We start from the raw sequence: 95,323 nt of genomic DNA, 5'->3' as shown, positions 1-95,323 counted from the left end.
GCTGCGAGTGCCACCACCACCCTGTTCACCACCCAGACGCCATCCAACACCAATGCCACCGACGGGACAGGGGCGGACTATGAGCTGGGGATGCGCTTCACCGCCGATAATTCCGGCGTGATTCAGGCGATCCGGTACTACAAGGCCTCGAACGAGACCGGCACCCATGTCGGCCACATCTGGTCGGCAACGGGCCAGGAGCTGGCGACGGTCACGTTCACCAACGAAGGCGCATCGGGCTGGCAGCAGCAGGCGCTCGCCACGCCGCTCACCATCGCGGCCGGCACGACCTATGTGGTCTCGGTCAACATCAACAGTTACTACGTCTCCACAACCCAGGGCTTCGCCTCCGGCATTAGCCATGGCGGCCTGAACGCTCCGGTCGGCGCAGGTGTCTTCAACTACAGCGCGGGCGTCTTCCCCACCGCCGTCTATCAGAATTCAAACTATTTTCGCGACGTCGTGTTCGCTCCCTCCAACGTCATCGCACTACTCAACACTTCTACGATCTATGTCGGCGAAGCGTCCGGCACGGCCACCATCACCGTCGTGCGCTCCGGCGACCTCTCGTCTCAAAACACCGTAGAGTACACGACGAATGAGATCGGCACCGGCGGTACCGCGACTGCTGGATCGGATTTCATCCAGCCCACCTTCAATGGTCGGACGAACACCGGCCAGGTCGTCTTCGGACCGGGAGAGAGCACCAAGAGCTTCACTATCCAGATCGTCAACGATCAACTCACCGAGGGCAATGAGACGTTCGCAATCGGACTTCAAAATCCGGGCTCCGGATCCCTCGGAGCTCCACGCACCGTCCTCGTCAGCATCATCGACGACGACTCACCCGCCTCGATCGCAATGGCAGACGTCGTGTTGAGCGTTGCTGAGACTAGCCCAACGGCGACGGTCACGCTGCTGCGCAGCGGGAACGCCAGTCAAGCAGCCACGGTCGGCTTCACGACGAGCAGCGGCAGCGCAATCGCGGGGGCCGACTACACGACCACGACCGGTACGGTCACCTTTGCCGCCGGACAGGTGAGCCAGACCATCTCCGTGCCGATCATCAATGATACGACACCGGAGAACGACGAGACCTTCACCGTCACCTTGAGCAACCCAACCGGCGCCACACTCGGCTCCCAGGCGACGACGACCGTGAAGATCCTGGATAATGACAACCCCGCTCTCGGCAACCTGGTGGGCGAGACCGCGGTGTCGGGTCTGAACCAGCCTGCGGCGATGGACTGGACGCCCGACGGCCGCTACATGCTGGTTGCGCAGAAGGACGGCGTGGTGCGCGTGGTGGACAACGGCACATTGCGATCGACTCCGCTCATCGACCTTTCGAGCGAGGTGAATGATTTCGGCGATCGCGGGCTGCTGGGAATCGCGGTGAACCCGAATTTCGCAAGCAACCACTATGTCTATCTGCTGTACACTTACGATCCGCCCGAGACGACGACTCAGAGCGGGCTCGCAGCGGCCGATGGGGGTGGCAACAGACCTAGCCGTCTGGTGAGGGTGACAGTCGACCCCACCACGATGATTGCCGATCCGTCCAGCGAAGTGGTGCTGGTCGGCAAGAACAGCATCTGGGCCTATACCAGCCGTCCCGACGCAAACAGCGGCGGTGATCCCAGCATCGTTCCTTCGGGCATCGTCAACGGCACCACCATCACGGCTCCTGCGAGCCAGATCGAGACAGGAGCGCAGGACAACGATCCCGATAGGGCCGGCATCCAGAACCAGAACATCCGGGACTATCTTGCGACCGACAGCGATTCCCATTCGATCGGTGCCGTTCATTTCGGTCCCGACGGCTATCTCTACCTCACGGTCGGGGATGGCACGTCGTACAACTTCGTCGATCCCCGCGCAGTGCGGGTCCAGGACATCCACAATCTCTCGGGCAAGCTCTTGCGGATCGATCCTATTACGGGTGAGGGAGCGCCCGGCAATCCGTACTATCAGGCTGGCGACCCAAACAGCAATCAGTCGAAAGTGTTCTACTACGGCGTCCGCAACGCGTACCGCTTCAGCTTCGATCCCGTTACGAATCTGCCTGTGCTCGGAGACGTGGGCTGGAACAACTGGGAAGAGATCGATACGGGCCCTGCCGGCTCTAATTTTGGATGGCCATACTTTGAAGGTCCGGACAAAACCGCCAGCTACCAAAACCTGTCCCAGGCGATCACTTTCTATAATAACGGCAACCGCAACAATCTGTCAGACCCGCCTGCCGCCTTCCCGATCCTGTCTCTTAGCCACGGCGCACCCGACAACGCCCATGTAATCACCGCTGGAGATTTCTATAATCAGAATACGATGTTCTTCGACGACGTCTATAACGGAACAATCTTCGCTGCGACGTTGGATGCGAACCGGCAGATCGCAAGCGTTCAGTTGGTGGACAACGTACAAGGCATCGTGGACCTGCAGAAAGGGCCCGACGGCTGGCTCTACGGTGCCGATATATATGACGGTACGATCCGACGTTGGCTGGACTCGACGGCCGCCGCCGGGAACACGCTGGGCCTTGCGGCGTCCTGACGGCGGGCGAGCCTGCTCTCGCCTGTCGCCACCGCAGAAATCATGCTCCTGAGCGGCCAGTCGTCGCCCACATTCGGTTGTCGCGCGGCGTCTGCATCCGGATCCAACCGTACTGTGCCCGCGACCAAGGCTTTATCTCGGGCGTTAAATTATCGAGGACCAAATCGCCAGTCCTGGCACGCACCACGAGCACAAGGTGATGGTCTCCAGAACCTCGCACCACTTCGCTCAATAGCAGAACCCGCGCGGGCCAGCCACGTTGCAGCAGTTCATGACGCTTGCTCACTGCGTAGTCGTTGCAATCGCCGCGAGCCGGATTAATGAGCCACTCCTCATGTGCAAGGCCGAGTTCGTTAGGTTGCGGAACAATGGCCCGGTTCACTGCGCGATTGACTGCATCCAGTTCCGCCCACCGTTCCTTCGTCAACCGGATCGGCCCGCCGCGGAAGAAGCGTCGCGGACGACACTCGGCCTCATAGCGCAGGCAAAACACCGTGTAAGTGAGGGGCGGAAGAGCGGGACGCCCCAGCTCGATGTGTGCAAGGTCCGCACGGGGAGGCTTTGGCATGACCAGCAATGCTGCACGCGCCCACTGAACGCCCCCGATCACGAGAGCTATGGCGCCGGCGATGACCGGGCCCGAGGTTCGCTGAATCACCGCCCCTCCGTACGCTGGCCGGCGCGCCGCCTGACCACCAAAAGGGTATTTAATGACTTATTGTAATATATTTAATTTAAATAGCAATAATATTTAAATATCCGACTGAGCGCAAAAGACATAACAGTGAGGGCCGCAGAGCGTCCTACACGGGTGAGAATCAATAGAAGGGATGGCGCCGAGAGAGAGAGAGAGAGAGAGAGAGAGAGAGAGAGAGAGAGAACCTCAATCGCCCTCGGGGAAAGCCGCTACTGCGCGGCGGATGCTGGTCCCGCCGAGCGCGCGAACAATCATTTGCCATCGATATATTTTCATGCTGATTTAAATATTCGCCGGAGCTAGACCGTCGAACAGGCTTTCTCGGGCAGGACCTATCTCAATGCCGGTCGAGCTACTCGTCATTCTCGGAGCTGAGGCTGCAATACTCGGTTTCGTGGCCGCAATGAGCCTGCATACCAAGCGAATGGACGTATTGAGCGGACGATCGTTTCGAGCACCCCATCGCCCCTCCTGGAGAAAACAAGCGTCCGGCGCGGTCGCTCAATCGAAGGCCCACGATTTACTGCGTTTCACCGGGAGTTGGGCGGTCTCGTCACGTTCGCTCCACCCGATTTCTTGGATGCTGCGCCGGATATTTCAAATCAGGCTGCAGACGCCGGTCCGGATTGAGACGCCCGCTCGTTGGACCGGCACCCCCGCTTCCGGCGCTTGCGACCGCCCGCCCGTGCTTTCCAGCGCTGGTCGCGACGCCCAGGGGAATGGCGCCGGTCCCGAACACATGCAATCGAGCGCTGCTTCCATCTTGCACCAGCTCAGCGCTCCTTGAATGCACGCTCCGCTTGATCGTGCAGCGGCTTGAGCAGATAGGACAGCGCGGTCCGACCAGCCGTCTTGATGAAGACCTCGACCGGCATTCCTGGCAGCAGCTTGGCCGAACCGAGCTTCGCCAGCTCCTCCGGCTTCAACAGGATGCGACCGGTGTAGTAACTCGTGCCGGCACGCTGATCCTGCGTGATGTCTGCCGAGACCATGCTCACTTCGCCGTCGATCTCGGGCGTGGTCTTCTGGTTGAACGCTGCGAAGCGCATCGTCGCTGTCTGCCCCACATAGACCTGGTCGATGTCCTTCGGTGCGATCTTGACCTCGACGGCAAGCGAATCCGCGTCAGGCACGATCAGCATGATTTGCTCGCCGGGTGAGATGATGCCGCCGACCGTGTGGACGCTGAGCTCGTGGACGCGGCCGGATTGTGGCGCCCTGATATCGATCCGATGCAGTTGATCGACCGCCGCAGTCTTGCGCTCGCCCAGTTCGGAGAGTTTTGAGCGCGTTTCGATGAGGTCCTTGCCGACTTCCGTCCGCAGGTCCTGATCGATCTGAATGCTCTGGAGGCCGATTTCGGAGATCTTGCCTTTCGATTGCGCAATCATGCCGGCCAACTGGCTGCGCTCGCCTTCGATGCGTGCGGAGTCGCGCTCGAGGGAATTGAGCCGCGTGATCGGCACCAGATTCTTCTGCCAGAGGCTGCGCACGCCCTCGAGCTCCTGGCGGATGAACTCGACTTCCTTCTGCTTGGCCTCGGTCTGCCCCGTATAGCCCTTGATCTCGTTCTCCAGCTGCGCGCTTCTCTCCTGCAACTGCGCTTTTTGGCCGCTCCTTGCCTGACGGCGGAGGTCGAACAGCTTCCGCTCCGCAGCGATTGCACGGCTCGCCTCGGAGTTGCTCTCCTTGGCTCGGTCGAGCAACACCTTGGGAAAAACGACCTGCTCGGCACCATCGCGCTCGGCCTCGAGACGAGACTGGCGCGCGAGCAGCTCATCGATGCTGTTCGTGACGATCGTCGCATTGGCGAGCGTCTGAGTCTCGTCGAGGCGGATCAAAACGTCGCCTGCATTGACCCGATCGCCCTGGCGCACGCGCAACTCACCCACGATCCCACCCGTGGAGTGCTGAACCTTCTTGACGCTCGAATCCACCACGACCACGCCCTGGGCGATCACCGCGCCCGACAATTGGCTCGTTGTCGCCCAACCGCCGATCCCAAATGTCACCAGACCGAACAGGATCATACCGACGATCATATAACGCTGGATGGATTGCAATGCCGGCGCCACCACCTGGCCGTTCATCGGTTGCCTCCTTGAGCTTCCGCGACCACCTTGAGCGGCACGGGATTTCGCAAGACCTTCTTGAGGACCTCCTCCCTCTTGCCGAAGGACTGAACCCTGCCTTCCCCGAGGCACAAGACATGATCGACGCCTTCAAGCGCCTTCGGACGATGGGCGACCACGACGACGATCCCGCCGCGACGGCGCACGTTCAGGATCGCCTCGGTCAGCGCCTCCTCGCCCTCGGCGTCGAGATTGGACGAGGGCTCATCGAGCACCACCAGGAACGGCTTGCCGTAGAAGGCGCGAGCGAGCCCAATGCGCTGCCGCTGCCCCGCCGACAGTGCTAATCCTCCCTCGCCGATCTTCGTGCCGTAGCCATCCGGAAACGAAAGGATGAGATCGTGCGCGCCCGCGGCATGCGCGGCCTCCAGAACAGCGGCGGCGGTCGCCTGCGGATCGAAACGCGCAATATTCATCGCGATGCTGCCGTCGAACAACTCCACGTCCTGAGGCAGGTACCCGATGTGCTTGCCGAGGGCGTCAGAAGACCAGTGATCGAGTGCGGCGTTGTCCAGCCGTATCCGGCCTCGAATGCCCGGCCATACCCCAACCAGCGCACGTGCCAGCGTCGATTTGCCGGATCCGCTCGGACCAATGATTCCAACCGCCTGCCCGCGCCGCAACTGGAACGACACGTCATTGACGGTGGGCTGCTCCGAGTTCGGAGCCCCGATATAGAGATGCTCGACGGTGAGAGTTTCAACAGGAGGAGGCAATGCCAGCCGCTCCTCCTCGCCGGGCAGAAGTTTCAGCAAAGCATCGAGCCGCCCCCCGGATTGCCGGGCAGCAACGAACCCTTTCCAGTTCGCAATGGCCATTTCGACAGGCGCCAACGCCCGCGCCGTGAGGATTGATCCGGCAATGATGATCCCGGCCGTCGATTCCTGGTTGATGACGAGGACTGCGCCGACGGCGAGAACCAGCGATTGCAAGATCGCTCGAAAGAGCTTGGAGACGCCTCCGAGCCCGTTAGCGACGTCGCTGGCCCGCTCATGGGCCGCGAGGTACTTCGCGTTGACATCCCGCCAACGCAACGCCGCCTGCTGCCGCATGCCCATGGCCTGCAGAACCTCGGCATTTCGCCGTCCCTCGAGCGCCAGTGCCGCTCGCGAGACTGCGAGACGCGAGGACGCCTTTGCCGGCCCACGCGTCCGGGTTTCCGTGAGCATGGTAATGCCGATCAACACCAACGCGCCGGCCAGCGCAGTGACGCCAATCCAGAAGTGAAAGAGGAAGCAAACGCCGAGATAGATCGGCATCCAGGGTAGATCGAAGAGCGCAGTCGGCCCGCCGCTCGACAGAAAGCTGCGGACCTGATCCAGATCCCGCACCGGCTGCAGGCCGTCGCCATCGGCCCTGGTCTTCAAAGGCAGACGAACAAGCGCGTCGAATATGCGAACGCCGAGCCTTTCATCCAAATACCGCCCGACCCGCGCGCTGATCCTGCTTCTGACGAAGTCGAGCCCACCCTGAAACACGTAGAGGACCGTGGCCAGAACCATCAAGGCGACCAGCGTCGGTATGCTGCGTCCGGGCAGCACGCGGTCGTAGACTTGCAGCATGAAAAACGAGCCGGTGAGCATGAGGAGATTGCTCATTCCGCTGAAGGCCGCGAGAGCCCAGAAAATCCGGCGGCAAGACCGCAGGAAAGCCGACATCTCCGACTGCGGTTCCTCATAGTGCTCCGCCGGTCCGGACCGACCAGCGAACATCCGTTGCCGCAGGGCCTCGACCGGCCGCCTCGCCAAGCCGATCAGTCGCGTGGGCCGCAGTTCGGCGTCATCCGCCCACTGTCGTCCGGACGCCCAGAGCTCTGATATGTGAAGAAGTGGAATCCGAATGAGATTCGCGGGCGGGGGGAATACCCCCCGCCGTCCAAAGTCAATCATGGTAGTCGCCCTTGAACCATGCCTTTGACGGAAGATCCCCCAAGAGATCCCCAAGGCAGTTGTTGAGTACTACTCGGTGTGGATGCCCACACCTTACGCGAAGTGGAAGTCCTGGCTGGTCAACGAACCGACCTTCATGTTCTTCAGCGTGAGCGTGTCGTCCCCCGTCGCGATGACGACGTCGCCGCCTGATTGGGTCGCGTGGGAGAGAACACTGGCAAAACTGTCGAACACGCTCTTACTGAACTCGATCGTGTCGTGAGCAGGTCCGCTGGCAACGAAGCCCTTGATGACATCGTTGCCGAAATTCGCGGCAAACGAGAAAGTGTCGGCCTTGCTGGTGCCAACGAACACGTCATTGCCTGAAGTGCTCGTCTGTGTGTTGCTGGTCGTTGAGCTCGAAGTAGCAATGGTCTGCGTGGTGCTCGTGGACGACGTAGCCAGGCTCGAAGTACCGACCTGTCCATCACCGTTGAGATCCTGATGGAAGCTTGTCTCAAGCGACTTGAGGCCAGAGTCCGTACCCGACACCGAGCCGCCCGAGGTGGAGCCGGTCAGGGTGCTGACATGGGAGACGTAGTTGCCGTCATTGTCGGTGTTCCACGCCGTGTATTGACCGGTGCTCGCCTCCTTCCAGGCAACCTGATAGCCCGTCGCCGTCTTCTCCGCGGCGATGGGAGCCCAGGTACCGTCCGACCCGTCGACAAAATCCACACCGCCATACTTCAGCGAGGGACCGGTCTCGGTGCTGGTGTTGAGGTAGTATTTGTCGCCACTCTCGACGAGACGTGTCGCACCAGCCGACTCGATTACCGTACCAGCGGTCGGCGTTGATGACGTCGGTGCGGCTGCACTGGAAGCACCGATCTGTCCGTCACCGTTGAGATCCTGCTGGAAGCTCGTCTCAAGCGACTTAAGGCCAGAGTCCGTACCCGACACCGAGCCGCCCGACGTGGAGCCGGTCAGGGTGCTGACATGGGAAACGTAGTTGCCGTCGTTGTCGGTGTTCCACGCCGTGTATTGACCGGTGCTCGCCTCCTTCCAGGCAACCTGATAGCCCGTCGCCGTTTTCTCCGCGGCGATGGGAGCCCAGGTACCATCCGACCCGTCGACAAAATCCACACCGCCATACTTCAGCGAGGGACCCGTCCCGGTGCTGGTGTTGAGGTAGTACTTGTCAGCATTCTCAACGAGCCGTGTCGCACCAGCCGACTCGATTACCGTACCCGCAGTTGGCGTTGGCGATGTCGGTGCGGTTGCACTGGAAGCACCGACCTGCCCGTCACCGTTGAGATCCTGCTGGAAGCTCGTCTCGAGCGACTTAAGGCCAGAGTTCGTACCCGATACCGAGCCGCCCGACGTGGATCCGGTCAGGGTGCTGACATGGGAGACGTAGTTGCCGTTGTTGTCGGTATTCCACGCCGTGTACTGACCGGTGCTCGCCTCCTTCCAGACAACCTGATAGCCCGTCGCCGTCTTCTCCGCGGCAATGGGAGCCCAGGTGCCAATTGACCCGTCGACAACATCCACACCGCCATACTTCAGCGAGGGGCCCGTCCCGCTGCTGCTGTTGAGGTAGTACTTGTCAGCATTCTCAACGAGACGTGTCGCACCAGCCGACTCGATTACCGTACCGGCAGTTGGCGTCGGCGACGTCGGTGTGGCTGGGAGCGTCGAGCTACCGGTGCTGGCCGTGACCGCGGTGGACGCCGCGCTGGTATTCCCTGCCGCATCCGTTGCCTTCGCGGTCAGGCTGTGCGAGCCGGCCGCAAGGACGCCGGAGGTATAGCCCCACAGGCCATTGCTGTCGGCGGTCGCGGTCCCGATCTGGGTCGTGCCGTCGAACACCTTTACGACGCTGCTCGCTTCGGCCTTGCCGGACATCACAGCCTGATTGGCGCTGTTCACCGTTTGGCTGACAATCGTCGGCGCAGCCGGCGCTTGAGTGTCGACGGTGACTGCCAACGCAGACGACGCCGCGCTGGTCTGACCCGACGAGTTGGTCGACGTTGCGGTGAGCGTGTGCTTGGCGTCAGTCAGGACCTTTGTGATGTAATCCCAGGCGCCTGCAGAATCGGCGGTCGTTGTACCGATCTGGGTCGAGCCATCATAAATCTTGACGGTGCTGTTTGCTCCCGCGGTACCCTTGAGCTCGAGCGTATTGTCGCTCGTGATGCGGTCGCCGGCGACACCGCTGTCGGCCGAGAAGGACGCGATGACAGGAGCGACAGGCAGAGTAGAACCGGTCGAATCGGAACCAGACGATGTGCTGCCTGACGAGCCATCAGCTCCTGCCGGCACCACCACTGGAGAAGATGTTGGCGCCGACTCGGTATTATTCGAATTGACCACCTGACCGGTGCGCATATCCATATTGTTGGAGAAGGACCAGCCGCTCGGAGCGGAGTAGAATGCCCCCCACGCCGCCTGCAGATCAAAGAAGTTGTCGTGCACGCTGCCACTGAGGGCAGAACTGTCGTCGTTATAGGAATTGGCATGAACCATATACGACATCGCTGAACCGGCGGATCCACCGGCCGCAATCATCGTGTTGTATGCCATGACGGCATCCTGGATCACCCCGCCCTGAGTATTGCTATAGAACTGGAAGCCCTCGCCTCCCGAGGCCTGCGGCGTCTGATAGGTGGTGTTGAACTCGACATCCACCGAGCTCGCGGTACCACCGCCGAACTGCAGGAAGTTCAGATGGGCGCCGTCTTCAATCGCCCCTTGCTCGATCAGATTATATTTGTAGACGACGGAGAAGCTTGGGCTGCCGTTTGCCTGCGTGAATTCGACGATGTGCTGCGGAAATTCCTTGAACCAGTTGTACTCCATCGTGACCTGGCCCGAACCAGCGAAGCCGATGAACGATGTCGCGTTGCCGATGGCGCTGCCATCAAAGGTATTATGTGTGAGGGTGAGATTGGACGCTGCGGAGGTCCCGTAAACCAAATATGATCCCGGGTTGGTGCCAATCGCAAAATTGCTGTTTGAGATCGTCGCATTCGATCCAGCGACCGTCACCTGATAGCCGCCGTGAAGCGAAAAATCATACCCATCGAGCGTGATGTTGCTTCCGCTGATTGTGATCGTGCGGCTCGACGAATCTACCGAAACACCCGCCATCGAGATCGTCGCTGGATCCTTGAGCGATGTTGACGTCGTCCCAACTGCATAATCGACGCCGGCGACATTCCAGGTCGGCCGCACAGCATAGCCGTCAAGCAGGTTCGGAAGTTGCGAAGTTGCCATTAAGGAGGGTCCCCTATTCGAGTTTAATCTGGTCTGCCACGCACTGCGCGATCAAATAACCCCATTTGAGTCCGCAGCGATTTCAGATCATGTAGAGCCAAGCTCGGATGCAAGGCGGCCTCCGTATGGCTCATCACCAAAGGCTTTTTTGGGACAACAACACGACTCAGCAAAGGTAATTCAGGGATCTAAAGTAGTGACTGCGCGTTCAAACTTATCCACCGAAAAATAACAATATACTGGAGTACGTATTTATTCGATTATTTATGCCAGATGAAACACCTGATCATTCGCGTTCTACTACAAGACATTAGCTCACGAATTCGCAGCGGATCGGAAATTTACAAAAGCTGCGCGCGAAAGATCTGAATTTAGTCATGCCAAGCGCAAATGATGGCAGCCGAACCAGCTCGCATCTGGCGCACAATGTCGCAGCCGATGAAGAAGAAACCTAGATCAGGAGTGAGCTGCACTACTGAGCACTGATCCATTGCACCGGCTCGGCCGCGGATCTAGGGCGGCCAAAAAGAGCTAGAAACGCGTGCCGAGAGTTCGCGTTTCGAGATGCGGTGCCTTCCCAGGCCGCGCATTTGAAGCGGGCCGGATTCGACGGTCTTGTTGAAGATGCGCAAACGAACCATCAGCGCGACGTTGGCCGTGGTGGCGATGCTCTGTTTAATTTTGCGGATGACCTCGTATTATTCGAATTGACCACTTGGCCGGTGCGCATATCCATATTGTTGGAGAAGGACCAGCCGCTCGGAGCGGAGTAGAATGCCCCCCACGCCGCCTGCAGATCAAAGAAGTTGTCGTGCACGCTGCCACTGAGGGCCGAACTGCCGTCGTTATAAGAATTGGCATGAACCATATACGACATCGCTGAACCGGCGGATCCACCGGTCGCAATCATCGTGTTGTATGCCATGACGGCATCCTGGATCACCCCGCCCTGAGTATTGCTGTAGAACTGGAAGCCCTCGCCTCCCGAGGCCTGCGGCGTCTGGTAGGTGGTGTTGAACTCGACATCCACCGAGCTCGCGGTACCACCGCCGAACTGCAGGAAGTTCAGGTGGGCGCCGTCTTTAATCGCCCCTTGCTCGATCAGATTATATTTGTAGACGACGGAGAAGCTCGGGCTGCCGTTTGCCTGCGTGAATTCGACGACGTGCTGCGGAAACCTCTTGAACCAATTGTACTCCATCGTGACCTGGCCCGAACCCGCGAAGCCGATGAACGATGTGGCGTTACCGATGGCGCTGCCGTCAAAGGTGTTATGCGTGATGGTCAGATTGGAAGCCGCTGAGCTCCCGTAGATCAAATATGATCCCTGATTGGCGCCAATCGCAAAATTGCTGTTCGAGATCGTCGCATTCGCTCCTGCGACGGTCACCTGATATCCGCCGTGAAGGGAAAAATCATACCCATCAAGCGTGATATTGTTTCTGCTAATCGCTATGGTGCGGTTCGAGGCATCTATCGAAACACCCGCCATCGAGATGGTCGCCGGATCCTTGAGTGATGTTGATGCCGCTCCGACTGCGTAATCGACGCCGGCGACACTCCAACCCGGCCGCACGGCATACCGCCTTAGCACTTCCGGATGCTGAGGTGCTGCAGATGAAACCCTTTGCTCGCTGACATCGCAACGGTTGGCCGTGCATTCGACCTTGCCGCTGCTCTCTTGCGCAATGCGGACGTCATCTTCATCGGAAGACGCGACCATCATTAGCGCGGCGACCCAAACGAGCAAGGATTTCATTCTAAACGACCTCGGACGCGCCTGCTACCATTGATGCGACTCGCTCGCTCGCCATGACAAAAGACGAGAAGCCCGATCATCAATTCGTTCGGGGGAGCCTTGCATACGCAACATTGAACCGCGGTGCGGTTCAAGTTCTCTTGCGCCAACCGTCGGTTATTCGGCTCCGTCGGGAAGACGTCCTCTGTTGGTCAACACCGCAACCGCTCTCCTCTCTCGGCGATAAATCGACCTCTCTGAGCTGACCGTCCATTTACGCTCCTTCATATATCAAGAGCGCTTTCGTGCAGCCATAAGGGATTTAGTTACGCCGAGGATTTTCTCTGAGATGATCGACGCGTCGGGAAACAATGCAGCGAACATACGCTTGTCCAGCAGGGACGAGCTTTGTATCGTCTTCATCGCCTCGTCGACGGTCGCCGCTTTGGACCAGTAAGGGCCACACTTCCGAGCCATCACAAGCCGGAACTTCAGCGACTCGGGAAGCCAGTGCAGAAAGGGCGTTCTCGCGTGCGGCTCGATCGGAAACCAATAGTAGGGAGTTTGCACGAAATAATTGGGAGCGATGCGCCGGATCTCATTCGCCATTGCCATCATGCTCGACCATTGACCGACGTGCTCAATGACCGAATTCGAATGGATCACATCAAAGCTATTGTCCGCGAATTCCGGCATATGGCAGGCGTTGCCCCGGCAAAATATGAAGCCCGCCTTCGGCGGCCCGCCGCCGTCCAGATTGAGTAGGGTTATTTCAGTCGGTCGGGCTATCAGGCGCCTCTTGTCCGACCAATAGGCTTCGACTCCGCCAATATCGAGAATACGCAACGGACGATCGGTCCTCGGGATCGAGTTCACCAGATCGAGAAAGATCGAAAATCGCGCCAGCCGGAAACGGCTCGACGCAGCCTTCTCGTACCCGCTATGTTCAATGACCTGTGACACTTCGATCAATCGCCATTCCTTACAGCCAGGGGATCATAGGCCGTAGATTTAATCAATTCAATATTATATTGATTACCACGCGCATTTAATTTATCACGATATTTAACATGGGCGGCGGGGCGAGGCCACGATTTCGACCCATGACGGGCGCGGCAAGGCTTGCGGATGGCCGTCCATCACCCGAGCGAGGGAGCGATGTCAAATACCGGGCCAGAAGAAGCCACAAAGCTAGCAGTCCTCATCGTATCGTACGGAAACCCCGACGATGTGGATCGTTGCTTGAAGTCACTTGCCCAGTCCGACCTCGAGAATTTTGATGTTTTCATCTGCGAGAATGCCGGCCGGGAAGCTTATGCCTCCTTGATGGAGGTCATTGCACACGAACACGGCACATTGCAGCAAATGAAAGATTGCTCGAATGAGCTGGATCGACCGGGAGGGCGACTGGCCCGCGTGGCGAAATGTCGATTTCGATCCCGCTCCAATTTGGTCAGGATAGCGCTCGCAATTGATAATCTCGGCTACGGCGGCGGAGTTAATGCCTGGCTCGAGAGATTGCTCGGTCAACCCGGGTGGCACGCCGTGCTCGTTCTCAATCCGGATACCGAGGTTGTTGAGACGTGCCTATCACAGTTGGTGGCCAAAGCCGCCGAAGGATACGGCATGGTTGGCGGCGTTCTGGTGTTCGACGATTCCCCGAACAAGGTCGCCAATTATGGGCTTCGATGGTCCGCTCTCACGGGACGTGTGACAGCTCTTGGCCGAAACTCGCCTGCGGGACGTCGCCTCACACCGGAAATGGTTGAAAAGATCGATGCGATTAGCGGCGCTTGTGTGCTCGTGACAAGAGACTTCATCGCTGATGTAGGATTAATGATGGACGACTACTTCCTCTATATGGAAGACCTTGACTGGGGCCGGCGACGAGCCAACCACCGTATCGGAGTTGCTGAAGGGGCGCTGATACGCCATGTGGGAGGCACGACCATCGGATCGGCCGTAGACCCAAGAGATCAGTCCCATTTGTCGGTCTACCTGTCCGCCCGGAACGGTATCCTCTATTCCCGGCGTCGAGCCGGGTGGCGCTGGGTCTTTCACTCCGCGATTTGGATGTTGTACGCGCTGAGATACCTTCTGCTTGGTGCTCCAGCGGCTGCCATGCTTACGATCACGGGCTTGTGGCATGGAATGAACGGCAGAACGGGCCGGCCCGAAATTTCCTTCGATAGACGACACGGTTATCGCTAAAGGTGCTTGAACTGAACGTTCAATAGGCCCCGGGACAGAGCCAGGTTCTGGGCAAGCCAACTCCGCATCCGCCGAGGAGCGTTCGCATGTCGAATGCCCACGCAGGCCGCAGCAGCCCGCGACCTCTGTCACGATAGGTTTTGTTGCTCGCGATTATTCATTAATCAGCGGCGCACCCAAAAGTCCATTTTATTAAATATTGAATATCTGCTATAAATCGACAAGCACCATTTTAAATGATGACTCAGGATTTTCCCGGCCGAGGAGCCAATTGTGAGCCAATTTTCGGTATCCCGCTTTTCCCCGGTGGTCACGACCGCCCTCTGGGCACAGCGCCGCTCCTGGCTCATCCCGCGCATCCTAAGGCAAATGGGACTTGCGATGCTCTCGCGTCTTCAGGGGGGTCCTGCACCTCTCGAAGGTTGGAATTCGCCGCTGATCGTCCGCGAGAGCGGTGCCCGTCCGGCAATTGACTTGAACCAGGCCGCCGCGTGCCTCCCCTCACGTCTTGAAAGGCCAGACCGACTTCATCGACGACTATCATGCTTGATTTCGACGAGCGTCTTGGACGCCGGCGGAATCGATGAGTTCGTGGCATTTCTTGCTCGGCGGCTGCCCGACAGAGGCATCAGATCCACGGTCATGGTAACAGACCCGGCTGTATCCGGCGGGCGTCTCATGCGTGCGCTGCAAGAAGAAGGGATTGAGGTCATCCATGGATACCCATCTGAATGCCTTGGCTGGCTCAGGGAACAACGGCCGGACGTCATCAGCGCTCATGCACCTCCAGACTGGCTGGTCCAGGCGGCTCACGAGCTGGGAATCCCGGTAGTAGAAACGCTGCACGCCGCTCCGACCCCAATTGGAACCGATTGGCGAGCAGAGGGGCCGAGAAGTCGCAATATTCGTTTTCTGATCGCCGTAAGCGACCTGGTACGACGGCAATATTTGCGCGGCAACCCGGCATTCAGCGCCGATGCGATTTACACGATACCCAACGGTTTCAATTCTACCCACCGGCAGATGACTGACCGGACCGCGGCAAGGAAGTGGCTGGGTCTTCAAGATGAGTTTCTGTTCGTATCGTTGGCCCGTCACGTCATGCAGAAGAACGCATACGGCCTGCTGGTCGCCTTTGCAGAGGTCGCAAAATTGTTCCCGCACGCACATCTTGTCCTGGCGGGTCGGGCGGATGATCCCGTCTATATGAAGCAGCTGCAACTCCTTCACAAGAAGATCCCCGAGCGCCATAGAATCCATCTTCGCGACAATATTTCCAACCCGTCCCCATTGCTCTCAGCGGCCGATTGCTTCGTTCTCAACTCCTTCTTTGAGGGATGGCCCCTCGCCCCAATGGAGGCTCTTTGTGCAGGCCTACCCGTTGTGATGAGCGATGTCGGGGGAGCCCGCGAACAAATTGGTCTGGACGGCAGACATGGCTGCCTCGTGCCCAACCCCCTAGAAAATCCCGAGGCCGTAACATGGGATAGTGTTGCGCGTGAGAGATTTCGGCCTCAGCGCAACAGAGCCGCCCTTGTCTCAGCGATGAATTCTATCATCGCAAATCGAGAGTATTGGGCGACTTCTCGCGCGACCCTCTCAAGTGAGGCGAAGGTCCGCTTCGACACAGAAGCGTGTATCCAGCGATACGCGCAAGTTCTCGAACGAGCCGTTGTATCCTGATTGCAGCTTATCCAGAACATTGGACGCGAGAGCAATGAAGTCACCGCTATCCCATTCGACACTTGCGAGTTGCGAACAACCGCGGCCGGAGCCCCGAAATGTAGGCGCCTTCGCGTGCTACGTTGTCCTCCTAGCAATCCTGTTTCCAGGAGGACTCGTCGCCGTCGACGTGTCTGGCGCCAAACTCACGGTCGGCAGGATTGCCATCCTGATACTGCTCATACCAGCCCTCGTCCGACTTACTAGGGCTGATCGCCACCTTATAGCAAGTGACTATCTCGCGGCCATAACCGGCATCTGGATGGTCGGGGCGGCGGCTTATGTCGGAGGAGACGGCAGCCTATCATCCGCGTCGGCAGTATGCCTGGAGTACGTCGGAGGGTACTTTGTGGCTCGAGGGCTGCTTTTCGGAGCCGCCGTTTCCACTTTCATTCAGGTGCTGAAGACATTCGTGATCATCGTCGTGTTCCTGGCACTCGCAGACAGCGTCACCGGAAGACTCGTGGTGCACACGACTCTGGCCGGCATTTTCCAGAGCGCCCCCCTGCTGCAGGCTGATTTTCGCGCGGACTTGCTGAGGACCGCATCGACATTTGACCACCCCATCCTGTTCGGCACGTTTTGCACTCTGTCCGGCGCAATGTTGATGTCTTACGAACAGACCTTTGCAAAGCGAACATGGTGGGTGGGCGTGTGCCTTCTCGGATGCATACTATCAATGTCCTCTGCACCTTTGCTGTCGTTCATCATTGCCATAGTGGCCTTTGCATACGAATGCCTTATGAAGAATTATTCATCTCGTTGGAGCGTGTTCTGGCTGGCCGTTGCGGGAGGCATGCTGGCTATCTTCATCATTGCCAATCATCCGATCGGCTGGATCATCACCCATCTGACACTCGATCCAGTGTCAGGATACTTCAGGTTGATGATCTGGGATCTGGCCCTACTGAAAATTGGCCAGGAGCCATGGACCGGATTCGCTTTTAACCCATTGAACAACGAAATATTGGACTACACCGTCGATTGCGTCTGGCTGCAGCTGGCGATACGCTTCGGCATTCCCATGATTGTGCTAGTGGCCCTCACCAACATTGCAGCTATTCTGCCGGCCAGGCGAAACGCCAGCAAGGTCACTAACGACCCGCCACATTGGGGATTTACGACAGCGCTTGTACTGACGATGCTCACCGGCCTGACAGTTCATTACTGGCACTTTCTTTGGATATTCTGGGCTCTTTGTCTAGGGCTTCGCGCGTCTCTTCGCGAGGCATCTATGACCGAATACCGAATGCCCGCCGACGAGCCGATGCCGTTGATGGCCGCTGACATTTCCCTAGTTCACGCGCGACGATAAGCGTGCCTGAATTGGAGCGCGACCATGCTCACAAGATTCCGTCAAATGGGAGAAAACTGCGCCCCGGGGCGCGTCCGTGCAGCACAAGGCCAGGCAGGCTTTACCAACTATCGCGCGAGCATCTGTCGTACTCGATCGGCGGCCGGCTGTAGAAGCTGCCACGCACGACGGCCCAAACGCCGTTTGCAAGCCAGAGCCAACCAAGGCGGCGTTCCTTCGACCTTTGGGTCGATTTTCAATGCAGCCTCACAAAGCCGATCGGAAAGTCCCATTGCTCCTTCGTTGAAGGCACGGCTCGCACTTCTGACCGCGTCCAGCGCCAGTTCGTTGACGAACCAGGTCCGAAGATCGTCGACGTTTGCAAGCACCGGAGCGCAACTGCTAAGGAAGACTTCAAATGCCTCCTTTCGTTGCGCGAGATCCTGCTCCGGCGAGTACGTCGTTGACATATTGGCCGTATGCCGTCGATAAACAGCCTGAGCCCGGTCAATGAATCCGACCTCGGCGTGCGCGGCAAATCGCAACCACATGCCCATGTCCCCACTGTGCGTCAGTTGCGCTGAATATCCGCCCAGCTTTTTTTGTAAGCTCGTCCGAACCACTACAGTAGGCGCGATCACGATGTTCTTGGCCCGGCTGAGATGAATGAACTCAGTTCCAGATAGTATCCGTGTTCCCTGCCCCAGACCTGCGGGAGCAGCTACGACTTCCCTTCGATCATCCTCTTGTACAATCGCTCGACCGAAAACGAGACCGACAGAAGGGTGATCATCCATCATGCGGGCTGACCTCGCAAGCGAACCAGGCAACAGATAGTCATCCGCAGAAAGCAGCACCAGGTAGTCGGCCGCCGCCCAGGCGATCCCTTCGTTGAACGTTGCGATGTGACCCCGATTAGATGCGTGTTTGAGAACGGTAACCCGTGAGTCCGCGCGAGCCAACTCCTGCGCAACTTCGGCCGTGTCGTCCGGCGACGCGTCGTCGATAATCAGCACGCGCAACGTCACACCGGATTGGGTCAGGACGGTTTGGACACAATCCCTTAGAAAATGCCCATATCGATAACAAGGGATGACTACATCTGTCGAGCTCACCGGCGTCCCTCCGTTACGCGCACGCTGCCCGCTCTCCTCCAACCGATTTTCGATTGTGCCGGAGCATCGCCGCGTCGTTGTCCGGCCATGATATATTGCTTGACGAGGTGGTGACGAAGGACCCCGAGCGAGAGACAGTCGATCAGCCTCGATTTTGTTCCTTCGATGCCGGCAACCAAACCATCTGTGACAATCAAATCAGCATCATTCAGAAGTTCGACGGCCGTTCCCTCGACAAAGAACCTTAAATGCGTCCGGTCAAGAATCCCGGAATCCCGATATGTAAATTTTCGCCGGAAGAGCAGCGGCAGCGCTACACTCAAATGCGCAACGTTCGGCACCGAAACGATAATGCGGCCGCCTTCCGTTAGAAGCCCGCTGATCGATCGAAGCGTCCTCCCGGGATCCGGCAGGTGCTCCAGGACATCAAGCAGTAAGACGAGGTCGAACTGGCCGAGGTCGGAAGCACAATCATCGATATTGCCGATGACGACTGTATCCGCGTTTTCCTCCAACTCTTCCTTCAGCTCGCCGTTGACCTCGACCCCCACAGTCTTGACGTTTGGGTAGATTGATCTCAGCCAACGCAGCGTGTAGCCGCCGCCCGGCCCTACCTCCAAGATCCTCGATGCTCCATTTGGCAAGAGCGACCTAATTTCCTCGCGTGAATGCCTGTAATATTCGGTACGTTCCGAGTTACAGGCGCGTGCGTCTTTTCTTTCTGTCATAGCGGCCCGCACGCGTTTCCCACGCCTCTCTTCGAACCCCTGCGTTCATTCGGATCAGGCATTCTCTTTGCCAGCGCGACGACCTCCGATGCAAAAAGGGCGGACAAACGATTTTGTTTGGATCCGTTGGCTCGAGGTGAATCGACTTTCGATGTCCTCTCCATCGAGAGCCCCGATTCGACACACCAACGTCGAATTACTGAGCTCGATGTGTTGTGAATTCTCGTCGTTTCGAAGCTAAGCCGACTATGGCGCGGTCCGCCTTTGCGCTGCCACCGATAACGGACATATGGCCTGTTCGGTGCCGTAATGAGGACTACTCCTCCGGGCAAGAGAGCATCGACAAACAGTCTCAGTAAATGCTCCGGACGATGTACGAACTGCAAAACGTTAAGAAACAAGATGCAGTCAAATCTCATTGAGGAAATCTTTGCACGAGCGGCATCGAGATCTCCCGACACCACCTGGAGCCCTCGCGCGGCTGATTTGTTGCTTATGACATCATCAAGTGGTACCGCTACCACCTGTTTTCCGGTCTCGAGCAACCAGAGCTCATTAGCGCCGGACGCTGACCCGATCGACAGGATGCGTTCGGCGCTCTTGGGGATCAGGCTCAAGACCTCGCTTCTGATCGGTTCATAGCAATCCTTCGAATACATCTTGTGCCACAAGCTGGTCTCGGTATTCAGCAGGGGGCGACATCTTTTCTCCTGAGAGGCGATCAGCAACAACGCCGATATTTGAGAGCCTAGTTCGCGTTGGTCGACACCAAAATGGCCGATATACTTGTTCGGCAAATGATGCACCCAGAATTGGTCTATATGCGATATGGGAATAAGTTTTCTGAAACCACATTGGGTATACGGGTCGGTGGCAGCGCTGCAAAGAAGATCGTATTCTCCCTCGTGCGGTGCGACCAGGAAACCGCCTGAAGCAATTGCTTTCGTCAACTGTTGCCGGGTTAATATGTAGCAGGCTGAATGTTCGTTCGTGAAATGGGCGAGAGTATAGCCCCCCCTTACTCTGACCGATTCACAATCCCAGCGGAAATGACCATGCACCTCCGGAAAGTTGCGCTCCCCATCCGGACCATATTCAACCCGCAAGAATCCGACGATCTCGTCTTCCTTCAGGGCAGAGCCAACGTCCAGAAAGGCGCTGATATTCTCTTCGGTTATTAGAATGTCATCTTCCGAGTAGATGAACAGATCGTACAGATTGAGCCGGTCCAGAAACAGCTTCTTGTGCAAAAACGGAAGAGACCAGGGGTCTTTGGTTGGGAGCCCAACTAGACACTCGACAGCGGGCGGAACGGCCTTTTCGATATTTGAGAGAACTACCACGTCGACATCGAACTGCATGGATCGGTATTCATTGATCACCCGATCCAGGTACAGGTCATTTGCATGGCCGTAGCTGGCTATTGCGACCAGGATTCTCATAGATGCGCCGCACTCATCATTGGGCTATCTCGGCCTTCAGCGCCTCAACAACACTCAACAGGTCCACGTCCGTCATCTGAGCGTAAAGGGGCAGCAGGATCGACCTGTCCTGCGCAAGTTCGGATTGACGAAGATCGTGCCGTTGCTTCGACTCGGCGTAAGGCGGCTCACGGTGCGAGCACATGATCCCGCGGCGGCTCGCGATTCCCTTGTCGAGGAGGTTTTGCATGACGGTGCGTTGGTCGAGGCGGTCGGGGAGACGCACGCAATAGCTCTGCCAGTTCGACCTCGCCCAAATCGGTTCCGTAGGCAGTCGCAACCCTTCCAAATTGCCGAGTAGCTCGGCATATTTGGCGGCCACCGCGCGGCGCCGCGTCACCAATTCTACCAGCCGCTCGAGCTGTTTGCGACCGATCGCAGCCTGCATATCCGTCATTCGATAATTGTAGCCGACGAGGACGTACTCCTCGAAGATGACACGCTGTGATCCGTGACGCACGATATCCGGAACGCTCATACCATGCTGGCGTAGCAGCCTGAACTTGCGATCAAGCTCGGCGTCCGCGGTGGTGAGCATTCCACCCTCACCTGTCGTGATCACCTTCCGCGGATGAAAGGAAAAGCAGGCAATGTGTCCATGCGGCCTGCCGATCGCTTCCCATTGTCCGTTCACCCGGATCTGCGATCCGGCGGCACAGGCTGCATCCTCGATTACCGTGATCCCGTGGCGCCCCGCCACCGCCATGAGCGCGGCCATATCACAGGGCATACCCATCTGATGAACCGCGATGATCGCACGCGTGCGCTCGGTGATGGCGTCAGTCAGCCGGTCGCAATCCAAGTTGTATGTCTCCGGATCAATATCGATGAAAACCGGAGTGGCGCCTTGGCATCGGATGACGTTGGCGGTCGCGATGAAGGAATGGCTGACCGTGATCACCTCGTCGCCGGCGCCGATGTCCAACGCCGCTAAGGCGAGCTGCAAGGCGGCCGTGCAATTCGCGACAGCGCAGGCGTGCGGAGCGCCGACAAGTGAAGCGAACTCGCGCTCGAACGCGGCCACCTGCGGACCTTGCGACACCCAGCCCGACAGCACGGCCACGCGCGCAGCATCAGCCTCTTCGTCCGCAAGCAACGGCGTCGCGATCGGGATCATGATGCCGCGGCCTGCCGCCGGCGGTCCGAAGCGAGATCGCGTTCCGATCGCCACCATTTCACGAGATCTGCGAGCCCCTGCTCAAGCGAAACCGTGGTGCGGAAACCCAGCAAACGCTCTGCCTTGCCCGTCGATGCCAGTCGGCGCGGCACCGGATTGACCGAACGCTCCGGCGCGAATTCAGGCGTCAGACCACGGCGTCCCATCACGGACGCAAGCGCCGTAGCCAGCTCCGTCAGGCTGGTTTCGGTGCCGCTTCCGACGTTAAAGACCTCATCGGTGATCTTTGACCTGGCCGCGAGGATGTTGGCGCGCGCGATGTCGCGGACGTGAACGAAATCCATGGTCTGATGGCCGTCACCAAAGATGACGGGAGGCAATCCGGCCTCCAGCCGCTCCATCCAGCGGATCAAGACCTCGGTGTACCGTCCGTGGATGTCCATCCGGCTGCCGTAGACGTTGAAATACCGGAATGCCACATAGTCGAGGCCGCATACATCGTTGAAGGCCCGCAGAAGGCCTTCGTTAAACGCCTTGGCGGCTCCATAGAGAGTTCGGTTGTTGTACGGATTCTGCCGCTCTGTTGTCGGAAATTCCTCGGCCATGCCATATACCGATGCCGAAGACGCCGCGATGATCTTCTCAATATCGTGCTTGATGCACAGCTCCAGCAGGTCGTAGGTGGCGTCCACCATAACCTCCTTGGCGAGGCGTGGTTCGGCCGCACAATGAGTGATGCGGAGGGCGGCCTGGTGGAAGACGATATCGGCCGCCTTGACCAATGCTTCCATCAGCTTGCGATCGCGTATGTCGCCGTGAACCAATCTCACCGGTCCGCGCCCGAGCGCGCGCCGAAGATTTTCCGGTCGGCCTCTGACCATGTTGTCGAGAGCAACAATTTCAATGCAGCCCTCGTCGCAGAGCAGATCAACGATGTGGGACCCGATGAAACCTGCGCCGCCGGTGACCAGAACGCGCTTTCCCTTGAGATCAATCAAGACGCTCTCCTGTTGTGGGACCATGTCATGACGCTTTGTGGATGCTCCGCTCGGGCGCCAACCGCTTCACTGGGCCGCAGCATCGCTGCGTTCCTCAATGTGGCGACAACTTCGGCCGCCTGTTCCGGCTGCAGCTCCGGATAAATGGGAAGAGAGAGGAAGTCGTTCGCCAGCATCTCGGTGACGGGGAGATCACCGGCACGGTAGCCGAGTTCTGCGTAGGCTCTTTGCAGATGCACCGGAACGGGATAGTGAATCCCGGCGCCTATTCCGGCATCGCGCAACAGCGACAGTGCGTGATCGCGCTCCTCCAATCTGACCGCATAGACGTGATACACGTGACGGGCGTGCCCTGGCGGCTGGGGACGCGCGAATGGGAGCTCAGACAGCAGTGCATTGTATTGCTCAGCCGCCGACCGGCGCGCTTCCGTCCAGCTCTCAATGTAGTCCAGCTTGACGTTCAATATCGCACTCTGAATTTCGTCCATACGATAGTTATATCCGGGGATGGCGTGGTCGTACTTCGCCTCCTGCCCCCAATCTCGCAGCAGTGACACGCGGTGCGCGAATTCAGGCCTATCAGTTACGACGGCTCCACCCTCGCCGAACGCCCCCAAATTCTTGCCAGGGTAAAAGCTGAAGCATCCCAGATCGCCAATCGAGCCTGCTCGGCGTCCCCGGTATTCGGCGCCATGCGCCTGCGCGGCGTCCTCGATGACGACCAGGCCGTGACGACGCGCGATGGCCATTATCGGATCCATGTCGGCCATCAACCCGTGGAGGTGAACCGGCAGGATCGCCTTGGTTCGTGGTGTTATCGCAGCTTCAATCAAGCCGGGATCCATCGTCCACGTTACAGGGTCAACGTCGACAAACACCGGCTTGGCACCGCTGTAGATAATGGCCGCGGTCGTCGCGACGAACGTCATGGATACGGTGATGACCTCGTCACCGGGTCCGACACCCGCCGTAAGCAAGGCAAGGTGAAGCGCCGAAGTGCCGGTGTTCACCGCGCGGCAATGGGCAGTCCGGCAATAACCCGCAAAGCGTCCCTCGAAGGCGGTCACCTCCGGCCCGAGCACAAAGTGCCCGCTCCCGATGACCCTCGCCACCGCGGCGTCGATTTCCGGCTTGATCTGGCTATATTGGGCTTTCAGATCCAGGAAGGGTATCAAGATTCAAGACCTTGGTTGGGCCAAACATTATAATAAAATATTAACTCTCATAATCATATTAAATCAAGCATTAAATTGTGACGCATATATATCGCGCTTCAAAATGGTTTATGGAGCAGTTCTTACGAGCGACGATCGCTCAGGAGCGTATTTTCAGCTGCGGACAGGACCCGAGCGGGCACTCCCGCGACAATAGCGCCGGGCGGAACATCCTTAGTGACCACCGCACCGGCACCTACGGAGGCGCCCTCTCCGATCGTCACACCGCACAGGATGGTGGCATTCGAGCCGATCGAAGCCCCCCGACCGACCCGCGTGCGCTGCAGCGTCCAGTCCGAAGCCTGCTGAGGACGACCGTCCGCGGTTGTTGCCTTCGGATACTTGTCGTTCGTGAACATCACGCCATGACCGACGAACACCTCATCCTCGATCGTGACGCCCTCGCAAATGAAGCTGTGCGACGATATCTTGCAACGCGCACCTATCTCTGCCCCCGCCTGGATCTCGACGAAGGTACCGATCCCGCTCTCGTCACCGACGACGCAACCATACAGGTTGACCAGATCCGGATGCACGATGCGCACGTCGCGGCCAAGCGCGGTGTCCTTTATTGGCATGTCAGCTCTCTCTCTCTCTCTCTCTCTCTCTCTCTCTCTCTCTCTCTCTCTCTCTCTCTCTCTCCAATCACGCCAGCCTTTACAGGACCGGGCGTGAGGGCAGCAGCCTGGGCGCCATCTCGGCAAGACCCGCTGCAGCATGACGAAGGTGCCCCAGCAGAGGATGCCCCGTCAGGGTCAGTGCGCACCACCAGCAGAACGTGGCGACCACCAATGCTGTTATCAGGCCTGCGACGAAATTAAGAGCTCCTGCCTCGATCAACACCGCACAGACGGCTACGCCCGAAGCGGTCCCCATCGTGACGGCACCGCTCTTCAGCAGGGCCCGGCCAAACTCGCTTGGCCGCAGTGCCAGATGCGGACTGAGGTAGTAAATCGCCACCGCTGCCTGGAATGGCAATGTCAGCAACGCGCATGCTGCAACTACTTCCACGCCAAAAAAGGACGCAGATAGGAGGGCAAGCAGCGAGGGTGGCAACGAGATGAAGGACGAGACAAGCGCGTCGCGCACGCGTCCAACTGCCAGGAACACAGGATAGGTCAGACACGCAGCGAACAGCGCCAGATTTGCAATGCAAAGAATGCGCACCAATGGCACGACTTCGAGCCAGGCTCCGCCAAGCCAGATCAGGACGATCGGCTTTGCCATAATCGCCACGGACGTGAGAAATGGCCACTGCACGGCGGAAAGCAGTTGGACCGCATCCAGATACACGCCTTTTAGATCTGCCCCAGCTGCACGTTTGGTCACAATGGCCGGCATGATAATCGGGTTCACGACTTGCGTGACGAGCCTGTCGAATACCTGGGTCAGGTTGATTGCCCGGCTGTAGAGACCCACAGCCGTGAGATCGAGGATCTTCGCCAGAAAGAGCTGAGGCGCGAGGTTGTAGAAGACATTGATGACGCTGACGCCGCTGGAATAGAGACCGAATTCGATGACGTCTCGGTATTCGGACAGCGAAGGGCGTAACACGCTGAAATCGCGATGCCAGCTCAGCAGCATGCCCGCGAGAACGATGCTCCCAGCCACACCACCCCAGATTGGAGCCATGTAGCTGAAGTTCAATACTGCCAGTCCGATCGAAACCAGCGCAACCGCCACGTTGCTCGCAAAATTGCAGATCGCAAGAGTGCCGAACTGCATGTCACGGCGGAACAAGGCGATCAACGTTCCGGAGACCGGTATAACGAGAAGATTCAGCGCAGAAACCTCAATACCCAGCCTTAGACTGTCTTGCGCAAAGAGCCGCGATACAACGTCAGCCGTGACTAAAAGAATCAGCGCAATTGCCAGCGAGATCCCCCAGGTGATGGTGAACGCCGTTCTAATCGTCCCGCGCGACAGCTCACGCTTCTGAATCAGGTAATTTGCCCCTCCAAATTCCTGAAAAGCGGCCGCGATCACGGCGGTAAGCGCATTGACAACCGCATAAACCCCAAACTCGCTCGGCGTCAGCAGGCGCGAAAGCACCGCGGTGGAGACGAAAAACAGCACAAGACCCGCATAGCGGTCCACCGCAGAGAACAAGACCGAACGCTGTACTGAATTCATCGCGGCTCCCGACGCCGGGCTTAGCTGGCGAACAACCACGACCAACCGCCAACTAAGCCGTGGCCCGAGCCCGCTCCGCTATCACGCACGGCAACTGCCGAATCGCGACTGGTTTGCCCTGTTCCGTGATCGATCGCGAAGCCGCCTCAAGCACCTCGATTACTCGCAGCCCAGACATGCCGCTGGAAATCGGCTGCCCGCCGTTGCGCGCGCAGTCGATGAAATGCTCAACCTCGGTCTGCAGCGCCTCCCTAGGCGAGATATGCGGAGCCCACATGTCGCCGGCGCGATATCCGATTCGAAATTGATGTGCACTCTCGGGGGGCCTATCGAGCGTAATTCCCTTGTCATAGACCTTGATCTTTTCAGTCGGCTCGAGATCGTCATAGACGATCATCTTTTTGCTGCCGCCAATGAACGTCTGACGTACCTTGACAGGCGAGAGCCAGTTAACGCTGACGTGGGCCACACACGCGTTGGCGAAGAACAATGTGATGTGAGCCATGTTTTCGGGCGAACCGACAACATGGCACGACCCCGTCGCCGAAACCGCGACCGGCTCCTCATCGAGGATATGATGGATGATCGAGATGTCGTGCACCGCCAAATCCCAGATCACATTTACGTCTTTCTGAAACAGCCCGAGGCTCGCGCGTGTGCTATCGTAGTAATATACGTCTCCCAGCTCTCTCTTCAGCACAAGCTCACGAATCTTCTGAACGGCCGGCGTGTAGAGAAAGGTGTGATCGACCATCAGTGTCAATCCGCGCCGATCCGCCTCGTCGATCAGGCGCATCACTTGCTCTGAGCTCGGCGCAAGGGGCTTCTCGACCAACACGTGCTTGCCAGCCCGCAACGCCGCAATCGCCAGTTCGTAGTGCGTGTGTACCGGGGTAGCGATAGCAATTGCATCAATCGAGGCGTCCTTCAGCAGATCGTCATAGTGCGTGGTCGTTGCTACCGCGGGGTAAAGCTGCGCTATAAGCCCGAGCCTGCCCGGATCGAGGTCGCTCACGCTGACAACGCGGGCGGCAGGATTGGCTGAGAAATTTCGAACGAGATTGGGACCCCAATAGCCGTATCCCACGACCCCGATTCCAAGCTGGCTATCTCGCATGCTAACCTCGATCCATTCGGGGGTTACGGCCTTATGCCTTACGTCCGCGCTGGCATATCCTGCCATATGCCGCGCGTATCGATGACATCGAGATGCCGTCGCTCTGACAACGGCACCATTTTGAACTCATCGTGATCGACGAGTAGAATCGCGATTTCGCAACTGCGCAGAGCTTCCTCTATATTGACCAATGCGACATGGTAGTCGGCCAACTGAGGCGGGAGACGGCGCAGGTTCGGCTCAACGACCTTGATCCGTTCTCCGTACTTTGCCGCTAGATGCGTGGCTATCTCCATGGCCGGACTCTCGCGCAAGTCGTCGACATTGGCCTTGAAGGTCAATCCACAACAGGCGATGTTTGCATAAGGATGATCGTCGATCAGCGCGTCTGTACGCTCAATGATCTTCTGCGTTTTGGCGTTGTTGACTTCCCGGCTTGTTCGCATCACGCGCGCTAGATCCGGCGCCGAGTCGATGATGAACCAGGGATCGACCGCAATACAGTGCCCACCCACTCCCGGTCCCGGCCGCAAAACGTTTACGCGAGGATGGCGGTTGGCGATGTCGATCACCTCCCAGACATTGATGTCGAACCTCTCGCAGATCAACGACAGTTCGTTCGCAAATGCTATGTTGGTATCTCGGAAGGCGTTTTCCGTCAGCTTGACCAGCTCGGCTGCCCGCGCCGTAGTACCGACGCAAGCGCCGCGAACGAACATCTTGTAGAAGCGCTGAGCACGCCGCGTGCACGTCGGCGTAATTCCTCCAATGCACCGGTCGTTGTTGATAAGCTCGGTCAGGATCCGTCCCGGCAGCACGCGCTCTGGACAGTAGGCTACGTAGATCGCTCCGTCCTCCTTGCCGTTGACACCTATATGCAGGTCCGGCCTGCGTTCAATAATCCGCTTCGCCATGGCCTCGGTGGTTCCGATCGGCGATGTCGATTCGAGGATCACGAGATTGCCTGGAGCAAGGATATCCACGATATTGTCGACTGCGGCATTCACACTTGACAGGTCTGGGCGGCTTTCGCGGTCGATCGGCGTCGGTACTGCGATGATAAAAACGTCGGCTGGCTGCGGCTTGCTGGACGTTGTGAGCGCACCGCTCGACACGACTTTGGAGACAAGTCCGTCGAGATCGGGCTCGGCGATGTGAATCTTGCCCGATGCCACCGTATCGACAATTCGTTCGTTGGTGTCGATACCGAGCACCTGCATCCCTCGGCTCGCAATCAGCGCCGCGGTCGGCAGCCCGATATAACCAAGTCCAACGACATTGATCTTTTGGAATTCAGGCATCGAGAAGAACCTTCACGATACGGTCGCTTGCGTGCCCGTCACCAAACGGGTTATGCGAACGAGCCATGGCAGCATACGTCTCGTCATCGTCGAGCAGACGAAATGTCTCCGCAACGATTCGCTCGTAGTTCGCCCCGACGAGGCGAGCGGTTCCCGCTTCCACTCCTTCGGGACGCTCTGTCGTTTCTCGCATCACCAGGACTGGCTTGCCGAAAGTGGGGGCCTCCTCCTGGACACCTCCCGAATCCGTCAAGACCAAATATGATAACGAGAGCAGGCTCACGAAATCCGTATATTCCTGAGGGGAAATAAGAACGACCCGCGGATGATCCGAGAATCGAGACGCAAACAGGTCCCGGACATTCGGATTCGGATGTACCGGGAGAACCACGGCAACGTCCTCCCGTTGCAGAATGGTCTCCAACGCGTTCACGATGTTGACGACGCCGCCGCCGAAGTTTTCCCTGCGATGGCAGGTCACCAGGATGATGCGGCGATTGCCGTGGCGCTTTTTTATGCCGTCCCAGCGGCACGAGAGTCCTGGATCGGATTCGACCATGGCTTTCGCGAGGATGAGAGCGTCCACCACCGTGTTTCCGGTAACGTGAATGCGGTCACCGGAGACGTTCTCGGAACGCAAGGCTCGGGCCGCGCGCTCTGTTGGGGCAAAATGTTGATCGGCGATCGAGCCGACGATCTTGCGGTTCACCTCCTCGGGCCACGGTGCGAAGATGTCGCCGCTGCGCAGTCCGGCCTCGACGTGTGAGACCGGTATACGGTGATAGTAGGATGCCAATGCACCAGTCATGGCAGTTGCCGTGTCGCCCTGAACAATGACCCTGGTGGGCTTCACCTTTTCGAGAAGGTCGCCGATTTGCCCGAGCAACCGAGAAGTCAAGTGATCCAGCGTCTGATTTGTCGTCATGACGTTCAGATCGAAATCCGGGACCACTTTGGCCAACTTGAGGACTTGATCAAGCAGCTCTCGATGCTGTGCAGTCGCACAGATCGTTACTGAGATGTCCTTGCGCCGCTCAGCCTTCAGCCGGTTGATGACCGGAAAGAGCTTGATTGCTTCAGGCCGGGTTCCCAGAAGAATGAAGAAATGCTTGCGCACGCCTCACCCTCCGATCCGGCTCGGACCCGGCGGAAGGGCTCCGGGCGCACCAAGGGGGTGTCGAAGCCCCTGCCTGATGAGAGCTTGTGCCAGGACGCCCGCAAACAGGGCGTTTGTCTTGGCGTATCGCCACCACATCCGCCCGGGCTCCTGATAGATGCGATACAGCCACTCGAGGCCCAGCTTCTGAAGCCGTACGGGCGCGCGCCGAACGGTACCTGCCAGGACATCGAATGCACCACCCACCCCCATGATAAAGGGCACGCCGAGATCATCGCGATGGGCGGCGAGGAAACGCTCCTTCCTGGGCGTCGGCATGCCGATGAAAAGACAATCGGCCGCGCTGGACTGGATGTCCCGGACGACCTCATTCTCCTGCTCGCGTTTGAAGTAGCCGTCGTGCCAGCCCGCAAAGACAAGTGAGGGATGCCTCTCGCGTGCAACTTGCAAAGCCCGATCCAGAACGGCGGAAGTGGCTCCCAAGAAATAGGGCTTAAAGCCTTCCTGGGCACATACCGCGAGCAACTCGGCAAGGAGATCTACGCCCGCCACCCGCGATGTTGCTGGAAGCCCCAGTGCTCGAGCGCCCCAAAGAATGCCCATGCCATCGATGCCGACAACATCGCTGTTGGCAACATCGGCCGCGAGTACGGGGTCAGATTGCATATTGACGAATTTGGCGACGTTCAGCGCCACATGTTGCAGCCGCTGGCGGCTGCGCATGGCTCTGTGCGCCAGCTCGACGGTTTCCGCCATCGTCAGCAGGTCGATCGGGTACCCCAGGAATGCTGCACGCATTGGAACCTATCTCCCAGAAAGATCGACCATATTTAAGTTGGCATTTAAGATTATTATTGAGATAATACGCGGACGCCATTTAATTGCAAGTTTTAAATCGCCTCGAATTTGCTATGCGGCGCGGAAAAACGAGGGCGCCCCAGCTACGAGTGAGACAGCAGATCTAACGGGAATTAAATAAAGGATTTAACCGATGATCTCGGTCGTTATTCCCCACCTCAACCAGCCTGACGCACTGGAAGCCTGTTTACGCAGCCTGGACGCACAGACCCTGAACCGGCGCTCGTTCGAGGTCATCGTGGTAGATAACGGCTCGGCAACGCCGCCAGTGGACGTCGTTGCCGGTCATCCTGGCGTACGGCTCCAGCACGAATGGCAACCAGGTCCCGGCCCTGCGCGAAATGCAGGCGTCGCCGCTGCCAAAGGCGAGATCCTCGCCTTCATCGATGCCGATTGCAGGGCCCATCAGGACTGGCTTAGCAACGTGATGAAATGGTCTTGCTTGTCGCCGGCTGGCACAGTCCTCGGGGGCGACGTTCGTATTTGGCGGCCGGAGAATGCGAGGCTTGATGCCATTGCGGCTTATGAGAGCGTCTTCGCTTATCGCTTCAAGCTCTATATCGAGCGCCACGGTTATTCCGGCACCGGCAATATGGCGGTGTTTCGCCGCGACTTCGATCGCGTCGGCCCTTTCGCTGGCATTGAGGTGGCCGAGGATATGGAATGGGGGGAACGTGCGCTGCGCGCCGGACTTCGATTTCGGTATACCCCTGAAATGATCGTCTTCCATCCGGCCCGAGGCTCTCTCCAGGAGCTCTACGCCAAATGGGATCGACACATTGCGCACTATCGCAACATGGCGGAAGGTAAACCTGTTTGGCAATTGCGCTGGCTCGCGCAAGCGTTGCTCGTCTTCGCATCTCTCGCGCCAAACGCCGTGACTGTGCTAACCAGCGACCGTCTACATGGTAGCCGCGTCCGCCTCAAAGCAATTGCGGTGTTATGTGCCGTCCGGGCGCACCGCGCCATGACGATGCTTTCGCACCTACGGGGGCGGCGAGCAGTAGCTTGGAATCGTTAGTGCACCGGCAATTCTTCAGGCGCCGCCGAAGGCACAGTTGTTGGTCAGCTCCGGCAAGTCAGTACGCTGGCCGAATGACCACAGAATCCAGCCCAATTCGTAGCTACGGCACTCAAGCCGAACTTCTACGTCAGTGCCGTCGATCAGTCGCTCTCCCTTTCCGAGCCAGGCGTTCTTGACTGCGCGCAATACGCGCGGCGCCTTCGTTGTCAATTCGCCTTTGCGAACCTGCGAGCGGAGGGTCAGGCTCAGTTCAGGCACGAGCATGGCCCGGTCCAGCTGGTTCTGGCCAAGTACCCAGTTGAATCCCTTGACCAGGGCGTCCCGCGATCCCCTCTGCCCAAAGCGCTCCGCCCATTCCAGCAGTGCCGGGGCCATTCCATACTGATGAACCGAGTAGACCTCATAGAAATCAAGGACGCGGCCGCTCATCGCGTCGAAAAACCAGGGCCATTCACCTTGTGGGCCTTGAAGCGCTATCAGATTGCGCACGCAAGTATCGGCCATGACAAGCGCGGACGCGTCTCCGGCGAATTCGCCATATTGATAGCAGGCGATCGAGAGATAGGTTTGCGTCGCAAATGACGAGAAGCGGCGGCGAAACCCGAACGGTGCATCGAAGAACAATCCCGATTCGCTGTGGAAGCGTTCCTTCAGGAAACGAAAAAGCGGCCCGGCGTAGCGCCACCACTCGTTCTCGCCTGCCCTCGCCTGAGCCACGACTCCCGTGAGCAGCATGCCAATATCCTGCGCACGAAAGCTCTTCCACCTGGACTCATCGGCGAGAATGGCCGTCAGCTCGCGTTTCACCCGCTCGGGCGTTTCGAGGCCGAGCTCGGCGGCGCTCCACAGCGCCATACCGAAGGCGTACTTGCGCACCGGAAGCCTCGTGAGTAGCGAAGCGTTGCGGCTGAATATTTCGGGCAGATCAAGACCACTCGGAATTCCAGCGACGCGCGACATCCCGAGTAAGACATTGAGCGTATAGAATACGTCGCTGTTCGGTACCGACTCGTTTGGCGAAGGACGTCCATCGAGATGGAAAATGTGCGACCACCGGCGATGTTCAGGTAACCAACAACGTTCCAGCCCATTGAGCGCATAGTTCACCAGCGGTGAATTGTGCGAGAGCTTACTCGAAGCCGTGGGCACCAGGAGCTTCACCCCAAAATTTGGACTAATGATCATGGTCATTTACCATCCCTAGCCGGGTCAATATTCCCGGATGCTTTCATCCAATCCGCGCAGCAATGGATAGAGGAAATAGGAAATCACGGTGCGCTTGCCGACTTTCAGTTCGGCCGTCACCGCCATCCCCGGAATCAGTTGAATACGCTCAGGAGGAAGCCGAAGGTGCGTGTCCGACAAATCGACCAGTACGCGGTAATAGGGAGCTGGCGCACGGCGCGCACCTTCGGCCTTCGTATCCGGCGAGAACGTGTCCTGACTGATGACGCGGACTTCTCCCGTCGCAGTTCCATACTTCTGAAAAGGAAACGCTTCGAACTTGATCCGAACCGCTTGTCCAAGCGCCACCTGACCGATATCCCGCCCCTCGACGTTGACTTCCGCCTGAAGAGGCACGTCACGCGGAACCAGGACAAACAGCGTTTCCGCTTCGCGAACCACCGAGCCGACTGTCCGGTTCGCGATATCCAGCACCACGGCATCTGCCGGCGCCTGCAAGACGATCAACTGTCGACGAAGCTCGGCCTTCTTCAATTCCTCTGCTGCGCCGTTACGCTTCGGCACCGTCTCCACCAATTCCTGATAGGTGGTACGGCGAAACTCCTCGGCGAAGACCTTCTGATCGGCGCGGGCCTTGTCGAGCCGATGCGTCGTGTCGGCGATACTGCCACGAACACGCGCCAAATTGCTCTCAACCTCGAGCCGTGCATCGCGAGACAATAGGAAGTTCAGCCTCGAACCGACTTCCTTGTCCATCAGTGTGGTGCGCATGGCTTCAATTGAACGCATCGTGTCGAGACGCTGAAGGAGAACCGCCTCTTCGTTCTGTGCTGTCTTGAGATTGGCTTGAGCGGAAGCGATCTGCGCGTCGTAATTCTGGATCTGCGCTTCGTAAGCGGCCTTCCTCTGCAAGAACAACTTGCCCTGCAGGACCTGGTCCGCGTTCGCGAGCTCCTTGACGGCGTACTCGGCTCCATTCAATTCGGCGCCCAGCCGATCGATCGAGGCATCGAAACCGGCCACTCTGCCGCGCAATTGATCGAAATCCGCTTGCGAGAACGTCGGATCGAGGGTCGCCAGAACGTCGCCGCGGTTCACGCGGTCACCGGCCTTGACGTGGATCTCGCGTATGACCGACGTTTCTAACGGCTGCACGACTAGGTTGGGACGTGTCGTGGTCACTTTTCCCTGCGCCGTGACGATCATCTCCACTTGCGAAACGGATGCCCAGGTGACCGCAAAGGCAATCAGTGCAAGTACGGCGTAGAGGGTGAGACGCGCGAGCCGCGGAGGCGCTTGCTGCTCAACTTCGGTTGCATCGGACTGGAATTCGGCGATTACGGGTGCTTGCCTCGACCCTGGCCTGAACCTTCGCCGTCGCTCGATCGTTCTGGCCGAAACCAGACCGTCCGGCTTTGCATCCGCCCGTGATTGTCTTGTCTCCTTCATGCGATCTGCTTCATCTGTTGGTTCCACAAAAGCCTGTAGATGGTGCATTTCGACAGGAGGTGGTCGTGGCGATCCACGTCCACGATACGGCCGCGGTCCATCACCAGAATCTGGCTCGCTTCGGTCAGCATCGACAGCCGATGCGAGACGATGATGACGGTACGCCCAGCCGCCAAACGGCGCAGATTGCGCCTGATGATCATTTCGCTTTCGGAGTCGAGGGCACTCGTCGCCTCATCGAAAATCAAGATCCGTGGATTGACAATCAGAGCTCTCGCAATCGCGAGCCGCTGCTTCTGTCCGCCGGACAGGTTGGAGGCATCTTCCTCAAGCATGGTGTCGAAGCCTCGGGGCAACCGCTCGATGAACTCGTCCGCACCTGCGAGCTGCGCCGCAGCGACCACCTCGGCAAAGGTCGCATCGCGTTTCGCGCAGGCAATATTGTCGCGAACCGTCCCGCGAAACAGGAAATTATCCTGCAAGACGATTCCGAGGTTTCGGCGCAGGTGGGCTAGGTCGAGCTCCCTCGAATCATATCCGTCGACGCGCAGCAGCCCCTGCTGCACCGGATACATGCCGGAAATCAGCCTTGTGAGCGTCGTCTTGCCGGAGCCGCTGCGGCCCACGATTCCGAAGATCGAACCTGGCACGATGGTGAAGGAGACGTCATCAAGCGCCGGCGCTCCCTCAGCTCCGTAGCGAAAGGAAACACCCTCGAACTCGATTTTGCCGACGAGGTCGGGCCGAAGCCCATCTTTCCTCCCATCACGCTCAGGCTTCTGATTCATCACCTCGCCAAGCATTTTCACGGCAAGAGCCACTTCCTGGTACTCGTGCACCATTGTCACGAGCTGGACCAGCGGTCCGGAGACCCTCCCGGCTAACATGTTGAAAGCGACCAGCGCGCCGATTGTCATTTCCCCGGCGAAGACATCGAGTGCGCCGACAGCGATAATGCCAAGCGTCATGATCTTCTCGAGAAAGCCGGTGAGCGCCTGAGCACCTGCGGAGATTTTCTCGACGCCGAATCGCATGGCCACGGACTGCGCACAGCGGCTATCCCAGATCCGGCTCTGCACTGGTTCCATCCCAAGCGACTTCACCGTGCGCATACCGTGAACTGTTTCGACGAGAAGAGCCTGCCGCGCACCTTCCGCCTGGTAGAGATCGTACAGACGCCGCCGGAAAGGACCCATGAGCAGGCCGACAACAGCGCCGCTCGCGGCAGTGAAGGCCAGAACCATGAGCGTCAGCTTGACGCTGTAGAGTGCAAGTACCGGCAGGAAGACAAATAGCGAAAGCGCGTCAAGGGTCGTTAAGAATAGTCGCCCAGTCAGAAACTCACGGATTCGCGCCGCTTGTTGCATGTGCTTGACGAGGATCCCAGCTGCCATGTGTTCAAAGAAGGTGACCGGCAGCCCGAGGAGATGACCGAAGGTCTTCGTGGCAACTCGAATGTCGACCTTGTTGGTCGCATAAAGCAGCAAGTAGCGTCGCAAAAAGCCGAATATCGCATCAAAGACGAGCGCTACGCTCGCACCGCAAGCGAGTACGTAGAGCGTGGTGAAGCTCTCGTGAACCAGAACCTTGTCGATCACGAGCTGGAAAAAGATCGGGATGATGAGGCCCAACGCATAGAGCAGGACCGCGGCAATCGCGACGTCCCTAAAGAGTCGCCATTGACGAAGTAGCTCCGGTACGAACCACCGGAGGCCGAAACTCCTCCGACCATCCTGCGCAAACTGCTCGCGCTTGATCAGGATCGTGTCGCCGGCCCATTGGGCACAGAATCGGTCCCGGTCGACAACCAGGACCTCGTGCTTGCGGTCCGCGAGCGGGTCGAAGATGCTGACGACCTCCGCTCCCTCAGCTCCCCGCCCCGCATCAAGAACCACGATCCAGTTGCCATTGGTGAGTCGAGCCAGCGCCGGATAGGCTTCGCCGAGACGAATCAGCGCGCCCCAATCCAGTTTCGTGCCTCTCGCGCGTAGGCCAGCATCCTTCGCCATCTGCAATAGGAGATTCAACGAAAGCGGGCCGGCCACGGCGTAAGCGTGCTTCAAGCGCTCGACCGGCAGATCGATGCCATGATGACGGCAAATCTTGGACAGGCATTCCAACGCCGTTTGCGTTGCCAATCCGGGGGCATCCGCAACCTGGTCCTTCACGCCGCCAGCGTCGTCAATTTCAGCGGAAGTTTGATGAGACATTCAAAGGCCGTGTGTTGGACGCGAGCGCATCACGTGACCCCGAGGCACCATTGTGCGACTCGGCTGGATTCCGCCGGACCACGCCGGCGTCAACCAGGCCCTGAAGCGCCTTCTGCATCACATCGACCGAATTGGCGAAGGATTCGACCGAAAAGATCAACCGCTGAGAAAACACTCGTTTGGGGACATTGTTTGCGTCACGCTCCGTCGGTGAAAGACTGACCAGATCGACGCGGACGATGGTGCCACTGACGGTGATTTCTTCAATTCCGTCGGTATAAAGTTCGGCGTGCATTTTACGTCTCCTATGCTGCCAGCTGCGGCCTAAAAACTACGTCAACGCCATAGCTCGTCGCGTTGTAGGTGTTGGTCGGAAACAGGCTATCTGTCCCGTACGCAAACACGCCGTTGCCGCCGATTGACACGGAGGATGGCGCTGATAGAGGTCCGTTGGTAATTGCGTTGGCGAGCAGGCCTGGATCGGCCGCGTAATTGCCGGCAGTGTGATAGGAGGCGACGTATGTAGTGCCCGGCATGATAGTCACAGGCGTGGCGAAATTGACCTGCTGCCAGCCGTTCGCCGTTTCATTGGTGAAGGTCGCAGTTGCCAGCAAAGACCCGGTGCCGCTCCAAAGATCCGCAACGTGGATGCCCGTGTTGGAAGGCCCCTTGTAAAAGCGAAGTCCGATGATATCGCCTGGGCTGGAGGTCTGAAATTTGATGCCCAATTCTACCGACTTTGGATCATTGGCCGCCACAATGCTGGGCTCCTGACTTGCGCTGAACAGGCGCACAGTTGTCGAAGACGCAGCGGTCACATTGAGAGCGACGGATGCACTGGCGATGCCGCCCTGGCCATCGGAGATGCTATAGTTGAAGGAAGCCGGTCCCGTATAGCCAGTCGTCGGAGTGAAGGTCACGCTGTTGCTTTGGACGTTGAAGCTGGCGGTGCCATTCACACCGTTGCTCGCGCCTGTGATCGTGAGCGTATCGCCGTCGGCATCGGTATCGTTGGCAAGAAGAGCCGAACTAGGGATCCCGAAGGGGACGTTCTGCGTGGCGTAGAAGCCGCTGTCGTTCGCAGCGACCGGTGACTGGTTGGCGCCACCACTCGAGCTTTTGAACAGGACATCCACCCAGTAGTTGGTTGCGTTATAGGTACTGGTCGGAAGCAGATTGGCTGTTCCGTAGGTGTAGACGCCATTGGTATTCGCAGGGGCTGTGAGCGGGCCGTTGGTGCGAGCGGTCGTGAAGTAGTTGGGACTGGAAGCATAATGGCCGTTGCTGTGGAAGCTCGCGACGTAGGTGGTGCCCGCCGCAATGGTCACGGGATTGCTGAACGTGACGGACTGCCAGCCGCTGCTGCTCTCGTTGGTGAAAATTGCGGTTGCCAGCAGCGTGCCGGTGCTGCTCCACAACGAACCCGTATGGGTGCCGAGGTCATTTGCGCTCTTGTAGTATTTGATGCCGGAAATCGTGCCTGCCACGGACGACGAGAAGTTCACTCCGAGGTTGACTTGGGAGGTGTCCGAACCCGACCCCACCGCCGGGGCATCGGAGCTCGAGAACAGGCTCACCGTCGAAGGAACTGCCGACACTGCGATATCGAATGTCTCACTGCTGGTGAGATTACCGAGATCGGTCGCCGAGACCTTGACGCTGAGCGTGCCGACGTCAACAGACGTTGGCGTGCCGCTAAGACTTCGGCTCGACGCGTTGAACGTGAGCCAGGCCGGAAGCGGCGAGCCGTCAGCGGCGGTTGCCGTGTAGGTGAGCGAGTCGCCGGCATCGACATCGGTGAAGGTGCCGGCGGGCAACGTCAGCGAGAACGCCGAGCCAACGGTCACGGCCTGGTTGCCGGTCTGGATCGCCAGTACCGGCGCGTCGTTGGCGCCATGAATGGTGACAGTAAGCGTGCTCGACGATGCAACGCCCGCGGCGTCCCGCATCGTATAACTGAAGACATCGGTCAGCGTATTGGTCGATTGCCGCAAGGCTTGCACGGCCGTATCGTTTTCGTTCACCGTGTAGGTGAAAGCACCCGAGGCGCCGAGCAAGAGGGCGCCGTGCGCGCCCGCGATAGCTGAATTGACAGTCCCGTTGGTCGAGCCAAAGCTGACAGCCGTGACGGTCTTTGTGTCACCGGAATCGGGATCGGTATCGTTGGTCAGCACGTTGCCGACGGCGGACGAACCGCCAGTGCTGTTGCCCGTGCCGCCCTTCTCGGTGGCATTCGTGGTGTCAGCAACCGCGGTTGGCGGGTTATTGTTGTCGGCGGAGGAGCCGTTGAAGACGACATCGACCCAGTAGTTGGAGGATCTGAAGGTACTCGTCGGGAACGCGCTTCCCGATCCATAGCTATAGACGCCGTTGGCGCCAGCAGGAGCGGTTAACTGGCCGTTGGTGAGCGACGTCGCGAAATAATTCTGAGTACCGGAATAATTACCATTGGTGTGATAGGACGCGACGTAGGTCGTGCCTGCCGTGATGGCGACAGGATTGGCGAAATTGACTTGCTGCCACCCGCTGGGTGTCTCGTTCGTGAAGGTGGCAGTCGCAAGCAGGGTTCCGGTCGAACTCCAGAGATCCGCAATGTGGGAGCCCGTATTCAACGATCCTTTGTAGAATCGCAGGCCGGTTATTGTCCCGTTCACGGATGCGGTAAACTTGACTCCGACTTCGACGGGGCTGGTATCGCCGGAATTGGCGACGTTCGGCGCATCATTGGTGCCGAACAGGCTCTGCGCGGAGGCCGGATAGTTGACCTTGAGCGACACCTGACCGGATCCGCTTTGGCCGCTCGTGTCCGTGATCGTGTAGGTGAAACTTGCCGCCCCGGCATAGCCATTGGCGGGGGTAAAGGTCACGATCTGGTTCTGCGAGTTGTAGCTTACGCTTCCATTGGCCGGGTTGCCGACGCTGGTAAGCGAGAAGGCCAGCCCGGACGGGTTGGTGTCGTTCGCTAGCAGCGTCGATGCCGGAATACTCAGCACGCCATTTTGGCTAACGGTGAAGCCGCCGTCGGCGTTTGCTTGCGGCACGCTGGCAGCGGAGGAGCCGTTGAAGACGACATCGACCCAGTAGTTGGAGGATTTGAAGGTACTCGTCGGGAACGCGGTTCCGGATCCATAGCTATAGACGCCGTTGGCGCCAGCCGGAGCGGTTAACTGGCCGTTGGTGAGCGACGTCGCGAAATAGTTCTGAGTACCGGAATAATTACCATTGGTGTGATAGGACGCGACGTAAGTGGTGCCTGCCGTGATGGCGACAGGATTGGAGAAATTGACCTGCTGCCATCCGCTGGGTGTCTCGTTCGTGAAGGTGGCAGTCGCAAGCAGGGTTCCGGTCGAACTCCAGAGATCCGCAATGTGGGAGCCCGTATTCAACGACCCTTTGTAGAAGCGCAGCCCTGTTATTGTCCCGTTCACGGATGCGGTAAACTTGACCCCGACTTCGATGGGGCTGGTATCACCGGAATTGGGGACGCTTGGCGCATCGCTGGTGCCGAACAGGCTCTGCGCAGAGAGCGGATAGTTGACCTTGAGCGACACCTGCCCGGACCCGGTTTGGCCGCTCGTGTCCGTGATCGTGTAGGTGAAACTCGCTGCCCCAGCATAGCCATTGGTGGGGGTAAAGGTCACCGTCTGGTTCTGCGAATTGTAGCTTACGCTTCCATTGGCCGGATTGCCGACGCTGGTAAGCGAGAAGGCCAGACCGGACGGGTTGGTGTCGTTCGCTAGCAGGGTCGATGCCGGAATGCTCAGCACGCCATTTTGGCCAACCGTGAAGCCGCTGTCGGCGTTGGCTTGCGGCGACGTCGTCCCTGAATCGGTGAAAACGACGTCGACCCAGTAATTCGCGGCCTTGACATAGGAGGTGTTGCCGGGGAAGACCGGGCCAGTGCCATAGGCATAGACGCCGTTGAGGCTGCCACCGGGCGCGGTGAGCGCACCTTTCGTAAGGCCCCCATAATCGATGAAGTAGTAATCCGTTGAGGAATAGTGGCCAGTGTTCGTGTGATAGGAGGCAACATACGTGACGCCGGCCTGCACGTTGACGGGCGTCGCGAAATTAACCTGCTGCCAGCCGCTCGCGGTTTCGTTAGTGAAGGTGGCGCTCGCGAGCAGAGTGCCGTTTGAGGTCCAGAGATCACCAATGTGGGTGCCCGTATTCTGGGGCCCTTTGTAGAAACGGATACCGGTGATCTTGCCAGACGCGGTAGGGATGAACTTGACGCCAAGCTCAACTGAGTCGGAATCGCTGTTTGAGATCACCGCAGGCGTGTCGGTACTACTGAAGAGCGTCAGGTTGGATGACGGCGTGACCGTGTAGGTAACGCCCGCCCCCGGCGTTTCCAGGTTCAGGCTGTCGTCGATCGCCCTGGTTTTGAGACTATATGTCCCCTGACCGGTTGTGACGAACGTGTATGACCACGTCACGTTCGCCGCACCGACATTGCTGTTGGCCGGATGCCACGTTGTGCCACCATTCGTGGAGACTTCAACGCCGGCAATCTTTCCGCCAGCATCCGCGGCCGTCCCCGTCACTGTGATCGATTGCCCCTCCGCAACGCTCGCAGCTGAGAGATTGGTGATGCCAGAAGTCGGCGCCGTACCGTCTGTGGATTTGAACGCGGCCGCCAAGCTCGCCTGCAGCGTCGCTGGTTGAACCCCCATGTCGGCGAACAGGTTCACCATCGCCTGCTGTACATTGGGATCTACCGGAGTTGCCGGTCCGTCGTGGTCGCTAGCAAGCCCCCAAGACCAGTTGATTGAACCGGCCGAAAATATCAGTGCACCACTAATAGGATCTCGATGCAGGACAAGATTATGTGTCGCCGTGCCTGCACCGAAGGTGTTGCCATAATCAAGCAGATACTTTCCGTCCACCTGCACTGTTGAAGAGGATACATTGATCAACCCTGCTGGGCGAAATCCGTTATCCGGCGCGATGTCCCATTCAACGCCTAATAGGCCCGGCACGAGCGAGGCGGTCTGCCCGGGTGACGTTTGCGCGACAGCTGTATTGCGCCAGAAGCGCAATTGGGTCATCGAGTACGGTATCGTGATCGTGTCATACCGGAACGCGTTGACAGCGAACAACGTACCAGTCAGGGAATTTGCGGGAAGAGCAGGGCCGAACCGCGGGTCGGCGAAATTGCCGGTCGCCTGCCCTATTGGATCAATAAGGGCATTTGCGTGCGTGTCCTTGTAGCTAATCAGTGTGCGGTTGGCTAATCCGCTGCCGTCGATGCTGGGTGCCAACCTTGTTTTCCAAAAAATCTCGTTACCCACGAGAAACGCAAGGTTCACGCCAGCATGCGCCGCGGCCTCTACGTTGGCGCGCTGAGCTTCGGTCCAATACTCGTCATGCCCCGCATCCATGAACAATTTGTGATTGAGCAATAGCGAGCCGTTTGTCGCAGCATCGATTCCAGAGATGTAGGAGACATCGTACCCATTCTGCTCCAGCCAATAGATTGCCGCGATCTCCGCCGCGAACGGGGAGTCTCCTCCCTCGGCAAAGGTGCCGGTGCCATCACGCGTTACGAGGGGTCGATTGTAACTGACTGCGTAGGCTGATCCGTTGACGCCAGGACCGTTGCCGAAATACAGATTGGCCCCTCCCCAACCGTTGTAGGCTTGCCAGTCCTGATCGCTTGTCTGGAGCACGATGTCGCTGTGCGAAGCGTCATTCCTTATGATGAACGGGATCTGGAATATCTGGGTGCCGTTGACGACGTTGGCGATGTAGACGCCCGAGACTGCATCGGTCGGCACGCTCCAGGAGTCCGTCACGCTCCAGTTGCCGGCATCTACGAGGCCGGTCGACGGGTCACGTAGGGGGGCGGGCTGGACGACCGCGGCAGCGGCCTGATGCTGTAGGCTCGTAACCAGTCTGGCACCATTGCCACCGTAATAACCTAGCCGGTACACATCGACACGATAGTTCGGGTTGCCGGTTTGGTTGCTGATCTTGAATTGGACCGTCCCCCCAACATTGGTGCTGATCGCTGTTGTAAACCCTTGAGTCTGAGTCGAATTGTCTCCCGGCTGGATCTGCCAGACACTTTTCGGCGTACCCGGCTTCTGATTTTCCAGTACGATGGAGTTTGTGGGTGGATCAGAGACAAGGGTGCCCCCCTGCCCATCACTCTTGAAATTCCAGTTCAGGTCCATCCCCGAGAACAGCAAAGTGGCACTTGCGGCACCGTTGCTGAAATCGACCGTGCTGATATTCGAACTGTTGTCATAGTGGACGGCTGCCGACATCGAGGATGTGAAGGGTAGATCTTTCAGGTCGATGAGGTTCCCCGGCGAAAGCGGCGCCCCAGGGGACGAACCTGCGATCAACCCGTGGAATTTGGCCGACTGATCGAGGACCAGCGTGCCAGCTTCCGTGCCGAACGACACGGTTATGCCGGAGAACGATCCATTCAAGAACTGCCCCGAAACCGAAGCTCCGATCTCCAGGATCGCCTTGTCTGCAATTTCGAAAGATCCCGTGCCTTTGACGTCGCCCTTAAAGTCCCCCGTAGCAATGCGATTGCCAAGGAACGCCCCAACTTCGACGGTCCCGTTGTTCAGTACATCGCCTTCGACGACAAAGGGCGACCCACCGATCGAAAGCGTCGCGCCTGCATCAACGACCAGGCTCCCGATATCAACACGGGCAGTGCTGGTGACGACATACGCTCCCGCCGCATCGAGGACCGCGGAGTCAATGATCCCTGGGACGCCGGCGCTCCAGTTCGTAGCGACATTCCAGACCCCGTCGCTCGAATTGGTCCAGTGTGTGGTGCTCGGGGTCGACACCGATGATGATGTCGGCGGCGTCCGCTCGTTTGCCACAGTTGGGATCGTCGCGGCCAAGCCCGGATGGCGGCTCGTCAAAGACGTCGAAGACAGCAGAGCAGACAATCGCGACTGGAAAGATGGGAAGAGACTGGGCAAGGCGCCGCGCAAGTCTGGCGGATCGCCCGAGCCGGCCCCAGACGACGCGCGGGCGAAATCGGCGACCCTAACCGGAAGCGGCAGACGCGAAGCCACGCTCGCTGAGGGATCAGCAAACAGTTGGCTCCAGAGGACGGATGGATCGGGGCCATCGAACGCATTCCAAAACGCCGATTCTGGCCAAAAGGCGGGGGTAAGTTCCCCTGGCAAAACGGCCCGGGCTCCCCGACCAAAGACGCTCGCCTTTTGCACCAGCATGGCTAGACCGATTAATTAAACTAACCCTATCGATTTAATTCTATTTTAAATCGTCCGTCAATTCAATGCATATATCATTCAGGTGATTTACAATTATCGGCTTGGTAGAGCTGTCATTGCGAAGCGTAATGCGGCAGCCGAGTGATTTCGTTCAGATATTTGCCATAACCGCTCTTCTCCAGCGGCTGCGCGAGCGCGAGCACCTGATCACGATTGATGAAGCCGAGTCTGAAGGCGACCTCCTCGAGGCAAGCAATCTTCATTCCCTGCCGCTTTTCTAGGGTTTGCACGAACATCCCTGCATCGACGAGAGACTCGAACGTGCCGGTATCCAGCCAGGCAAACCCCCGTCCCATGCGCTCGACGTGCAGCGCGTTGGCCGAGAGGTAGCGCATCTGAAGATCGGTAATCTCGAGCTCTCCGCGGGGCGATGGCTCGACGCGACGAGCGTAGCGAACAACCCGGTTGTCGAAAAAATAGAGCCCCGTAATTGCCCAGTTCGAAGGCGGTCGTTTGGGTTTCTCCTCGATCAATACAGGGCGGTCCGCCTCGTCAAACGCGACCACGCCATATCGTTCTGGGTCTCGCACGTGATAAGCGAAAACCGTGGCGCCCTCCTCACGTCCCGCCGCCTTGGCAAGCAGTTCACTCAGGCCATCCCCGAAGAAGATATTGTCCCCAAGAACCATCGCTACACGATCGTTTCCGATGAAATCGGCACCAACGATGAAGGCGTCCGCGAGACCGGCGGGACGGGCTTGTTCGGCGTAGCTGAGCCGAATGCCCCATTGGCTCCCGTCGCCCAGCAACCGCTCGAACTGACACCGATCGGACGGCGTGGTAATAATCAGAATTTCGCGGATCCCTGCCAACATCAGCGTCGACAGGGGATAATAGATCATGGGCTTGTCATAGATCGGGAGCAACTGCTTGCTGACGACGCGCGTGATCGGATAGAGGCGCGTTCCGCTGCCGCCAGCCAGCACGATTCCCTTCAGCATTGGTTTCTCCTTCTCCCGCTAACTGATCGAGACAGGCTTCGAGCGAATGGCGCCAGGGCGCCAATCGAATCCCGAACACGCGTTCGGCCTTGGATGAGTCGAGGCGCGAATTTCGAGGCCGACGCGCAGCGGTCGGAAACTCTTCCGTCGTGATCGCCTCGAGCGCCGGAATCCGCTCTCCGCGACGGGAGCGCGCGTCGAAGATCGCCTGCGCAAAGTCGTACCAGTTCGTCTCGCCTCCGCCAGCAAGGTGAAAGATGCCGGCCGTCGCCCTGCGATCGTCCGTTACTGACCGTTCTGCGATCCGAAGCACGGCCTCCGCGAGGTCGAATGCACAGGTCGGATTTCCATGTTGGTCCCGAACAACCCTCACAATGGGCTGGCTCTCACATAGCCGCAGCATCGTTCGAACGAAGTTGCTGCCATAGGGAGAGTAAATCCACGAGCTCCTGATCACGGTCGCGAGCGGGTGCGCGGCCAAAACAGCAGCTTCGCCGGCGAGCTTCGAGGCACCGTAGACATTCAACGGCGCAGGAATGTCACTTTCGTCGTAGGCATCCGGTTTCGCACCGTCGAACACATAGTCGGTCGAGAGATGGATGAGTGGAATGTTCATCTGCCACGCGACATCTGCCAGCGCCGCCGCGCCATCGCGGTTGATGCCGAAGGCTTTCGCTGCTTCGGTTTCGGCCTGATCTACCGCGGTGTAGGCTGCCGTATTGATGATCGCAGCCGGCGCGACCGACGCGATGAGCTTGTCGATCCCCTCGCGGTCCTCCAGATCGAGCTCTCGACGCCCGAGGGCCACCACAGGCAGACCGCGCATTGCACCGAGATCAAGAAGACACCTTGCCAGCTGACCATTCCGTCCGGCAATGAGGATGGGGCGATCTGTCATCTTCACCTCAGTTTTGGGCAGCCAGGAGACCCAGACGCGTGCCGTCATAGACACCGCAGCGAGCACGCTCCCACCATGCGCGATTCTTGAGATACCATCCGACGGTTTCGGCCAAGCCCTCTTCAAAGGTTCTCGTCGGTCCCCAGCCAAGTTCGCGATGTGCCTTCGACGCGTCGATCGCATAGCGCGCATCGTGCCCCGGACGATCCGGCACGAACGTAACCAGAGATCGTCTCGCTCCCGCGCCCGGGGACAATCGATCCAGCACGTCGCAAATCTGGGTGACGACCTCCAAGTTGGATCGCTGGCTGTCTCCTCCAAGATTGTACTTCTCGCCCGGTTTCCCATCGTAGAGCAGTCTTATCAAGCCGGCGGCATGATCATCGACGTGAAGCCAGTCGCGAATATTTCTGCCGTCGCCATAGACTGGTAGAGGCTTCCGGTCGATCGCATTGAGGATTGTCAGCGGGATGAGCTTTTCCGGGAACTGGTACGGCCCGTAATTGTTCGAGCAATTCGATACGATGACCGGCAGACCGTAGGTTCGAAACCACGCGAGCGCGAGGTGATCCGAGGCGGCCTTGCTGGCCGAATACGGCGAACTCGGCCTGTACGGCGTGTCTTCGCGAAACAAGTCGTCGGGCCCTAGTGAACCGTAGACTTCGTCCGTCGATACATGGATGAAGCGGAATTTCTTGCGTCTCAGAAGCGGCAGGTGCTCATAGTAGGTCCTGGCGGCCTCCAACAGCGTGTAGGTGCCAACTATATTGGTGTTGACGAAGGCGTCGGGCCGGGTGATCGAACGGTCGACGTGGCTTTCTGCGGCCAGATGTATGACCGCATCCGGCTCGTAATCGGCGAATGCGAGATCCATAACCTCGCGATCGCAGATGTCGGACTGCAGGAACGCATAAGATTCCCGCGTCTCGATGCTCGCCAGCGCAACTGGGTTGGCTGCGTATGTCAACTTGTCGATGTTGATGACTGCGGCACCAGTCTGCAGCACCAGACGGCGACACACCGCAGAACCGATAAAGCCCGCTCCGCCGGTCACCAGGATACGCATTCTACTCGTCTCCACTACTCAAAAACGAAACCAAGCTGGTTGAACGCAGGAAGGGTTTGGTCCTTTGGTGACACCTGAGCCTGAGGGATCGTCACGGGCCACTTGATCGCTAGCGTCGGATCAGCCCAATAGACGCCGCCGTCGTGGCTCGGGGCATAGACCTGGTCGACCTTGTACAAGACGACGGTCTTGGGTTGCAGCGTACAGAAGCCATGCGCGAACCCCTTCGGAATGAACACCTGCTCACCACTTTCACTATCCAGCTGGATGGCGATATGCTTGCCGAAGTTGGGCGATGACCGCCGGAGATCGACGGCAATATCGAGAATGGCCCCGTTCAACACCCGTATGAGTTTCGCCTGGGCGAAGGGCGGTCGCTGGAAGTGCAGGCCACGTACCGTGCCGATCCGGTCTGAGCTGGACTGATTGTCCTGCAGGAAGTCGTGGAGGATACCCTTTTCGGCAAAGGCCGATCGCTGGAAGGTCTCACAGAAGTAGCCGCGGCCGTCGGCAAACCGATCTGTTCGAACTACTTTGACATCAGGGATCGCCAAGGATCGCAGTTCCAGCATTAGGTACTCCTGCCGGCCCTCACTTCAGAATCGGGTTTCCATGCGGAGGGCATAATCCCCGATGGAATTAATTCTTTGCCAGGCCAAACCGGCCCCTAACCATCGCATTATTTTTGATAAAAACACTGCATAGACCTTAAGTGACGGAAATATAATACTATTTTCCCACGATTTGGCCCAAAATGACGCGTTCATTGATTTTCGGTCTCGTTTCAATTAATAGATGATTCATTTAATTTGGCAAGTAGATTTTTATAAGGTATATAATCCCTCGCCGCTTGGTACGTCCTTCTTGAACGCTGGTCTGCTGGCGGGCGGCCTCAACGTGGCTCAGTCGGATAGGTACGTGATGCTCCAGAACAATCTTCAACACACGGATAAACTACGGCTGGCGGTGAACGGGCTTGCTCAACCCGTCCAGGCAGACAGCGGAGGGATCAACGACGTCATCAATTTCGCGATCGGGCTTCTGCGACGCCAATATCTCGTGATCCTTGTCACTGCTGGACTCATCACTGCGGCCAGCGTGCTCTATCTCCGGCTGGTATCTCCAACCTATACGGCGCAGGTTCAGATCCTGTTAGCCAATCCAAGGCCCCAGTTTGTCCAGCAGCAATCGCTCGTCGCCGAGCCGGCATACGATCTCGGTCAGATCGAGACCCAGCTTCAGCTCCTGAGATCAAGGGCAATTGCGGTTGCGGTGATCGATCAGTTGAAACTGACGGACGATCCAGACTTTAAGGCGTCGGGGCCATCTCTACAGTCGCTCTGGCAGCGAATCCGGTCATTTGCCTCGAATGGACCGAAGAAGGAAGCGCCCTCGGATACGCAGGGCGAACCATCGGACGCTATGGTAGACGCATTTCTCGGCCGACTTTCAGCGGGACGTGTCGGGTACAGCAACATCATTGAGATCAGTTTCAATTCGAGCAACGCGGTTCGAGCCGCGGAGATCGTCAACGCCGTCGCCAAGACCTATGTTGCGGACCAGCTCAACGCAAAGTTCGACGCAAATCGCAGGGCAACAAGCTGGCTGCAGGAGCGGCTGCGCGACCTCGGTGACCAGGCCCTCGCTGCACAACGTGCCGTCGACGTCTACAAGGCTCAGAACAATATTGTTTCTTTGGATGGAAAGCCCATCGACGAGCAGCAGATCACGGAGATCAACAATCGATTGGCTGCCGCACGCGCCCAGACCTCCGAGGCCACGGCCAAATTGGCTCGCTATCAAACTCTCCTTACCACCTCCGATCCGAAAAATCCGGCCTCAATGGCCAATCTGGATGCCGTCGGGGCCGATGCGCTGAACAGTCAGATCATCACGGGGCTGCGTCAGCAGTATCTAGAACTCATGAGACGCGAGGCCGAGTTGTCCGCCAGGGTCGGTCGCGACCACTTGGCAGTCGTTAATGTCCGCAACCGCGCGCGGGAGTTTCGCGTCTCCGTCTTCGACGAAGTCAGGAGACTTGCCGAAGTCAGCCGAAGCGAGTTCGAACTCGCCAAACAGCGCCAGGAAGAAGTCGAAAAGCAGCTGTCCAAGGCCGTTTCGCAGTCTCGTTCAGTCAATTCTGCCGAGTTGACTATCAAGGATCTAGATAGCCGGGCGAAGGGCTTGCGCAGCCTGTACGAGACCTTCTTGCAGCGTTACATGGGCTCCGCACAGCAGGAGACATTTCCTGTCTCAGAAACGCGGGTCCTTTTTCCCGCTTCGCCGCCGCCAAGCAAGAGCAAGCCAAAGACGAGGCTGGTACTGGCGCTGGGCATCCTTGGCGGTCTTGGAGTGGGCATCGGCTTGGCGCTCCTCAGAGACCTCATGGACCGCGTCTTCCGTACCTCCTCCCAACTGGAAACTGTGTTGGAATTGCCTTGCCTATCTATGGTCCCGTTGTTACCCGCCCGCAAGTCTCCGAAGCCGTCAGTTCGGCTCCTGAAAACCGACGATGATAACCAGCAGCGGATAGTTTCGTCTCCAACCGCAATTCACCGAACCGTAGTCGGGATGCCGCTATCTCGATATACGGAGGCAATTCGTTCTATCAAGCTGGCCATCGACCACAATCCGGCGAAAATCTCCTCCCAGGTCATCGGCATTACCTCGGCCCTGCCGAATGAGGGGAAGACCACGATTGCGGCCTCGCTCGCGCAATTGATCGGGCACACCGGCAAGAGAGCCATCATCGTCGACTGCGACCTCAGGAATCCCTCACTAACAGCTATCTTTGCGCCCAAGGCTGTCAGCGGAATCATCGAAGTTGCAAACGGCACCCGGTCCCTGGCGGACGCCATTTGGCGGGATCCGACAACCAACCTTGCATTTTTGCCCGCCGTGCGGCGGGGACCCCTGCTTCACACCAGCGAAATTCTTTGCGCGGACGCGATAAGCAAGCTGTTCGACCGTTTGCGAGCTGACTATGACTACGTCATCGTCGACCTTCCTCCCCTGACCCCGTTGGTTGATGTCCGAGCCACTTCTTCTCTCATCGACTGCTACATTCTGGTTGTTGAATGGGGCCGTACCAAAATAGATGTCGTGCAGCACGCGCTGCACACAGCACCCAACATTCACGAGTCGCTCATTGGGGCAGTGCTCAGCAAAACCGATACCAAGGCAATGGCTCGATATGACGGTCATCGGAGCTACTATTATCATGACAGCCACTACATCCGTTATGGACTTTCCGGCTCTTGAGGCTGTCTCGTAGCGGCCTCCGCGTTCTCCGGCCGGTGGATCGGCGGAGTGGCCGCACCACACGATGAGGTTCACATGATTATCCGCCTTGTCATGTTGGCCGAGTTCGTGGCGATTACCGCGGCGCTCGCGATGCCGGAAAGCCTGCAAAGCTGGGTGTTGGCATCCTTCGTACTTGCAACGGCCGCGCTGGTCGTAGCGATCTTTCCATCGTCCACCTCCCTCGGGCTCTCCAAGCTGCTCCGGCCCGGTCTCGTCGCTGTACTCGTGGCTCCGGCGCTCTGGATGGCGTTACAGGCAGTGCCGATGCCCATGGGCACATTCGGCAATCCCATTTGGGCCACTGCATCGGCCGCCCTGAACGAGTCGCTCGCCGAAATAGTCACGGTCGATACCAGGGCGACTATGGTCTCGCTCTCGCAGTATTGTGCAGTGCTCGCCGCGGCCCTCCTCACCGCGGTCATCGCGCTTGATCGATACCGCGCGGCGCAAGTCCTTCATATTCTCCTGTCGATAGCCACGATCGCCACTGCTATGTGGTTCCGTAAGGAAACAACTGGTATTGGCGGGCCCGATGGCTCAACCGTCGCTGTGCTCGGCGTTTTGCTTTCCTGTGCGACGGCAATACGAGCGCTCGATCAGCTACGACGGCACAGTCGGCCCGGAACAATCGCGCCAGCCCCGCTCCCTGCTCTGTTCGCGGCGATCATCGCAATGATCGTCTGCCTGGCCGCGCTGCTCAGCCGGGCCAACTCCACCGCCATCGTTTCTGCCCTCCTCGGATCAGGAATCTTGCTATCGGTATTCGCTATTCGCAGGTGGTTCTTGGGCTTGTGGGGTACCGCCGGCATTTTCGCAACAGCCGCAATATTCTCTATCGCCAGCGTCACGGTCATTCCGTTCAGAACGAACACCGATCTGACGATCGCCTTGTCAACGAGCAGCCAGATCGCGACAGAACGGATGCTGCAGGACGTCGCGCCGGCAGGATCCGGTGCGGGCGCTTCGGCGGTCCTCTTGCCGATTTATCGCGACGTTGGAACCGGCGCGACAACAGAAAGGCCAACCGCCGCCGCGGCCATTGTCATAGATATGGGCTGGGCCTTCCTTTGCGGCCTCGTAATTATAGCAATGCTCGGCGCCTGTATTCTGGTCAGGCGTTCCCTTTCTCGAGCTTACGATTACGTGTACCCGGCCCTGGGCGCGGGCGCTTCGATAGCGCTGACGATACTAGCCTTTGCCGATCACGGAATTCTGGGTTTGGGCGCGTCGCTTTTGGTCGCTGCGCTTTTTGGACTGGCGTTCGCTCAAAGCCTCCCCGGCGCGGGCCGAGACGCCATATCCGCAGAATGGAAGGCGCCTTCGGAGCGGATGGCCGGTCCGGCTCCGGCGCCGCTTCCAAAGTTCGCGTCATCATTGACCGCCATTTGGCCCCGCGCTGCCCTGATGCTGCTTGGAATCGTGCTGATCATGCAGGCAGTATGGACGGTCCCTCACGAGTGGTATCTCGGTGGTCAATCTTCTTTGTCGACAGCCCTATCGACAATAGCACCATGGCCGTACGGGATCTCGAAACCGGTTTCAGTTGCGGCGACACGTGAAGACTTATCTCTCCGAGGAGAAGCGAGATCCAGTTGGGATTTGACACCAGCTGCGGACGAGCAAAAGACGGATTCTCCAGCGGCTTCAAAAGCGTTTGCTCGTGCATTGCGCTCTTCGCCCCTCCGCGGCGACATTTGGCTCTTGCTCGCGGCGGCATCGAAGCACAATTTGGCTCAGTCTAGCACGGCAGCGATGCTCAAGATGTCGTGGTACACCGCGCCCAACGAGTTGGATCTGCTTCCGTTGAGGCTGTCCATCGCACTCGCTACAGATGCAGTGCTACGGGACTTCGAGTTCCGTGACTTGATCAAACGAGACGTCAGCCTCGTCGTTACGCATCAGCCTATCGTGAGCCCGGTGCTTGCGGCCGCATACCGGTCGGCTTCGGCCGACGGAAAGGTCTATCTCGAGAGCCTGATTTCGGAGCTGGATCCGTCGTACCTCGACAAGATACACGCGCGGAACTCCCGACAGGGATCTCGATAAACCCTCCGGGGGGCACGGAATGCTAGATAGCCAAGGTCGGTATTTTTTTCTTGATAAATTCAGTTAATTAATAATATATTAAATATTAACTCGCTGGTGCCCGAGAAATGAACTTCGTGAACCGACATTTTCCCGATCGGGAGGTTACGGATCGTGTCAGTCCCGGGCCGGGTGTGTCCCGCCAGCACAAATGGCCCCTCCGTTATGACTCGGTTGAATACGTGGCGCTCTGCGCGGATATTGCGACCATTTTGTTTGCGAGCGTCGCTTCCACATTGCTGCATCAGGCTAAAAATGGACAAGCCGCAGGCGACTTGGGCGCTGCAACTGGCTTGGCGCTAGTAAGCGCGGTTTATCTCGTTTGCGTGCTGAAGACCCAGGGCCTTTATCAGCCAGTTGAGCTCCTCGCCCTCCGAAACCAAATACGCGTCGTCTGTATGGCTTGGACGTCGTTGTTGCTCTTCATCTGGGCCGTGTCCGGCTTTGCGGTTCGCCCGGAGTCTTCTCAGCAAGCAGCCCCGCTTTTCGCCGTCTTGGGCCTCGGATTGCTTATGGCCGAGCGGTGGGGGGTCAAGGCGCTTCTCGGAAGGGGACTCAGCGGCAGAAAGTTCGCCGAGACAAATATCGTTCTGATCAGCGATCAACCACTATCGAAGAACGCGGGGCTGTCTGAAGCGCTCGCCATGCACGGTTATTGCGTCAAGGGACGGTTCAGCTTGCCTCCAATGGGCTTTGGTCCGGTCTGTCGAAGGCGGCTCACCGCCCGCGTGATCGATTACATTCGCAGTTGCCAGCTTGAGCAGGTTGTGGTGGAAGCTAAGCCGGAACGATGGCACGAACTTCGGGCCCTCATTGCCGATTTACGGGTATTGCCGTTCCCGATCATGTTTGTGCCGGTCGGCACACCATCCGAATTGCTTCGACATCATACGCGAAGTCTTGGAAGCGCCGTTTGTGTAGAACTTCAGCCCGGCCCCCTCACACCGCTGGAATGCGCGACGAAGCGGATGATTGATATTATTGGCGCGGGACTCGCGCTGGCGATACTTGCGCCGCTGCTTGCGTTGGCCGCGGTCGCGATCAAACTGGATTCTCCAGGCCCTGTATTCTTTCGGCAGAAGCGCTGTGGCTTCAACGGCCGGACCTTCTTGATCCGCAAGTTCCGGACCATGCATGTGCTCGAGGACGGGCCCGTGATCCTTCAGGCCCACCACGCCGATCGACGTGTCACCCGCGTCGGCAAATGGCTACGGCGGTCAAGCTTCGATGAACTGCCACAGCTGCTAAATGTTCTTGACGGCAGCATGTCGCTGGTGGGTCCGCGTCCCCATGCCTTGGCCCACGACGGGGAATTTGACAAGCTCGTGCGAAACTACGCGTTTCGCCGCAGGGTCAGGCCAGGATTGACCGGATGGGCCCAGATCCATGGCTGCCGCGGTGCAACACCCACAGCGTCCATGATCGAAGCACGTGTACAGTACGATCTCTGGTACATCGACAATTGGAGTCTTCGGCTCGATCTCGCAATCGTGTTACAAACTCCGATGGAGGTCTTGCGGGGCCGCAACGCCTACTAGGGTCGATCCCCGCCCAAAGCCCCAGACTCCGCAACCCCGCTGGCGCAGCGAGGTTTCACGCCCGCTGCCGAAGCTTCGGAGTCGCTGCCCCTATGCGAAACTCTTCGATCCGACGGCCGGATTTCATGGCAGCAACCAACCACCGCGGCCGCTTGCCACGCCCTGACCAGGTTTCGGAAGTCTGGGGGTTGCGATATTTCGGCAGCACGCGCGGATATTTGCGCCTCTGCTTGCCGGTCGGCGAGACGCCCGGCCCGCCTGCTTCGGCCAACACAGCCATCCCCCCGCCGAGAACCGCCAGGCGTTTCTCGAGCTCCTGCTTCTCGGCCTTAATCCGATCCGACAAAATGCCGCTAATTTCCTCATGAAGCGACCATAGATCGTCGAGAGACATCGCTTCTAGTTCGAGCTTCTTGGTCGACATGCTAGCATCCTGTAGTTGCGCCCATTTAATATTGTCCCGGCCGGGTAATCAAGAACCAAGTGGTCAGCTTATTCAAAAATATGTGGAACCGAACGGCAGGTTCGTGCTCCACATAACTGCGCCGCCGGTTCTGATCAAGACAAAAAAATGAACTTATCCGCTGAATTTAATAGCGGCCGAAGTAACATTACGCGCCTTGCGTGCACCGACGTCTCGACTCAAGTGAAGAATGACACGTTGGGTCTGGCGTGGGATCGACCTCCCATGCCGCGCCCTCGAAAAACATATCCGGCACGCGGGCCGCGCTGCTTCGCTCTTACTGAAATGCGACCATGGACCCGCGGCATCCGGGATGCTGAGGGACTGCAATACGCCTGAGGGCGAGCCGTCGCAGCTGGATTTGTGGCTTCAAAGCCTGGCTATCAGTCTATTCAGCCGCGCGAGCGATGAACCGGCTGATCGCCTCCTGAAGGCGCCCAGAGGGCAATCGATAACATCCGACCCTTTTCTTCGGAGGCATTAAAAATAACGAAAATAATCCTCGCAATAAATATTAAATAATATATTATTTATTTATCGTCACGCTAATTTGAAAAACCAGCATTGGATCTATCCCCAGATTTGGCGCTCGGAAACGATACTCGGCGTGGAGATGACAAGATAGTCGGGGCGTGGGTCGAACGGTGACCAGAATCGTATGCGCAGGCAAGATCTCGAAACCATGGATTTTGAGGAACTTTGGCTCCTCCACGAGGAGCTAACAAAGATTCTTGCTGAAAAGATCACGGCCGAAAAGCGGGAGTTGGAGAAGCGCTTGGCGCAACTCAATCAACCGGAACAGGTCGGTGAGCCCGAGAGCGGGGCGGCAGAGATGGGCCTAGGCCAGCCTCCCCGCCGCAAATACCCAAAGGTCGTACCGAAATACTTCAACCCTCTCAAGCCGACAGAGACTTGGTCTGGACGTGGCAAACAGCCGCGCTGGCTGGTCGCCGCACTACAATCAGGGCACACATTGGAGGAGTTCAGGATTCACGAGAACGGTGAAGCCTCCGACCAGAATGCTGGTGGTCAGGGGCATTGATTGCCCTGCCACTGCAAATCCCGCATGCGCGAAATCGTTTGATCCACGGAAGCTGGCAGCCGCTCGGAACGCGGCCAATGGAAAGCGTTCGCTTCGGAGCTGCCGCCTTTACGGAGAAGCTTGTGATTTTAGGCCTTCCCTGCGCGCACCGCGACGGCCGCCTTCAACAGAAACTGCAGGGTTCCCATCCTCGGCAGGGACCACAATCCACGCCGGCGCGCAGTGGGTTGGATGGTGTCATTCGCCATCTTCCGGTAGTTTCCGAGATCCAGCATCATCATTGCGAGGAAGGGCACGCGTGTGGCCGGAAATCGTGCTTGCATCAACTGTCGCATGAACTGCAGACGGGGAATCAGCCGAGAGCGCAACTCTTGCGGAATCTCGACGCCAAGCAACTCAGCAAGAGCGAACAGCTGGGTTTCAACCGCGTTCTTCATCAATTCGCCTGACACAAGAGAGGCAAGCTCTTTCCAATCCAGGCCCTCAGCAGAATTGCTCATATCGCGCAATTCAACAAGGTGCCGCAGATCGAGATCGCCCAGCCAATAACCGTAGTCTTGAAATTGATCATGGATGATCAACATGAGCGCCCGGTAGGTGGGCGCGGGGATATACACGCGTCCGCGCCCCAGCGGCGCCGGCACACAATGGTTCAGCGGGTGCCCGAAGCTCTGGTAGAGGTACGCAGGACCTGGAGCTGCCCGCTGCAGGTCGATGGTCCCGACATCCTGCGAGCGATTTAGCTCGACATGCCATCTAGGGCTTTCAGGAGGGGTCTCATAGTCTACATTGTAGCCAATTACGCATAGGGCGGAGACCGCCAATCTGGCGTCGTCCGGCATAACCATAATATCCAGGTCAGACATTAGCCGAACGCCTCGTCGCTCCTCGGGCGCGGTCACCAAGGTCGATGCCCCCTTGAGCATGATCGGCGTAATTCCCAGGTCGTTCATCGCAATGACGGCTTCTTCGAGTTGAGCGACGAGCCGATTGTTCCGCAGCACGTTCCGGCGGTGGATCTGGCGAATATATCCGCAGACGTCCTCCGAAAGGATCGGTGCAAATTTGTCGACAAAATCGATGAGCGCCGGCGTCGTCAGTGTCTGATTTGCGAGCGCGATTACGGACGTCCACTCGACATCGACAGGTGGCATGCCTCGCAGGCAATTGCAGAGGCTCGTCAGCGCCGCGCTATGCCTTGCCATTGCATAGATCCATAAGCACGCGCCGAGCCTCCACGGCCTCGCAATAGGTGAGTTGAAGCGAGCGCGCGCCCGCGATGATCCGCTTCAAGGCGAAAAAGCCGGCCTGCGAAAGTCTTCCGTCAGCAGCAAACGCGTTATCGATGAGCCGCTTCATCGAATCCAGTCGATCTATCGCGGTTAGTTCGGCCGGACCGCTCGCGACACGGTTCAAGAAGATAATCCAGCTTGCGGAAAAGCTCTGACGGTACGCATCCGCAATGGGTACGTATCGCACCAGAACGCCGTCGGAGCGGCAATGCGTCGCATCGTACCGGCCGCCATGTAGTCGCGAGAGCAAATCCCACGATCCCTCCTTGAGGGTGAGTGCAAACGGGATGCCGCAGATCGCTCCGTCCGCGCCAACCAGCGCAACGTCATCGCCGGCGTACCGAAGTCCGGCATCCACCAGCTGCAACGAGAGGGTAGACTTTCCAGCTCCCGGTTGGCCGCACAACAACAGGCCCATACCGTCCTTCACAAGAGAAGCGGCATGAAGGGAGAAGGTCCAGCGATCGCTTCGAATAAGCCGCTCGGTGATGTGAGCTTTGATCGTTGGGGCCAGAGCCTCGACTTGACATCTGGAGATGCTGGAATCCTCTCCGCGCAAGATCACTTGCTCGTCCAGCATCACTGCCTCGATCGCAATGTCGTCATCGCCGCCGGCGCTCTGGTCTGAAACACAAAACAGCGAACACAGCCGCCCCAACAGGTCCCGATTTGCAGCTCGGACCCCTATCCGGTGCCGGCCCAGTACCGCTGAGAAGGCACAATCGGTCCGCATTTGCCAGTCGACCTCGAGCAACGCTCGATCGATCCAGGCATCTACGACCTGTCGCGTGAACTGGCGCGCCGTGTGCTCGTCAACGCCTAGCGTCCCAAGCCCCTTACAGGCGTCTTCCAGAGAGGCGCCTTGCGCCAGCTTACACCAGATGAATGCCCCTATTCGGTCCAGTTCAAAGATCTTCTGCCCTGCTCCGCTGAAGAGCACTGATCGACCGTCCAGCAGCGCGAACACTGCGTCCGAAGCCGGTCTCAACCCCATCTCTGCCGACGATCTTTCCAGCACGGCTCCAACCAATGTGAAGACATCTGCCCCGTCCTGCACCGACGAAGCGACGACAGCGCCTGGGATGCTATCGTCGCGGCCTCGGCAGCCCACGAAGTTCAATCCGAACCGTCCGCGGCGCAGCAATTCCCGTCTGCCGGGCACAAGTGACCCAATCGGTCTTGTTTCGAAGCGACAATCCGGTCCGTCATGCCACAGCTGGCCGCCCTACCCCCTCCCTCCGGAGAAATGTTCAACACCTGCTCTCAAAGAAAGTGCGCTCGCGCTCAACCGATGAGCATCCAGGAGGTACCGATAGGCCTCGCGATCGGCACTGCGTTCTCGCAGAATGCGCTCCTTCTCGCCAATGCCTATCAAATCCGCGCGCATCTGGGCCAACTGCGGCGCATCGGGGGCGAAATCGTACTCGCTAAGAGTTAAATCCCACATTGTCTCCTCCAGCCGAACGAAACCTGGACGAGCTTAGCTTACGTGATCGGCAGCAATTAACAATGATATTTACAGCAGTACCATATAATCAAAATTTATTTCATATTTGAACCGAACCTAACCACCCGTTACCAAAGCTAATTGGCGGCGCGCACCGAACTGATGGCAGGTAGTGAGGGATGGGCCGAGCGTGCGAAGGGCCCGACCTTTTCAATGACGACACCCCGCCGCGACAGCCCACAAAATAAATCGGCCGAGAGTCGCAAACCGGACCGACAACACGAATTTAATTGCGCATTAAATGCGAAAAGATAATGTTAACGAGTTGCGCGAGGGGGAGTGAGACCAGTGATCCGGTTGGCCGATCTGTCCGTCAAGAGGAAGATATTCAGCAGAATATTTGGCACGAAGCCGCAGGGATTTGGACATGCCAATTGTGAGGGGCCTCCCAGAAGCCTTCGGTTGAAGCCGAAAGCCTCATTTCATAGGCCTGCCGGCTAAGCCGGCGGTATCCCGAGAATTCGCCAAGCAGGAATCCGGTCGGTTGGAGAAGCGTCGTCACGAGCAAGCTGCCCTTTGCTCGACAACGACCCCAGGTGCGATGCCCCCCCAAGTAACCCGCACCGACGAGAGCGCACTCCAGCCGACCGGCCCCTTTTTCAGCAGTATGTTTCTGGGAGGGTCACATGGGTATGGTCATGGTCGAGTGTCCGCAAACGGGTCGCGCGATTCCTACCGGCATCAAATCCGATCGCGAGACTTTCCTGCGGAGCATCGTGTTTTTCGGCAATACTCTTTGCCCAATCTGTGAGGCCAATCACAACTGGTTCGCCCGCGAGGCCTGGGTCGAAGAATCAATCGCCCGGACGGTGGATATCCTTCGTGCGGCTCCTTCGCGCTGATGTAGTGCCAAGGCCATTTCAAAGCGCGCGTCCAAACTCCCTTTTCCGATGCAAGCATTTTGATGCAATGCACTAGAGTGCTCGAAAATATTTCTGCGTATCGTCGTAAAGCGAACGGACGACTCCGGGATCCATTGCTTAGAAATTATTGTCACGTCGTCACAAATTCGATCTTCCCGTCACGGATTCGGCAAGGCCTGTTGGGGTGTTATAGTGAGTACTGGGGTTTGCAGCCTGGCTGTTCTGCATCATACAGCGATCGAGCTCGTTAACCTGCTCGCTCAATTGAAGCGGCTCCGGGAGAGAGTACGAAGGGCGGAAGCACGGCGCTCGGGAGACAGACGAACATCGGCGTCGCGTGCGCGAAAGCCACGAGCAACGAGATATCGCACGCGAACGATTCCCAAGTTAGTGCATTTCTGATCACCATGCTGGCTGAATCAAAGACCAGCATGGATGCGCAACGCCTATTCGCCGCAAGCGTGCCGTGTCCTCTCTAGCCCGCCTTCGACAGGCGCCAATTGCCTTCGATGGATCCTTTGGGGTCTACCGGTGCCCACATCGCGCCCACGAGAGCGAGGCCATACGGCCACTTGCACAGCGGCATACATCGCAGGCTTGAACCCCGATTCCGGCTCTCGTCACGACCAAAGCCGCATCACAACAGACAGCGCCGAACGTATTCGTGCGAGTCTGATCCAGCTCTTCCCGTTTCCTCGCTTCGTACTTCCGGCTTCGTTGGACGAGACGCGTCGATGACTTCGGAACCGCTAGCTGTGAAGTGGCTCACATTGCGCAAGACAATATACGTGTATCCGTCGTGCTGGGTGGACGTGGCAGACGGAGATGCGCATGAAACGCCTCATGCTCTCGCTCATTGCAGCCTTGCTTCTCGCCGGAGCGGCCAGCAGCATGCTCAGATCGCACGCACTGTTCGATCAGAACGGCATGCCATCCATCCAAGAACTGCAGACAGGTCAGGCGAACAAGCTCCCTGAACAGGAGATGCAAGACCGTTCGATCTTGTTTGCGAAAGAACCGGCGCAATAGAGCGAACCACCCGCTTTCGCGGCTGTCCGTCTTACTCTGCCGCCTCGGTTGCGGGTCGTGACTGTCCGTCGTCGGGCCCCGCTCGTGCCGTCTCCTGGTCGAACCAGAGGCTATGGTGCTCGCGCGCCCAGTTGACGTCGACCTCGCCTGAGCCCATCGCCTCGAACGCACCTTCCATTCCGATCGTGCCAATATAGATGTGCCCGATCATCGCCGCGACAAACAGTACGGCCACAATGGAGTGGACGATCTGGGCCATCTGCATGGCCTCGATCCCGGTCATATAGAACGGGAACATGAGCGCGTACCCGGTGATTGCAACCAAGCCGCCGCCGATCACGACGATCCAGTAGATCATCTTCTGGCCGGCATTGAAGCGATAGGCCGGCGGATGATCGTGACCGATCAGGCCGCCGCCGCGCCTCGCCCAATCGACATCCACCTTGTTCGGGATATTGCCGCCGATCCACATCAGGAAGATCAGGACGACGCCGATGGTGAAGGGGAAGCTCAGATAGTTGTGGGCGTACTTGGCCCATTGCGACCATTCGGAGAAAGCTTCGAAGCCGATCAGCGGCAGCAGCAATGGCCGGCCGAACGTGATGTTCAGCCCGGAAATGGCCAGGACAATGAAGCAACTCGCGGTCATCCAGTGCACGAAGCGTTCAAACATGTTGAAGCGCACGATGGTGCGGCCCGACCGTCCGGCTTCGAGACGTACCATCCCGACGGAGAGATAGAAGATCACGATGATCGCGATCATGCCAAGGATGGCAACGCCCCCGACCCAGCGCAATGTCACGTTGCGGAACTCACGCCATTCCCGCCCCTGCGGCTGCTCGAGAACGCCCGACCGCTGATCGGGAATGCTGACGCGCCCCTGGATCCGGTTGAGCTCCTGCAAAAGCTGCTGCTCCTTGACCGCACTCGCGGTTGGATTGACCTGCTGAGCAGTTGCGGGCGCCGCCATGACCAAGAGGAGCAGCGCGCACGCGCCGAAAGCCAGGCGAATGATCCTTTCAATTGACGCCATCACGTCCTCCCGGTGTTGTGCGCCCTTCGGTTGTCCATTTCAGGACTCGATCGTCTCGCGATACGCGGTCTTCCAGCCCCACGCGCCCGAGCCGTAGCCGCGCTTCAAGACGCGCTCCTTGTAGATCTGGGCGATGATCTCGCCGTCGCCCGCAAGCAACGACTTGGTCGAGCACATTTCGGCACACAGCGGCAGCTTGCCCTCGGCGAGGCGGTTCGCGCCGTACTTCTCGTATTCCTCCTTGCTTCCGTCGGCCTCCGGGCCGCCGGCGCAGTAGGTGCATTTGTCCATCTTGCCGCGCGAGCCGAAGTTTCCGACCTTCGGATATTGCGGCGCGCCGAACGGACAAGCGTAGAAGCAATACCCGCAGCCGATGCAGAGATCCTTGGAATGCAGCACCACGCCATCGGCGGTGGTGTAGAAGCAGTTCACCGGGCACACCGCCGCGCAGGGCGCGTCGGTGCAATGCATGCAGGCCATCGAGATCGAGCGCTCGCCCGGCTTGCCGTCATTGATGGTGACCACGCGGCGCCGGTTGATGCCCCAGGGCACCTCATGCTCGTTCTTGCAAGCGGTGACGCAGGCATTGCATTCGATGCAACGGTCGGCGTCGCAGAGGAATTTCATACGTGCCATCGTCGTTGCTCCTTATGCCGCCGCGATCTGGCAAAGCGTGACCTTGGGCTCCTGCATGCCGGTCGCGGGATCGTATCCGTAGGTGGTGATGGTGTTCGCGCTTTCGCCAAGAACGATCGGATCGGTCCCTTTCGGGTAGGCGCTGCGAAGATCCTTGCCTCCCAGCCAGCCTCCGAAATGGAAAGGCATCCAGGCGACGCCCTTGCCGACGCGCTCAGTGACGAGCGCCTTCATCCTCGCCCTGGAATTGTTCTCGGCGCCCGTGACCCAGACCCAGCCGCCATCCTTGACACCGCGATCGGCAGCATCGGCCGGATTGATCTCGATGAACATGTCCTGCTGCAGTTCGGCAAGCCACGGATTGGTCCGCGTCTCCTCGCCACCGCCCTCATACTCGACCAGACGGCCCGAGGAGAGGATGAGCGGGAACTGCTTGGCAATCCCCTTTTCCACGGCAGCCTTCTGCACCGAGAAGCCGATATTGGGCATGCGGAACTGCTTGGCATCGGGCAGCGTCGGATATTTCTCGACGAGGTCGACGCGTGGCGTGTAGATCGGCTCGCGATGGACCGGAATCGGATCAGGCAGGCCGAATGCGTTCATGCGAGCCTTGCCATTGCCATAAGGCACGCAGCCGTGCTTGAGCGCGACCCGCTGGATGCCCCCTGAGAGATCGAGCGACCACGACACCGAATCCGGATTGGTCGGATTGACCTTCATGATCGTGGCCATCTCCGTTTCGGTGAGATCGGTGTCCCAGCCGAGCTTCTTCAGGCTCGCCAGCGTGAATTCGGGATAGCCGTCCTGGATCTCGGAATCCTTGGAATAGGATTTGTCGGCCAGCATGCTGACCTTGCGCGTGGTTCCGTCCGGCAGCTTCTCCTCGCGCTCGATACCGAAGCGTGGTCGGAACGTGCCGCCGCCGTCCATCACCGCGAGATTGGTGTTGTAGAGCAGCGGCGTGCCGGGATGCCTGACTTCCGGCGAGCCCCAGCACGGCCACGGCAGGCCGTAATAATCGCCGCCGACTTCGGGATCGTCCTTCGGCGCGCGCATCGTCAGCATGTCGAACTTTGCCTGGTTCTTCATGTGCGCCTTGAGCCGCTCCGGCGACTGGCCGCAATAGCCGGTCGACCAGCTGCCGCGGTTCATCTCGCGCAGCACGTCTTCTGCTTCAGGCAGGTTGTTCTCGACCTTGATCTTCTTGAACATCTGGTCGGCGAAGCCGAGCTTCTTGGCCATGAGATAGATGACCTCGAGATCATCCTTGGATTCGAAGATCGGCTTCACGATCTGCTCGCCCCATTGCAGCGAGCGGTTCGAGGCGACGCGAGATCCCTTGCACTCGAATTGCGTGGCGACCGGAAGAATGTAGATGCCGTCCTTGCGGCCAGCCTCCACCGCCAGCGACGCCCAGGTCGTGGGATGCGGGTCGGCAATGACAAGCAGGTCCAGCGCCTTCAGGCCCTTGAGAGACTCCGGAATGCGGGTGATGCTGTTGCTGGCGTGTCCCTGAACGAACACGGCCCGCACGTTGTCCTTCTGAGCGACTTGATCTTTCGGCAGCGTCACCGCCTCGAACCAGCGGGTCAGCGGAATGCCAGGAGTTTCCATGATCTGCTTGGAATCAAAGCGCGACTTCAGGAACTCGTAGTCGACTTCCCAGACCCGCGACCAGTGCTTCCAGGCGCCTTCTGCAAGGCCGTAGTAGAACGGCAGCGTCACGATATCGAGCCCGACATCGGTCGCGCCCTGCACGTTATCGTGGCCGCGGAAGATGTTGGCGCCCATGCCCGGTCCGCCGACATTGCCGGTCATGAGCAGCAGGATGCAGCTCGCCCGCACATTGGCGGTGCCGACGGTCTTCTGGGTCTGGCCCATGGCCCAGATCAGCGTCGACGGCTTCTCGGTGGCGAACATCTTAGCCACCCGCTTGAGCTGTTCGCCGGGAATGCCGGTGACGCGCTCGACCTCTTGCGGATTCCATTTCTCCACTTCCTTGCGGAGATCGTCGAAGCCGTAGACGCGCTGCTTGATGAATTCCTTGTCCTCCCAGCCGTTCTGGAGGATGTGCCACATGATGCCATAGAGCACGGGAATGTCGGTACCCGGACGCATCCGCACGTATTCCGTCGCGTGCGCGGCGGTGCGCGTCATGCGCGGGTCGATGACGATGAAGTTGGCCTTTTGCAGCTCCTTGCCCTCGAGCAAATGCTGCAACGAAACCGGATGCGCCTCGGCCGGATTGCCACCCATGATCATCTGGGTCTTGGCATTGCGAATATCGTTGTAGCTGTTCGTCATCGCACCGTAGCCCCAGGTGTTGGCGACGCCGGTGACGGTGGTGGAATGGCAGATGCGTGCCTGATGATCGGTGTTGTTGGTGCCCCAGAACGCCCCGAGCTTGCGGAACAGATACGAGCCTTCATTGGTCATCTTGGCCGAGCCGAGCCAATAGACGGAATCCGGCCCCGATTTTTCGCGAACCTCGAAGATCTTGTCGCCGATCTCGTTGATCGCGGTGTCCCAGGAGACGCGCGTCCATTGCCCATTCACGAGCTTCATCGGATAGCGCAGACGCCGCTCGCTGTGCACCAGCTCGCGCACCGAAGCGCCCTTCGCGCAATGAGATCCGCGATTGATGGGGGACTCCCAGCTCGGCTCCTGGCCAATCCAAACCCCGTTCAATACCTCCGCGGTCACGGTGCATCCGACCGAGCAATGCGTGCAGATGCTCTTCTTGACGGCGGCGCCGGCGGTCAGCGGACCCGCCACGGCCGCTTCCGCCTTGCGCACGCCTGAAACCGGCAGGGTGCCGAGGGCTGCGAGCGCGCCACCCGCAAGACCGGACCGGCGCAGGAAGGTACGGCGATCGAGACCGGTGGTCTGGCTTGCAAGGGTGTTCGCGACAGAACGGCGGCGATTGGAATTCTGGTGGGTTCGCTTGATAAGCACGGGCGGCCTCCCTCTCAAGTCGGGTAGCGATTGACGCGGTAATAGGCCTTCACGTGGTCGGATTCCTTGTAGCGCGCCTTGCTCTTCTCATCGTTGTTCTCGCTGTCCGCTTGCGCGGAGCCGACCAGCGGCGTCGCGAGCGTCGCGCCCGCGCCGACCGTACCGATGCCGACCTTGCGCAAGAAATCGCGGCGTCCGACCTTGGCTTTGGTTTCTTCACTCATCGCATCTCTCCCGGACCGACGCGCGTCGATCAGTTGGCGAATGTGAATGCTTCCGTCTCGATCCCGATGAAGGTGCGACCGAGCGCGCCGACCGCCCGATAGAAACGGGCGTTCCCGGCACTCTCGATGTCGGCGAACAGCCGCGCCATCCAGGGCGACACATGTTTTTCGAAGAAGGCGCGCTGGGCATCGGGCGAGACGCCGAAGCATCCGTCGGCAAGGCCCGACATGATCTCGCACAGGATGGCGGCGGAATCCTCAGGTTCGGAGTTGTTGGCAACCCGCTCGATGCCGAGCCCCGCCAGGTCCGCACGCAGGCGCGACAATGGCCGTTCGTTGAGGAAGCCAGTGAGGTAATAGGAGGCGTAGGGCAGCAATTCGCCGCGGCCGAGCCCGACGAACAGGTCGAAATATTCGCGCTCGACTTTCGCCGCGACAGCGCTTGAGGCCGCCTCAGCCAGCGCAACATGCGCGCGCCCGAGCGGCGTCGCCTCGCCCGTCAACATGGAAAGCTGGCCGAGCAATCGTCGCGACGGCGGCGCAGACAGCAGCATTGCCAGCAGCGCGTATTCCTGCGCCCGCGCAGCATCGACGGGATCGACGAGCTCTGAGGAAACGGCTTGTTCGCTGTAGAGGTCGGGCCGCAGGTCGTTGCGAGGAACGCCGGTGGCGGTTTCGACCGCAATCACCCGTTGTGCGGGCACGCGCGTCCAGTTCGAGACGGACGGCTGGCTGATGCCGATTTTGCGCGCAAGCTGGGCGATGCCGCCCGCGGCATCGATCGCACGATCAAGCCCGTCATCACGCACGTGGACCTCCCATCCAAGAGTCCCGTCTGCTTGATTTTTGCTTTTCTAACAAAGCACTAGGAAGAAGCGTAATCCCGGTTCCACGAACCGTCAATCGCCCGCCCATAGCCCAAGCCTATAGTCTTTGGTCGTGCTGCTCAGTGCGGCAGTGCACCACCGTGCGTACGCGGCCTGACGGGCTCGGCAAAATCCGCAGGTCTGTCCGCCACCGTCAGTTGCGCTGCAGCAGGGATCGCTGGGCATTCCGCCTCGATCGGGGGCTCGACGACGTCGGATACGGCTGTCGAATCGGCTTGATGCAAATGCGCTGAAGAATCCGCAGTTTCAATCGACGCCTCGGGGAGGGATCGGACTGCCTCACGCACCCCGCCGACGATGCGATCGACGAGTGCGGCCAGTTCCTCCGAAGAGCAATCGAGCGGCCCAAAACCCGGCATCGCGGTCGGATCGTTGAAGTCCCACGCATTCTCCGCGAGCCCGATGAAGTCGCGAATGGCGGGATCGGCCGCCCAGGCGCGGCGAAGGGCCGCACGGCTCAACTCCTGCGGAATACCCTTGCGCAGGAACGCGGTGACGTCGGTCGCAGCGTTGATCTCGTCGATCGACGGCAGCATCGAGAGATCGACCTCGCTCTCGTTGTCCTTGGCCTCGGGCGGCGGCGCGGGCTGCGCCTCGGCAGGCTTCGCCGGTTCCGCCTGCGACTCATGCTTGCGGCGTGACCAACGTGCAAGGAACTCCTCGTCGCTCATTCCTGTCCGCCTTCATGTTCGCGGCGCGCCAACGCCTCCGGGTCGGCGCGGCGCCGCTCGCGTTTGACGAATTCCCGCTCGACATGGTGCTCGGCCACGAACCTTTCAATGACTTCGCGCAGCACCTCCGGCATCGGCACGGCCTCGACGAGATTGTCGGCGGCTTCGGTAAACCCCTCGCCCTCCGCGGGATCGGCGGTAACCGCGGCGATGGCATAGGGCCAGGCGCCTTCCGAGGGCGACAGCACAATCCAGATGCTCGGACTGCCGGAGGCGAGATTGTCGCGATAGCGCGCCGTCTCGGACGGATAAAGATCCACGGTCGCGCTTCCGGCATAGAACAGCGTCGTGCCGTCCTGCTCGCGAAGCACGGTCCAGGGTCTCGTGGCGGGCTCGTCCGGCAGGATGGCGACGCCACGCCAGATGAAATCGACCCAAGGAGAGTCGGCCTTGCGCCGCTCCACCACGACACCGACCGGAATCGACAGCAATGGCAGCGCCGCGGGGCTCATGTCACCATCTCCAGACGTTTGACCGGCAAGCCTGTCAGCAGATTCTGGGGCTTCATGCGCAGTTTTTGATCCGCCGACATCGACAGGATCAGGTAGACCGGCTCGTCCTCGACATCGTCGAGCGCGAGCGCTGAATCGACAAAGGTGAGGCGGAACAGCGCGAGCACACGGTCGGCGCTGGGCCCGTCGAGCTCCTCGCCGTGCCAGAGACGATCGCCGAGCCTTGTGGCATCGGCATCGAGCCCGACATACCAGGTGAGCTTTGCGTCCTGCAGTGCGCGCAGCGGTTCGATCGTGACGTCCAGACCGAGCAGATGAGAGAGCCAGCGCCTCATCACCTGCGCCAGGGCAGTCGGCCCCATACCGTCGGCCGTGAGGTCGAAGGCCATGTCGAACTGGTCGCTGCGCTGCCAATAGGCAGCAACATTCTCCGCGTTCAAGACATCGACCACCGCATCGGTCGTGGCGCCCAGCATCGACATCAGCGAGAGCACCGGAGTTGGGCTAATTCCGCCGACGATCTCCTCGTCGCCGAGCAGCAGGGCCTGCTCATGCGGCAGAATCCGCTGGGCCCGGAAGAACAGTTCAGCCGCGCGCAGCACGAACGGATCGTCGCAACCGTCGAGCGCATTGCGCAGGATGACGTGCACGAGCTGATTGACGAACAGCGGCGGCAGATCGTTCGCGCCTGCGCGCACCGTCGCAAGATAAGCGGCTTCGAGCGTCGGATGCCGCAACAGGAGATCGCGAAAGGCCAGCACGAACTGCCAGTTCTCCCGGGCGTCGGGGTCGGCAATACCGGCGATTTCGCCGGCGCTGACCGGTTGGCGCGGATCGGAGAGCAACTCCCGGTGCAGCCGGCGTTCGACCTGACACGCATCATCCGGCGGCATCAGCTCGGGACGGGCAAAATAGGCCTTGAGGAATTCGTCGGTAACGCGGAGCCCACCGCCCTCGTCGCGATCGAGCAGATGATGGCCGCAGGCAATCCAGAAATCGTTCATCTGGCGGTTGGCCTCCGGCCCAGATCCACAAGCTTGAGATTGCCGTCAGGCTCGATGTCGTCCTCCATTTCCATGAACGAGAACGCCTTGCCGTGCCCCTGCCCTTCGCGCAGTTGCAGTCGGCGGAAGGACTCGCGAACCTCGCCGTCGCTTACGGCCCGGTGCACCGCAACAAGGGAGCTGATCGGATGGCTGCAGAGCGACTGCGAAAACGCTACCTCCTCCTCTGCGGCGCTCTTCGCGGCCGCCATATCCGGCGCGCCGAAACGATCGACCAGTTGCCCGGCAAGGAGATCGACCAGGCTGCGGTAATCGTCCTCGGTGGCCGGAACGATCTGCGCCAGCGTCGACCAGCCCCAGGATTGCACCCCGAGGAAACCGCCGCGAAAAGCCGCGCGCGCCTTTCCCTCGAGCTTCGCAGCATCGCGATCCCAAAAGCGGAAAACGCCGGAGACAGCCCATTCGCCCGGCTCCGCCGCCACATCAAACACGAATGTGTCGGAGGGATCGAGCGCGATGGTGCGCAGGAGTTTCACAGCCGCGGCCCTCCGATTGCCGGATCGAGCCAGGATGGGGTCGCGAGCGCCTGCACGAGGTCGCCACGTTCGATCGCGCTCGCCCCAATCCGGCGCGTCAGCAGACTGCCGCGATCGTCGATGCGCTGAATGGTCTGCCGTTCACGGGGCATGCGGGACAGATATTCGCGCGCGACGCCGTCAAAACCGTCCGCCTGCCAGCCATCGAATGCCAGCATCAGGTGCCGGGCAAAGCTCTCTGTGATCTGCGCCGCGCCGGCCTCACCAAAGCCTTCCAGGTCGAGCGCCGAGGCGAGCGGATGAACACCAGGCTCGTCGTCATTCATGGCAATCGTCCGGATCATCGCGCCGAACACCAGCCACGGCGACGGCTCCTCCTCAACGGCCGCGAGAGGCCACCCCATGCGGCCGCCGCCGACCAGACCTCCGTCGATCCAGACGGCGTCCGGCCAGCCGATCGCGATCGACTTGCTCGGCGGCGCGTAGGCGCGCAGGGCATCGGTGAGCGCGACCATGCCGGCGTAGAACGCGCGTCGCGCGCTGCGCAGCGGCTCAGCCGGCTCGAGCACCACGGCGAACTCCGCCAGGTCAAAGCGCCCAACGTAGACGAGCGTGCCGGCGCCACTCTCCGGTGCAATGCGGCATGCTTGGGCAAAAGCGTCGCCACTCTCGCGCAACCGCACCAATGTGAACGGCGGCGGCAGATGGATCGGTTCCGCCACGGAAACGTGGCTGACAGGGGTCGACGTCAGGCCGTCCTCCGCTTTCCTTTTCTTCCCGATGAATAATGTCTATACGAGGCGAAGGGTCGGCGCGAGTCCGTCGTCGGCGCCCGAATGGCGGAGGGGTCAACCTGGAACAGCCATCGAAGACCGTCCTGATCTGCTCGTGCGAAGACACGATGCGTCTTGACGTGGCCACGATCCGGCGAGGATGCCCCAACAGCGAGATCAGAGGCTTTCGCCATCTCTGCGGGCCCGAGCTCGATCATTTCCGCACGGCAGCCGCGGAGACTGGCCCGCTGACGGTCGCCTGCACGCAGCAGGCCGCGCAGTTTTCGCACGAGGCGGGCGAACGAGCCAAGGCGATCAGCTTTGTCAATATCCGCGAGACGGCCGGCTGGTCACACGAAGGGGCGCGCACCGGGGCGAAAATGGCCGCCCTGTTGGCGGCCGCCTCTATCCCGGCGCCCGACTATCCGCTGGTCACCCTGTCGAGCGACGGCGTGATCCTGATCTATGGGCGCGACGAAGCCGCGATCGAGGCCGGCCGGCTGCTTGCGGATCACCTCGACGTCACGGTCATGCTGAAGCAGATCAGTGACACCGTGCCGCAGGCGGCAACGGTCTTCCCGATAGTGAGGGGCACCATCAGCGCCGCAAAAGGACACTTTGGCGCCTTCGAGCTTGCGATCGACGATTATGCCAGGCCCCGCCCCTCCTCGCGCGATCGCTACGTGCTTGACGCTCCCCGAAACGGAGTGACGTCGCACTGCGATATCGTGCTGGACCTTTCGGGCGGAATGCCACTCTTTCCCGCACATGACCTGCGCGACGGGTATCTCCGCGCCGACCCGAACGATCCCGCCGCGGTGCTGCGCGCCGTGCTCGCCGCACGCGACCTCGTCGGCAGCTTCGACAAGCCGAAATATGTCGACGTTACGCCCGGTCTTTGCGCCCATTCGCGCTCGAAGCGCACGGGGTGCCATCGCTGCCTCGATCTCTGCCCGACCGGCGCAATCACGCCCGCTGGCGGTCATGTCGCTGTTGACCCGAACATCTGCGCGGGCTGTGGGCAATGCGCCGCCGCCTGCCCGACCGGCGCTGCATCTTACACGTTGCCGCCTGCCGATACGCAGCTTCAACGAATTCGCGCCATGCTGCTCGCCTACCACGAAGCCGGCGGCGCCAACGCGGTGCTGCTGTTCCATGACGGCCCGCACGGCACACCGCTGATCGATGCTCTGGCACGACATGGCGACGGTCTTCCGGCGAACGTGCTTCCCTTTGTCGTCAACGAACTCACGCAGGTCGGGCTGGAAGCGATCGTCGGAGCATTCGCTTATGGCGTAACAGCCGTGCGCTTCCTGCTGCGCGCAAAGCCGCGCCACGATGTGACCGGACTATCGCAGACGATCGGCATTGCCGATGCGATCCTTGGCGGTCTCGGATTTGAGGGCCAGCGCGTCGCCACGATCGAGACCGACGACCCTGACGCGCTCGGCGGCCATCTGACTGGCATCGGCACGCTTGCGGCGGTCGCAACACCGGCGACCTTCAAGACCGTCGGCAAGCGGCGCGACCTCCTGCGCTTCGGCCTCAGCGAGCTGCATCGCCTTGCGCCAAAGCCGGTGGACGTGATTGCGCTGCCGCAGGGCGCACCAGTCGGCGCGATCAGCGTCGACACGGGCGGCTGCACGCTGTGTCTCTCGTGTGTCTCCGCCTGCCCGACCGGCGCGCTGCGCGACGACCCCGAGCGGCCCGTGCTGAAATTCATCGAGGATGCCTGCGTGCAGTGCGGCCTGTGCCAGACCACCTGTCCGGAAAAGGTCATCACGCTCAAGCCGCAGATCGATTTCCGCGCCGCCCGCGCACCCGCCGCGGTCATCAAGGAAGAGGAGCCCGCGCTCTGTGTCCGCTGCGGCACGGCCTTTGGCGTCAAAAGCGCGATCGACCGGATCGCCGCCAAGCTCGAGGGGCGGCACTGGATGTATCCCGCCGGCGACAAACGGATCGAGGCACTCAGGATGTGCGCCGACTGCCGCGTCATCGTCATGAGCGAGCAGCAGTTCAATCCGTTCAAGGGCGTTCCCGAACGCACGCCACCGCGAACCACGGACGACTACCTACGTCAGCGCGAGGGCAAGGACTAGACAAGACCACCAGACATCTACGCAGGGGCAGGAAACCAGGGGGAGCATCACCATGTCTCGTTTGATCACAGCTCTGTCGACGTGCTTGATCTCCATCGCTTTCGCCGGCGCGGCGGCCGAGGCTGCCGCTCCTCCACTGACCAAGGCACAAAAGGTTGCCGTGAAACAGGCGATCGCCGCCTGCAAAGCCGAGGCCAAGGGCAAGAAGATCGCATGGCTGTCGCGTCGCAAATACGTCAATCACTGCGTCGCGGAAGCGCTCAAAGAGCACCCCAGCATCGACGTCATTCAGATCCTCAAGCAACATCCGGAGATGAGGGATCTTCCGATGGACAATTGGGATTCGATCTGAGAGGCAGCTATCGCGATGTCACGCGGCCAAGGAAATCGGTGAGCGCGCGGCGATCCTCGGGCGAGCCAATGCGCTGCTCCGGCATCTTGGTACCGGGGGTGTAGGCGTTCGGTCCAACCTCGAACAGCTTTGCAACCGTCTCCGGGGTCCAGACGATGTCCATCGTCTTCAGGGCATCGGAGAAGCGGTAGCCCGGCAGCGATGCGATCTTACGGCCAAACAATCCGGCAAGGGTCGGGCCTGCGCGCTGGACCTCCTTGTCCGACAGCGTGTGACAGGCAACACACGCCCGGAATACGTCGGCGCCATGATCGCCGGCATAGGCAGCAAGCGGATCGGCCGGTGAGCCCATCAGACTCGAGCCGACGGGATCACCAGTGCGTGCATTCCACCGCCTGATCTTGCCGTCCGCGCCCCCCGTCATCAGCGTCTCGCGATCCGGAAGAAAGGCAACCGACCACACCGGCAGCCCAGGCCCGACCAGCGTGCGTAGCAGGCTGCGCGACTTGCGATCGATGATCGCCACTGTGCCTCCGATGCTGGCCGCGGCAATCAGCTTGCCGTCGGCCGACATCGCCAAGGCCACCACTGGTGTTGGGCCGGCCGATACCTCGCCGCTGACCTTGCCGTCCATGGTCAGCATCCGCAGCATGCCGTCGACCCCGCCTGTGACGATTTCACCGTCCGGCGCCACGGCCACCACGTTGAGCGGAGCCGGCAACGTCACGACTTCAGGCTGGCCGTCCGACAACCGCCAGATGCGCAACGTAAGGTCATAGCCGGCGCTGACGAGCGACCTCCCGTCCGACGTGAAGGCGACACCGTTGACGTTCTGCGAATGCCCTTCGAGCACGCGCGACACGCCGTCCGACAGCGACCAGAGCCGCACCGTCCGATCCCATGAAGCCGACGCGAGCAGCGCGCCGTCGGGAGAGACCGCGAGTGCGACGATTGGACCGACGTGTCCCTCGAACACCCGGTCCGGCTGCCGCCTGCCCGCCATCCAGACCGCAATTCGTGCATCGGCACCCGCCGTGACCATGCGGCCGTCGCTCAGAAAGGCGACGGCATTGACTGCATCAGCATGATACCGCAGCACCTCCTCCGCTGTCTCCGCCTTTAGCGACCACCGAATGGCGGCTGAGTCGAAGCTGCCGGACAAGAGTCCGTTCCCATCGGGGGAAATAGCAAGAGCCCGCACGGGGCCGCCGTGTCCCGCCATGTCGGCGTGCACGGATGATACGGCAAAGATGGCCCACAAGGCTGCGGCGCCGCCCGCGCAGAAAGGTAGTTTCATTGACCCTCGCCGCGTCACGTTCACGCTCTCAGATTGCCAGAACAGCGGACGGAGGAGAATATCCTAACCGATCTACTTGGCTGGTGCCGTCGTGCTCTTGGACGATCCGTGAGGCGCGGCCTGCATTCCAGGCGGACTCTGACCTTGGGGACTCTCGGCGGGCGCGCCACCCGAACCTGTATTGATTGGGCCCGTCCAGCCTTGCGGCTGTGGTTGACCCTTCTCCTCGGGAGGGCTTGGTGGCGCAGATGAGTTGGTTTGCGCGGGTTGGGCGGAGGCGCTCTGGAAGAAGCAGAGTGCTGCGAAGCACAAGATCGTTGTTGGCAATTTCACGTCGGATCCTCCGGTGCGTGTACTCAACCGGGCAACACGGCCTTCCGTTCCGGAGCGTGCATTGCAATAACCTGACTTCCCGCCTCCTCCGCTTGAACGCCGGTGGTCCGAAGACTAGTCTCTTGCTGGTCACGTCAAGGACGACTGACATGCAGGGGCCAACGCGGCCATTTCTGCGGATGATGGCGCGGCTACGCGCTCTGCGCGCGCTTGATGGGCCGGAAGATCCTATTTCTTGGGAAGCCTCGCCCTTCCTGATCCTCGTTGCCATCGTGCTTGCGCTTCTTCTTGCGATATTGGAAGTCGACCTGAATAGCGCGGCGCTTCGGTCCGTAGGCTTGTTGGGCGATGGATTTTCCATCGATCCCATCTTGAAGAGCCCATAAGATCGCCTGTGCCTTGGTGCGATCAACGAGTTTGCTCGCGGCACGCCGTGTTGTATAAACACCTCGACGTTCGATCGAAGGAGGCTGCGGATGAAGGCTTTTCTTCTTGGCTGCGTCGCGGCCACGGTGATCGCGATTGCGGGAGTGGTGGTCTTGAATCGGGTCCAGGAGCCCGTCGCCCAAGCGTTTGCTACGACCGGGGTGCGTCTCTGAGACACTCAAATCTCGCAGAGCGTTAGGCCCCGTCGGCCGGTGCCATTCTCCACGCTTCTGCGTGCGAAAGACCCCAGGATCGTCTCGGCTTTCGAGACCGTCGGGGCATCCTCAATCGGCAAGACGGCACGCGAGGAGTTCGAGAGCATCGAGCAACACTCGTGCACAGGCCTTGGTGGTTGCGGTGCAAGGTATACTGCAAACGCCGAAGACCATCGCAGCGTTCGGCGTCAGCCTTTCTCGACCAGCCCTACCCGTTTTGCCCTTTCGGTGCACACGAAAGCTGAGTGCACATGCGTAGTGGCCTTCACTCAATTGGCATCAGGAACTGGCGCGGCCGAGTCCGCTGCAAGAGACATGATGTGGCTGAGACTTTTCGACGGGGCAAGGGCGGCGAAGGATGATGGAGCGCGAAGCCGGCAAGTCCTCGCCAGTGCTTCGCGTGGAACCTGGCGAAGGCAGTCTAACCCCGAGGTGGTGCGATATTTTTGAACCACTATTGCATGATACTCATAATATAAAAGACTATGTCGGCTTCGACCGCAGTTCCGATGGGAGGATAAAAATGCGCAGCACTGGAGCACACAATTTTCCGGCAATTGATCGCGTGATCTATGGCAGACCGGCGGCTGAGGCCATCAACGAAGAAGCGGAACGACTAAAGGCAACGCGCGTCTTCCTTATCGTCAGCCGCACCTTGAACACCAAGACCGACGAGATTGAGAAAATCCAGCATACGCTCGGCGACAAGCATGCCGCAACCTTCGACGGAATCGCGCAGCACACCACGCGCAAGCAAGCCGCCGAAGTTGCCCTCCACGCCAAGGAAGCCCACGCTGATCTCGTCGTGGCCGTCGGCGGCGGTTCTGCCGTTGACCTCGCCAAGATCGTCATCATGGCGATGGAGCACGATATCCGCGATGAAGCGGGCTTCGATCCGTTCCCCATGGGACCGGGCGTGAGCCATTCCCCGTTCCGCGCGCCTGCAGTCCGACAGATCGCCGTGCCATCAACGCTGAATGGCGGCGAATACAATGCCGCGGCGCTTGTCACCGATGAGCGCAACAAGCTGAAGCAAATATTCTTTCACCCCCACATGATGCCGGTGGCAGTCATCCTCGACCCTGCCCTCACACTTCATACGCCTTCGAATCTCTGGATGGGATCGGGCACTCGCTCCATGGATCACGGCATCGAAGCATTGTGCTCGCCAGCCGGCACTCCCCTTGCTGACGAAGTGGTTCTGGCGGGTATCCGCAAGCTGCGCGAGGGAATGCTCCGGACCCTGCAGCAACCTGACGATTTCGAGGCGCGCCGCTTGTGTCAATACGGCTCATGGCTTGCGTCCTTTGGACTGCAGGCACGCGTTCCCATGGGCGCAAGTCACGGCATCGGCCACGTGCTTGGCGGGACTTTCGGGGTACCCCACTACTATTGCACGCCCGTCATCATGCCGAGCCTTCTTCGCTATAACAAGCCGTTCACCGATGACGCGCAGAAGCGTTTGGCGGCAGCTTTGGGTGCTCCCGGTGGGGACGCGGCAGACGCCTTTGCGGAGTTCGTCAGGCAACTTGGACTACCGGGCCGCCTCGCCGAGGTCGGCATCGGCGAAGACAAGTTCGGCAAGATCAGCGAAATCGCGATCAACCATCGCTTCGTCAAAGCCAATCCGCGCCCCTTCAACGACCAAGCCGAAATCGTCGATCTGCTGCGAATGGCCGCATAGCTGCCAAGGCTGCCGCCGATGGTGGAGGCACGGCCTTTTTGCCTCCGCCATCGGCCTGCACCGCCCTGAAGCCAACGTCGGTTAAGACAGGTCTCAATTGTCGGCCGAATGCGCTCTCTCGCAGTCGCGCGCAACGGAATTGCCCAAAGCCTGCCGTCCGGCCTCCAGCAGGAGGTCGGACAAACGCTTGTCGTCGACCGCACGCGCCAGCACGACCGAACCGACCATGGTCGCAATTGCGCCGGCGGCCGCCTGTCTCACATCCGATGACGGCCTCGCCGAGGTCAACCGCGCGATGATATCGATCATCTTGCCGAGCCCCCTTTCAAGGGTGCGCCGCGCCTCCGGACCCGACCGCCCGATATCGGCCGCCAAGGCCGGCAGCGCGCAGCCCCGCCCCGGATCGTCACGGTGGCGGGGGCTCAGGTAAGACTCGACAAGTGCGTCGAATCCCTTCCCGGCGGGCAGCCCCTGCGTGAGACAGAGCCAATGCACGATCGTTCGATCCATGGCCAGGGCGAGCCCTTCGACGACCAACGCATCGCGCGATTTGAAATAGGCGTAGAAGCTGCCATGCGTCAGATTGGCGAGCTTCATCAGGTCGGCCACACTCAAGCCATCGGCCCCGGCCTGGCGCAGACCGCGGGAAGCGCTTTCGACGATGCGTCTGCGGGTATGCTGCCCATGGTCCTTTGCGTAACGCATCGCCTGCTCCGGGATGGCCCAAGATATTCGCTGATGACGGTCCCATCACGGCCGGAGCTTCCAGCCCGCGCAGAGACGACGAAATGTCGTCTGCAGCGCGGATCGCCAAGCCGTGGCTTCACGCGACCCGGAGATTGGCCCCGCTGTCGGCGTCAAGGAATCCCGTCAGCCTGCCCCTGATCAATCGCTCGGCGTCCGCCATGATGCGGTCGATCAGCTCCTTCACGGTCGGAATATCGCGAATGAGTCCGACGACCATACCGCAGCTCCAGGCGCCCGCGTCCATGTCGCCGTCGATCATCACCCTGGGATAGACGCCCGCCACCTGATCATGGATGTCGTCGATCTTGAGGCTCTTGCCCTTCTCGCGCTCGATTTCGAGCAGATTCTCGACGCCCCTGTTGTTCAGGACTCGCTCCGTGTTGCGGAGCGCGCGCATGACGAGCCTGGTGTCGAGCTCGGACGCTGCGACCAGCGCCTTCTTGACGTTCTCGTGCACCGGCGCTTCCTTGGTGGCGATGAACCGCGTACCCATGTTCATTCCCGCGGCTCCCATCGCCAGCGCCGCAACCAGGCTGCGCGCGTCGGCCATGCCGCCGGAGGCCACGAACGGGATCTTCAATTCTTCGGCCGTACGTGGCAGCAGGATCATGTTCGGCATGTCATCTTCGCCCGGATGACCGCCGCACTCGAAGCCGTCGACGCTGACGGCATCGCAGCCGATCTGTTCGGCCTTCAGCGAATGCCGGACGGAAGTGCATTTGTGGATCACCTTGATGCCGCCCGCCTTCAGCGACGGCATATACTGTTCAGGGCTGCGTCCGGCCGTCTCGACGATCCTGACGCCGCCCTCCCTGATGGCAGCGATGTACTCCGGATAAGGCGGCGCGCTGAAGGTCGGCAGGAACGTCAGGTTCACGCCGAACGGCTTGTCCGTCATGTCCCGGCAGCGCGCGATCTCCTTGGCAAGCAGCTCCGGCGTCCGCTGGGTGAGGCCCGTGATCAAGCCGAGCCCGCCGGCGTTGGATACCGCGGCTGCCATTTCGGCGAAGCCGACATAGTGCATTCCGCCCTGGATAATCGGATGTTCGATACCGAACAGTTCAGTGATCGCTGTCTTCACGAATGATCTCCCCGCGTTTCCGCTCAGTGGATGATTTCAAACAAGCCCGCGGCGCCCATGCCGCCACCGATGCACATGGTCACCACGCCGTATTTCGCCTTGCGCCGCCGTCCCTCGATCAGGAGGTGGCCGGTGAGCCGCGAGCCGGTCATGCCGTAGGGGTGGCCGATCGCGATCGAGCCGCCATTGACGTTGAGCTTGTCCGGATCGATGCCGAGCTTGTCGCGGCAATAGATTACCTGCACCGCATACGCCTCGTTGAGCTCCCAGAGATCGATGTCGTCGACCCTCAAACCATGGCGCTTGAGCAGGCGCGGGATCGCAACGACCGGGCCGACACCCATCTCGTCCGGCTCGACGCCGGCGGCAACGAAGCCGCGGAAGATGCCGAGCGGCTTCAGCCCCTTGCTGGCTGCAAACTTGCCGCTCGTGATCACACAGGCAGAAGCACCGTCCGAGAGCTGGCTGGCATTGCCCGCGCTGATGGTCTTGCCCTCGAACACCGGCTTGATCTTGGCGAGGCCCTCGGCCGTGGTTTCCGGACGCGGGCCCTCGTCTTTCGTGAGCGTCACCTGTTCGTAGGTGACCTCCTTGGTGTCCTTGTTGACAACCGCCATCCTGGTCGTGAACGGCACGATTTCGTCGCTGAAGCGGCCGGCCTGCAATGCGGCACCGACACGGCGCTGGCATTCGAGACTGTACTCGTCCTGCTTGTCGCGGCCGATCCTGTACCGCTCGGCGACGACCTCCGCCGTATCGAGCATCGACATGTACATTTCGGGCTTCATCGCCATCAGCTCGTCGTCGACGGCGTGAAACTTGTTCATGTGCTCGTTCTGCACGAGGCTGATCGACTCGATCCCGCCGCCGATGGCGACTTCGACCCCATCAAGCATCACCGACCGCGCGGCAACGGCGATGGCCTGCAGGCCGGACGCGCATTGCCGGTCAATCGTGGTGCCGGCCACCGTCACGGGCAGGCCAGCGCGGATCGCGCCCTTGCGCGCCACATTCATCACCATGGTGCCTTGCTGCATCGCGCAGCCCATCACCACGTCTTCGACCTCGCCCGGCGCGATGCCGGCGCGCTTCACGGCTTCGGCCATCACATGCCCGGCCATGGTCGGGCCGTCCGTGTCGTTGAGCGCGCCACGATAGGCCTTGCCGACGGCCGTCCGGGCGGTGGAAACGATGACTGCTTCAGTCGTCATGCTGGCCTCTTCTTTTACGCGGCCGCATCCAGCTGCGCGTAGCGCAGCACGTGGAATGCGGGATCGCCGAACTGGATGTTGATGGAGGAGATTCGCTTGAAATAGTGTCCGACGTTCAGCTCGTCGGTCATTCCCATGCCGCCGTGAAGCTGCACCGCCTGGTCGGCTACGAACTTTCCGGCATAGCCAATCTTCGACTTGGCCCCGGAGGCGAGCCGCGACAGGCCTGAATCACCGGCGTTGAGGCTGAGATTGAGATGCTGCATCAGGGAGAGCGCCTCCTGATGGGCAATGAACATGTCGACCATGCGATGCTGCAATACCTGGAAGGAGCCGATGGTGGTGCCGAACTGCTTGCGGGTCTTCGAATAGTCCAGCGTTGCGGCATTCAACTCGCCGATCGCGCCGACGACCTCGGCGCAGAGTGCGCCGATCGCGCGGTCACGACAGGTTTCCAGCGCGGCAACGCCCTCGCCTTCTGCTCCCAGCAATTGACCGCGGACCTCGCGTAAACTGATCTCGGCGGCGCGGCGTCCGTCGATCGACTTGAAGCTCTGGAGATTGACACCCGCGGCATGGCGCTCGACCACGAACAGGCTGACGCCGCCGCGGTCGCGATTATCGCCGGCGGTCCGCGCCGAGACGATCAGATGATCCGCCCAAGGCGCTGCCATCACCATGGTCTTCTCGCCACTCAGAACGTAGTCGCCTCCCTCACGCCGCGCCTTGGTCGCGACATTGGCGAAATCAAACCGGGAGGCTCTCTCGGTCCAGGCCAGCGCCCAGATCCTGGAGCCGTCGATGATGCCTGGAATGAATCCCTGCTTCTGCTCGGACGTACCAAGCCGCTCGATCAGGCCGCCGGCGAGCACCACCGTTTCGACGAAAGGCTCGACGACGAGGTGACGGCCGAACTCCTGCATGACGATCATGGTCGACAACGGACCGCCGCCGAGGCCGCCGGCGTCCTCTGAAAACGGCGCAGCGAGCAGGCCGAGCTCGGCGAAGACCTTCCACCGCGTCCGGCTGAACCCCTCCTCGCTCGCCACGATCTTGCGCCGCGCCTCGAAATCATACTGGTCGCGCAGAAGGCGCTGAACGCTGGATCGCAGTAATTCCTGCTCTTCCGTGAACTGAATATCCATCCGATCCTCCCGATCCGCCGTGGCTTAGAGCCCGAGCACGGCTTTGGCGATGATGTTTCGCTGGATCTCGTTGGACCCGCCGTAGATGCTGAGCTTGCGCGCGTTCAGATATTTCTCGGACGCGGTGTGGCCGTAGTCCGGGCCCGGCATGAAGCAGTTGGCACTGACCGGATGCTCGCGGATGGCAAGACCATAATTGCCGATCGCGCGGTGCGTGAGCTCGGTGATGTCCTGGAAGATCTCGGTGCCGCGGATCTTGAACAGCGACGCCGCCGGACCGGGATCGATACCACGCGCCATCTGGGCGACGACGCGCAGTTCGGTCGCCTCCAGCGCCAGCACGTCCAGCTCGACGCGGGCGATGTCGCGTAGAAATTCCAGATGCGCCGGATCGTCGGCCGGTATCTCGGCCTTCACGATCTGCTTCAGCTTCCGGAGATAGCGGGTGGACCGGCCGATGCCCGCCATGCTGGTGCGCTCGTTGCCGAGCAGAAATTTGGCGTACGTCCAGCCCTTGTTCTCCTCGCCGACCAGGTTCTCGACGGGCACACGGACGTTTTCGAGAAAGACGTCATTGACCTCGTGACTGCCGTCGATCGTGATGATCGGCCGCACGGTGACGCCGGGCGACTTCATGTCGATCAGCAGGAAGGAGATTCCGGATTGCGGCTTCACATTCGGATCGGTTCGCACCAGGCAGAAGATCCAGTCGGCGTGCTGTGCCAGCGTGGTCCAGGTCTTGTGCCCGTTGACGACGTAGTGGTCCCCCTCTCGCACCGCCTTGGTTCTGACGGTTGCGAGATCGGAGCCGGAGCCCGGCTCGGAATAGCCCTGGCACCACCAATCCTCGCCGGACAGAATTCGCGGCAGGAACTTCTTCTTCTGCGCCTCGTTGCCGAACGTGTAGATCACCGGCGCGACCATGGTCACGCTAAAGGCAAGCGGCGGCAGTGTTCCCGCCCGGGAGGTTTCCTGCTCAAAGATGAACCGCTGTGTGACCGTCCAGCCCGGCCCGCCATACTCCTTGGGCCACAGCGGCGCGATCCAGCCCTTCTTGTGGAGGATCCGGTGCCAGAGCAGTGACTGCTCCTTGGTCAGGTCGGTCTCCGGATTGGGAACGCGCATCTCCGCCGGATAATTGTCCGCGATGAAGGCGCGCACTTCATCGCGGAAAGCCGCGTCCTCGGCAGACAGCGCAAGCTCCATCGTAAGGGCCTCCTTACCACTTCTCGCCGAAGGGGCGGATTTCCAGCTCGAACGTCCACGCGCTCTTCGGCTGCTGATAAAGCTGCCAATAGGACGCAGCGACGGACGACGGCGGCATCAAGAGATCGGGATCGTCGAGAGCATTCGGACCGAGCGCCTCGAGCCGGCGCTGCCGCACCCATTCCGTATCGACGCCGGAATCGATGATGAGATGCGCGACGTGAATGTTCTTGGGGCCGAGCTCGCGCGCCATCGCCTGAGCCACCGCCCGCAGGCCGAACTTCGCGCTGGCAAAGGCGGCATAGCCGCTGCCGCCGCGGAGAGACGCTGTCGCGCCGGTGAAGAAGATGTTGCCGCCGCCGCGAGGCAGCATGAGCCGCGCGGCTTCGCGGCCGGCGAGAAAGCCGGAATAGCAGGCCATCTCCCAGACTTTGCGGAACACGCGCTCGGTCGTATCGAGGATCGGAAAGTTGACGTTGGCGCCGATGTTGAAGATGCAGACCTCCAGCGGCGCGTGCTGATCGGCATCAGCGAGGAAGGAGATAACCTCCTCCTCCTTGCGGGCATCGAGCGAGCGCGCGTGGATTTCGCCTCCGGTGGCCTCGATCTCCTTGACGAGCGGCTCGAGCTTGGCGCCGTTCCGGCGCCCGGCAAACACCGTGAAGCCCTCAGAGGCGAACTTCTTGGCGATCTCGCTGCCGATATAGTCGCCGGCACCGATCACTGCGACAGTTGCGTTTCTCTTTTGCACGGATCGTCTCCCGGTTGAATTGAACTTCGTTAACTCGGCAGCTTATGCCGTCCTTGCGACTGGCCTCGTTTGCTCGAGGATGGACTCCTCGACGTCACGAAGCTGATCCTTGCCGAAGAACATCTCCTTGCCGACGAAGAAGGTTGGTGAGCCGAACGCGCCTCGGCTGACGGCATCGTTGGTCAGATCAATCAACCTCTTCTTGACGTCGTCCTGTTGGGCGCGAGCGATCAATCTGTCGATATCGAGCCCCGAAGCGATGAACGCATTCCGGAAGATTTCGAGGTCATCCATCTTCTTCGGCTCCTCCCACATATGGTGATAGGCCGCGCGAAAATAGGACTCGAACACGCCCTCGAACTGGGCCGCCACGGCGCCCCGCATCAGCATCAGCGTGTTGACGGGAAAAAAGGGATTCTGGCGGAATTTCGTGACGTTGTGGCGGCGGATAAACCGCTGGGTTTCGAGCGCCTGATATTCCGGCTTGTTCTTGATCCCACGAAGCGAGTCGAACGGCGACAAATTGCCCGTCGCCTTGTAGATGCCGCCGAGCAAGACCGGAACATACTCGAATTTCGCACCGGTGCGCTGCTCGATGCCCGGAATCGCCACCTCTGCCAGATAAGCGTTCGGACTGCCGAAATCGAACTGGAATTCAATCTTCAAGGTCATCTCGGCTCCTCCCGCGGAACATGTGCTTGCACTGGCGATCGGTCGCCGGCCTGACTTTCCTCAAACATATAGTTCTAAAATAGAACTGTCAATCGCTCCCGCAATCTGCTGCTTTCGTCTTGGCTGGAAGGGTATTGTTTGGAATTTAGTACCTATCTAGAATGGCAAATCCCGCGCCGGCCTCCGCAACGATTCGAGACGAGGTCCGTGCCGCGGCGGCGACTGGAGTGCATGGATGAAGTGGAAGGAACTCGAGGAAGAGCCGTGCTCGATGGCCCGAACTATCGGCGTGATCGGCGATCGCTGGACTCTTCTGATCCTGCGCGAGTGCTTTCTGCGCACACGCCGCTTCGAGGGATTTCAGTCGGCACTCGGAATCACCCGGCATTTGCTTGCCGAACGTCTGAAGAAGTTGGTTCGGCAGGGCATCCTGCGCCGCATTCCCTACCAGGAATCCCCCAAAAGGCACGAATATATCCTGACCCAGAAGGGGCTCGATCTGTATCCGATCATGATGGCAATCGTGCATTGGGGCGATACTCACATGGTCGACGAGCGCGGCCGCCCCCTGCTGCACCAGCATCGCAAGTGCGGAAAAGATTTCGATCCGGTCATGGTGTGCTCCGAGTGCGGCGAGCCGCTGTCGGCCAAGGGGGTTCATACTCATCCCGGGCCGGGTGCTCGCAGCGCCCCGGCGGCAGCGGCGCCGACGACCTCGAAAACAAAGGCGCGCTCGCGGGCCGCCTGAGGCCTGCACCGAAGCCGTTCCGCGGCAAACAATCCCGCAGAAGGTACCGGCAGACGTGATCTGGCGGCCAGGAGTCCGTAACGTCCGCACAGCGACAAGCTCGCTCTCAGACCCGGATCACATCGGCGCCGCCTTCATGGGTATAGAGACGCTCAACCTGCTCGGATCGGACTTTCAGCACAGCGCGTTGGTTGACATAGGCCTTGTCGGTAATCTCTCCTGCCGCCATTGATGGCGGATCTTTCAGCAGAACGAAGGAGCAGATCCGTTCGCTGCTTCCGACAGTCTCGTTGTAGTCCCGAAAGCGATCCTGCAGGAATCCGACCACGGCGGGATCCGAGGTCAAATCCGCACCCGGAGTTTTCGAGATTCGCGCGGCCTCCGTGGGGTTCAACCAGCAGAGCAGCGCGCACGCCTCACGATTTTCGCCCGCGACCACCATGTCGAGCAAGACACCGCGCGTTGCGGCCAGGATTGCCGCGCGCATATTGCCGATCGAGACCCAGGTCCCATTCGCAAGCTTGAAGTTCTCGGAAATTCGACCGGTAAAGCGTAGCCCGAGCTCAGGCTTCTGCGGATCCAGAAACGAGACAGTATCGCCGATGCGATAAAAGCCTTCCTCGTCGAAGGCCATTTCCGTCAAATCCGGCCGCCCGAGATAACCCGGCGTGACGTTGGGTCCCTTGACCCTGACCTCGTAAGTATCCGAGACCGGAATGAGCTTGAGCCGCAGTCCCGGCGCGGGAAGACCGATCTCGCCGGGTCGATCTGTCGCCCAATGGGTCGTACTGATGGTCGGGGCGGTTTCGGTCGTACCGTAACCCGACATGACCGGAATTCGCCGGCCGGTCACCGAGAGTGTCAAGCGATAGAGCTTCTCCAGCGTGTCCTTTGAAATTGCAGCGCCGGCATAACTCATTCGGTCCATCCGCTTGAATACACTGGCGCCTAGATTGGGATCCTTCTCGACCGCGTCACACAGGAGGTTATAACCGGCAGGCACGTTGAACATGGCGGTCGGCGACACTTCCTTGAGATTGGCGACCGTCTTGTGAAAGAGCTGCGGCAGCGGACGGCCGTCGTCGATATAGAGCGTACCGCCGTTCTTGAGGATGCCGTGAAGAATGACGTTGCTGCCCATCGTGTGGTGCCAAGGCAGCCACTCCACCTGGACTGGCGCAGCCGGAGGAGACACGAGCTGGCTGCCCATTTGCAGGGAGCTTGCCATCATGCGATGGGTGTTGAGCACGCCTTTCGGAAAGCCTGTCGAACCCGACGTGAAGAGTATCTTGGCGACAGCGTCGCACGAGACCGCACGAGATGCCCCGGCAAATCCGTCGCACGCGGTTTTGGCTGTCAGGGTCTGGAAGGGTACCGTGTCCGGCGCGCCATCGACACTGATCCAGGTCGCGGCCGCCAATTCCGGAATAGTGCGGCCTGCGGAAAACTCACGTCCGCTTTGGACGAACACGAAGCTCGGGCGCAGCACTTCGGCAATGTCCTTGAGACGAGCAAGTCCACCGGGCATCAGCGTGTAGTTTGGCGATATCGACGCCAGGATGACACCGATTGACATCGCCGCAAACGAAACCACGGCGTTCTCGATCGAGTTTCCGGAGAGGATGGCCAGCTTGTCCGCTGGCTTTGCGCCCAGATCGAGCAAACTTTGGCCCACCGCCTGGACCTGAGACCATGCCTCGCCGTAGGTGATCTCGTCCCACCCGCCTTTCGCATTGCGCTGCGCGAGGAATATCCGGTCCGGCGTGGCGCTCGCCCAACTCGGCAAGAAGTCCGTGATACGCCAGTCACATGGCTTCCACTCGAGGGGCGAACTCAATATGAGCGCGCCATCTGGTCGGCGCTCGATTGAAACCTCGCGCGGCGCAAACGTCAGTGCCTTCGTCGACATCGAATTGATCTCCTGAAGTACCGGGATGGCGATCGCACCCGTTGCGCTCAAGTCGCGCAGGACGCCGGCGCCGGCTCAATGCCGCTCGCCCCTCGCCTGTTACCTGCTCATTCGGACCTGGCGTCCAGCACTTCTCCGAAGGCTTCCCAAGTCGATCCCGTCCATCGCTGCAGGCGCATCTGCGTCCAGATCATGTTCTCGGTTTCGCTGGTGTTGATCTTGATGCCCGGCAGTGCGGTCGGTACGACGAAGTCCCGGAGGTTCTTGGCCTGCGCCAGGATATTCTTGCGGGACAGGTCGTCCCCACATTGCTTCAGGATCTGCTCGAGCAGGATGCCTTGCTGGTAACCGGTGAGATAGCTGCCGTTGGTGATATCGACGCCGGGCAGATATTTGTCGATAAACGCCCGATAGGCTTGCATGCCGGGATCATCTTTCCACTTCGGATCCACGACATCCTTGTTGATGGTGCCGACGATCACGCCAGTCGACTTGTCGAGGCCGGCCGGCGTGAGCGTGCCCCCAACCGAACCGGACGGAAAGTTGATGATCACGGTCGCCTTCCAGCCGATCAAAGAGGCCTGCCGGATCGCCTGCGCAGCGAATTTCGGCGTGCCCGCGATCATCAGGGCATCCGCACCGGAACTCTTCAGGTTGGTGATCTGCGAATCGACGGTCGGCTCAGTGACCTCATAGGACGCGGTGATGACCCTGCGATCGTAGTCCTTGCCGAGAAACGCCTTGAAGGCGTTGACGTAGTCTTTTCCGAGGTCGTCATTCTGGTAGAGGATCGCATATTTGGCGTTCGGCAGAGCCTTCGTGAGGTATTTTGCGTAGATCTTTCCCTCGGTATCGTAGCTGACGAGACCTGTCGTGATCAGCGGGTAACTGGCGACGTCGGTGAACTTGGACGATCCGCTGACGATCGCGATGCTGGGCACCCCTTTCGACTTCAGGTATTTTGAGGTCGCCGAAATGGCGGGAGTGCCGAGCTGGCCGAACATGAATGCAACTTCATCGCTCTCAACGAGCTTGCGGACCTGCTCCACCGCCTTGGGCGGGCTATAGGCATCGTCATAGGCGACGTAATTGATCTTGCGCCCGCTGATGCCGCCGCGGTCATTCAGGGACTGAATGTAGGCGATCAGCCCCTTGCCCACGAGACCGATCGATGAAGCCGGCCCGCTGAACGGAAACACCCCGCCAATCTTGATTTCGGTCGCCGTAACCCCGGGCTCGTCGGCCGCGAATGCCGGGCTGCCCAACAGCACGAGCAGAACGACAAGACTCTTCCATCTCGGCAACATCGGCATCCTCCCTGATGCGCACTCTTCCGGTGCGCCGTGTAATTTTTATGTGTCTCTAACGGCTCGCTAGGCGTCATGCCGCGCGAAATCGAGCGCGCTCGCCAAGCGTCGATGGCCAAGCGCGTCAACCGTTGCGGCTCTTGGATCGGCCGCCTCATTCCCCAAAGCTTACAGTTCTTTTTTAGAACTCGTCAAGCGCTAGATGTATCTCCCCTGAGAAGGAACGAAGCGCTTGCGATGTTGTGACGAGTTATACGTTTAACCTGATAAGGCAGTGGCGCGAATCGATGCCCAGTTGCGGGGATGCCCCTCTCAGCCCGGATATCGCGCGTTACAATATCTGGTTACTTCATTCTATTATTGAACTTATAAGCAAAGAAAAACCCGTGATTTGACCTACCGCCGAGCGATGAGCCTCGCCCAGACGGTAACATTCACGGAGTCTGGGACCATCGCGCCTACAGACCGGTCTGGCTGATAAACTTGGTGTTGAGGTACGCTTCCATGGCCTCGGTGCCCGCTTCCGAGCCGTAGCCGGAATCCTTGATGCCACCGAACGGCACTTCGGGCAAAGCCAGACCGAAGCTGTTGATGGACATCATGCCAGCTTCGATCGCCGAGCCGATCGCGGTAGCAGACTTGGTCGAGCTGGTAAAAGCGTAGGAGGCAAGACCGACCGGCAGGCGATTAGCTTCCTCGAGTGCAGGCGCTGGCGATCGGCCTCGACCTCGCGGCCGACTGACAATTCATAACGGAGAAGATCATGGCATCGCATGGCACTACGAAAATTCTGGCTGGCAAGGTTGCGCTGGTGACGGGCGCTGGACGCGGGCTCGGCCGCGCATTTGCGGAGAAGCTTGCCGCGCTCGGCGCTGACGTCGCCATCCACGGCATGCGCGAGAACGGGCCGGCGGAATATGGCGAGGGCACCACGCTGACCGCGGTGGCCGCGGAGATCGGCAAGGACTATGGCGTCCGCAGCCAACGCGTGCTCGGAGATCTCACGGAGGGAGAGGACATCGCGCGCGTGATCACCGAGACGGAAGGCGCGCTCGGCCCGATCGACATCCTCGTGCACAATGCCGGCGGCGATATCGCCGCTGCCGGCGGCAAGCCCGATCCGAACGACGCCGTACACATCAGGGAAGCCGACGTGCGCGCGGTGCTGGAACGCAATTTGCTCTCGACCATCCTGACCTGCCAGGCGGTCGCGAAGGGCATGATGGAGCGGCGGCGCGGCCGCATCGTCACGCTCGGCTCGGTCGCCGCATTCAAGGGGCGCACCAACGGCTCGATCTATGCAGTGGCGAAGGCCGGCGTGACGCATTACACGCGTTGTCTCGCCGACCAGCTCCGCGCTTACGACATCGCGGTCAACTGCATCGCGCCAGGCGACACCCGCACCGGCCGATTTCTCGGCACCCGCGCAGTCGATCCGGGCCGGATGGTCGAGACCGGCACGCTCGACCGCATCGCCACCGTCGACGAGGTCGCGCGGGTCGTCGAATTCTTCGCCGGACCCATGGGCGCCTTCGTCTCGGGTCAGGTGCTGCGCATCGACGGTGGCGGCCAGGCATGGCCGGCGTGAGCTCCGGTGTGCATGCTCCAGGCCGACCAGACGCCTGGCTTCAAATGGATCACCGGTTCACGTAAAGCGTCTGCGAAGGCTTCTCCCGACCCAACGCTCGAGGTCGTCCATCACCGTGTAAAAGGCGGGCACGTACACCAAACTGAGAATCGTCGAGCTGAACAGTCCACCGATCACTGCGATCGCCATCGGCGCCCGCCTTTCGGCATCCGCTCCCATGCCCAGGGCTATGGGCAACATGCCGGCGCTCATGGCTATGGTGGTCATCACGATCGGCCGAGCTCGTTTCCGAGCAGCGTCCAACAGAGCCTGCGTGCGATCAAGGCCACCATCGCGCCGGGCCACAATCACGTACTCGACGAGAAGAATCGAGTTCTTCGCCGCGATTCCCATGAGCATGAGCATTCCGATCATGACCGGCAAGGACATCGACATCCGCGTCATCAGCAACGATCCCAGAGCGCCTCCGATCGACAGTGGCAGCGCGGTGAGAATGGTCACGGGCTGAACGAAGCCATTGAAGAGCAAAGCGAGAACGACGAAGAGCAGAACGATGGCGGATCCAACCGCGAGCTTGAACCCATCGAACAGCTCCTGCATGCGTTCGGAATCGCCTGCGGGCTTGTAGAATACTCCCGCCGGCAGCCCCCTCATCGACGGCATCTGAGCCACCAAGTCCTCCGCCTCACCCACCGTCAGGCCACTCAGTTCCGCTTCGACCGTTTCGCTTCTGGTGCGATCGGTCCGCTCGATCTGGAGCGGACCCGAGCCAAAGCTGATATCGGCAATGGCGGACAACGGCACCGGCTTCTCGAAGGCAGGCACCAGCAGCAGCGACAGGCCTGCCATATCGGAACGAGCAGCATCGTTTAGCAAGATGCGCACGGGAATCTGTCGCGCGCCTAGGCTGAACTTGGACAGGTTCTGGTCGATATCTCCGACGGTGGCGATATTGACCGTCTTGGCAATCACGGCCGTAGGCACTCCAAGTAGAGCAGCCTTGTCCGGCTTGGGCGTTATCTGGAGCTCCGGTCGGGCGACGCTGCTCATGACTCTCGCGCGGTGGAATCCCGTAGTGGTACCCATATCCTGGGCCAACCGACGTGCCGCATCGGCGAGCGCAGCGGCGTCATCGCTCAACAGGGATACCTGGATTTTCGCGCCGGAAGATCCGTCCTCGCCGAGGCGGATCCGAATGCCCGGTATGATCGAAAGTTGCCGCCCGATCGAGGCTTCGAACGCCTGCTGGGACTGAGCCCTCTCGGCTCTCGGAACGAGATTGATCGTCACGGTCGATCTTCTGACCTCGCCTACCGAGGTAGACAGGTCTCCCGGGCCGGAAAACGTCGACGTCTCGGTTCCGACCGCGGCATAGACGGACGCCACTTCGGGTCTCGTCCTAAGCAAAAACGCAACCTTCTGCGTGGCGGCGTCCGTTTCCTGCAAAGTCGCCCCCGGTGCCAACTCCACGCTGAGCATCGTGCGGCTTCGATCGGCCGCCGGCATGAAATCCGTCGAAAGGGATGGAATAAGGGACAGGGACGCAACGAAAAACATCACGCCGGCGACGACAGTGGCCCATCGGTAGCGCAGCGTCCAGGTCAACGTCAGCGCATAGTACCGCACCCATGCCGGCTCGCGATGCTCCCTTTTGCCCGTCTTCAGGAGATAGGCCGCCATCAATGGCGTAAGCAGGCGGGCAACCACGAGAGAGAAGAAGACAGAGCTGCAAACGGCGATCGAGAAGGCCTCGAAGAACTGCCCCGGGATGCCCGGCATCAGCCCAACCGGGGCGAAAACCACGATGATGGCGAACGTCGTCGCAACCACGGCCAGGCCGATCTCGTCGGCCGCACCGATGGCCGAATCGTAAACGGTCTTTCCGGACTGCCGAATGTGCCGAACGATGTTCTCGATTTCCACGATAGCGTCGTCGACGAGAATGCCGACAACCAGAGCAATCGCCAGAAGAGTGATATTGTTCAGCGACTGGTTCAGGGCATACATCACAGCGAAGGTCGGCAACATCGACAACGGCAGTGCGGCGCTCGAGATCAACGTCGCCCTGATATCCCGCAGGAAGATCCAGACGACCAGAACCGCGAGCAACGCTCCCAACAGAAGTGCCTCGATGGCGGCGTCGTATCCCTCGATGACCGCGTGGGTCGAGGATGTCACCTCGAGGATCCCTACGCCATCGTGAGCGGCGGCGAATTCGGCCATCCGCTTTCTGACGTCTCTGGTCACGGCGAACTCGCCGGTCCCAACGGCGCGGTAGACGCTGAAGCCCACGACCTCCCTATCATTGAACCATGACCTCTGTCGCGGCTCGGCCCACCCGCGCTCGACGGTCGCAATCTCCGACAGCTTGACGCTGCGGCCGTCACTGAAGGCGAGCCGCATCTCCTTGAGAGCCGCGACGTCCGGGACACTGCCCACCGTACGAACGGCTTGCTCGGACCCTGCCAGTTTCATACGGCCGCCGGGCTGGGTGATGTTGCGGTTCCTCACGAGCTCGGAAACTTCTGCGGCCGTCAAACCAAGAGCGAGCAATCGGTCTGGTTCGAGCTTAACGCTAATTTCCGCATCGACACCACCGGATCTGGCAATCTTGGAAACGCCGGGCACGGCAAGCGCAGCTTTGGCGATGTCGTTGTCTATGAACCAACTCAGCGCGTCCGGCGCCATCATCGGCGCGTCGACGATGAACGTGAGGATCGCTTGCCCCGTCGCCTCGACGCGCCGGATCATCGGATCGAGTGTTCCTTGCGGCAGCTTCGAACGTATCGATACGACGGCATCCCGGACGTCGTTCGTGGCCCGGTCGATATCGGTACCGATCGCAAACTCGACCATCGTCATGGACAATCCCTCGTTCACGATCGAACGAGTGCGATTGACAGTCCCAAGTCCTGCGACGCCGTCCTCGACGAAGCGGGTGATTTGCGTCTCTATTTCACTCGGCGCAGCTCCGGGCCAGGCGACGCTGACCGTCACCGTCGGAATGTCCATATCGGGCATGTTGTTGAGCCGGAGCTTCGAGAACCCGACGGCCCCCGCCAGGCTCAGCAGCACGAACAGGATGATGGTCGCAACGGGATGACGGATCGCCCAACTGGAGATGCCGTTCATCGCAGTGCACCGCCTTTGAACGACGCGGTCTTGACGTTTACGAGATCTCCGTTGCTCAGAAGACCGGCACCTTGGGTCACAATGCGATCTCCAGCCTCCAGTCCGCGCAAAACTTCCACGTCATCCGATTCCTTGACGCCGATTCCGATCTCGACCAATGACACCAGACTGTCGCCTCCGACCTTGAAGACGTGAGCCTTCGCTTCTCGCCAGACCACTGCCTTCAAAGGAACGGTCAATACAAGCCGTCTTTCGACTGAAATCTCGACACGGGCGAACATCCCTGGCTTCAGATTCGTGCCCTTGGGGAGCGCGACATGCACCGTACCCAAGCGCGTCTTCGGATCCACCAGCGGCGAAACCATGCGGACCGCCCCCTGCTCGGCTTGCCCACCGGCGCCGACCACTGTCGCGTGTTGTCCAGCGGCAGCAGCGAGGATGTCTGTTTCAACGACGCGCGCATCGACCTCTATGCGGTTGTCCTGGATCAATCGGAACATCTCCACTCCGGCTTGGACCACCTGCCCGATCGCTACGGATCTTGCCGCGATCATCCCCGCCGCGGGAGCGACGATGACCGTCTGCCGTTGCCGCGCTTCTGCTTCCTCGAGCTGGGCGCGAGCCGCGCCCAGCTTGGCCTCGGTCGTCTTGACGAGCGTATCGCGCTGCTCGACGACTTGAGCGCTCACTACCCCTGAAGAGACCGAATGCGCGCGCGCAGCATCCGATCTGGCACTGGCAAGGCTCGCTTCCAGTTCGTCGACCACGGCCTTCTGCTTGGATACCGCTGCAGCCGCCAACTCCTGGCTGAGGCGGGCCAATATCTGACCTTTGGTAACGACATCACCTTCGTCCACGGTGACCTCGATCACCGCGATACCGCCAGCTTCGGAGCTGACCGGGATTTCGCGCCACGCTACGACGTTGCCTGTCGCGGCGATCGTCCTGGTGACCTCCAACTTCTCGACAGGTGCGGCCACCACAGTCATTGCGGATGAGGGAGTTTCCGCACGGACGATCGAACTGAAGACCAGAGAAGTCGCTATGATCCCAATCGTCCTCAGGCCACGATGGACACTCTTCATGCCAGCAATTCCTCCACTCACCGTCGACGCCCCAATGCCTCGCCAACCGCCCACTTCCGAACGACCGGCGACGATGCAGGTAGGACGGGAGGTTTGCTCACGTCGAACAATTTGTGTCGGATCGTCTCGGCGGGACCCCGATTGTGTCGAAACATTGCTGGATTGGAGCCTTGGGGCGTTTCGTTACGAATTCCGGCTTCTTTCGACCCGACTTCGCGGTAGAACAAAATCCCCCGAGCCATCATGAACGGCGTCCATGAGCGAAGAAACCTCCCAAATTCTAGTGGTCGACGACGATCCCGAGATCCGAAAGCTGCTCGCGCGTTACGTGGAAAGCCAGTCGTTTCGCGTCGTTCTGGCTGCAAGCTGCGCTGAAATGCGCGAGCGCCTCGCGGGAGACCAGATCGATCTGGTGGTTCTGGACGTCATGCTTCCGGACGGCTCCGGGCTCGACGCCTGCCGCGATTTGCGCGCGAAGCGGAACACGACTCCGGTCATCCTCCTGACGGCGCTCAAGGAAGATGTCGATCGCATCGTCGGGCTGGAGATGGGAGCCGACGATTATCTGGGAAAGCCGTTCAATCCGAGAGAGTTGGTCGCCAGAATTCGTGCCGTCTTGCGGCGCCGCTCGGAAAGAAATCTCCGAGCCCAAGAGACAAGAAGGTACCGGTTCGACGGGCTCACGGCCGATCCGCAATTGCGCAGCGTTATCGACGGACAAGGCAATGCACTCGAATTGACCGGCGCGGAATTCGACCTGTTGCAGGTCTTCCTGGACAGACCGGGTCGCGTGCTTTCGCGAGATCAGCTGCTGGATCTCACGCGCGGCCGGGAAGGAGACGTCTTCGATCGCTCTATCGACGTCCTTGTCAGCCGCTTGAGGCGCAAATTGGACAGGCCCGGGATGCCACCGCTCTTCAAGACGGTTCGCAACGGCGGATATCAGCTCGTCGCAAAGGTCGGGCTGCAGGATTTCCCGTCGTGAACACTTTGCGCGCCAAGCTCGCCGTGCTTCTCACCGTCGTGATCATCTCGGTGGTCTGCATCCTGACCGGCATCCTCATCTACCTGTTCGATCCGCCCAACGAACGACAAGCAATTGGTCCACTCGTCGAACAGATAGAGCTGTTGACCCAAGCCAACCGGATCGCTCCCAAGTTGGTCGTCGTTCAGCAGGCTGCGGCTGGCGGCAAGGTCGAATCCAACCTCACCTCTTGGCTTCGCGACGCGCTGACGACTCGAGGAACTCCACGCGACGTTATCGTGTCTCGCAAGGACGACCTGCCGCTTCTGTCCATTCCATTGGACCAAGGGTGGATCGTTACGCAGATCACGGATTTGCCTCCAGGAGGCGGCGTCTTCCATCTACTCCTGATCTGGCTCGCGGTGACCACGCTTGGTACGATGGCAGTCGCTCTCTTCTTCGCGAACCGGATGGTCAAGCCTCTCGTCCTTCTCGAACGTGCAATCGAGACCGTCGGACCCGACGCCGTGCTTCCGGAACTCGCAATGACCGGGCCGGCCGAGGTACGGGTCGCGGCCAGAGCGCTGAATTCGCTCTCCTCGCGCCTGAAAGGGGCAATGGAGAGCCGGATGCGTCTCGTCGCCGCGGCCGGCCACGATTTGCGGACACCGATCACGCGTATGCGTCTACGTGCGGAGTTCGTAGAGAACGACGAGGACCGCGAAATGTGGTTGAAGGATATCGACGAGCTTGACCGGATCGCGGATAGCGCAATCCTTCTTGTGAGGGAGGAATCCGGCAAATCGGCCCCCGAACCCATCCGACTGGACATTCTCATTTCCGACCTCGTGGACGAGCTTCGGACCCTGTCGTATGACATCACTTTGACGCGCGCCGCGGCAGGGACCGCGCAGGCGAACCGAACAGGATTAAGTCGCGCCTTCAGGAACCTGATCATCAATGCGGCAACCCATGGGAAGAAAGCCCGGGTCGCCGTTCAGAGCACTGCGACGGAAATCATCGTGGTGATCGACGATGATGGGCCAGGCATCCCACCCGGTCTCATCGGCCAGGTTTTCGAGCCGTTTTTCCGCGTCGACCGAGCGCGCATGAAGCAGTTCGACGGTGCCGGACTAGGCTTGACGATCGCAAGAGAGATCATCCAGCGGGCCGGAGGCAGCATCAAGATCGAGAACGGTTCTCTGCGTGGGCTGATTCAGACCGTGACGTTGCCGGCTACGCAGTTGCTCCCGGCGGAGCCACATTGATTCGTGTCCTCTGTGGCGTCGGAGAGCCTGGATGCCCTCGCGGACGAGCCACCGCGCTCAGCCGTCCGCGCATCTCTTGCGCAAACTTCGGAAATAATTCTCCGCAATACGGCCCAGATGGACATGCATAGTTGTCAGCTGCGGGCGCATGCTTCTCAGGCTTGAGCTTCGCTAAGCCTCCGCCCTGGAAAGCCCCAATGAACCAGGGTGGAGGCTGACTTGATGTGGCGAAGGCCCCCGAGGGATCTCGCTACCTGAGTTCCGCGCCCTGGCCCGCCGAGAGGGATGCCGAACCGGGTGTGCTACTTATCGGCTCCGGGTTCTTTGCTATTCCAGGAGGCGCTTTCATCCAGTGATAGCCTGCGAACCCTGAACGATAGCCTTCCTCATACAGTGCTTGCATATATCCCGGCTCGAATGACTTCTCCCTCGTCGCACCAAAAGTCGATGGTATCGCCGCAAGGTTGAAGTTGACACCGTCGATCTTTGCTTTCGCATAGATCCGGTAAAGATCTCCGATGCTCTGGTTCTTTATCAGGGTGGAGATCGATCTCAGTGAAATCGAGAAAATGCCCGGTTCTACGGCTTCCCATTCCGGGCTGATCTTTCCGTTTCGGATGATGAATAGTCGCGCAGCGGTTCGTTTGGTCGAGGCGTCCCTGCGGATGATTGTCGAAGGTCGAGGCACGAAGACTTGCTGAGTCACACCTCCGTCGACGTGCAGCTCCTCGTAGGTTCGATCTCCAGCTCTGACTTTGATGCGCACGGGAGGAAAAGCGCCGGGTACGGACGCGGAAGCCAGCAGGATTTTGCGAAAGAAGTTCAAGGCTTGAGGATGATCGCTCATTGCGATGCGGCCCATATCCCACAGGACCGGGCGCTGCGCGTCCAGATTGGTCGTTCCGACGAGCAATACCCTTCCCTTTCTCCGCTCGTTGGCGACTTCGCGGAGAAAGCGATCATCGACATATTTTGCGATCAGGCTTTCGAGCGGAGAGCTGTCGACCAAGCCCGATCCAAGCAGCGGCGCGATAAC

General features: G+C 59.8%; 72 protein-coding genes and 1 pseudogene (1 of these 73 only partly in view). 18 read left to right on the top strand and 55 right to left on the bottom strand.

Annotated features, from left to right (window positions below; genetic code table 11):
- Window positions 1–2,553, top strand: a 2,553-nt coding sequence (locus tag BM190_RS34270; protein WP_092261970.1) for a DUF4082 domain-containing protein, incomplete at its 5' end; no start/stop codon positions are given.
- A gap of 40 nt (window positions 2,554–2,593) precedes the next feature.
- Here the strand turns inward: BM190_RS34270 and BM190_RS34265 are convergent.
- The 6 genes from BM190_RS34265 to BM190_RS41340 form a co-directional block, all read right to left on the bottom strand.
- Entirely contained in the window at window positions 2,594–3,208 is a 615-nt protein-coding gene (locus BM190_RS34265; protein ID WP_092261969.1) for a transglutaminase-like cysteine peptidase, read from the bottom strand.
- A gap of 815 nt (window positions 3,209–4,023) precedes the next feature.
- Window positions 4,024–5,340 (bottom strand): HlyD family type I secretion periplasmic adaptor subunit, encoded by a 1,317-nt coding sequence (locus tag BM190_RS34260; protein ID WP_018322876.1) that lies wholly within the window; start codon window positions 5,338–5,340, stop codon window positions 4,024–4,026.
- Window positions 5,337–7,094, bottom strand: a complete 1,758-nt coding sequence (locus BM190_RS34255; protein ID WP_092261968.1) for a type I secretion system permease/ATPase — start codon at window positions 7,092–7,094, stop codon at window positions 5,337–5,339. Before BM190_RS34255 ends, BM190_RS34260 begins: the two co-directional genes overlap by 4 nt.
- Before the next feature lie 270 nt (window positions 7,095–7,364).
- Window positions 7,365–10,526 (bottom strand): Ig-like domain-containing protein, encoded by a 3,162-nt coding sequence (locus BM190_RS41345; RefSeq protein WP_244550817.1) that lies wholly within the window; start codon window positions 10,524–10,526, stop codon window positions 7,365–7,367.
- Window positions 10,527–11,166: 640 nt separating this feature from the next.
- Window positions 11,167–12,285, bottom strand: coding sequence for a hypothetical protein (locus tag BM190_RS34245; RefSeq protein ID WP_143109139.1), 1,119 nt, complete (start codon window positions 12,283–12,285; stop codon window positions 11,167–11,169).
- Window positions 12,286–12,555: 270 nt separating this feature from the next.
- Window positions 12,556–13,227, bottom strand: a complete 672-nt coding sequence (locus BM190_RS41340; protein ID WP_244550820.1) for a class I SAM-dependent methyltransferase — start codon at window positions 13,225–13,227, stop codon at window positions 12,556–12,558.
- 195 nt (window positions 13,228–13,422) lie between these two features.
- Here BM190_RS41340 and BM190_RS34235 point away from each other — a divergent pair, with 195 nt between their 5' ends.
- The 3 genes from BM190_RS34235 to BM190_RS34225 all read left to right on the top strand — a co-directional run bounded on the left by BM190_RS34235 (window position 13,423) and on the right by BM190_RS34225 (window position 17,512).
- The gene (locus BM190_RS34235; RefSeq protein ID WP_143109138.1) at window positions 13,423–14,475 is read left to right on the top strand and encodes a glycosyltransferase family 2 protein; all 1,053 of its coding nucleotides are present in this window, start codon (window positions 13,423–13,425) and stop codon (window positions 14,473–14,475) included.
- Window positions 14,476–15,021: 546 nt separating this feature from the next.
- Window positions 15,022–16,158, top strand: a complete 1,137-nt coding sequence (locus BM190_RS34230; protein ID WP_245283137.1) for a glycosyltransferase family 4 protein — start codon at window positions 15,022–15,024, stop codon at window positions 16,156–16,158.
- 451 nt (window positions 16,159–16,609) lie between these two features.
- On the top strand, window positions 16,610–17,512 hold the full coding sequence (locus BM190_RS34225; RefSeq protein ID WP_143109137.1) for an O-antigen ligase family protein: 903 nt from the start codon (window positions 16,610–16,612) through the stop codon (window positions 17,510–17,512).
- A gap of 107 nt (window positions 17,513–17,619) precedes the next feature.
- On the opposite strand, the gene BM190_RS34220 is transcribed toward BM190_RS34225, so the two are convergent.
- The 12 genes from BM190_RS34220 to BM190_RS34165 all read right to left on the bottom strand — a co-directional run bounded on the left by BM190_RS34220 (window position 17,620) and on the right by BM190_RS34165 (window position 30,610).
- Window positions 17,620–18,606, bottom strand: a complete 987-nt coding sequence (locus tag BM190_RS34220; RefSeq protein WP_026201616.1) for a glycosyltransferase family 2 protein — start codon at window positions 18,604–18,606, stop codon at window positions 17,620–17,622.
- Window positions 18,603–19,334 (bottom strand): class I SAM-dependent methyltransferase, encoded by a 732-nt coding sequence (locus BM190_RS34215; RefSeq protein WP_177237464.1) that lies wholly within the window; start codon window positions 19,332–19,334, stop codon window positions 18,603–18,605. Before BM190_RS34215 ends, BM190_RS34220 begins: the two co-directional genes overlap by 4 nt.
- A complete protein-coding gene (locus BM190_RS34210; protein WP_092261946.1) occupies window positions 19,331–20,776 on the bottom strand; it encodes a class I SAM-dependent methyltransferase in 1,446 nt (481 codons plus the stop codon). Before BM190_RS34210 ends, BM190_RS34215 begins: the two co-directional genes overlap by 4 nt.
- A gap of 16 nt (window positions 20,777–20,792) precedes the next feature.
- The gene (locus tag BM190_RS34205; RefSeq protein WP_092261945.1) at window positions 20,793–21,932 is read right to left on the bottom strand and encodes a DegT/DnrJ/EryC1/StrS family aminotransferase; all 1,140 of its coding nucleotides are present in this window, start codon (window positions 21,930–21,932) and stop codon (window positions 20,793–20,795) included.
- Window positions 21,929–22,954 (bottom strand): NAD-dependent epimerase/dehydratase family protein, encoded by a 1,026-nt coding sequence (locus BM190_RS34200; RefSeq protein ID WP_049814763.1) that lies wholly within the window; start codon window positions 22,952–22,954, stop codon window positions 21,929–21,931. The genes BM190_RS34205 and BM190_RS34200 overlap by 4 nt, the downstream gene beginning before the upstream one ends.
- On the bottom strand, window positions 22,927–24,105 hold the full coding sequence (locus BM190_RS34195) for a DegT/DnrJ/EryC1/StrS family aminotransferase (protein WP_092261944.1): 1,179 nt from the start codon (window positions 24,103–24,105) through the stop codon (window positions 22,927–22,929). The genes BM190_RS34200 and BM190_RS34195 overlap by 28 nt, the downstream gene beginning before the upstream one ends.
- A 122-nt stretch (window positions 24,106–24,227) precedes the next feature.
- Window positions 24,228–24,722 (bottom strand): acyltransferase, encoded by a 495-nt coding sequence (locus tag BM190_RS34190; protein ID WP_092261943.1) that lies wholly within the window; start codon window positions 24,720–24,722, stop codon window positions 24,228–24,230.
- Window positions 24,723–24,801: 79 nt separating this feature from the next.
- On the bottom strand, window positions 24,802–26,277 hold the full coding sequence (locus BM190_RS34185; RefSeq protein ID WP_177237463.1) for an oligosaccharide flippase family protein: 1,476 nt from the start codon (window positions 26,275–26,277) through the stop codon (window positions 24,802–24,804).
- A gap of 52 nt (window positions 26,278–26,329) precedes the next feature.
- The gene (locus BM190_RS34180; protein ID WP_092261966.1) at window positions 26,330–27,394 is read right to left on the bottom strand and encodes a Gfo/Idh/MocA family protein; all 1,065 of its coding nucleotides are present in this window, start codon (window positions 27,392–27,394) and stop codon (window positions 26,330–26,332) included.
- Window positions 27,395–27,432: 38 nt separating this feature from the next.
- Window positions 27,433–28,695 carry a UDP-N-acetyl-D-mannosamine dehydrogenase gene (gene wecC / locus BM190_RS34175; protein ID WP_092261941.1) on the bottom strand — a complete coding sequence of 421 codons (1,263 nt, stop codon included), beginning with the start codon at window positions 28,693–28,695 and terminating at the stop codon, window positions 27,433–27,435.
- On the bottom strand, window positions 28,688–29,812 hold the full coding sequence (gene wecB / locus BM190_RS34170) for a non-hydrolyzing UDP-N-acetylglucosamine 2-epimerase (RefSeq protein WP_018316130.1): 1,125 nt from the start codon (window positions 29,810–29,812) through the stop codon (window positions 28,688–28,690). Before wecB ends, wecC begins: the two co-directional genes overlap by 8 nt.
- Before the next feature lie 3 nt (window positions 29,813–29,815).
- Window positions 29,816–30,610, bottom strand: a complete 795-nt coding sequence (locus BM190_RS34165; RefSeq protein WP_092261940.1) for a WecB/TagA/CpsF family glycosyltransferase — start codon at window positions 30,608–30,610, stop codon at window positions 29,816–29,818.
- Window positions 30,611–30,803: 193 nt separating this feature from the next.
- On the opposite strand from BM190_RS34165, the gene BM190_RS34160 reads away from it, so the two are divergent.
- On the top strand, window positions 30,804–31,691 hold the full coding sequence (locus tag BM190_RS34160; RefSeq protein WP_092261939.1) for a glycosyltransferase family 2 protein: 888 nt from the start codon (window positions 30,804–30,806) through the stop codon (window positions 31,689–31,691).
- A 15-nt stretch (window positions 31,692–31,706) separates the two neighbouring features.
- On the opposite strand, the gene BM190_RS34155 is transcribed toward BM190_RS34160, so the two are convergent.
- The 9 genes from BM190_RS34155 to rfbC form a co-directional block, all read right to left on the bottom strand.
- Complete coding sequence (locus tag BM190_RS34155) at window positions 31,707–32,885, bottom strand: hypothetical protein (RefSeq protein ID WP_244550816.1); 1,179 nt, start codon at window positions 32,883–32,885, stop codon at window positions 31,707–31,709.
- 18 nt (window positions 32,886–32,903) lie between these two features.
- Window positions 32,904–34,328 (bottom strand): HlyD family type I secretion periplasmic adaptor subunit, encoded by a 1,425-nt coding sequence (locus BM190_RS34150; protein ID WP_244550815.1) that lies wholly within the window; start codon window positions 34,326–34,328, stop codon window positions 32,904–32,906.
- Window positions 34,325–36,538, bottom strand: a complete 2,214-nt coding sequence (locus BM190_RS34145; RefSeq protein WP_244550814.1) for a peptidase domain-containing ABC transporter — start codon at window positions 36,536–36,538, stop codon at window positions 34,325–34,327. The genes BM190_RS34150 and BM190_RS34145 overlap by 4 nt, the downstream gene beginning before the upstream one ends.
- Window positions 36,516–36,833, bottom strand: a complete 318-nt coding sequence (locus BM190_RS34140) for a hypothetical protein (protein ID WP_018316124.1) — start codon at window positions 36,831–36,833, stop codon at window positions 36,516–36,518. Before BM190_RS34140 ends, BM190_RS34145 begins: the two co-directional genes overlap by 23 nt.
- A 10-nt stretch (window positions 36,834–36,843) precedes the next feature.
- Window positions 36,844–43,749, bottom strand: coding sequence for a DUF4082 domain-containing protein (locus tag BM190_RS34135; protein ID WP_244550813.1), 6,906 nt, complete (start codon window positions 43,747–43,749; stop codon window positions 36,844–36,846).
- 113 nt (window positions 43,750–43,862) lie between these two features.
- Window positions 43,863–44,750 carry a glucose-1-phosphate thymidylyltransferase RfbA gene (gene rfbA, locus BM190_RS34130; RefSeq protein WP_092261938.1) on the bottom strand — a complete coding sequence of 296 codons (888 nt, stop codon included), beginning with the start codon at window positions 44,748–44,750 and terminating at the stop codon, window positions 43,863–43,865.
- Window positions 44,659–45,648, bottom strand: a complete 990-nt coding sequence (gene rfbD / locus BM190_RS34125) for a dTDP-4-dehydrorhamnose reductase (protein ID WP_092261961.1) — start codon at window positions 45,646–45,648, stop codon at window positions 44,659–44,661. The genes rfbA and rfbD overlap by 92 nt, the downstream gene beginning before the upstream one ends.
- Window positions 45,649–45,655: 7 nt before the next feature.
- Window positions 45,656–46,714: a dTDP-glucose 4,6-dehydratase gene (gene rfbB, locus BM190_RS34120; protein ID WP_092261960.1), complete on the bottom strand. Its 1,059-nt coding sequence runs from the start codon at window positions 46,712–46,714 to the stop codon at window positions 45,656–45,658.
- A 14-nt stretch (window positions 46,715–46,728) separates the two neighbouring features.
- Entirely contained in the window at window positions 46,729–47,286 is a 558-nt protein-coding gene (gene rfbC, locus BM190_RS34115) for a dTDP-4-dehydrorhamnose 3,5-epimerase (RefSeq protein ID WP_092261937.1), read from the bottom strand.
- Window positions 47,287–47,635: 349 nt separating this feature from the next.
- On the opposite strand from rfbC, the gene BM190_RS34110 reads away from it, so the two are divergent.
- From BM190_RS34110 to BM190_RS34100, 3 genes are all read left to right on the top strand, one after another.
- Complete coding sequence (locus tag BM190_RS34110) at window positions 47,636–49,975, top strand: AAA family ATPase (protein ID WP_092261959.1); 2,340 nt, start codon at window positions 47,636–47,638, stop codon at window positions 49,973–49,975.
- Between the two features lie 75 nt (window positions 49,976–50,050).
- The gene (locus tag BM190_RS34105) at window positions 50,051–52,063 is read left to right on the top strand and encodes a hypothetical protein (protein ID WP_092261936.1); all 2,013 of its coding nucleotides are present in this window, start codon (window positions 50,051–50,053) and stop codon (window positions 52,061–52,063) included.
- A 107-nt stretch (window positions 52,064–52,170) separates the two neighbouring features.
- Window positions 52,171–53,640 (top strand): exopolysaccharide biosynthesis polyprenyl glycosylphosphotransferase, encoded by a 1,470-nt coding sequence (locus BM190_RS34100; RefSeq protein ID WP_244550811.1) that lies wholly within the window; start codon window positions 52,171–52,173, stop codon window positions 53,638–53,640.
- Window positions 53,641–53,695: 55 nt separating this feature from the next.
- Here the strand turns inward: BM190_RS34100 and BM190_RS34095 are convergent, their stop codons facing one another.
- Window positions 53,696–54,064, bottom strand: coding sequence for an H-NS histone family protein (locus BM190_RS34095; protein ID WP_092261934.1), 369 nt, complete (start codon window positions 54,062–54,064; stop codon window positions 53,696–53,698).
- A gap of 697 nt (window positions 54,065–54,761) precedes the next feature.
- Between BM190_RS34095 and BM190_RS34090 the strand changes: the two genes are divergently transcribed.
- Window positions 54,762–55,145 (top strand): H-NS histone family protein, encoded by a 384-nt coding sequence (locus BM190_RS34090; protein ID WP_018316113.1) that lies wholly within the window; start codon window positions 54,762–54,764, stop codon window positions 55,143–55,145.
- Between the two features lie 128 nt (window positions 55,146–55,273).
- Here the strand turns inward: BM190_RS34090 and BM190_RS34085 are convergent, their stop codons facing one another.
- On the bottom strand, window positions 55,274–56,350 hold the full coding sequence (locus BM190_RS34085) for a nucleotidyltransferase family protein (RefSeq protein WP_244550810.1): 1,077 nt from the start codon (window positions 56,348–56,350) through the stop codon (window positions 55,274–55,276).
- The gene (locus BM190_RS34080; protein ID WP_244550819.1) at window positions 56,337–57,548 is read right to left on the bottom strand and encodes a serine/threonine protein kinase; all 1,212 of its coding nucleotides are present in this window, start codon (window positions 57,546–57,548) and stop codon (window positions 56,337–56,339) included. The genes BM190_RS34085 and BM190_RS34080 overlap by 14 nt, the downstream gene beginning before the upstream one ends.
- A 1,022-nt stretch (window positions 57,549–58,570) precedes the next feature.
- Here BM190_RS34080 and BM190_RS34070 point away from each other — a divergent pair.
- Both BM190_RS34070 and BM190_RS34065 read left to right on the top strand, forming a co-directional pair.
- On the top strand, window positions 58,571–58,786 hold the full coding sequence (locus BM190_RS34070) for a hypothetical protein (RefSeq protein WP_049814761.1): 216 nt from the start codon (window positions 58,571–58,573) through the stop codon (window positions 58,784–58,786).
- Window positions 58,787–59,638: 852 nt separating this feature from the next.
- Entirely contained in the window at window positions 59,639–59,836 is a 198-nt protein-coding gene (locus BM190_RS34065) for a hypothetical protein (protein ID WP_143109136.1), read from the top strand.
- A gap of 31 nt (window positions 59,837–59,867) precedes the next feature.
- Here the strand turns inward: BM190_RS34065 and BM190_RS34060 are convergent, their stop codons facing one another.
- The 10 genes from BM190_RS34060 to BM190_RS34015 form a co-directional block, all read right to left on the bottom strand.
- Window positions 59,868–60,869, bottom strand: a complete 1,002-nt coding sequence (locus BM190_RS34060) for a formate dehydrogenase subunit gamma (RefSeq protein WP_018316107.1) — start codon at window positions 60,867–60,869, stop codon at window positions 59,868–59,870.
- A gap of 39 nt (window positions 60,870–60,908) precedes the next feature.
- Window positions 60,909–61,505: a formate dehydrogenase FDH3 subunit beta gene (gene fdh3B, locus BM190_RS34055; protein WP_018316106.1), complete on the bottom strand. Its 597-nt coding sequence runs from the start codon at window positions 61,503–61,505 to the stop codon at window positions 60,909–60,911.
- Between the two features lie 12 nt (window positions 61,506–61,517).
- Entirely contained in the window at window positions 61,518–64,460 is a 2,943-nt protein-coding gene (locus BM190_RS34050) for a formate dehydrogenase subunit alpha (RefSeq protein WP_092261932.1), read from the bottom strand.
- A gap of 14 nt (window positions 64,461–64,474) precedes the next feature.
- Window positions 64,475–64,684: a twin-arginine translocation signal domain-containing protein gene (locus BM190_RS34045; protein WP_092261931.1), complete on the bottom strand. Its 210-nt coding sequence runs from the start codon at window positions 64,682–64,684 to the stop codon at window positions 64,475–64,477.
- 29 nt (window positions 64,685–64,713) lie between these two features.
- Entirely contained in the window at window positions 64,714–65,493 is a 780-nt protein-coding gene (locus BM190_RS34040) for a molecular chaperone TorD family protein (protein WP_092261930.1), read from the bottom strand.
- 137 nt (window positions 65,494–65,630) lie between these two features.
- A complete protein-coding gene (locus BM190_RS34035) occupies window positions 65,631–66,242 on the bottom strand; it encodes a DUF3306 domain-containing protein (protein ID WP_092261929.1) in 612 nt (203 codons plus the stop codon).
- On the bottom strand, window positions 66,239–66,754 hold the full coding sequence (locus BM190_RS34030; protein ID WP_092261928.1) for a DUF3305 domain-containing protein: 516 nt from the start codon (window positions 66,752–66,754) through the stop codon (window positions 66,239–66,241). Before BM190_RS34030 ends, BM190_RS34035 begins: the two co-directional genes overlap by 4 nt.
- Entirely contained in the window at window positions 66,751–67,758 is a 1,008-nt protein-coding gene (locus tag BM190_RS34025; RefSeq protein ID WP_092261927.1) for a DUF6352 family protein, read from the bottom strand. The genes BM190_RS34030 and BM190_RS34025 overlap by 4 nt, the downstream gene beginning before the upstream one ends.
- Complete coding sequence (locus BM190_RS34020) at window positions 67,755–68,294, bottom strand: DUF6505 family protein (RefSeq protein ID WP_092261926.1); 540 nt, start codon at window positions 68,292–68,294, stop codon at window positions 67,755–67,757. Before BM190_RS34020 ends, BM190_RS34025 begins: the two co-directional genes overlap by 4 nt.
- A complete protein-coding gene (locus BM190_RS34015; RefSeq protein WP_244550809.1) occupies window positions 68,291–69,016 on the bottom strand; it encodes a biotin/lipoate--protein ligase family protein in 726 nt (241 codons plus the stop codon). Before BM190_RS34015 ends, BM190_RS34020 begins: the two co-directional genes overlap by 4 nt.
- 179 nt (window positions 69,017–69,195) lie before the next feature.
- Between BM190_RS34015 and BM190_RS34010 the strand changes: the two genes are divergently transcribed.
- Together BM190_RS34010 and BM190_RS34005 are read left to right on the top strand one after the other, a co-directional pair.
- Window positions 69,196–71,166: a 4Fe-4S binding protein gene (locus BM190_RS34010; RefSeq protein WP_092261924.1), complete on the top strand. Its 1,971-nt coding sequence runs from the start codon at window positions 69,196–69,198 to the stop codon at window positions 71,164–71,166.
- Between the two features lie 52 nt (window positions 71,167–71,218).
- Window positions 71,219–71,518: a hypothetical protein gene (locus BM190_RS34005; RefSeq protein ID WP_038970411.1), complete on the top strand. Its 300-nt coding sequence runs from the start codon at window positions 71,219–71,221 to the stop codon at window positions 71,516–71,518.
- Window positions 71,519–71,525: 7 nt separating this feature from the next.
- On the opposite strand, the gene BM190_RS34000 is transcribed toward BM190_RS34005, so the two are convergent.
- Both BM190_RS34000 and BM190_RS40805 read right to left on the bottom strand, forming a co-directional pair.
- Entirely contained in the window at window positions 71,526–72,815 is a 1,290-nt protein-coding gene (locus BM190_RS34000; RefSeq protein ID WP_177237461.1) for a c-type cytochrome, read from the bottom strand.
- Between the two features lie 524 nt (window positions 72,816–73,339).
- A complete protein-coding gene (locus tag BM190_RS40805; protein WP_177237460.1) occupies window positions 73,340–73,717 on the bottom strand; it encodes a hypothetical protein in 378 nt (125 codons plus the stop codon).
- Window positions 73,718–74,312: 595 nt separating this feature from the next.
- On the opposite strand from BM190_RS40805, the gene BM190_RS33990 reads away from it, so the two are divergent.
- Entirely contained in the window at window positions 74,313–75,473 is a 1,161-nt protein-coding gene (locus BM190_RS33990; protein ID WP_092261921.1) for an iron-containing alcohol dehydrogenase, read from the top strand.
- A gap of 93 nt (window positions 75,474–75,566) precedes the next feature.
- On the opposite strand, the gene BM190_RS33985 is transcribed toward BM190_RS33990, so the two are convergent.
- The 7 genes from BM190_RS33985 to BM190_RS33955 all read right to left on the bottom strand — a co-directional run bounded on the left by BM190_RS33985 (window position 75,567) and on the right by BM190_RS33955 (window position 82,286).
- The gene (locus BM190_RS33985) at window positions 75,567–76,178 is read right to left on the bottom strand and encodes a TetR/AcrR family transcriptional regulator (protein WP_092261920.1); all 612 of its coding nucleotides are present in this window, start codon (window positions 76,176–76,178) and stop codon (window positions 75,567–75,569) included.
- A gap of 118 nt (window positions 76,179–76,296) precedes the next feature.
- Window positions 76,297–77,301 carry an NAD(P)H-dependent flavin oxidoreductase gene (locus tag BM190_RS33980; protein ID WP_092261919.1) on the bottom strand — a complete coding sequence of 335 codons (1,005 nt, stop codon included), beginning with the start codon at window positions 77,299–77,301 and terminating at the stop codon, window positions 76,297–76,299.
- Window positions 77,302–77,324: 23 nt separating this feature from the next.
- Entirely contained in the window at window positions 77,325–78,512 is a 1,188-nt protein-coding gene (locus tag BM190_RS33975; protein ID WP_092261918.1) for an acetyl-CoA C-acyltransferase, read from the bottom strand.
- Between the two features lie 14 nt (window positions 78,513–78,526).
- Window positions 78,527–79,657: an acyl-CoA dehydrogenase family protein gene (locus BM190_RS33970; RefSeq protein ID WP_092261917.1), complete on the bottom strand. Its 1,131-nt coding sequence runs from the start codon at window positions 79,655–79,657 to the stop codon at window positions 78,527–78,529.
- A 24-nt stretch (window positions 79,658–79,681) separates the two neighbouring features.
- Window positions 79,682–80,863: an acyl-CoA dehydrogenase family protein gene (locus BM190_RS33965; protein WP_092261916.1), complete on the bottom strand. Its 1,182-nt coding sequence runs from the start codon at window positions 80,861–80,863 to the stop codon at window positions 79,682–79,684.
- Between the two features lie 13 nt (window positions 80,864–80,876).
- Window positions 80,877–81,614 (bottom strand): SDR family oxidoreductase, encoded by a 738-nt coding sequence (locus tag BM190_RS33960; RefSeq protein ID WP_092261915.1) that lies wholly within the window; start codon window positions 81,612–81,614, stop codon window positions 80,877–80,879.
- Between the two features lie 42 nt (window positions 81,615–81,656).
- A complete protein-coding gene (locus BM190_RS33955) occupies window positions 81,657–82,286 on the bottom strand; it encodes a 2-hydroxychromene-2-carboxylate isomerase (protein WP_092261914.1) in 630 nt (209 codons plus the stop codon).
- Between the two features lie 235 nt (window positions 82,287–82,521).
- Here BM190_RS33955 and BM190_RS33950 point away from each other — a divergent pair, with 235 nt between their 5' ends.
- The gene (locus BM190_RS33950) at window positions 82,522–83,034 is read left to right on the top strand and encodes a winged helix-turn-helix transcriptional regulator (protein ID WP_092261913.1); all 513 of its coding nucleotides are present in this window, start codon (window positions 82,522–82,524) and stop codon (window positions 83,032–83,034) included.
- Window positions 83,035–83,140: 106 nt separating this feature from the next.
- Here the strand turns inward: BM190_RS33950 and BM190_RS33945 are convergent, their stop codons facing one another.
- From BM190_RS33945 to BM190_RS33935, 3 genes and pseudogenes are all read right to left on the bottom strand, one after another.
- Window positions 83,141–84,943 carry an AMP-binding protein gene (locus BM190_RS33945; RefSeq protein WP_244550808.1) on the bottom strand — a complete coding sequence of 601 codons (1,803 nt, stop codon included), beginning with the start codon at window positions 84,941–84,943 and terminating at the stop codon, window positions 83,141–83,143.
- 107 nt (window positions 84,944–85,050) lie between these two features.
- Window positions 85,051–86,250: an ABC transporter substrate-binding protein gene (locus BM190_RS33940; protein ID WP_092261957.1), complete on the bottom strand. Its 1,200-nt coding sequence runs from the start codon at window positions 86,248–86,250 to the stop codon at window positions 85,051–85,053.
- Between the two features lie 458 nt (window positions 86,251–86,708).
- Window positions 86,709–86,954: pseudogene (locus tag BM190_RS33935) on the bottom strand (aldehyde dehydrogenase family protein); the annotation flags it as partial.
- A gap of 59 nt (window positions 86,955–87,013) precedes the next feature.
- On the opposite strand from BM190_RS33935, the gene BM190_RS33930 reads away from it, so the two are divergent.
- The gene (locus tag BM190_RS33930) at window positions 87,014–87,838 is read left to right on the top strand and encodes an SDR family NAD(P)-dependent oxidoreductase (protein WP_092261911.1); all 825 of its coding nucleotides are present in this window, start codon (window positions 87,014–87,016) and stop codon (window positions 87,836–87,838) included.
- Window positions 87,839–87,895: 57 nt separating this feature from the next.
- On the opposite strand, the gene BM190_RS33925 is transcribed toward BM190_RS33930, so the two are convergent.
- Both BM190_RS33925 and BM190_RS33920 read right to left on the bottom strand, forming a co-directional pair.
- The gene (locus tag BM190_RS33925) at window positions 87,896–90,970 is read right to left on the bottom strand and encodes an efflux RND transporter permease subunit (protein ID WP_092261910.1); all 3,075 of its coding nucleotides are present in this window, start codon (window positions 90,968–90,970) and stop codon (window positions 87,896–87,898) included.
- Window positions 90,967–92,055 carry an efflux RND transporter periplasmic adaptor subunit gene (locus BM190_RS33920; RefSeq protein WP_092261909.1) on the bottom strand — a complete coding sequence of 363 codons (1,089 nt, stop codon included), beginning with the start codon at window positions 92,053–92,055 and terminating at the stop codon, window positions 90,967–90,969. Before BM190_RS33920 ends, BM190_RS33925 begins: the two co-directional genes overlap by 4 nt.
- 256 nt (window positions 92,056–92,311) lie before the next feature.
- Here BM190_RS33920 and BM190_RS33915 point away from each other — a divergent pair, with 256 nt between their 5' ends.
- Window positions 92,312–93,040 carry a response regulator gene (locus BM190_RS33915; RefSeq protein WP_092261908.1) on the top strand — a complete coding sequence of 243 codons (729 nt, stop codon included), beginning with the start codon at window positions 92,312–92,314 and terminating at the stop codon, window positions 93,038–93,040.
- Window positions 93,037–94,287, top strand: a complete 1,251-nt coding sequence (locus BM190_RS33910; RefSeq protein ID WP_244550807.1) for a sensor histidine kinase — start codon at window positions 93,037–93,039, stop codon at window positions 94,285–94,287. Before BM190_RS33915 ends, BM190_RS33910 begins: the two co-directional genes overlap by 4 nt.
- Before the next feature lie 250 nt (window positions 94,288–94,537).
- Here BM190_RS33910 and BM190_RS33905 read toward each other — a convergent pair whose 3' ends face one another.
- Window positions 94,538–95,323, bottom strand: partial view of a patatin-like phospholipase family protein gene (locus tag BM190_RS33905; RefSeq protein ID WP_246786111.1) — the 3' portion only. It continues 333 nt past the right edge of the window; 786 of the gene's 1,119 nt are visible here — the last part of the coding sequence; the start codon falls outside the window, past its right edge; the stop codon is at window positions 94,538–94,540.

Origin of the sequence: Bradyrhizobium sp. Rc3b (assembly GCF_900114915.1) — a bacterium.
In the GTDB taxonomy this organism is placed as follows: domain Bacteria; phylum Pseudomonadota; class Alphaproteobacteria; order Rhizobiales; family Xanthobacteraceae; genus Bradyrhizobium.
The sequence above is the reverse complement of the archived record's forward strand: the minus strand, read 5'-3'. Positions and strand labels throughout refer to the sequence as shown.

What these genes read in the sequence shown, in the direction of transcription:
- BM190_RS34085 (WP_244550810.1), bottom strand. Translation starts at nt 56,350, where the DNA reads ATGGCAAGGCATAGCGCGGCGCTGACGAGCCTCTGCAATTGCCTGCGA.
- BM190_RS33955 (WP_092261914.1), bottom strand. Translation starts at nt 82,286, where the DNA reads ATGACCTTGAAGATTGAATTCCAGTTCGATTTCGGCAGTCCGAACGCT.
- BM190_RS33940 (WP_092261957.1), bottom strand. Translation starts at nt 86,250, where the DNA reads ATGTTGCCGAGATGGAAGAGTCTTGTCGTTCTGCTCGTGCTGTTGGGC.
- BM190_RS33930 (WP_092261911.1), top strand. Translation starts at nt 87,014, where the DNA reads ATGGCATCGCATGGCACTACGAAAATTCTGGCTGGCAAGGTTGCGCTG.
- BM190_RS34005 (WP_038970411.1), top strand. Translation starts at nt 71,219, where the DNA reads ATGTCTCGTTTGATCACAGCTCTGTCGACGTGCTTGATCTCCATCGCT.
- BM190_RS33915 (WP_092261908.1), top strand. Translation starts at nt 92,312, where the DNA reads ATGAGCGAAGAAACCTCCCAAATTCTAGTGGTCGACGACGATCCCGAG.
- BM190_RS33985 (WP_092261920.1), bottom strand. Translation starts at nt 76,178, where the DNA reads ATGCGTTACGCAAAGGACCATGGGCAGCATACCCGCAGACGCATCGTC.
- BM190_RS33990 (WP_092261921.1), top strand. Translation starts at nt 74,313, where the DNA reads ATGCGCAGCACTGGAGCACACAATTTTCCGGCAATTGATCGCGTGATC.
- BM190_RS34110 (WP_092261959.1), top strand. Translation starts at nt 47,636, where the DNA reads ATGCTCCAGAACAATCTTCAACACACGGATAAACTACGGCTGGCGGTG.
- BM190_RS34100 (WP_244550811.1), top strand. Translation starts at nt 52,171, where the DNA reads ATGAACTTCGTGAACCGACATTTTCCCGATCGGGAGGTTACGGATCGT.
- BM190_RS34095 (WP_092261934.1), bottom strand. Translation starts at nt 54,064, where the DNA reads ATGTCGACCAAGAAGCTCGAACTAGAAGCGATGTCTCTCGACGATCTA.
- fdh3B (WP_018316106.1), bottom strand. Translation starts at nt 61,505, where the DNA reads ATGGCACGTATGAAATTCCTCTGCGACGCCGACCGTTGCATCGAATGC.
- BM190_RS34105 (WP_092261936.1), top strand. Translation starts at nt 50,051, where the DNA reads ATGATTATCCGCCTTGTCATGTTGGCCGAGTTCGTGGCGATTACCGCG.
- BM190_RS34155 (WP_244550816.1), bottom strand. Translation starts at nt 32,885, where the DNA reads ATGACCATGATCATTAGTCCAAATTTTGGGGTGAAGCTCCTGGTGCCC.
- BM190_RS33945 (WP_244550808.1), bottom strand. Translation starts at nt 84,943, where the DNA reads ATGTCGACGAAGGCACTGACGTTTGCGCCGCGCGAGGTTTCAATCGAG.
- BM190_RS33975 (WP_092261918.1), bottom strand. Translation starts at nt 78,512, where the DNA reads ATGACGACTGAAGCAGTCATCGTTTCCACCGCCCGGACGGCCGTCGGC.
- BM190_RS34065 (WP_143109136.1), top strand. Translation starts at nt 59,639, where the DNA reads ATGAAACGCCTCATGCTCTCGCTCATTGCAGCCTTGCTTCTCGCCGGA.
- BM190_RS34135 (WP_244550813.1), bottom strand. Translation starts at nt 43,749, where the DNA reads ATGCTGGTGCAAAAGGCGAGCGTCTTTGGTCGGGGAGCCCGGGCCGTT.
- BM190_RS34140 (WP_018316124.1), bottom strand. Translation starts at nt 36,833, where the DNA reads ATGCACGCCGAACTTTATACCGACGGAATTGAAGAAATCACCGTCAGT.
- BM190_RS34190 (WP_092261943.1), bottom strand. Translation starts at nt 24,722, where the DNA reads ATGCCAATAAAGGACACCGCGCTTGGCCGCGACGTGCGCATCGTGCAT.
- BM190_RS34185 (WP_177237463.1), bottom strand. Translation starts at nt 26,277, where the DNA reads ATGAATTCAGTACAGCGTTCGGTCTTGTTCTCTGCGGTGGACCGCTAT.
- BM190_RS34150 (WP_244550815.1), bottom strand. Translation starts at nt 34,328, where the DNA reads ATGAAGGAGACAAGACAATCACGGGCGGATGCAAAGCCGGACGGTCTG.
- rfbA (WP_092261938.1), bottom strand. Translation starts at nt 44,750, where the DNA reads ATGCTGAAGGGAATCGTGCTGGCTGGCGGCAGCGGAACGCGCCTCTAT.
- rfbC (WP_092261937.1), bottom strand. Translation starts at nt 47,286, where the DNA reads ATGCTGGAACTGCGATCCTTGGCGATCCCTGATGTCAAAGTAGTTCGA.
- BM190_RS33965 (WP_092261916.1), bottom strand. Translation starts at nt 80,863, where the DNA reads ATGGAGCTTGCGCTGTCTGCCGAGGACGCGGCTTTCCGCGATGAAGTG.
- BM190_RS33925 (WP_092261910.1), bottom strand. Translation starts at nt 90,970, where the DNA reads ATGAACGGCATCTCCAGTTGGGCGATCCGTCATCCCGTTGCGACCATC.
- BM190_RS34165 (WP_092261940.1), bottom strand. Translation starts at nt 30,610, where the DNA reads ATGCGTGCAGCATTCCTGGGGTACCCGATCGACCTGCTGACGATGGCG.
- BM190_RS41345 (WP_244550817.1), bottom strand. Translation starts at nt 10,526, where the DNA reads ATGGCAACTTCGCAACTTCCGAACCTGCTTGACGGCTATGCTGTGCGG.
- BM190_RS34010 (WP_092261924.1), top strand. Translation starts at nt 69,196, where the DNA reads ATGCGTCTTGACGTGGCCACGATCCGGCGAGGATGCCCCAACAGCGAG.
- BM190_RS34030 (WP_092261928.1), bottom strand. Translation starts at nt 66,754, where the DNA reads ATGAGCCCCGCGGCGCTGCCATTGCTGTCGATTCCGGTCGGTGTCGTG.
- BM190_RS34210 (WP_092261946.1), bottom strand. Translation starts at nt 20,776, where the DNA reads ATGAGAATCCTGGTCGCAATAGCCAGCTACGGCCATGCAAATGACCTG.
- BM190_RS34260 (WP_018322876.1), bottom strand. Translation starts at nt 5,340, where the DNA reads ATGAACGGCCAGGTGGTGGCGCCGGCATTGCAATCCATCCAGCGTTAT.
- BM190_RS34060 (WP_018316107.1), bottom strand. Translation starts at nt 60,869, where the DNA reads ATGGCGTCAATTGAAAGGATCATTCGCCTGGCTTTCGGCGCGTGCGCG.
- BM190_RS34180 (WP_092261966.1), bottom strand. Translation starts at nt 27,394, where the DNA reads ATGCGAGATAGCCAGCTTGGAATCGGGGTCGTGGGATACGGCTATTGG.
- BM190_RS34070 (WP_049814761.1), top strand. Translation starts at nt 58,571, where the DNA reads ATGGGTATGGTCATGGTCGAGTGTCCGCAAACGGGTCGCGCGATTCCT.
- BM190_RS34000 (WP_177237461.1), bottom strand. Translation starts at nt 72,815, where the DNA reads ATGAAACTACCTTTCTGCGCGGGCGGCGCCGCAGCCTTGTGGGCCATC.
- BM190_RS34035 (WP_092261929.1), bottom strand. Translation starts at nt 66,242, where the DNA reads ATGAGCGACGAGGAGTTCCTTGCACGTTGGTCACGCCGCAAGCATGAG.
- BM190_RS33950 (WP_092261913.1), top strand. Translation starts at nt 82,522, where the DNA reads ATGAAGTGGAAGGAACTCGAGGAAGAGCCGTGCTCGATGGCCCGAACT.
- BM190_RS34160 (WP_092261939.1), top strand. Translation starts at nt 30,804, where the DNA reads ATGATCTCGGTCGTTATTCCCCACCTCAACCAGCCTGACGCACTGGAA.
- BM190_RS34025 (WP_092261927.1), bottom strand. Translation starts at nt 67,758, where the DNA reads ATGAACGATTTCTGGATTGCCTGCGGCCATCATCTGCTCGATCGCGAC.
- rfbD (WP_092261961.1), bottom strand. Translation starts at nt 45,648, where the DNA reads ATGACAGATCGCCCCATCCTCATTGCCGGACGGAATGGTCAGCTGGCA.
- BM190_RS33970 (WP_092261917.1), bottom strand. Translation starts at nt 79,657, where the DNA reads ATGGATATTCAGTTCACGGAAGAGCAGGAATTACTGCGATCCAGCGTT.
- BM190_RS33920 (WP_092261909.1), bottom strand. Translation starts at nt 92,055, where the DNA reads ATGAAGAGTGTCCATCGTGGCCTGAGGACGATTGGGATCATAGCGACT.
- BM190_RS34235 (WP_143109138.1), top strand. Translation starts at nt 13,423, where the DNA reads ATGTCAAATACCGGGCCAGAAGAAGCCACAAAGCTAGCAGTCCTCATC.
- BM190_RS34045 (WP_092261931.1), bottom strand. Translation starts at nt 64,684, where the DNA reads ATGAGTGAAGAAACCAAAGCCAAGGTCGGACGCCGCGATTTCTTGCGC.
- BM190_RS34090 (WP_018316113.1), top strand. Translation starts at nt 54,762, where the DNA reads ATGCGCAGGCAAGATCTCGAAACCATGGATTTTGAGGAACTTTGGCTC.
- BM190_RS34145 (WP_244550814.1), bottom strand. Translation starts at nt 36,538, where the DNA reads ATGTCTCATCAAACTTCCGCTGAAATTGACGACGCTGGCGGCGTGAAG.
- BM190_RS34205 (WP_092261945.1), bottom strand. Translation starts at nt 21,932, where the DNA reads ATGATCCCGATCGCGACGCCGTTGCTTGCGGACGAAGAGGCTGATGCT.
- wecC (WP_092261941.1), bottom strand. Translation starts at nt 28,695, where the DNA reads ATGCCTGAATTCCAAAAGATCAATGTCGTTGGACTTGGTTATATCGGG.
- BM190_RS34200 (WP_049814763.1), bottom strand. Translation starts at nt 22,954, where the DNA reads ATGGTCCCACAACAGGAGAGCGTCTTGATTGATCTCAAGGGAAAGCGC.
- rfbB (WP_092261960.1), bottom strand. Translation starts at nt 46,714, where the DNA reads ATGCGTATCCTGGTGACCGGCGGAGCGGGCTTTATCGGTTCTGCGGTG.
- BM190_RS34255 (WP_092261968.1), bottom strand. Translation starts at nt 7,094, where the DNA reads ATGTTCGCTGGTCGGTCCGGACCGGCGGAGCACTATGAGGAACCGCAG.
- BM190_RS34245 (WP_143109139.1), bottom strand. Translation starts at nt 12,285, where the DNA reads ATGAAATCCTTGCTCGTTTGGGTCGCCGCGCTAATGATGGTCGCGTCT.
- BM190_RS34215 (WP_177237464.1), bottom strand. Translation starts at nt 19,334, where the DNA reads ATGACAGAAAGAAAAGACGCACGCGCCTGTAACTCGGAACGTACCGAA.